This window comes from Chitinophaga sp. RAB17 (assembly GCF_052114225.1).
Lineage (GTDB): Bacteria > Bacteroidota > Bacteroidia > Chitinophagales > Chitinophagaceae > Chitinophaga.
The window spans coordinates 1-115,343 of the sequence record NZ_JBFREI010000006.1; the positions used below are offsets into that span (position 1 = coordinate 1).

The following is a 115,343-nucleotide window of genomic DNA, read 5'->3' on the forward strand; positions in this document are numbered from 1 at the left end:
GTTTGCTGCACGCTTTCAGGCATGGAGCGCAGGAAGTAGTTGCCATTGCGCTTATACCCAATGAGAGGGCCGAGTTTTCCCGTAAAGGGAATGACAGACATTTGTTTTGCCATGGGAGATTATTTTGATTACTATAAATATAACATAATCCGGGGAACCTGTTTTCGGGGCAGATGGAAGATTATCTAAAGCCAGTGTATGGCGTATTGTATAATATTCAAAGCTAGTGTAGTAGGGATTTGACAATGGCTAACGCGAGTGTATGGGCATTTAGAGGATATTGAAAAAAGATATTTCCCGGTTGAAAACCTGATCCGCCGTAAGTTATAAAAAAAGAAAGCCGGTTCTCCTGGAAGTACCGGCCTCTTATCATCACACTTATCTATCAAACTACACAGGAATTGGTTTTAAGCATGGTTCCGTTTTCCTTAAAGCGGGCATGCCAGCTAAGGGCCTCCTGTAAAAGAGGAGGTGTTTGACCACCCATTTTACAGGCGTTGGAAAAGTAATCGTTCAGTTCATCACGATAGCTGGCGTGTGCGCTATTATTTGTCATTACCTGGGCGCATTCCCGTGGCATAAAATCACGTAAGTTGGCTAACCCATTTTCCGTTATAAGAATATCCATATCATTTCGTTGTCCTGGTGCGTTGAAATCGCAGTTGTGACTTGCAGGCACAAAAATACGCCGCCGTTTAGCGGCCGATATGTGTGTTTGGGTCAATTCTTTGTTAGATCCGGCCAATGGACTTCTGGCAGTAATTTGTTATATTTAGAAGAGCGTCAATAATCCATTAACCATAATTAAATTCCCCTCTATTATGAAGCGAATCGTTCTTGCCATTTCATGTGTTTGTTTTTTGGGTGTAGCCACCACACAGGCGCAGAGCATACTTGACCAGGCTAAAAAGACAGCGGGTAGTGTACAGGGTTCTTCCTTTGATGTTGGCGGTATAGCCAGCAGTATTTTAGGCAAGCTTACTCCTGCATTGGCACTGACCAGTGTGCAGCAGCCTAAGGTACAGAATCTGCTGACGGGTTTTCTGAAAAAGAAAGCAGCTATTCTGCCGTTACAGCAATCTAACCCCAGTGCCTATACGTCAAAATTCGGCGGGTTGCAAAAGGGCATATTTTCAAAGTTGAAGACCTTATTGACGCTGAGTCAGTATACCAAGTTTTTGGGTCTGAAACCTAAGACGAATGATGCTGCTAACGTATTGTCGCAGTTGTTTTACTAGCGGGCGGTTATTGTAACGAATCATCCTGGCGGATTTTTTCTTAGTCACTATCACCTGGTGTAAGAAAAAATCCGCTTTCTTCTTTTTCCATTATCTTCGCGGCCGTTCGTTACATTCTATGCCAAAGAAGAAAAAGAAGAATCAAGGATTCAATAGTTTAGCCGTTATCGTTACACTGCTCATTGCAGCATTTGCAGTGACAACCTGTTCCCGGAAAATAGCCGGTGATAAGGCTGATAAAGGGAAGCATGTTACCCGGAAAACATCTCACAAAAAAAATAATAAACTGCGTGCTGCCACTCCGTTGCTGGCGGAAGATTTCGAATCCGGTTCCAAAACAAATTATAATAATAGTGACGTGGATCTATCCAGTGGTACCTGGAAATTTAAGGATGCCGTAACAGGTACTTTGGAAGAAGATCATAAAGCGGGTGCACAGGCGTTGCGTATCCGGAATAGGGGTATGGCTGGTATGAATTTCGATATTGAAACAAAAGGTACAGTAACGGTTACCCTGAAATATGCATTGTATGGAGCAGATGAAAAAGGGGAATGGGAGTTATGGGCATCGGTAAACCGTGGCCAAAGTTATTTTCGTGTAGGGGACGGGGTTAGTGTCAGCACTACCACGTTGCGCACGGCTACTTTTACAACATCGGCAACAGGAACTATCCGTTTCGATATCCGTAAAACGGATAAAGGCAATAGCAGGATCAATTTTGATGTATTCCGGGTGATCGCTGGTGGCAAGCTGGAACCGGGCACGCCAACGGAGAAGCCTTCGGATGGAGAAGATGATAATATGTTGTTGGGCAACCCCAGTGCTGCGGCTACCTCATTGGTGATGGCGAATAATTATCTCATGGACAAGGGATATTATAAATTATCCTACAACCGCGATAAGGGAACGCCTAACTGGGTATGCTGGCATGTTTCGCGTCGGGATCTTGGGAAAATGTCCCGGGCCAATGATTTCAGGCCGGATGCGGACCTGCCGGGTGATTGGTACCAGGTGTCACAAACCAGTTATATCGGAAGCGGTTTTGACAGGGGGCATAATTGTCCTTCCGGGGATCGCACTGCCAGCAGGGCTGCTAATGAGGCCACTTTTCTGATGACCAATATGATTCCGCAGGCGCCTAATCATAACCAGCATTTGTGGAAAAACCTCGAAGATTATACCCGGGAGCTGGTGATGGATGGTAATGAAGTGTATGTGATCATGGGAAGTTATGGCTGTGGAGGTGTAGGCAGCAAAGGGCTGGCAAAAAACATAGACCGCAGCAATGTAAACGTGCCGGATCATATCTGGAAAATTCTGGTGGTTTTGCCAGAGGGAAACAATGACCTGAAGCGTATTAATAAAAATACGCGCATCATTGCAGTGAACACACCGAACAAAAATGATGTTAATACAAAGTGGTCGGCCTATCTTACCTCCATAGAAGAAATAGAAAAGGTTACCCGTTATAAATTATTAGACAAAGTACCGGCAGCAGTAAGGCAGGAGCTAATGAAGAAGGTAGATACAGGTGAATAGGTGATTGTATCGTCAAAAAAAATATTATGTGGTTATCGTAATTATATTATAAATTGCATAAAATTATTATGTTTTTGTTGATTAAATGTTTTTAACCATAAAAAGTCATGATAAGTTTCAGAAAGCCCAATTTGGCACAATTTTATAGAAAGTACGGTAGCAACGTGTAACTTATTATATCCTAGAAACGTTTTTATTATCATAGAGCTAACTTAAAGTATAACTAACCAATTTATAGCAAGATGGAACCTACACTTTCTTGATTATATAAAGATATAACGGAATACAACCGTGCACACGATAGAAAGGCAAGCTGCGTAATAAATTGCTATAAGAGAGCGTTATACAATGGAAGGATAGCAACATGAGCTTTTTAAACATTAATTTTATATATAATTAATATGGGGGAAAGAGTGTCGGTAGCCTTACTTGTTACAACGTACAACTGGCCTGAAGCGTTAAAGCTGGTACTGGAAAGTGTGCTGGTTCAGACCGTGCTCCCTGATGAGGTTATCATCGCAGATGATGGCTCCGGAGAGAGTACCAGGGCTGTGGTGGATGCTTTCAGACAAAAAACGTCTATCCCGGTCAAGCATTTCTGGCATCCGGATGAGGGGTTTCGCAAAACAATTATCATCAATCAAGCCATTACGGGAACTTCTTCAGACTATATCATCCAGATTGACGGAGATATTGTGATGCATGAGCTTTTTATCAAAGACCACATCAGCGAAGCTGAAAGAGGTTATTATATTCGTGGCAGCCGGGTATTGCTGCCAGAGGAGATCACTAAAAAATGCCTTCTTACCGGCAATTTCGGACCGGTTTCTACATTTGGTAAAGGGGTAAGAAACAGGATTAATTCACTTCGTATTCCATTTTTAGCACCTTTAGTCATTAAAAAGACGAAGCGTTCAAGGAATTGGATAGGCTGTAATTGTGCTTTCTGGAGAGAAGATTTTCTGAAGGTGAATGGATACAATAACGAGCTGAAGGGTTGGGGACATGAAGATATTGAGCTGGCGGCACGTTTTATCAATTCCGGGCTTTACCAGAAAAAGGTGAAGCTGAAAGCAGTATGTTACCACCTGCATCACCCATTTAATTCCCGTGTACACGAGAATATTAATTACCGGGTATACCTGGACACCCTGAATCAGGGAATAGCTTATTGCTCCAATGGCTATCGTCACCAACTTACAACAGACTGATTATTTCAAAACTTATTATACATAAAAAAGGCCACCCTGAGGTGGCCTTTTTTATTAGTTAGTACTAAACGTCTGCATTTCTATCAGGCGTTTATAAATACCATTATTATTGAGTAGTTCCTGGTGGGTGCCCTGTTCGGCAATTTGCCCGTTATCCAGTACTATAATAAGATCTGCATTTTGAATGGTACTGAGGCGATGGGCAATGACCAGCGAGGTACGGTTCTTCATCAGGTTGTTGAGGGCATCCTGCACCATTTTTTCGGATTCCGTATCCAGGGCAGATGTAGCTTCATCCAGCAACATCAGTGGCGGATTAGAGAGTACTGCGCGGGCAATACAGATACGTTGCCTTTGTCCACCGGAAAGTTTGGAGCCCTTATCACCTATATTTGTTTCGTATCCGTTTTCCGTATTGGTAATAAATTCGTGTGCATTGGCTATTCTGGCTGCCGCTTCTACTTCAGCAGCAGTTGCAGATGGCTTGGCGAAGGCGATATTATTGAAGATAGTATCATTAAAGAGGATGGATTCCTGGTTCACCACCCCCATCAGGGCGCGGAGAGATTCCATGGTAACCGTCTTCAGGTTTTTGCCATCTATCAGCACGCCACCTCCCTGTGGATCCATAAAGCGGGGGATTAAGTCCATTAATGTGGACTTACCGCCACCGGAAGGGCCTACTAAAGCCACTGACGAACCTTTAGGGATAGTGAGGTTAATATTTTTCAGAATGGTTTTATCGCCATAAGCAAATGATACATTGTCAAACCGGATGTTTTCTTCAAAACCGGTAAGGGTAGTCGCATTCGGGGCATTGAATACAATTGGTTTTTCATCTATCAGGCTCAGCACCCTTTCTCCTGCAGCAATGCCGGAGTGAATATTGCCGAAAGCACCTGAAATAGCTTTGGCCGGACGCATGATCTGGGAAAAGAGCGCGATATATACCACAAAGGTAGATCCGTCCATCTCTCCCTGATTATTAATGATAAGAGAGCCCCCATAAAACACAATACATGCTACCATGAGTACCCCTAATGTTTCAGAAACAGGAGAAGCCAGCTGTTGTCTTTTAGCCATGGAACGGGCAATCTTTGAATAGCGGCGGTTTTGTTTGTCGAAGCGGTTAGTGATAAAATTTACCGCGTTAAAGGCTTTCACGATACGGATACCATTCAGTGCCTCATCGAGGTAACTGATCATCACGCCATAGGTTTCATGGGAGGCGGTAGCCTGTGATTTCAGTCTTCTTACAATTCTACCTATTATAAGACCAGCCACCGGGATGACCAGCATAGAAATCAGTGTTAGCTTATAGGAAATGAGAAACAGCATGACCAGGAAAGAGATCAGGGTGGCTGGTTCTTTAAATAATACCTGTAGCGTGCCGGTAACAGTATATTGTACTACCTGTACATCTGAGGCGATTTTGGAGATGATATCTCCCTTTCTTTCATTGCTGAAGTAACCCAGATGCAGGTCCATGACATTATTAAATACACTTTTGCGTAGGTTCAGCAATGTCTGGATCCGCAAACTTTCCATGGTGCGGTCTGCGAAATAGCGGAACAGGTTGCCGATTAATACAGAAGAAGCAATGCCTATACATATAAACTTCAGGCTCTCTAACTGACCATATTGATAAGAGATGCTGGTGGTGTAATGTTTGAATACATCGAAAATTTTGAAGTAATTATCCGGCATGGGACTAATTGTTTTGGCCGGGTTTTTAGTAAATAAAGTATCCAGCAAAGGGGCCAGCAGTGCAAGGTTCAGCGTGCTGAATACCACAGACAATAACGTGCAGATAATATAGGGGATCGCAAATCTGTTAATAGGTTTAGCAAATGATAAAAGTCGGAAGTATGTCTTCATGTTTAAATAATAATCGTATAATGATTAATGACGGTGCATAAAAAAAACCGCACCGTTGCTGATGCGGTTCCTTAAGTTTTAATTTCCTATTTATCAATAACTTAAAGAAATATTTTCAGTCGCACTTTCAAGCCAGCAGATCACCAGTAAATACTGCAATCAGGAGTCAAAAATAGCCCTTTTGGCTTAATTGTCAAAAGTTTTGGCTTTGTACGTCATATATTCTGTTGCAGGAGGCGGTTATTTTGTCTCCAGTATTTTCAGTGCATCGGTGTCTTTATACTGTATCATCAGTTTTTTCAGTTTGTCTTTAAGGGTCGCTGTGAGCTTTTCGTAGCTTTTTTGCCCATAGAGATTGTTTACCTCATGCGGATCTTTTTGCAGGTCGTACAGTTCCCAGCTATTTGACTCACCATAGAAGCGCACCAGGGTATATTGTTCCGTGCGGATGCCGAAATGAGGGTATACGTGATGTGGTTGTGGGAACTCGTAATAGTGATAATAGGCTTCTTTTCTCCAGGACACCTTTTTAGGATCTTCTTTCAGCAGGGGGAGAAAGGAAGTACCTTGTATATCGGCAGGTACTTTTACACCGGCCATGTTAAGGAAGGTAGGGGCCCAGTCGATATTCAGCATCAGCTGATTGATGGTGGTACCTGGTTTTATAACACCGGGATATTTTATGATAAAAGGAGTACGCAATGACTCTTCGTAAATAAAGCGTTTGTCAAACCAGCCGTGTTCGCCCATATAAAATCCCTGATCCGAAGCATATACCACTACCGTATTCTTTGACAGGCCGGATTTATCGAGATAGTCCAGCAGTTGTCCGATGTTGCGGTCGAGTGATTTTGCGGTTGCCAGGTAGTCTTTCAGGTAGCGCTGGTATTTCCATTCCACGAGGGCATCGCCGGAAAGGTGTTTTGCATCAAATTCTTTGCTGATTTTGTTTTCGTAGTAATCTATGTACGCTTTCTTTTGCTCTGGTGTAAAGCGTCCATAGATGCCTTTTTCGTAATCGGTATGTACTTTCAGGTCTTCTTTCAGGCGCATGGTTTTATCGATGGTCATGTCCTGGTTTTGAGCGGCCAGCCGGTTTTTGTAATTATCTCTGAAAGTCGGCGGAAGTGGAAATGTTTTATCATCATATATGCCCAGGTCCCGGATATCCGGCTGCCATTCACGGTGTGTAGCTTTTTCGCCCACCACCAGGAAGAATGGTTTAGTGGTATCCCGGTTGTTTAGCCAGTTGAGCGACAAGTTGGTAATAATATTGGTCACATATCCTTCTATGCGGGTGGTATCCCGGGGGCCAATAATATCCGGGTTGTAATATTGCCCCTGACTGTTGAGGATGCGCCAGTAATCGAATCCCTTAGGCAGGCTGCCCAGGTGCCATTTACCTATCCAGGCGGTCTGATAACCATTTTGCTGCAGCAGGGCGGGGAACAGTTGCTGTTCCACATCAAATTTCTTTTCATTCAGCGTATAGCCATTGATGTGACTATACTTGCCGGTAAGCAGCGTGGCCCTGCTGGGTCCACAGATAGAGTTGGTAACAAGCGCGTTTTTAAAAACAGCGCCTTGCCTGGCGATACGGTCAATATTGGGTGTCTGGACCAATTTGCTGCCGTAGGCACTGATAGCCTGGTAGGCGTGGTCGTCAGAGAATATGAAAATAATGTTGGGACGTTGTTGGCCGTAACTGTTGACAGCGAACAGCAGTAATAGCGCCCAGGTTTTTTTAAGATAGTTTGTGGCGAAATTTTTCATGTTCATGTTTTTATCTTCCAGGTAAACAAGATATAATAATCTAGTATCATTTTATTGTTTTTGGATTTAAAGTATGCAGTATCTTAGCGGGCAATTGAATTATCAGATTAGCATAAAACTTTGCCCTGCGGGAGGTTTGTTGATGAGTCGTGTATGCCATTTTATATTTAGTATCCTATTCCTATGAAGTGTTTTTTCTCCGTATTGATGCTGATTTTTTCTGTCAGTTATAGTTTTGCCCAGAATATTTACCAGATCAAAGCAGATAGTGTCAGGATCTATAATACCTGTGATACTGCAGAATTGATTCTCGAAAATCGAACACAAAAGATTCCGGGATTTCTCTTTAATAAAGGGAGGGGCCGTACAGAATTCCAAAAATTGCGACTTAAACAAGTAAATGGAAATGCGTTAGCAATAGATGGACAGGATACACTTTCCTTATCTCCGTTGATCAAAACGGCAGCTGATCCTTTGTACATCTGGCAACAGGCAACAGTATCACAGCCACTGGCCAGTTTTTGGATAGCAGGTACCGGAAGAGCAGGCGCCTTCATGACAAATAATGCTATTAACTCACCACATACTGTCATGCTGAAACCGGGCGGAAGTACTTCCCGTTGGGCTACTTTCCTTTATAATACGGAGTCGGGCACTGGTAATCAGGGATCAGATTTTCGGTTGGCGCGGTATAGTGATTCCGGAACGTTTGTGAGTAATGTGATGACTGTGGAGCGGACTAATGGTATCGTGACATTTAACGAAGGGATCAGGACAAATGGATATATGGGAGTGAATACACCGCAGCCGGGATTCAGACTCAGTGTTTCGGATTCCATTACGGCAATATATGACACCAGGTCTATCGCATATAGCTATCCGTTAGGTACAATGCTGGGATTGTATAATATGGGTAAAGCAGATAGTATTTACTCTGGGATCAGTTTTCAGGCAATTAATAAAGAAGGTCTTTATCAGTCTGCATATATGGGCATTGTGGGGATGGGAGGTAACAGTTATCAATCGAATATTGTCATTGGGCAAAGAAATGGACCTCAGACTTATGTGGAGCGAATACGTATATCCAGTAATGGTAGCGTAGGGATTGGCACTATTACGCCTGTTGCACTATTGGATGTTAATGGCGGAGTGAGGATCGGCAACGCCAGAAATAATGCTGCCGGAGATAGTATACTTACTACTGATGCCAATGGGGTTGTAAGATTAAAATCTCCAGGAACAGGTATTATGCCGATTAGCGTGATACAAGGAAACATTAGCCTTGGCCCGAATGACTTTACAACGATCATTAATAACAGCGCTGCAGTAGTTGTGACGTTACCAGTTGCTGCGAGTAATAAAGGGAGAGTATATAATGTCAAGAAGATTTCCAACAATGCGGTGAATATTACTATTCAACCRCAGAGTGGTGATCTGATTGAGAATGGTCCCAATTTTATTTTTAATACTTATAACAAGAGCGTACAGCTACAAAGCAGTGGAGCGGCGTGGTATATCATTAATTAATATCTTATTTATATATTCATAAGCGTTTAGAAAAACGACCGGCTGAATGCCAATGAAAGGAATACAACTATGAAATACATTTTTACTTTGCTGGCACTTTTTTTATTGCAGCATCTATCGGCCCAAAACGCTCTTGTTACTCATCAATTCATTCAACAAAAAGTAGCTGCTGGTTATTTTCGTCAACGCCCTGCCACTACTATCCCTATAGATAACAAGTGCATCACTGTCGCCGAAGCCAAGGCCTGGCTGTTTTTAGATGAAACGAAATTACCAACAAACGGAAGAATGCCGTGGTGGAGTGAACTTGTGCCGGCGAGTGTGGCGTTCTTCAATGTGAAGAGGCTTCATAATAAAGCAGTAAAGGCATATGCTGTTATTTAAACTTTAACGGTGTAGGGCACATCAATGAACGAATATAACTTAGCTATTACCTTGTATTCGGACGGGGCAAACTGGAGCCATGATACCAAATGTAGGTTTGGTTCTCCATGCAGCCTCCGTAATCGGAGTTACAAAACATTTGCCGTAAAACGCACCTTGTGAGACATACATAAACTCAGCGTCTTCCTTGCTCAGATCATCACAGAAACCAGCATGATACTTTGCCTTATCATAATAAACAATTCCTTTGTCGGCAAATGGGGGTCTATGGATTTGATGATATCAGGTCCTGGCACTTAAACTTTGGCCTTCCGTTCTTCTTTCGTATTTTGGGTAATGATCAAACGGTATCTGTTTACCGTGCGGCATTCAATCATCATTCATTAAATCAATAATGAAGCTTAAAATAAGGGAAGAGAATACAGGAGGGGAATTGCTGCTTTTTAAGGAAGAAGCAGGTTTTGACCGGTTGTTTTTCTCCAAAGACAGGTTCAACAAATATTTTACGATTGCCTGGAATCCGGGAGAAAGCCAGACGGTTACCATCGATGGGATTGAGCATGAATTTCCTGGCAATACCTTGCTGACGCTCTTGTTTAGCCAGTCTTTCAGCTTTGAAAACTCTGAAAGTATCATTGCCTGGCAATTTAACCGGGAATTCTATTGTATTATCGACCACGATAGTGAAGTGAGTTGTGTGGGATTCTTGTTTAGCAGTACAGATCATATGTTCGTTAAGCTGAATGATCATGCCCAGCAAAAGTTGCAACTGCTATCTGATGTTTTTATTGAAGAATTGAATACCTCGGATCATATCCAGAATGAAATGCTGCTGGTGCTGTTAAAGCGTTTGATCATTTACGTAACCCGGTTAGCGAAATCAGGATATGTGCCTGTTAAGAAACTTCCCGACGAAAGGTTTCATATTATTCGAAAGTTCAACCTGCTGGTAGAAGCACATTTCAAGTCGGAGCATTCCGTAAGCTTTTACGCGCAACAGCTTTGTAAGTCGCCCAAAACCTTATCTAATCTTTTTGCGATTTTTAATCAGAAAACGCCTTCGCAGATTATCCAGGAAAGAATCACTGTGGAAGCAAGACGGCTATTGAGTTATACCGACAAATCAATTAAGCACATCACTTTTGAACTCGGATTTGAAGATGTAGCCTACTTCTCCAACTTCTTCAAAAAAAATATAGGGGTATCACCTTCGGATTTCAGAAATTCTTCAGGAATAGCGAAAGAAGGGAAATAATCACAACTAATCGGGAAATGCGCTCATCGCCGCCACCTGCTTTTCATCGCATCTTTGTATCGTTGATTCAAACAAAAAACTTCAACAACAAAAAAGATGACAAAGTCAATATTTAAAAGCGCTATCCTGGCCGTAACAGTGGCCCTTTCCACCTTATTTGGTGCAGTAACTGAAGCAAATGCACAAGTAGTAAAAAATATAGTATTGGTACACGGCGCCTTCGCAGACGGCTCCGGTTACAAAGGCGTTTATGAAGCCCTGACCAAACAGGGATACCATGTTACTATCGTACAAAATCCTTTGACGTCTCTTGAAGATGATGTGGCAGCAACAAAGCTTGTGCTGGATGCGCAGGATGGTCCTACGATTCTTGCCGGTCACTCGTGGGGTGGTGTGGTTATCACACAGGCAGGAAATCATCCGAAAGTTGCCGGACTGGTGTATATCGCCGCTTTCCAGCCAGATAATAATGAAACAGCTTTACAATGGTTCCAGACCGCCCAGCCTGCACCAGAAAATGGCGTATTGCCTCCCAATGAAAATGGTATCGTTTATTATGATAAAGCAAAATTCCATGCGGGTTTCTGCGGTGATCTGAGCAAAGAAGATGCGGAATTTATGTATGCCTCACAGGGCGCTTTTTACGGCAAATGTTTTGTAACCCCGATTACGGAGGCTGCATGGAGAACCAAACCTACATTCGGTATTGTAGCTACGGAAGATAAAAGTATCAATCCCGATATCCAGCGTAATATGTATAAACGTTCCAATACCAAAGTGACAGAGATCAAAGGTAGTCATGCGGTGTATGTATCACAGCCACAGAAAGTAGCTGCTGTGATCATGCAGGCGGCCAAAGAAGTATCCTATAAATAATTCCTGCAACAGGGCATAACAAAATTAATAAGCGCGGCTGGTAGCCGCGCTTATTTGATTATTTCAAAGGCACTACCTTAAAATCTTCAAACACTACATTAAATGGTAATTTCCCGGGAGCCGCTGCCACAGGACCTATCTGCACTTTTCCACCCGGAGGAAAATACGCCAGACGAAGCATATCAAATTTCTTATTATCAAAAGAATATTCAATCTGTACATAATCTCCTTTACGCAACATTTTCAGCCACATACTTTTAGGACTGTCATGACGTGGCACAACTGACCAGTCGGATACTTCACGGGTCACTACAGCGCTTACATTCTGTACGCCATCTACATATTCGATACCTGTTTTAATCCAGTTTTTGTCGTTGGTGCGGATCATCAGGCCAGCCTGATGAAACAGCTCCTTATATTGACCGGTAATTTTTACGGTGGCCGTAAAATCACCTTCCTGTTCCTGGTAGTAAAACGGGCCGTTGTCGCGGATAAATCCGTAGTGGGTTACCTGCCAGTAATCGGTGCCGGGATCAACGGTGACGTTGATTTTATTATCGGCGGCAGACCATTTTTTCGGTGTGTTATACCATTGCATTGTTTGTGCTTTGAGTCCCATGTTGAGTGCTATGAAAGCGGAGATAGCTACAAGTCTTTTCATGATGTTTCCGTAAAATTTCATGTAAGATCATAAATAAATGCTGGAAGTAATAACTAATGAGGAAAACGAAGTAAAATATGCTTTGTTACCCTCCCTGAGTTTCAGTAACTTTAAGAACCATGCAATAACCCTCCCATCAAATTAAAATAGCCATCATGAGTATAGAGAACCCTGTAATAAAGAGCCAGAAAGCCGCGGCAATAATAGTAGCACATCCTGACGATGAAACTTTGTGGGCAGGAGGCACTATCCTGTATCATGAGCATTGGGACTGGACGGTGGTGAGTCTTTGCAGAGCCAGTGATACAGACCGGGCGCCTAAATTTTTTAAAGCTTTACAGGTATTCGGTGCGCAGGGGATTATGGGAGATATGAATGACGGCCCGGAACAAACGCCGCTGCCGCTGACAGCCGTAGAGAAACAGGTCCTGGCGCTGCTGCCAGTGCAGCATTATGACCTTATTATTACGCATCATCCACAGGGAGAATATACACGACACCTGCGTCATGAAGAAGTAAGCCGGGCAGTGATCCGGTTGTGGCAGCAGGGTAAAATTATAGCAGATGAACTGTGGGTATTTGCTTATGAAGACGGGCTGAAGGCCTATTATCCGGAAGCAGTACCCGAAGCAACTATTTATCATGTGCTGGAGAAAGACATCTGGCAACGCAAATATGAGGTAGTCACCAATACTTATGGTTTTAAGAGCGATAGCTGGGAAGCGGCCACCACACCATTGGCAGAGGCATTCTGGTGTTTTAGTAACCCGGAAGAAGCGCTGCAATGGCTGAACAGTTTACCACCTGAATTATGAAAGTGCTATTGTTGTATGACTATCCGCCCGCACCAGGTGGACTCGCAACGCAAGGTGATTTATTATACCGCGGTTTGCTGGAGATAGGAGTGGAGGCTTTTTCAGTCCACTACGATTCTCCACTGGAAAAAGAATGGTATTACCGTTGGTTTAAGCCCGATGTGGTACTCGGAGTAGGCTACTGGGGGCATACGCCCCAGTTGATCCTGCATCCGCAGAAATTCGGGCTGCGGGCTGTTCCCTGGCTGGTGGCAGACGGATACATTGCCAACTACCAGGATGTGCTCAATAAACTGCCGTTGATACTGGTAACTTCTCAATGGGTGAAAGAAATGTATATCCGCGATGGCATCAGCGGTGAGAAGATAATGGTATTACCAGTGGGATGTAATACAGACAAGTTTACTCCCATGGACAAGGATCAGCCGGAGGTAAGTGCGGTGCGGGAATCGTTGGGAATAGCGCCGGATGAGCTGATGTTGCTGACAGTAGGAGGAGATGCCTGTTCCAAGGGCGCCAGAGAGGTGATGCAGGCATTGGCAGCATTAGAAGATAAAGTACCATCCAACTGGAAGTATATCTGCAAAGTATGGCCGCAACCCCGTACCCGGCTGCAGAATGAATCGGACCTGGAGCTGGCGGCGCAACTGGGACTCACAAACAAAGTGCAGTATGTAACCAGTATCGTATCCAGGAATTATATGCCTTACCTCCTCAATGCCTGCGATATCTATGTGGCACCGTCCCGGCTGGAAGGTTTCGGTATGCCGCAGATAGAAGCGGGCGCCTGTGAAAAACCGGTGATCGGCATTCATGCCATGGGCATGCTGGATACCCTGGTGCATGAAGAAACAGCGCTGATGGCAGGTGTGGCAGAGCGGATTGTGGTGAATGAAGTCATTTTAGGATTGGAGTCTGGTTTTACGGCTAATCATAAAGTAGTATTTGGTACCCCCCGTACGGTAGACTATAGGGCAGATGTGAATGATATCGGCCGGTATTTACAACGATTAATGAACGATCCCTCGTACAGGGATCAGTTGGGAAAGGCAGCACGGCAAAGGGTCGTAGATAGATTTGATTATCGTACGGTAGCCCGGCAATTTGTGCGGGTGTTGAATGAAAAACTTAATATTCATTGAACATGGAAGCATCTACCTGGTTAACAATAACCGCGGCAAGAGACGCTGCTTTGCAGGTATTACTGCATAATGTGAATGGGCCCTTTCATGGTTTACCGCGCACGGCCGGATGGGGATATCCTGAACCTTATACGAGAGATTTACTGCTGTCTTTTTTTGGTATAGCCGTTACCGGTAATGAAGTGCTGATAAAAAGTATCAGGAAAGTGCTGGAAACACTGGCGAAAAATCAAACCCCACATGGACATATTGCTTCGCTGGTACATGATAAAGAAGATCTGGGATCGAGTGACAGCACGCCTTTGTTTCTCCTGATCACTGGTATGTACCGCAAACTCACCAATGATCCCACGTTCCTGGAAGAGGCGGTGAACAGGTCGTTGACCTGGATGGAATATCAGAGTCCTTCTGATCGTTTCCTGGTAGCGCAGCAGCCTACCAGCGACTGGCGCGATGAGCAATGGGTGCTTGGCTATGGCTTATTTGTAAATACGCTGGTGTACAGCTACCTGCGCATACTGGGGCAACATGCGCGGGCAGATCGTGTAAAGCAGGATATGGGCCGTTTTACGATCACCGCGGGTGTGCAGCATCGCCATGTACATGAGGGATTGATGGTAAAACATAAACCTTATTATGCGATGTGGTCCTATAAAGTGTTGAGTAGTGAACGGTTTGACTTGCTGGGCAATAGTCTGGCTATTCTCTCCGGCATTGCGGCGCCTACCAGGGCGGCGGAAATGGTGTCGTGGATTGAAGAAGAATGCGGGGAGCTGATGAAGAACGGGCAACTGTCGGTAAAACTGCCCCCTAACTTCTTCCCCTATACGAAACCGGGTGATTACGACTGGCATGAACGATATGCGATTTATAACCTGCCGGGCGAGTACCATAACGGTGGGATCTGGCCCTTTATCTGTGGCTTTTATGTGGCGGCACTGGTGGCAGCAAAAAAGTATAAGCTCGCAGAAGAAAAGCTCATTGAGTTAACCCGCATTATTACTATTTCCAATAGTGGCACCCTGGAATATGGATTCAATGAGTGGCTGAAAGCACAGGATGGTATTGCAAAAGGGCAGGAGTGGCAAACCTGGAGCGCTGCACTGTATCTATATGCGGTGCAATGTGTGGAAGAAAGACGTACACCATTTTTTGAAGAGATCAGAGCCGGCGAAGCTGCTGTTAGCTAGATAAGTATCCTGTACATTCCCTTTTACAGTACAATGAATGGTAGTATCTTCGCTGCCATAATCCCGTTGTAATACCAAATTTATGAAGATGAGCGCCTTTAGATCCCTGCTCCTGTTAGCTACTTTTAGTTTATCATTTGCTGCCTGTAACCTTGAAATGGCCGGACCGGATGTGAATCCTGTTTACCCGCCTGGTACACCTCCTCCTGTTACGCCACCTGCGGGCAGTGCTAAAATAGAAGGTACCTGGAATTTTGTGGGTGTAACGGTAAAGAGCAGTACCTCCCAGAGAGAGAGCGGTGTCACCGTGAAATCTTATAGTGAATATACAACAACGGCTAATGCGGGTGTTTTTGTTTTTGATGGTAAAAATATTACCGTCACCGGGCTGGCCTATTCTATCAATGGCACCATGAAAATGACGGTGAGTGCTCCTGGCGTACCTTCTCAGGACGTGACCCAGCCAATCGTTGCGACTGTACCGCCTTATGATGTAGTTTCTCCCTATAAGGAAATAAGCGCGAATAAGATTCACATGGATGAAGGATTTGTGGGAGATCCGACCGGAATGGGAGGAGCTCCTACGCAAGGTGCCGATGCTACAGTAGTGGTGGAAGGCGATAATATGACCATGACGATTGACCTCAGCCAGGTGGTAGTACCGGGTACAGAGGTGTCCGGATCACAGGTAGCTAAATTTGTAAGGAAAAAATAAACAGTTGACGATAATAAAAAGTAAAGGGTGACCATCACGGTCACCCTTTACTTTTTCCCCTATTTCTTTGCATCTGCTGCCCGCCAGATCTCTTTAATCGTTTCTTCTGTATTCATCCCATCCGGACAATTTGCAGAACGGGTATTCGCCCGGAATTTCAATCTGGGTTTCTTATATCCCAGCGTAACGATGCGTGTTACCGGCATCTGTAAGTGACCATTTGTATCATGGGAGGCCACCCATGCATGGGCATACCGCAGCCATTCGTTGCGGTATTGCTCCGGTTGCTGATAAAACCAGCTGATCTCATCATAGCCCCAGGGGTAGATGGTGGTGGTATCTGGTACGCCAGGATGATTACTAACGCCAAAATTATCCAACTCTACAAGATAAGGCATGGACGTGGCTTTCCAGCCACTGGGGGAAATACCGCCTTTGCTTCTCCCAAAAAGGGCATCGGTAAAACCCATCTGCAGGATACCTTGTTGCGGATGTTCGGGAACGGATTTGATGCGCAGTGGAAAGGAGTTGAAATCAAGTAAACTTTTCCCATTTACCACCATGCCGCCGGATGGGGTATGGGCATCGAGCAATACCCAGTGATGGCGGGTATGATCTTTGGCGTAGGCGCGCAATTTTTCCAGGAAGGCCGCCCAGGTGGTCAATGCAGGATCTTCCATGCCGATAAGCGCGATCTGCCCCAGGTGAAGGGCTTCACAGCCAACTTCCATGTAGGTGCCGGCGAGGAACATAAACCACAGCTGTGTTTCTTTGCGGGTAATATCGGGTACACTATTGCCTTTACTCCAGTGGTTCACGAGTTTCCCATTGAGATTGAGCATGTCGTCATAACGGAAATGCCGTTCTTCCACGGGGTATCCAAGCGCCTTAAAAGCCCAGTCGGGTATGGGAATAGTGTTGACCTGTGCGGTGATCTGTTCAAATAATGCCGCCTGAAAAACTATTTCCGGATCGCTTTTGTGTACTTCCTGTACCAGGCGTTTGGCATTGGCCAGATAGTCTTTGTTGGCGAGTACTGCTTCGCTTCCCCATCGATAAATTGCTCTGCCGATAAACTTTGCGCCCAGGTTGTGAATCAGGCGGATATCATCTTCTTTATTGGGATAGGGAGCATCTAATGCGTAAGGATCTACGGCGAGGAATTCGGTCATGGTAACGGCATGATCCAGGTAATGTTCCAATAGAGGCCGGGAAATGCCCTTTTCATTAAAGGAGGTTTGCTGCGCGTGGATGGCAGTTGTACCCATAATAAATACTGCCAGCAGTGTTGCTGCCGGACGCTGAGTGATTAATCGCATGTCGTGGAATAAATTTGAAAACAAGATACTTTTTTTTACCAAAGCAATACTACATTTTGGATGTGTGGTACAACCGTTTTTATGCTATATTTAGTTTCTAAAAACGACCCAAGTAAATCATGAAAGCATTGTCGGATCAATTCCCCGTACTGCAAACCCCACGCCTGCACCTCATTGAAATACAACATGCGCATCAACCGGATCTGTTTTATCTTTTAACAGATAAGCGGGTAAYGGAATACTATCATGTAGTGCCGTTAACGGAGGTAGGAGATGTAAGGAGGGTAGTGGATTTTTTAAAGCAACGTTTTTTAGATAAGCAGGGCATCCGCTGGGGGATTGCTTTAGCAGGCCGGGAGGACCTGATTGGCATGATTGGTTTCAACAGTTTTGTTCCGCGGCATAAAGGGGTGCTGGTGTTTGCACTGGTGCAGGAGTATTGGGGCAAAGGGTACATGACCGAAGCAATAGCAGCGGTACTGGAATACGGTTTTACTACTTTGGAGCTGAAGAGGATTGAAGCGGAGGTGTTGCCGGGAAATAAGGCTTCCGAGAAGGTATTGACAAAGTCCGGCTTCCGTCATGAAGGATTATTGCAACAATGGATGCTTTGGGACGACAAAGCCTATGATATCAATATGTATGCGCAGCTGCCGCCGCACCAGTAAAGTATCTTTATTGAACCACTTGCTTAGGGGCACGACAATCACCTGCCCTGGCAGGACGGTACAATAAAGACACTACAGGTAAGATTATCCGGCTGTTGCTGGCTTAGGCTTTTTTAGCGGCTGCTTTTTTGGGAGCAGATTTTTTAGCGGCAGTTTTAGGCGTATCAGCCTTGGGAGTATCGGCTTTCGGAGCAGTTGCTTTTTTGGCTACTGCTTTTTTTGCAGCAGCTTTCTTTTTAGGCTTGGCAGGTGCTTTTTCTTTTTTCTCTGACAATCCTGCTATCATGGCCTTTGTAGCCTTCTTAATGTTGCGGAGAAACTTCTTTTCCCCTAAAGTCTCTTTTAAGTCACCCAAAGCGGCAGTTAATACTTCGGCTACTTTTAAACCAGCATCCTTTTTCAGATGCTTGCCGGTCGGTTTCCTGGAATCGGTCATGGATAAATAATTTATTTACAAAAACAATTAGGTTCAAAATTAACAATTATATAATATTGGCAATGTTAAGTTTTATACTGGCATGGTAAACAGACGTATGTGCTTTTTGTAAATTATATATTTATTGAATATTAAAGATGTGAAACGTATATATCCAAAAACCATTTTTCGTATAGCCGGTGCAGGTAGTAAGTGCTATAAATCCTTTTTTTCGCTGTCTTTATCAGCTATAATTTCATTATATTGAGAACAGCTACCGGTGTTGTGTCGGAGCTTGTTATTGTTTTAACCATAGGGGTATGGGTTCCAGAGATGTCATTATTATAGGAGGCGGCCTTTCCGGCCTGACCAGCGCTATTCATTTATCAAAAGCTGGTTTACAGGTAACCGTTATTGAAAAGAATACATACCCTTCGCATAAAGTCTGCGGAGAGTATGTTTCCAATGAAGTGTTACCTTATCTGCAATCGCTCGGGGCTGATCCCGCAGTATTGAATCCTTCCCGGATCGACCGGCTGATTATTTCAGATCATTACGGTAAAACACTGGAAACGCAGCTCCCCCTGGGAGGCTTTGGCGTGAGTCGCTATGCTTTTGATCAGTTCCTGATGCAACAAATGCTAAAGAACGGCGTGGCGTTGATCGGGGATACTGTTACCAATGTGGTATTTGAAAACGACCGCTTTTTCATAGACACTCATGAAAACGGGGTGTTTTCTGCGCCTGTAGTATTGGGAGCCTATGGTAAAAGAGCTGCCCTGGATGGTAAACTGTCCCGTAGCTTTATGAATGAGAAATCACCCTGGCTGGCTGTGAAAGCACATTACAGGGGAGATTTTCCGGCAGATACGGTAGGGCTTCATAATTTCGATGGCGGTTACTGCGGGGTGTCCAAAGTAGAAGACGATATACTGAATATCTGTTATCTCGTTAGTTATGAAAGCTTCAAGAATTATAAAAATATAGCGGCGCACCAGGAGCAGGTATTACATCGGAATCAACACCTGAAAGATATTTTTGAAAGCAGCACCCTGCTGTTTGATAAGCCACTTACTATTAGCCAGGTTTCTTTTTCAGAAAAAGAAAAAGTAGTCCATCATATTTTAATGACAGGAGATACTGCCGGTCTGATTCACCCGCTCTGCGGCAATGGCATGGCGATGGCGATACAAAGTGCGCAGATCGCCTCAGAAAAGGTGTTACAGTATTTTGCAGCACCTGTAAAAAACAGGTTGGCATTGGAACAGGACTATACAAAAGCCTGGAATAAAATGTTCAGCAGCCGTATGCGCACCGGCCGTGTTTTATCACGGCTGTTCCGGAATGAGAAATTATCTGCTACCATGATGAAAGGACTTATTTTATTCCCCGGCCTGTTGCCAGGGATTATCAGACGTACGCATGGCAAACCGCTAAAAGCAGCATTGGAATGCGTATAAACACCCGGCAAAGAAGTCAGGCGCCTGAAATTATGGATGATTTTAACATGGATGGGGAATTGTTAAAAGAAACATTGCGTAAAATAGCTCAAATCAACCGGCTGCTGGGTGGCAACCGGATAACACTGAAAGGAGTGGCAGCCCTGATAAAAGATATTCCTGCCCATCAAACAATTACCATCCTCGATGTGGGGTGTGGTAACGGTGATATGCTGAGACAATTATCTGTGTTCGGCAAAAAATTACACCGGCGTTTTCAACTTACCGGTGTAGATGCAAATCTTACTACGGTCACGCATGCACGGGAATTATCAGCAGCATATCCGGATATTCAGTATTATTGCCAGGACATTATGGCGCCGGCATTCCGGGAGCAACAATATGATATTATTTTATGTACGCTTACCTTACACCATTTTAAAGAAGAAGAAATTCGCCTCCTGATGACGGCTTTCCGACAACAGGCGAGGATAGGCATTGTTATCAATGATCTTCACCGGAGCGCCCTGGCGTATCGCTTGTTTCAGCTGATCTGTTTCGTGTTTAATTTAAACAGCATGGTAAGAGCAGATGGTCAGGTATCTATCCTTCGGGGATTTAAGAAAAAAGAATTACATCATTTATCAGCAGAACTTAATATCGGTGCATATTCCCTGCAATGGAAATGGGCTTTCCGCTATCAATGGATAATTAATAATTTATGAGCGTTAAAATTCAGACTGTCACTAAAGCCATTCCTCCCTATACAAGATCTACTCCGGAAATATTACCTTTTTTAGATGCCTGGTTATACGGACAGGAAGACCGCTTCATCAGAAAAGTAAAGAAGATTTTTGAAAATGCGGGTGTAGATAAACGCTATTCCATTATGGGACCGGAAGACGTGTTTAACAAAACCAGTTTTGAAGAGAAGAACAATATTTATATGCGCGAAGCCATTAAGCTGGGGCGCACATGTCTGGAAAGTGCGTTGCATAAAGCCGGATTGAAAGGTACCGATATCGATTATATTATTACCGTGAGTTGTACCGGTATCATGATTCCCTCACTGGATGCTTATCTCATTAATGAATTGCAGCTCCGGCAGGATATCATCCGGTTGCCGGTAACAGAAATGGGGTGCGCAGCAGGCGTGTCCGGAATCATTTATGCGAAAAAAATGCTGGAGGCGAATCCTGGTAAACGTGCCGCTGTTATTGCGGTAGAGTCGCCCACCGCCACTTTCCAGCTGGATGATTATTCCATGGCGAATATTGTGAGCGCTGCCATTTTTGGCGATGGCGCTGCCTGCGTTATTTTATCTTCACATGAACAGGATCGCGGACCTGAAATCATAGCGGAAGAAATGTATCATTTTTATGATGCAGATTACCTGATGGGTTTTCATCTTTCCAATACCGGTCTGAAAATGGTGTTGGACATAGAAGTACCGGAAAAAATTGAAGCACACTTCGGGGATATTGTTCATCCCTTTCTCGCTAAAAACAATATGACCATAGCGGAAGTCGATCATCTCATCTTTCATCCGGGCGGTAAAAAAATTATCAACCTGGTGGAAGAACTTTTCCGGAACATGGGTAAGAAACTGGACGACACCAAAGAAATTTTACGTTTATACGGCAACATGTCCAGCGCTACGGTGTTATATGTACTGGAAAGATTTATGGAAAAGCAGCTTCCCAAAGGTGATAAAGGACTGATGTTGAGTTTTGGCCCGGGGTTTTCTGCACAGCGAATTTTATTACAATGGTAAAAGAGTTTGATACTTACTGGGCGTTGATATTAGGAGGTAGCACGGGTTTGGGGCTGGCATCGGCTCGTAAGCTGGCAGCACATGGTATGAATGTTTGCATTGTGCATCGTAATACCCGCGTGGAGTTACCTGCTATAGAGCAGGCTTTGGGAGATATCAAAGCCCTTGGTGTTGAGGTGCTTTCCTTTAATATTGATGTGTTGAATCCCGAAAAGCGCGCGGAGGTATTATCACAACTAAAGGCGGCGATGGGAGAGCAGGGGCGTATCCGCTGTTTGCTGCACAGTATTGCACGTGGCAACCTCAAAGCATTGCCGGCGTTGCAGGCAGATGACATTAACATTACCCTCCAGCATATGGCGGTGAGTTTATATGAATGGGCCGTGGATACCTTGCACAGGCAACTATTTGCTGCAGATGCACGTATCCTTTCCTTTACCAGTGATGGTAGTTATAAGGCGCTGCAGCACTATGCAGCAGTGTCTGCGGCCAAGGCTGCACTGGAAGCCATCACCCGGAGTATGGCGCTGGAATTTGCGCCACAGGGCATCCGGGCTAACTGCATCCGGGCGGGCATCACAGATACGGCCTCGCTGCAAAGAATTCCCGGTAGCAAGGAGTTACTGGCCTATGGAAAAGACAGGAACCCTTTTCAGCGGTTGACAACACCGGAAGATGTGGCCAATGTGGTATATCTTTTATGTAAAGACGAAGCCGCCTGGATTAATGGCGCCATCATACCAGTGGACGGAGGAACGCATATTCAATAGGCTATGACGAAAGAAGAAATCTTACTGCATTTACCTTATGCGACTCCCTTTTTGTTTGTGGATGCGCTGGAATATATTGATGAAGAAAAGGTAACGGGTACATATACATTTAACGCAGATCTGCCCTGCTACCAGGGCCATTTTAAAGGTTATCCCGTTACCCCCGGTGTATTGCTGACAGAAGTGATGGCACAGATTGGCCTGGCTTGTCTGGGTATTTATTTATTGAGAGAAGAAATCAGTAAACAAGCACCCACTGTAGCCATGACTTCCACACAGGTAGATTTTTACCTGCCCGTTTCCCCCGGGGAAACCGTGAAAGCAACAGCGGAGAAAATATATTTCCGGTTCAATAAATTGAAATGCCGCGTGGCATTACACAATGCTGCCGGTGAGTTAGTCTGCGATGGTATCATAGCAGGCATGATCATTAATAAAAGCAATGAGTAACAGGGTTGTTATAACAGGACTAGGTGTAGTATCGCCTAATGGCGTTGGGGTAGCGGCTTTCCGGGATGCTATTAAAAACGGTGTATCCGGTATCCGTTATGAAGAGCAAATGGCTGCGCTGCAATTTTCCTGCTGGATTGCAGGCAGACCGGAAGTCTCCGAAGCCTTGCAGCGGCAATATTTTGATGAGCTGGAACTGAAACAGCTCAACAGCTCGGGCATCATCTATGGTGTTATAGCCGGTATGCAGGCCTGGGCAGATGCACAATTACCATTCCCTGCAGACGTGCCCGACTGGGATAGCGGTACTGTATTTGGGGCCGGCACTTCGGGCGTAGATAAATTCCGCGAATCCATTTATAAGGTAGATGAATTACAGGTACGTCGTTTAGGCAGCACCGCCGTTACGCAAACTATGGCAAGCGGTATCAGTGCTTTCCTGGGAGGCAAGCTGGGACTGGGTAACCAGGTAACCACTAATTCTTCCGCCTGTACTACCGGAGCGGAAAGTGTATTGATGGCATATGAACGTATCAGGTATGGCCACGCCAAACGTATGCTGGCAGGCAGTACCAGCGATAGCGGGCCTTATATATGGGGCGGCTTCGATGCCATGAAAGTATGCACCTTTAAGCATAACGAGCATCCTGCTGCCGGATCCAGGCCCATGAGCGCTTCTGCCAGCGGGATTGTGCCGGGTAGCGGCGCAGGCGCACTTTTATTGGAATCGCTGGAAAGTGCACTGGAACGCAATGCTACTATTTATGCGGAAGTATTAGGTGGCCATATTAACTCCGGCGGTCAGCGTAACGGAGGTACGATGACAGCGCCCAATCCGATGGCAGTACAGCGTTGTATTAAAGCCGCGCTGGAACAGGCGGGTGTGTCGGGCGCCGACATTGATCTGATCAATGGTCACCTTACAGCTACCGGAAAAGATGCAGAAGAAGTGAGGAATTGGAGTGTTGCCCTGGAACGTGGAGGCAAAGACTTTCCTTATCTCAATGCATTAAAGTCGATGGTAGGTCATTGTCTTAGTGCCTCCGGCAGTATTGAGCTGGTGGCTGCCGCACTGCAATTACAAGAAGGATTTGTATTTCCTAATATTAACTGTGAAGACCTTCATCCGGAAATAGCGGCACTGGTGGATCCGGAAAGAATTCCGCAGCAACTATTATATAAAGACATAAATTTAGTGGCGAAAGCAAGCTTTGGTTTTGGAGATGTAAACGCCTGTATTATATTGAAAAAATACCTGCAACCATAAACGATTAAACATGGATCAAGAAATATTCATTGCACAATTAAGAGAAATAGTAAGGCCTTATGCCAGGAACCAGGAAGCCCTGGCGGAAATCAATGCTTCCACTGATTTTATCACCGACCTGAAAATTAATTCCGCTAACCTGGTAGATGTAGTACTGGATGTGGAAGAAAAATATGACATCGTTATTCAAAACGAAGAAATGGAGCGTATGCTGAATGTGCAGGCTGCTATGGATATTGTAGAAGCTAAGCTGAAAGAAAAGTGATTGGCAACGACATCGTAGACCTTCACCTGGCGGAACGCGAAAGCAATATTTACCGCAAAGGATTCCTGGATAAATTATTTTTGTCCCATGAAAAAGATATAATTGAAAAGGCGGTCCATCCCGCTACCATGCTCTGGTTGCTATGGAGTTGCAAGGAGGCCGTTTATAAAATCATTCACCGCAGTACCCGTGAAAGAAAGTTTGCTCCACAGCAATTTGCCTGTTATCTTTCTCCATATTCCCCTGCCACCGCTGCCGGTAGTGTTATTTACCAGCAACAGGCTTATTATTTCCAGAGTAGCCGGATCGGCTCCTGTATTCACACCCATGCGGCAGAAAGCCCGCAATTGCTGCATGACAGCGCTGTTTTTACCCGTTATTATTCCCATCCGGATTATCTGCAACACCTACTGCCTGCTTCGCAGGTATTTTACAAAGATGAATACGGCATACCGTTTATTCATGACCGTTATACCGGCAAAAGCTGGCCGGTTTCTGTGAGCCATCATGGAAAGTATATAGGGGTGGTGAAAATGCCGGAATCCCATAGGTAGCTTTTAGCTTTTGGCTTTCTTGTAGGTATGTATGTACATATTGGTAAAATAGTGTTACATTGAGGCAAGATAGTGCCAGAAACCTATGCGTTAATGGCCGATATTTACCGAAAGAACAAGAAAAACAACCAACAGCTATAGTGATTGATCATTGGCAGGTATCTCTGCTATGTTTTGTAATTACCGCGATTATCAAAAATAAGTGTGCAATGAGCATTTAACTAAGAAAGATATGTTCCAACGTTATGTAAGACTGACCGTCGGCTTCCTGATTGTATTATATGCGTGTAATAGTGGAGGGACAGCCGATAAACAGGAAGAAAAACTACCTGAAATTGTAGATTACAATTTTAATATCCGTCCTATTTTATCAGACAAGTGTTATGCCTGTCATGGTCCTGATGCCAATAAGCGGGAAGCCGGATTGAGGCTGGATATTGCAGACAGTGCCTATAAAGCATTAAGAGAAGCGCCCGGAGCGCATGCCCTGGTGCCCGGAAATCCGATGGCATCGGTATTATACCAGCGTATCAGCACGAAGGATACGTCTATGCGCATGCCGCCACCTTCCTCCAATATGTCGCTCACCGGTTATGAAGTCAAACTGATCGAGAAATGGATTAAACAGGGGGCACAATACAAGCCTCACTGGGCGTTTGTAGCACCGGTTGCACCTGCACTGCCGGCTGTTAACAATGCACAGTGGCCGCGCAATGAAATAGACCGGTTTGTATTGGCGCACATGGAAACCAAAGGGCTGGAACCTAACCCGGTAGCGGATCATGAAAGACTCCTGAAACGTGTTTGCCTGGATCTGACGGGGTTGCCGCCTTCTCCTGAACGGATGGCGCGCTTTGCAAAAGATACCAGTGCACAAGGTTATGAGCGCATGGTAGATGAATTGCTGCAGGATACCGCCTACGGCGAAAAAATGGCCATTCACTGGATGGACGTAGCCCGCTATGCAGATTCACACGGCTACCAGGACGATAACTACCGCACTATGTGGCCCTGGCGTGATTGGGTGATTCATGCATTCAATGAAAACCTGTCTTACAAAGAATTTATTACCTGGCAACTGGCCGGCGATATCATGCCCAACGCTACCCGCGAACAATTGCTGGCATCCGGCTATAACCGTAATCATAAAATCACGGAAGAAGGTGGTGTGATAGATGAAGAATATCGCATAGAGTATGTGACTGACCGGACCAACGCCTTTGGTAAAAGTATGCTGGGCATCACTATCGAGTGCGCCCACTGTCATGATCACAAGTACGATCCTTTTTCACAAAAAGAATATTATGAACTCTTCGCCTTCTTTAATAATGTAAAAGAAGTAGGATTGCAGTCTACAGTAGGAGGCCCTGAAACCTACGCCAAGACGCCGTATATGGAGATCACTAAAGAAGATCTGCAGGGTGTATTACATTTCATCAATAAACAGGATACCAATAAACTGATTGTATCTGTGATGGGCGAAAGAGATACCACCCGAAAAACGTATATCCTTGGCCGTGGTAACTATGACAACCCTACGCTGGAAGTTACTCCGGAAACACCGCATTCGGTACTGCCTTTCGATATAAAGCAGTATCCTGCTAACCGTTTGGGACTCGCGGAGTGGTTGTTTGATAAGCGCAACCCACTCACTGCAAGGGTTTTCGTGAACCAGCAATGGCAGGAAATCTTTGGCAGAGGCATCGTCAAAAGTACGGGCGACTTTGGTATGCAGGGAGATTTGCCTACTAATCCGCAGTTGCTCGACTGGCTGGCCACCGATTTCATGCAGCATGGCTGGGATATAAAACGACTCATGAAACAAATGGTGATGTCGGCTACTTATCGTCAGTCGGCGGTGGCATCCAAAGAAAAACAAAAAATTGATCCGGAGAATATTTACCTCTCCCGTGGTCCACGCTTCCGCCTGCCGGCAGAACTGGTGCGCGACCTGGTACTGCAAAGCAGTGGTTTGCTGGTACACACCATTGGTGGCCCCAGTGTAAAACCATACCAGCCGAAAGGATTATGGGAAATGGCTACTTCAGGCAGAGGCATCCTCGCCAGGTATAAACAGGATCATGGTGAAAGTCTTTACCGCAGAGGATTATATACCTTTATTAAACGTACCGTTCCACCGCCTTCGATGATGATCTTTGATGCCAGCAACCGTGATCAGTGTGAAGTGAAACGTAGCAGTACCAATACACCGTTGCAGGCGCTGATTATGCTGAATGATCCCACCGTGCTGGAAGCCTCCAGGGTATTGGCTTCACGGCTATTGGAGAAAGATAATAATGCTGCCAGGAATATTGAACAGGCCTTTCGTTTAATTGTTTGCCGCACACCGCAGCAGCAGGAACTGGCACTGTTACAAAAGTATTATGAGCAACAGCAGCAACTGTATAAACAACAACCCGCAAACGCGATGAAGCTGTTGCACCAGGGTGAGTATCCTATGGCTACCAACCTGGATAATGCATCATGGGCAGCCATGATGCAGGTGATCACCACTATTTATAATCTGGAAGAAACATTGTCAAAAACATAATCGGGCAGTCACCCTTTCAAATACAGGAAGATGAAAAACGAATTTATAGAGCGCCACCTGAATATGAACCGCCGGAAATTCTTGTCACGACTAAGTTTGGGCGTGGGGAGTCTGGCACTGGGGTCTTTGCTGATACCAGACATCTTTAGTAAATCCGGTGCCGAGGAAGCCCCGTTTATTCCGGGTATGCCGCATTTTGCACCTAAAGCCAAAAGAATTATTTACCTGTTTCAGAACGGTGCACCGTCTCAGCTGGAGAGCTTCGACTATAAACCTAAGCTGCGGGAAATGATGGGGCAGGAGTTACCGCCATCTATCCGCATGGGGCAACGTTTAACCGGGATGACTTCCGGTCAGACATCGTTTCCGCTGGTGGGGTCTCACTACGACTTCAAACAATACGGTGAGTCCAGAGCCTGGATCAGTGACCTGTTTCCGCATACAGCCAAAGTGGTGGATGATATCTGTATCGTTAAATCAATGTTTACAGAAGCCATTAATCACGATCCGGCGCTGACATTTTTTCAAACAGGCGCACAACAGGGAAACCGTGCCAGCTTTGGATCCTGGATGAGTTATGGTTTGGGAAGTGAAAACAAAAACCTGCCTGCTTTTTGTGTGTTGCTTTCCAGGGGTAAAGGAAATGGGCAGGGCGTATATTCCAAGCTATGGTCCAATGGATTTTTAGATAGCATTCATCAGGGTGTACAGTTCAGCAGTGGTGAAAACCCTGTGTTGTACCTGAATAACCCGGATGGTATTGATATGGCTAATCGCCGGCAGATGCTGGATCAGTTATCAGCATTGAATGATCAGTCGTTTAAGGAATTTGGTGATCCGGAAATCGCTACCAAGATACAGCAGTATGAAATGGCGTATCGTATGCAGACGGCGGTGCCGGAGCTGACAGATCTCTCTAAAGAATCAGATGATATTATTAAGCTTTATGGACCAGACTGCCTGGTACCAGGCACTTTCGCGGCCAACTGTTTGTTGTCGAGGAAGCTCTCTGAAAGTGGGGTTCGCTTTATCCAGTTGTATCACCAGGGTTGGGATCAGCATGGTAATCTGCCGAATGAAATGGCCGGTCAGGCGAAAGATGTAGACCGTGCATCCGCGGCGCTGATTACTGACCTGAAACAACGTGGTTTGCTGGATGAAACACTGGTGATCTGGGGCGGTGAATTTGGCCGTACTAATTTTTGTCAGGGTAAAATGACGGCAGACAACTACGGCCGCGATCATCATCCCCGCTGCTTTTCCATCTGGATGGCCGGTGGTGGCGTAAAGCCGGGTGTGTACGGAGAAACAGATGAATTTGGTTACAACATCATTAAGGATCCTGTACATGTGCATGATTTCCATGCTACTGTTTTACACCTCATGGGACTGGATCATGAAAAATTAACTTTTAAACACCAGGGTCGCCGTTACCGGCTTACAGATGTTGCCGGTAAAGTAATACCGGGATTGATGGCCTGATAAAATAAACGTATTATGGAAAGAAGAAAATTCCTACAGACATCGGCGTTAGTAACCGCCTCCTTTTACATTTCCCGAGATCTTTTTGCGAAGCCCAAAGGGCCGGTATATGGCCACAATAATATGCGCTATTCGCTGGATACCAAGTGGGGAACCCTGGATAGCAGCAGGTATCCGGTGAAGGATTGCCATGAAATGGTGCAGGACAAAAAAGGACGTATCCTGTTGCTGACCAATGAAACGAAAAATAATATTCTCGTCTACAATAAATCCGGCAAATTACTGGAAAACTGGGGCCATGAATTTCCTGGTGCGCACGGTCTTACCCTCAGTAATGAGAACGGCACCGAATTCCTGTTTATTACGGATACGGAAAAGCATCAGGTGTATAAAACTACTATGGATGGTAAAATACTGCTGACCATTGATTATCCTGCGGAAACAGGTATGTATAAGAAGAAAGAAGAGTTTGTACCTACTGAAACCACGGTAGCTGCCAATGGCGATTTCTATATTGCTGACGGTTATGGTGCACAGTATGTGATGCGCTACGACCGCAATGGAAAGCTGTTGGGTTATTGGGGCGGAAAAGGTACGGGAGATGAACACCTGGACAATGCACACGGCATTTGCGTGGATCATCGTCAGGGTACGCCTACGCTGATTGTTACTGATAGAACGCGTAACTGTTTCAAACGCTTCAGCATGGACGGGAAATTGCTGGAAGTGATTGCACTGCCAGGGGCCTGTGTTTGCCGTGCGGTCATCAAAGGAGATCATTTGTATGCAGCCGTATTGCGCTCACCCAATATGGATTTGAATGGCAGCGGTTTTGTTACGGTGCTGGACAAGGATAATAAGGTAGTTTCCAATATTGGCGGTACTGCACCGGTATATACCAATGGTCAGCTGCAGCCGATGCAGCAGGCGGAAAAAATATTTGTACATCCGCATGATGTATGTGTGGACAATGACGAAAATTTATACGTGGCGCAGTGGAATGCGGGGAAAGTATATCCCTATAAACTCAGGAGGGTGTAATGATATTGAAACAGCGCTTTCGGTGGGAGTCTGCAGGTAGTAGTATACTGTTTGCAGCAAATATTTTCATTCTCTTTTTACTGATCTTCAATAACCAGGTGGTATTGCCGCCCTGGTTGCAGGTATTGGGGCGCATGCATCCTTTGCTGTTGCATTTCCCTATCGTGCTGATTATGATTGCCGGTGTGTTAACGTTTATTCGTTTACGTGAGCCTGCTGCAGCATCCTGGAAGCAGCAACTGACCGCAGTTTTATTATTAGCCGGTGCACTCAGTGCAGCCGTTACTGTTATCATGGGCTTGTTTTTGTCCAAAGAGGAAGGATATAACGGCAGTGGTATATTGCAATGGCATAAATGGAGTGGGGTGAGTATGTTTTGGCTGGCTTCCGCTTTATACTGGCTGGGGCAGTCAGCGATACCCCGTCCGTTGCTGCAGAAAGGGGGCGTGGCCATCACGATGCTGCTATTGGTCATTACAGGCCATTTTGGTGCAGATATTACACATGGTGAGAACTTTGTACTGGCGCCTGTGACACCGGCCGGAAAGGGCCCGCAGGTGCCATTTGATCAGGCGCTGGTGTACGAGCACCTGGTGAAGCCGGTGCTGGAAGAAAAATGTATGAATTGCCACAACGCGGGTAAAGCAAAAGGAGAACTGGCTATGGACTTACCTCAACAGCTGCTGAAAGGGGGGAAGAGCGGGAAGCTGTTCGTAGCTGGTAAGCCGGAAGTGAGCCTGTTGCTGGAAAGACTGCATATGCCATTGGATGCTAAAAAGCATATGCCTCCCGCAGGTAAACCTCAGCTGACGCCGGAAGAAATCGCATTATTGTATTACTGGATAAAAGCAGGTGCCGACTTCAAAACAAAAGTGGCGGCATTGCCTGTGCACGACAGTCTCCGCCTGTTAGCAGCTACTATGCTGCAACCTGCAGCGAAGGTAGAGCCGGTATATGATTTTGCTGAGGCAGATGAAAAGCTGGTACAGAAGCTGAATAACAACTACCGCGTTATTTACCCGATAGCGTTGCATGCTGCACCACTGATTGTGAACTGCTATAACAAAGATCAGTTCAGCAGTAAGTCTATTGAAGAGCTGTTGCCCTTGAAAAAGCAGATCATTGAAATGCACCTGCAGAAGATGCCGGTACAGGATGCAGATCTGAAAACGATCTCTCAGTTTGATCAGCTGCGGGTGCTCAATCTAAGCTTTACTAACCTGAAAGGACAAACGCTGGCAGCGCTGGCTGAGCTGCCGCACCTGGAAAGTCTTTCCCTGTCGGGTACCACCGTTACGCTGGCACAGCTACAGGCGTTGAAAAAAGCGCCTGCCTTAAAAGAGTTGTACCTGTGGAACACCGCGCTATCGGCTGCGGATCTCCAACAGGCGCAGACAGCCTTCAAACAGGTAGCCGTGATCAAAGGATTTATGGATGATGGTAAGCAGCCATTGAAGCTGAATCAGCCTCAGTTGTTGAATACGGCCATGATTTTTACCAATAGCATGCACTTGTTGCTGAAGCATCCTATTAAGGGTGTGGAAATACGTTATACAACTGATGACTCGATGCCGGATAGTATGAACTCTCCTGTATTTAAAGATAGCCTGTTATTGGAAGGCAATACCACCATTCGTGCCATCGCCTGCAAGCAGGGTTGGTATGCGAGTGATCCGGTACAATACAGTTTCTACAAATCTTCGTATACTCCTGACAGTGTGGTACTGCTTACGCAACCCAATGGCACGTACGCCGGTAGTGGCGCCAAAACATTGACAGACGGACAGAAAGGCGGTATGGACCAGGGCAACGGGAAGTGGCTGGGATATAATGGGACATCCATGGAGGCGGTGTTGTTGTTTAAAAAGGCGGTCCCGCTGCAAACAATTTCGGTAGGTATCTTACGAAATATTAACGGGTATATTTTCCCACCTGCCAAAGTAGAAATATGGGGAGGTGCAGATGCACAACATCTGAAATTGCTGAAACGTATTTTACCTGCTGCCGGGAAAAAAGATGATCCTGCCACGGCTATGGATATTGAATGCAGTTTTCCGCTTACCACACTGGCTTGTGTAAAGGTGGTGCTGGCACCGGTGGCAAAGCTGCCCGAATGGCATCCAGGCAAAGGATCCCCCGGATGGGTATTTGCAGATGAGGTACTGTTTAATTAGCTGTTATAATTCGCCTACCTTTATCAGGTAACCGTAGCGGATAAACAGATGAAACTATATAAATACGAAGAAATAGCAGCGGACATTGAAGGTAAGATTAGTGGCGGGCAGTATCTGCCCGGCCACAAATTACCTTCTGTAAGAGCATTGAAGGAACGTTACCATACCAGCTTAAGTACAATACAAAGCGCTTATGATGATTAGCTGTTTACAAGGGTAGAGATGCCATGTGGACAAGGAGACCTCCGCTCAGGAAGAAATATCCTTCCTCGAAACCTATGGCTTTGAGCAATTAAACGGATCGTTGCATGGGTAAAAGAACAACTGTAAGGGATATACGTGGAATAATTTATTATCTTAACACTGCATTATTCCACGTATAACTTATGCATATGATATCCCGGTATTTTATTTTGTTACTAGCCGTGCTTTATAGCATGCCCCTTTTTGCAGGTCCGGCAAAGCCCATTAAAGTTGCTTGTCTGGGTGCAAGTATCTGCGCCGGCGCCAGGCTCGCCCACCCGGAAACGCAATCTTATCCTGCGCAGCTGGGACGATTGCTGGGAGCGGGTTACCAGGTGACCAACTATGGCGTGAGCAGCACTACTTTATTGAAAAAAGGAGATCATCCTTACTGGAATACCCAACAATACAAAGATGCATTGGCCAGTGAGCCCGACATCGTGCTGATTGACCTCGGTGGTAACGATAGTAAGCTGGTGAACCGGGTATACCTGGATGAATATGAAAAGGATTATCATGACATGATCCGTGCATTCCAATCGTTGCCTACCCATCCCCGCATCCTGCTATTATTACCGATTGTGTCTTTTGTAACCGATACTACCCAGATCTGGGACCCGGTGATTACAAATAAAATTTTGCCCAAAGTAAGACAGGTAGCTTTTGAAACCTCTCTGGAGGTAGTAAATGTGAACGCCCTGTTCATTGGTAAACCGGCATTGTTGCCTGATGGCATTCATCCGGAACTGGAAGGTACTACCATGATGGCGAAGACGCTGTATGAAGTTGTACATTTTAAACAGGCGCCTTCTTTGAAACTGATCAACAACCTGCCTGGTCAGGTATCTATCAGTTCCTTTTGGGGCTATCGTTGTGCTGATTTTGAGTTCAAAGGACATGCCTGTAAAGTGGTAGCACCTACGCGGGAAGCGGCAGGTCATCCCTGGATCTGGCGGGCCCGTTTCTGGGGACATGAACCACAGACCGATATTGCCTTACTGGAAAGGGGGTTCCACCTGGTGTATTGTGATGTAGCCGAATTATTTGGTAACAGGGAAGCGATTCAGCAATGGAATGATTTTTATACACTGCTGCATCAAAAAGGGCTGGCTCCTAAAGCAGTGATGGAAGGGATGAGCAGGGGTGCAGTATATGTATACAACTGGGCAGCCGTGAATCCGGATAAGGTAGCTGCCGTGTATGTAGACAATCCCGTAATGGACCTGGTGAGCTGGCCCGGCATTCAGTTTAAAAAGCAAATGCCTAACCGCAAGGAATGGGAGACTTTCAAAAAGGATTATCACCTGACCACAGATGAAGCAGCATTGGCATTTAAAGGCAGTCCGCTATATAAAGTGAACGAGATCGTAAAAGGGAAGTATCCCATGCTGCATGTATTGGCCGATGCGGATACAGATGTGCCTCCGGCAGAAAATACTTTACCTTTTGAAGAAAAAATTCGTGCAGCCGGCGGCGATATAACGGTAATGCATAAACCGGGTTTTGCGCATCATCCGCATAGTTTTCCGAATCCCACACCGATAGTAGATTTTATTTTGAAAGCAGCTGTTGGCCATTAGCTTATAGCTGTTAGCATTTCAGATCAGCAGTGCCAACGGAAACACTAACAGCTATAAGCTAATGGCTAACAGCTATTTCAGCAACCATTCGAGTTTATACATCTTATGAAAACTATCATAAGTCAATAGTTCCGCATCTCTTTTAAATAGCGCATCTATCTGATCCGGTAAGGTGGCGTGGTCGGCAAAGGCCTGTTTTACGTTCCAGGCGGTCAGTGATTGCAGGCTACCACTGGCGGCGGAGAAATAATATTTGAACTGATCTTCCGGTCCTTCTTTGGGGGAAGCAGGTATTTTTCTTTTATATAATAATAACCGCGGATTATTATTAAGCAGTTGGTAACTGTGATTCCCTATTATTCTATACACTTCACCGTTGCTAAGCTGATAGGCAAATATTTCATTTTTGTTCAGGTGTATGTGGTTACCCTTGTATTGTATGGTAACGTAGCTTTTGGGTGCAAGTGTGTAAAGCTTAATTACGGGTGTACTGCTGCTATCCCGGACATAGGTAAGCTGGTTGCACAGGTAATCATTCATGTTACGATAGATTCCTGTTATCTTTTTTTGTGCGCTTACGTTCATGCTGATGCTCATCAATAATAGGATCAATCCTGTGATACTTTTCAACCTTTTCATGATTTTGTTGTTTTATGCCATAACAAATGCAAGAGAAATGCCCGAACGTAATAATGCGGTAAAAGGAATGTTAAACCTGCTACAGTATTGGATTTACCGTTTATTTGTTTCGGTGTAAGGTGATTTTACCACCATGTCATAATGAGAATATTAGTCAAATTAATAACATGCCGGGTTTATCCTGCAATTTTACTAAAAGAGTTGTTCATTTTGACATACTTTTTCATTTTGAAATCATTTTTGCATTTCTTTTTTTTGTGAGTTAATATTGGCTGGATATCTGTGATCGGCTGTGGTATTGAGTTGTGTGGACCTGGCATTGCATGGTTGCCATCAGGGCATGTGATTGGATATACTATCGGAAGATTAAGTATAAACTTTAACCAAGCATGAAAAAAGGATTATTAATGTCGCTTATCCTGACAATGTCCCTGTCTTATGGATATGCACAGCAAGACACAGCAGTCACCAAAACAAACACTGTAGCAGTAGATGGTTCCAATGGGAGGAGTCTCCCTTCTCCACTTTCTTCACCGCCTTTCCCCAGCGGGGAATGGGTAGGCACACCAGTTATTGGTGCTCCATGGGATGCACCTGATTATCCCTTAACAAAATTATTGGGTCTGGCTAAAAGTAAAAGCCGGATTAAAATTTATGGTTGGATAGATGTGGGCGTAAACGGAAGTACTTCTAAAAACTCCAATGCGCCTACTTCCTATAACCTGGTACCTAACCGCGTGGTGTTGGATCAGGCGATACTTCGGGTAGAGAGACAGCCTAACACAGTGCAGAAAGAGCACGCAGACTGGGGTTTCGTGATAGATAATATTTATGGTACTGATTATCGTTATACGCTGGCCAAAGGTATTTTCAGTGATCAGCTGTTAAAGAAGAATAACCTGTATGGTTATGATCCTACACAGGTATACGGTATGCTGTATTTACCAAAAGTAGCGCAGGGATTACTGATAAAAGTGGGCCGGTTTATTTCTCCTGCGGATATTGAAGCGCAGTGGGCGCCGGATAATTACCTGTATTCTCACTCTCTCATGTTTACAGTAGATCCATATACGTTTACAGGGGTGCATGCTATTTTAAAATTGAATGATCACTGGCAGCTGTCTGGTGGTATACATGCGGGTAATGATATGGCGCCCTGGAGTAAATCTGCCAGCGTGAATGGTTTGGCGATGGTACGCTGGGTATCTTCCAATAACAATAACTCCCTGTATGGTGGTATCAACTCTTTAGGTCGCGGATATTATAAAGAAGCGCATGACAACCTGCAAATGGTGGTAGGTACCTGGGGACACCGTTTCAGTAACAAAGTGCATATGAATACAGAAGCTTACTATATCTGGCAGCATGATGCGGCAGTAGGTGGAACGGCTATTGAAGGTCCGGGTAAAGAATGGTATATGGGAACTGGCCTCGGTGCTACGATTCCTGGAATTGCCAATGCAGTGGGGCTGGTGAACTATTTCCAGATACAGCTGTCGGCGGAGAAGGATTATCTGTCTATCCGAAATGATTTCCTGAATGATCCGCAGGGTAACCGTACCGGCTATACGACTGCTTACAGCAGTCATACGATTGGGTGGGTACATCACTTTAATAAGTTGATCCGGATTCGTCCGGAAGTGAGGTATGAGCGTGCTTACGGTGATGACATTACACCTTACGACAATGGTACCCGTAAGGATCAGTTTACCGCTGCGATGGACCTGATCGTAAGATTCTAAGAAAGAAAGTTTGATTTTTAATATAGGCTTAACGATAACTGCCGGTAATTTTTTACCTGGCAGTTTTTTTATGCCTACAGTTGAAGGCTGTATTCTTCCATTTTACGGTAAAGCGTAGAGAGCCCTATATTCAGGAGTCTTGCAGCTTTGGATTTATTCCCGCTGGCATATTTAATCACCCATTGTATATGTAATTTCTCCATGGCAGCCAGGTCGAAAGTACCTGTTTTTTGACGTAACGGACTCTTTTGCAGCTTCATTTCAAAGGGCAGTGCTTCCAGGGTCAGGATGGGTTGTGCGGAGACGATGACGGCACGTTCTATCACATTTTTCAGTTCACGGATATTGCCTCTCCATTCATGGAGTTTCAGGTATTCCATAAATTCCCGGTTCATACCATTGATCTGCCGGTTGGTTTTGGCGGCGAAGAGTTCCAGGAAATGGCGGGCAAATACAGGGATGTCTTCCGGTCTTTCCCGCAGTGCCGGCAGTTGTATGGTAAATACATTGAGGCGGTAATAGAGATCTTCCCGAAAGCGGCCCTGTTCTATTTCCTGTGCGAGGTTTCTGTTGGTAGCGGCTATAATTCGTATATCCACTTTCGTTACTTTGGTATCGCCTACCTTAATGAATTCACTGGTTTCCAGTACACGTAGTAATTTCGCCTGCAGGTCCAGTGGCATTTCGCCTATTTCATCCAGGAAAAGGGTGCCCTGGTGGGCTTCTTCTATCAGTCCTTTTTTATTTTTGACGGCTCCGGTAAAAGCGCCGGCCTTATAACCGAAGATTTCACTTTCCAGTATATCCTTACCGATGGCGCTGCAGTTGATCGCGAGAAAATCCCTGGCTGCGCGGCTGCTGGCGCTGTGGATGGCCTGTGCAAACATTTCCTTGCCGGAGCCGGTTTCTCCCAGGAGGAGTACGGCGGCTTCGCTGGGGGCTGCTTTCATGGCCAGCTCTTTGGCTGCTGTAATATTGGCGGAGGTTCCCAGTAAATCATCGAAACTGGCGTATTGTTTACCAATGCGTGTTTCCAGGTGTTGAATACGTTTTTGCAATTGTACTTTTTCCAGCGCACGATACAGCAGGGGAATGATTTTGGCGTTGTCGTTACCTTTGGTGATGTAATCAAAAGCCCCTTCTTTAATGGCACGTACACTGTCGGGTATATTGCCATAGGCGGTGAGTAATACAATTTCGGCAGATAAATTTTTTTCACGGAGATAAGTAACCAGGTCTATACCATTGCCATCGGGCAGCATGATATCGCTTAGCACTACATCGATGGGTTCTGTGTCCAGTATGCGCCGGGCAGCTTTCATACTGGCGCATTCATAGATCTGAAAGCCTTCCAGTGCAATGATCCGTTTTAGTAAGTGGCGAAGTTTTTCTTCATCTTCTACCAATAAAATAATTCCCGTAGTCATGTCATGAATAATTAAGAATGAATAATATGGATATCTCCGGTTGGTGTTGCCGGATATGTTTCAATGGCCAGTACTTCTTCCCCGGCGATATCCAGCAGGGTAGTACTGATTTGCAGGATGCGTTCCACATCCTCGCTGATGCTGTTCAGCAGCTGTTGTTGTTCAGTGTGTAGTGTGCCTATTCTTTCATCGCTTAACAGGCTAAGACTCATCTTCATGGAAGAGATGGGCGTTTTTAACTCATGTGATACCGTAGCAATGAATTTTGTTTTGGCGGCGGATAATTCCTGGAAGGCCGTAATATTACGCAGCACCATCACTTCTCCGATGGCATCACCATTATTGCTGACGGTGATGACTTCTTTGGTGAAAAAGTGCTGATGACCACTGCTGATTATTTTCAGTTGTTTATTAGCCGGATGTTTTATGAGAGCCGTTAATAAAGGATGTTTGGCAGGGGTAGTTTTGTTTAATAGGGATAAATCGGTATTCTCAAACAAGCGGGTGGCGGTGGCGTTCATAAACAATACCTGGTGATGTTCATCAAAACCAATGATGCCATCATTCATCTGGTTGATAATGGCTTCTATCCTGGTTTTTTCGAACCTTATCTGTGCCAGGTTGCCATGTTCATATTCATGTAGTTTTCCTGCCATCATATTGAATACCGTAGCGAGTTCGCCAAATTCATCTCCCTGGGAAAGATGGATACGGGTATTATAATTTTTATTGGAAATTTCGCGGATACCGGCATGCAGCAGGCGGATAGGATAGGTGACAATGCGTGGAAAGCTGATGATGAATATGATGGATACGCCAATCAGTAGTATAATAATAAGGGCGAGTGACAGAATCGCTGTAGATGCGGTGTCGGCTGATACCTGGTTTTTACGCAGAATGGCTTGTTGATTAATTGCAGCCACCTGTAAGATGGCAGCGCGTAAAGCCGCTTTCATGGTATCATTGTCTGGCTGTAGTACCAGACTGCCGGCCAGGTTGACCGCTTTACGGGTAGCGATATCTTCGCCGGGCTCTGTTACATTGTGCTGCTGCCGGAAGAGATTTTCGTTAAATGTAGTCCATGCTACCGGATGTTGCTCCAGCGCCAGCAGCATGTTGTTGGAGAAGATGAGGGAGTTATGATTTTGCTTTAGCATCAGTCGTGCATTGCGGCTCAACTGGTAAATACGGAAGATACCGAGCATACCAATCGCTAGTGTTACGGCAAATAGAAAAACCAGTCCAAGTGTGAATTTTGTTTTTAAGCGGAGCATCATGGCTTGTCTGAATTGAATGGATTAGATACCAGGCATCACCAAACAAGTGCCAGTAAGGGGGTGGGGTTATAAGTAGTTGTTTTATAATTAATTATGTGGGGTGTGGCCTGGGTTTTGATTTTCCAACCCTATCAAAATGGGGTACTTTTTTTCAAAATAACAGGGTATACTTTGATAGTGAATGAAAAGTAGTATTTTGAAAAGAGACGGTGCCGCATTGAAAAAATGCAGAGAGGATAATTATACCTATAATACCGAATAAACTTATTTTAGATTGATGACCATATTCCAGGTCTTATCTACTTCATAAGGTCTTGGCCCGGAGCCAGTGGCTGCAAACAGATGCGTAGGTTTACCGTTTTCGAATAAGAGGAACGGTCTTTCAAAGTTAGCCTGGTGAGTGGTGGTGCCGTCATTCCATTTCACGGTCCGCGAATAGGCTTTTACGGGACTCGATAATTTCCAGTCGATACCATTTTTTGAGGTGGCATGAATACCGCCGCCTTCTTCTCCGCAGATATGTCCGAAGCGGTCTTTCATAATCAGTTCATACTGCCGGCCTGACCACCATACAAACGGATCTTCCACATCGTTGTCCATGTTTTCTTTGCTATGAAAGGAGAAGACAGGTTTATCTGAAAGCCGTTCATATACAGCATCATATTGTTTGGCTCCGGCAGCACCCAGCAGGAGAGGAGGCGTATGATCTCTGGAAGATGATTTATACATGAGGTATACGCTGCCATCAGGCTTTACTACTGGTGACGGATTGGAGGTAATGGAAGCATCCCATTTTCCGGGGCGTGGCGATATAACCGGTGTGTCCATTCTTTTCCAGGGGCCAAAAACGGAATCGGCTACGGCCAGGCCTACACGCTTATGCATCCAGGCGCGTTGTGCGCGTCCATCTGCCCAAACATCATCGCGGTTATCGGGTACCTTGAAGTCGTAGGAGGTACCCATATAGTACAGCAGGTATTTGTTTTTATATTTTACAATTCTGGGATTGTGTGTTACGAGGCCGTCAAAGTAGTCTTTGCCGCGGGGTGACAGTACTACTTCTGCAAAGGTATAAGGGCCCTCCGGCGTGGGAGATACCGCTCTTACGATCTGTGAATTAGTAACCCAGTTGCCAAAGCCCAGCTCTTTTGACCAGCGGGAGGCAAACATGTGATATTGTCCGTCTTCACCTTTTACTACAGAAGGATCCCATACCCAGTAGTCATCCATTTTGAAACCGCCACCTACCGGCGCGGTGAGGAGTTTATCTGCGAAGGCCGTTTCGCCGACAGCTGCGAGTAGCTTATTGGTACCCAGTAAGGATGGGAGAATAATGCCCGCGGTGACCTGTTGTATAAAAGTGCTTCTTTTCATGTGTCCAACGTGTTACAATCGACTATAGGTTAGTTCCGTTACTGCAACATACAAAAAAAAGCGAGGTATTGAAAATGCAGCTGTTTTTTTATAATCTCTTATAAACAAATGGGTACTAAAAAAGCATTGTTGTCCTATTCCCGCTATGCCTGTTGCGGCAGTCTGCTGCTAGTCAGGCATCTTTTTATCATCCGTGGCACTGATTTCAAATACCCCTCCCTGCATCAGATCTTTATGAGCGAGGGTGACCGGACTATATGGTTTTCCATCCTTTTTAACGTTATCAATAATCAGTGCTTTTTTCCCTTTCAGCGCACGAACAATAAAGGTGGTAGTAGTAGCGGGTCCGGTTTGAATAGTGACCTGGTCAAACAGTGGTCTTATAAGCGTATACTCCGGTGCTACCGGATTTACCGGATAAAATCCCATGGCGGCAAATACATACCAGGCGCTGATTTGCCCGGCATCGTCATTGCCACATAATCCGCCGGGACCATCATCATATTCTTCCGCCAGGATTTCATGCACACGCTGTTGCAGCAGGTTGGGTTTACTGATGTAACTATAGAGGAATGGAATTTGCTGGCCGGGTTCATTACCATGCCAATATTCTTTCTTTTCAAAAATACTATTCAGTGCCTGTTCAAATTTTTGTTTGCCGCCCATGATATTGATCAGGCCGGGGATGTCGTGAGGTACATAAAACCCGTATTGCCGCGGTGTGCCTTCTGTAATGAAAAAAGCTTTTTTATCCGGATCAGGGTGTTCATACCATTTGCCGGAAGCATAACGTCCATTTACATAGCCTGCCTGCGGATCAAATACATGCATATAATTTTTAGCTCTCTGGCGGAGTAGCTGAGCATCTGTTTTTTTATGTAATGCAGTGGCGATGGTAGAGAGGGCGTAGTCATCAAATGCATATTCCAATGTACGGGATACCTGTTCTTTGGTGTGGAAGGCAAAAGGTACATTGTCTTCCAGTGGCACGTAGCCATATTGGAGATAGGAGGTTAGTGCCCTGCGGCCTTTGCCTTGTCTGTAGTCTGCGGCATCTGCTGTATCAAAGGCATTCTGCCGCATCAGCCGGTAGGCTTCTTCTGCATCGTAATCACGTATGCCTTTGTTGTAGGCCGAAGCAATGAATGGAATGGCATGATCTCCGATCATGGCGGCGGTATAATTATTCCAGCAAGGGAAGATCGGGAGCCAGCCTCCTTGTTGACCTTTTAATAGGAGCGAACGTACAAAGTCGTTGATCAGCGCAGGGTCCAGTATTTCGTATAGTGGTAACTGTGCCCGGTAAATATCCCACATAGAAAAGTCATCGTAGTAGTTACCGGTTGTCAGCTGTTTTACCTGGTAGGATTGTGAAAATGCAGGGTAGGTACCTTTTACATCATTGAAAAGCCTGGGATGCTGCATGGTATGATACAGCGCCGTGTAAAAGATGCGTTTGTTTTTTTCCTGCGACCCTTCTACCAGTATTTTATTTAATGCTTTGTTCCATACTTCATTGCCTGCTTTTACCTGTGCATCGAAGTTCCAGTGATTAATTTCTGCGGCGAGATTTTCCCGGGCGGCAGCGATGCTGGTAAAAGAAGTGCCTATGCGCATTTTAAGGATGCTGCCCTTGTGTACTTTGAATTTTACCGCGCTGCCTATGTTGGGTTGCTGGCTGATACTGTCTGCCGCCAACAGGGATGATTCACTGAATACGGTTGGGGCCTGAAAGCTTTCTTCAAAGCGGACTACAAAATAGCCGTTGAATCCTGCGGGTTGCCCCTGTCCCTGGTAAATGCGGTAGGCAGGATTGTAGCCGGAGATTTCGTTGTTGGCGCGGTTTATATAGATGGCGCCTTTGCCGCGGTCGCTGTTGGGGCGTATAATGATATAGCAATCATCATCGCGGTCAAAGCTGAATTGTATCATGCTGCAACGGGCGGTAGCAGTAACTTCCGCCTTTACCTGGTATTTATCCAGTGTAACCCCATAATAAGCTGGAGTTGCTATTTCTGACTGATGGGAATACGTACTGGCGTAGTCGTTAGGAGATGTTTTCAGTGTGCCACATACCGGCATAATGGTAAAGCTGCCATAGTCCTGTGTACAGGAACCGCTGAGCCAGTGGCTGCTGCGGAAGCCGCTGAAAAGATTGTCTTTGTAATAATAGGGGGCTACACATTTCTGTTCGGTGAGCCTGGTTTGAGGAGTCCACTGCGTCATGCCGAAAGGCATACCTACAGCGGGAATGGTGTTAGCCAGTTGCTCGGTGCCTGCGCCGTGTTTTTGTGCGGTCAAAGTGGTGCTGTTAGCAGTGCCGGTGAGGGTATTTACGTAGCTAAGGAGATTTTTTGTTTGGGCGGTGGCAGTAAGGTGACAAACCAATAATAGTATCAGTGATTTCAGTACCGTCATTTCTTTCATGTGGATTGATTTATCTTTGGACCCCGATTCACCGGAGCAGCACCAATAAAAATAATAAACTATTATGAGTAACAAAATAAATGTATTGGCGATTTGTGGCAGTACACGACAATCTTCTTCCAATCACCATCTCATTAAGGCGATCACAGACCTGAGTGCTGATATATTCCAGGTGCGGATATTAGAGGGATTAACAGCTATTCCGCATTTCAATCCTGATCTGGATATGGAACCTGATAGTGCACCTGCGCCGGTACAGGCATTCCGGCAGCAGTTGGTACAGGCGGATGCGGTGTTGATCTGCACGCCTGAATATGCGATTGGGGTACCGGGAACATTAAAGAATGCGATAGACTGGACGGTGTCTTCCATGCACTTTTCTAAAAAGCCGGTGGCGTTAATTACGGCGGGTACTTCAGGCCATAAGGCACATCAGTCTTTGCTGGGAACCTTGTTGATTATTGAGTCAAAAATAAGTGAGGAGGCACAATTGGTGGTGTCCGGTGTAAAAACAAAAGTAAACGATCAGGGTGTGATTACAGATGAAGGAACGTTGACGCAGGTACGAAAACTGATACAATCGCTGGCTGCAGTGGTGGCAGGAGAAGAAGTTGTTTTATTGCCCGCGCCATTGTTGTTTTAAAACGATCTTAAACAAGGAGGGGCTTTACAGCATTAACTGCAAAGCCCCTCCTTGTTTTTTATATTATAAAGAAGTGTTCCTGAAACACTTCCCATGATCTGTATATACTTATCGCACGCTGTATTTCTTATCTTCCGTAACACTCTTCCAGTTATCAGTGCGGAAGGGGGCTGCCGGAAAGCCTTCTTTATTAAAGAGGTTATCTTCCAGGTTATCATCTGCCCAACCATAACGTACGGCTACCGGGCTGCTTACTTCATCTGTGTATACCACTACTTTATCTCCATCGATGTATGCTTTGGCATAATGAAATTGCTGATCAGTGCCGGCTATTTCAAATCCTCTGATGTAACCATATTTATCTTTAACCGTTAAACCGCCGCCGGTGCTGGTAAAGCTGAGTGTGATTTTGTTACCGTTTGTTTGCATAGACTGATATACAGGGCCGCTGAATATATTATTTTGTCCATAGGTGTTATGCAGCGCTACCGCGGCCAATCTTTTGCCCACATCCTGTTTGTTTCTTGGGTGAATATCTTTAGGCTCACCTATATCCGTGATAACGGCCATGCCTGTATTAGGGACGTTGAGAGAGAGGGTTTGTGCTTCTCTCAGCTCTGCCCATTTGCTACCGTTTTGACTGTTACCGTTGGCGGAGTTGAAGCTGGCCAGTTGTACAAAGTAAAACGGAAATTCGCCCTGGTTCCATAACCTGCGCCAGTCGTTGATCAGCAGCGGAAAGGCTTTTCTGTATTGGTAGGCACGGTCAGCATTACTTTCGCCCTGGTACCAGATGGCGCCTTTAATAGCAAAAGGTATTATCGGATGGATCATGGCATTATACAGCAGGGAAGGGTAGCTGTTTGGACCAACGTTATTGTCTGCAGTGATCACGGAAGCGATGCGGAACGCCCAGTTGCCTGCCAGTGATTGTTTGTGGCCGGCTATGTTTACAAACAGATCGGACGATTCCCCTGTAAAGCCGCCACCGCCGCCGGTGTCCTGTATTTTTACGGCAATCACATTATTGCCTGCTTTTAATACACCTGCCGGTATCTGATACACGCGGCTGGCACTGTACAGATTAGTGCTGCCTACACGCGTGCCATTGATATAGGTAACATCGTTATCGTCTATTGGGCCCAGACTCAGTTCTGCCGGTTTGCCGGCGTCTGCGGGCGCTATATTAAAGTTGTTGCGGAACCATACTTCTCCATCAAAATCAGGAAGCTGTTGTGTTTCCCATGCACCGGGAACTTTCATTTTCAGCCACGACTGGTCGGCGATATTTTCTGACGACCAGGAGGTGGCAGTAGCAGCATCTGGCAAACCGCCCTGTAATGTTTGAATGGTTTTTGCTACCCTGTTTTTGTTGACGAGAGCGAAAGAATCCAGGTTCAATACCGGTGTGTTTTTCATCAGGTCACTGAAGGCTTCGTTGTCAGTCAGGCCTTCGCGGCTGATCCATGTTTCCACGATGGTGCCACCCCAGGAAGTATGTATTAAGCCAATGGGTACATGTAGTTGTTCATTGAGTGTACGGGCAAAGAAGTAGCCTACGGCTGTGAAATCACCGGTATTTTCAGGACTGGCAGGTAACCAGGCGCTTTGCTTGATATCGGCTTTGGGCGTGGCGGAAATATCTTTCGGTAAATAAAAGTGCCGGATATCAGGGTTGGCGGAAGCCGCCTTTTCTCTGTCGGCATTCAACACATCTTTGACATGAAACTCCATGTTCGACTGCCCGCTGCAGATCCATACATCCCCCATGAGGACATCATGTACCGTAATGTCGTTTTGACCTTTTACCGACAGGTTATAGGGGCCGCCGGCTTTTTCGGGATTCAGCAATACTTTCCACTGCCCGTTTTTATCTGCTTTGACGGTCTTTGTTTGCTGATTAAACCGGATGGTAATCTTTTCATTCTTATCTGCCCAGCCCCATACAGGAATTGGCTTATCACGCTGCAGGATCATATTATCCCCGAAAATGTTGGGCAAACGAACGGTAGCGAAGGCCATGGAACTTATCATGGTAGCCGCCAATAATAAAACTCTTTTTTTCATAATTGTGGTATTGTCTGAATAAAGTTGTCAGGGAAACCCCGTGGAATCGCTATGCGAGTATAAATGTAAGAAAGACATTTTTTATTTTATAACTTTTATATGGGAATGGTTTGTTAAGCGGCATTCTGCTCCCTGGAAATGAGCGATAGATAATAACATAACGGCCTGCTTGCCCGTTAAACGTTGTCCGGTATAGCCGTTAACGTAGGAAATGGTGGTTTTGAAGTAGATATGACACCGGGATCTGTTCCGGTAATACTTAAAATTATATACAACTAATACTAAATAGTGTAACAATTCCCCTTCCTGCGGGGAGTAGCTTTGCATAATAAAATTAGTCAATTATGTCAATCGCTATATCCGCGCAGCCTGTTGCTGCACGTACAAAGAATCAGATTAAAGAATCATTCCCGGTGCTGGAAATGACCTGTGCCGCCTGTGCTGTCAGCGTAGAATCTATGCTGAAATCAGTAACTGGTGTGGAAGATGCAGGGGTGAACTTCGCCAACCAGCGTGCCTGGGTAGTGTATGACCCCGGCGTGGTTACGCCGGAAGGGCTGCAAAGCAGCGTCCGCAGTGTGGGCTACGACTTGCTGATCAACAAGGAAAACCAGGAGGAAGAACAGGCTGCTGCACAGCAAAAGCATTACCAACAGGTAAAACAAAGAACCATCTGGTCGGCTGCCCTGTCGTTGCCGGTAGTGATTATAGGTATGTTTTTCATGGATATGCCCTATGGCAACTATATCATGATGGCGTTTGCCACACCTGTGGTATTTTTTCTGGGCCGTCACTTTTTTGTGAACGCGTGGAAACAAGCCCGACACGGTAAAGCCAATATGGACACCCTGGTAGCATTGAGCACCGGTATTGCCTGGCTATTCAGTGCCTTTAATACTTTTTACCCTGAATTCTGGCACCAACGTGGCTTGCATGCACATGTTTACTTTGAAGCAGCAGCGGTAGTCATCGCCTTTATCTCTCTCGGAAAATTACTGGAAGAAAAAGCAAAATCAAATACTTCTTCTGCCATCAAAAAACTGATCGGCTTACAGCCTAAAACCGTGTTGCTGGTAGGCAGTGATGGCAGTACCACCGAAATTCCCATTGCACAGGTACAGGTAAACGATCTGCTGGTGGTAAAGCCAGGTGAGAAGATCCCGGTGGATGGTAAAGTAGACAACGGTACTTCGTATGTAGATGAAAGTATGATTACCGGTGAACCCGTACCGGTGGCTAAGAAGGCAGGCGACTCCGTGTTTGCCGGTACTATCAATCAGAAAGGGAGCTTTCAGTTCCGGGCTGAAAAAGTAGGGGCAGACACGCTGCTGGCTCAGATCATTAAAATGGTGCAGGAAGCCCAGGGGAGTAAAGCGCCGGTGCAGAAACTGGTCGATAAAATTGCCGGCATCTTCGTACCGGTGGTGATAGGTATTGCTATCTTAACTTTCATCACATGGATGGTATTGGGCACAGACAATGCTTTTAGTCATGCTTTGCTCACCGCTGTTACCGTACTGGTGATTGCCTGCCCCTGTGCGCTGGGACTGGCCACACCTACCGCTATCATGGTAGGTGTAGGTAAGGGCGCCGAAAATAATATCCTCATCAGGGATGCAGAAAGCCTGGAGCTGGCGCATAAAGTAAATGCCCTGATACTGGACAAAACAGGTACCATTACAGAAGGCAAGCCGGTGGTGACAGATATTATCTGGAACATTACAGATACTAATGCCGCAGCAGTTTTATACGCGCTGGAACGTCAATCGGAGCATCCGCTGGCAGAAGCCGTGGTAGCTCACCTGGAAGGGGATCATACCAAACCTGTCACCCTGCAACACTTTGAAAGTATTACCGGACAAGGGGTGGAAGGAAATTATGATGGCCGCACCTGGTATGCAGGTAATCTGAAGCTGATGCAGGCACATGGCGTGATCATGGATGGAGCGATTACCGCCAAGGCAGGCGCTTTACAGGCGGCCGCCAACACTGTGATCTATTTTGCTACCGGCACGACCTTGCTGGCCGTGGTCGCGATTGCAGACAAAATTAAAGCCACTTCCAAAGCAGCGATTGAAACATTGCAGCGCAGTGGAATAGAAGTATATATGCTGACAGGTGACAATGCCCACACCGCGGCGGCAGTGGCGCAACAGGTAGGCATTAAGCATTACCGGGCAGAAGTGCTGCCAGCCTTTAAAGCAGCTTTTGTAAAAGAATTACAACAGTCCGGTAAAGTGGTGGCCATGGCCGGTGATGGTATCAACGATTCGCAGGCACTGGCGCAGGCAGATGTGAGCATCGCCATGGGGAAGGGATCCGATATTGCCATGGATGTGGCAAAGATGACTCTGATCACCTCTGACCTGAACAGTATTCCCCGGGCATTCAAATTATCCGGAAAAACTGTCCGCACCATTAAACAAAATCTCTTCTGGGCGTTTATATATAATATCATCGGTATTCCCATTGCGGCGGGTATTTTATTCCCGGTCAATGGTTTCTTACTGGATCCCATGATTGCAGGGGCTGCGATGGCATTAAGCTCAGTGAGTGTAGTCAGCAACAGCTTACGCCTCAAAATGGCAAAACTATAATTATGTAAAAGGAATCATGAATTGTATAACAACACACGCTTCCTTCGTACGTAATTTTACAACATCAAATAAATATTCATCTCACGAAAAAAAAGAATCATACAATGGAAACAGTACAGTTTAAAACAAACATTAAATGTTCAGGATGTATAGCAACGGTAACGCCTGTATTAAATAACCTCGCCGGCGCTGATAACTGGAGCGTAGACCTGGCCAGCCCGGATAAAGTATTGACCGTGTCAAAAGAAAATTTGGATAAAAGCGAAGTCAGGGTAGCAATAGAAAAAGCAGGTTATAAAGCGGAAGCATTGTCTTAATACAGCCGCCTCCGGGCATGGATGAATTTCTTAAAAAAATAAAACAATTTAACATGAAAAAGATATTACTGGCAGGAATAGTATTGGTGGCCGCATTTTTTCAGCAAAGCATGGCACAGGATAAAACAGTATCTGCGCAACTGTCTCCTTTACTTTCTCACTATTATCAGATTAAAGATGCACTGATCAGCAGCAATGCAACGGCAGTAGCCGCTCAGGCCGATGAATTCGCAAAAGCCGCTGCCAGTGTAGATATGACATCCATGCCCGCTGCTACACATACCGCTTATATGCCATTGTCGGAGAAACTGTTGGCCGATGCCAAAGCAATGTCTGGCACAAAAGATATCAGCAAACAGCGGGAATATTTCAAAACCTTCTCCGATAACTTTTATTTACTGGCCAAAGCGGTACCACTGTCCGCACAACCAGTATACCAGGAATACTGCCCCATGAAAAAAGCGTACTGGTTAAGCAGCAGCAACGCTATTAAAAATCCTTACTATGGTAATCAGATGCTGACCTGTGGTAAAGTAAGTGATACCATTAAGTAGTACTTTAATTTGAATTATGAAAGCAGTATTTCTGTATATAACATTGATGAGCCTGTGTAGTGTAGTTGCTGCACAGGCTTCTTTAAATCAGGCTCCCAGGGTGATCCGATACGATCTGTATGTAGGTGATACCATGGTGAATTACTCCGGTAAAACAAAGCATGCCCTGTCTATTAACGGTACCATTCCAGGACCCACCCTCCATTTGACGGAAGGAGATACCGCTGAAATATACGTACACAACACCCTGAAAGAGGAGACGTCTATTCACTGGCATGGGCTTATTTTACCCAACCAGTATGATGGTGTTTCCTACCTCACTACCAGTCCTGTAAAAGCAGGAGAAACACATCTGTACAGATTCCCCATTGTACAACATGGTACTTACTGGTACCACAGTCATACCATGTTCCAGGAACAGAGCGGGATGTATGGCGCGATTGTTATCCATAAAAGAAATGAAACTAACGCAAAGGAATATACGATGTTGCTGAGCGACTGGACAGATATGCATCCGCATACCGTGAACCGCTATCTGCACAATGCCAACGACTGGTTTGCGATTAAGAAAGGATCTGTACAGAGTTATTCCGAAGCCATTCAGCATAAACATTTTTCTACCAAGGTGACCAATGAATGGAAACGTATGAATGCCATGGATGTGAGTGACGTGTATTATGAACGTTTTCTCACAAATGGTAAAGCAGTGGCGGAACAACCCCAGTTCAAGGCCGGCGATAAAGTAAGATTGCGCATTATAAATGGTAGCTCTTCCACTTATTTCTGGCTGCATTATGCCGGCGGTAAAATCGCGGTGGTAGCCAATGATGGAGCAGATGTGGAACCGGTAGAAGTGGATCGTCTGCTGGTAGGCGTATCAGAAACCTATGATGTGATAGTGACCATACCGGATAATATGCAGTATGAATTTATGGCCACTGCCGAAGATCGTACTGGTAGTACTTCCCTGTGGCTGGGACAGGGCATGAAAATGCCGGCTAAACCATTGCCCCGGTTGAAATATTTTGAAGGGATGAAGATGATGAATGACATGATGAAGATGAACGGGGACCTGGATACCAGTGATGGCATGCAGATGACGAATCAGCAAATGGACATGAACACTGTGATGTATCCCGAAATCACCGGCGATGATAAGTCTGCTCCTATGGCCCATGATATGCATGGTATGCAGATGGACAGCACCGCCGGAGATATTGTAACACTGAACTATGGCATGTTAAAAGCTCCGGAGAAAACCACTTTACCTGCAGGGCCGGTGAAGCTGTTGAATTTTGAACTAACGGGTAATATGAATCGTTATGTATGGAGTATCAATAACAAAACAGTTTCCGAAACAGATAAGATCTTAATTAAGAAAGGAGAGATTGTAAGAATCGTGTTGTATAACAATACGATGATGCGGCATCCGATGCATTTGCATGGACATTTTTTCAGGGTATTGAATGGACAGGGAGAATATTCTCCGCTGAAAACCGTGCTGGACATCATGCCTATGGAAACGGATACGATTGAATTTGCCGCCACAGAAAGCGGGGACTGGTTCTTTCACTGTCATATTCTCTATCACATGATGAGTGGGATGGGACGTGTGTTCAGCTATGAAAATTCACCACCCAATCCGGAGGTGCCGGATCCGGCGATGGCTTACCGTATGCTGAAGAAAGATGATCGCATGTTGCATACCATGGCCAGAGTTGGACTTGAAAGTACCGGCAGTGACGGCGAAATCATGGTGGCGAATACACGTTACCGTTTGTCTACCGAATGGCGCCTGGGATTAAATGACCGGCATGGTTACGAGAGCGAGAGTCATTTTGGACGATACTTTGGTAAAATGCAATGGTTATTTCCCTACGTGGGATGGGATGTGCGTTACCGTAAGATGGACGAACCGGAGAAAAATTTATTCGGACAAAAGAATACCAAAGATTTCAGACAGGTGTTTCACGTAGGGTTGGAGTATACTTTGCCGATGCTGATTGTGGCAGATGCCTCTGTGGATACAGATGGGCGGCTGCGGTTTCAGCTGATGCGGGATGACGTACCGGTAACAAAGCGGCTGCGCTTCAGTTTTATGGTGAACACCGATAAAGAGTACATGGCAGGGTTCCGGTATATTGTGACCAAGAACTTTGCGTTTTCAACGCATTACGACAGTGACATGGGATTAGGCGCGGGGATTACATTAAGCTACTAAACTAACAGCAATGGAACATCAACATCAGCATACGGAAATGAAAATGGAACATGATATGTCGGCACATGATCATGCCGCCAAAGGACACAGCGGGCATCACGATCATCATGCCATGATGATCGCCGATTTCCGGAAACGTTTTTATATCGTGTTGGTACTCACCATCCCGGTGATGTTATTATCAAAAATGATCCAGCACTGGCTGGGCATTACGATTAGTTTTCCGGGAGATGCATACGTATTGATGCTACTGTCGTCTGTAGTCTTTGTATACGGTGGCTGGCCATTTCTGAAAGGCTGGTATGAAGAGATGAAGGCCTGGGAGCCGGGTATGATGACATTGATAGGATTTGCTATTACTGTGGCATATATCTACAGCGTGGCCACTGTATTAGGTTTGTCAGGAATGGATTTTTTCTGGGAGTTGACTACGTTGATCCTCATCATGTTGCTGGGGCATTGGATTGAAATGAAATCGGTAGCCGGTGCATCCAGGGAGTTGGAGTTGCTGGTACAGCTGATGCCGGATGAGGCACACCTGGTGCATGGGGAGCATGTCATGGAAGTAAAAACAGCTACACTCAAAGCCGGAGATATCATTTTAATTAAGCCGGGAGAAAAAGTAGCTGCGGATGGCAGCATTACAGAAGGGGAAACCTATTTGAATGAGAGTATGCTGACGGGCGAATCGAAACCGGTGCAGAAGCAGAAAAATGATAAAGTCATTGCGGGATCTATCAATGGCAATGGCGCTATTAAAGTGCTGGTGACACATGGGGCGGAAGACTCTTATTTATCGCAGGTAGTGAAGCTGGTGCAGGATGCGCAGCAATCCAAATCAAAAACGCAGTTGCTGGCAGATAAGGCGGCACGTTGGCTGACGCTGATCGCTATTCTTGCCGGGGTAGCTACTTTCTTATACTGGTGGTTAAGTGGCAGGGATTTATCTTTCGCCATAGAGCGGATGGTAACGGTGATCGTTATTTGTTGTCCGCATGCGTTAGGGCTGGCAGTGCCGCTGGTGATAGCAAAATCCACGGCGCTTTCTGCAAGGCATGGACTGTTGATTAAAAACCGCACGGACTTTGAGAATTCACGTAAAATCACCACCATCGTATTTGATAAAACGGGTACCCTTACGGTGGGACGTTTTGAAGTGGTACGTTTTGAAGCAATACAACAGGGGGGATCGAAAGAAATGATCCTGCAAATGGCGGCGGCGCTGGAGGGTAGCTCTGAGCATCCTATTGCTACGGGGATTATCAGTAAGGTCAAAGCATTGCAGTTATCGGTGCCGGCGGCAGAAAATGTGACAGCGATTACGGGCAAAGGAATCACAGGCCGGGTAGATGGCAAAGATGTGAAAGTGGTGAGTCCGGGTTTTATAACAGAGCAGTTTAAGGACCGTAATGTGAGCGCAGACATACAATCCGGGGAGACGGTTGTTTATGTAATGATGAATGAGGTGATTGCAGGTTTTATTGCGCTGGCAGATCAGATCAGACCGGAATCTGCAGGGGCTATTGCTACATTAAAAGCAAATAATATTAAAACGGTGTTGCTCACAGGGGATAATAAAGTGGTGGCGGAAAGCGTGAGTAAAACGTTGGGTATGGATAGTTTCATCGCGGAAGTATTGCCGCATCAGAAGCTGGACAAAATCAAGGAATTACAGCAGCATGGCGAGTTTGTGGCCATGACGGGCGATGGAATAAATGATGCGCCGGCATTGGCACAGGCCAATGTGGGCATTGCGATTGGCAGTGGAAGTGATGTGGCAGCAGAAACGGCGGGTATTGTGCTGGTGAACAGTAATCCTCAGGATGTGGTGAACCTGATTTTATTTGGGAAAGCCACCTGGCGTAAAATGATTCAAAACCTGGCCTGGGCAACGGGCTATAATATAGTGGCGTTACCGTTAGCGGCCGGGGTATTGTATAAAGAAGGTATTTTGCTGAGTCCCGCTGCCGGAGCGGTTTTGATGACTGTCAGCACTGTAATGGTAGCCATTAATGCCAGTATGTTAAAAGTGAAAGGGTCAGGGAAATAAGTATTGTGTATTTTGCGGAGGATGTATGCATGTGATAGTATTTGTTTTCGATTTCCCGGTTTACGAATTTATTAATGCAGCCTAAGACGCGCAAAAAAAGAATGAACTGGGAGAAATGAAGAAGGGGATCATTGCTAACGGCAGCGATCCCCTTCTTGAATATAGGATTAAATGGTAAGTCTACTCGGATTTCAGACTTTTCACCGGGTTCATGAGGGCGGTCTTTATAGCCGTGTAACCCACGGTGAGCATTACGACTACAATAGAGATAACGATGGCGAGCGCAAAAACGCTGATGCCCAGGTTAATGCGATAAGCAAAAGTATCCAGCCAGCGGCTCATGGCGAGCCAGGCCAGCGGTGCTGCCACCATAAAAGCCATCAGCAACATATAGATAAATTCTTTGCTGAACAGCCATACAATACTTTCTACACTGGCGCCCAGTGTTTTCCGGATCCCTACCTCTTTGGTTCTTTGGGCAGCCATAAAAGATACAAGGCCATACAATCCAATACAGCCAATGATAATAGAGATGCCGGTGAACATTTTGATCAGCCGGAAGATCATCATGTCCAGTTTATAGAATTCGGCGAGTTGTTCGTCGAGGAAAGCGTATTTATAAAAGTATTGCGGATAAACATCTTTCCAGGCTTTTGCCATCACAGGTTCCATTTTCTGGAATTGATCCATATTCATCTTTATGGCGCAATTGGAATAGTTATCACTGATGGTAGAGATAAATATAGGGTCTATGGCTTCATGGAACGAGCGTGTGTGAAAATCTTTTACCACACCTACTACGCTGCCCTTACCTCCATTAATATTGACTTGTTTGCCTAACACGGCTTCATTGGATGCCAGTTGGAGACTTTTTACGGTAGTTTCATTCACGAGGAACTCCCGTGCGGTATCTGAAGGCAGCAGGTTGCGACCAGCCAGGAGCTGTAAACCAAACGTGCCTACATAATTGGCATCGCCGGCCCTGTTGTAAATAGTAAACTTTTCTGCTTCTGTCCGGGTATCAAACAGGATGCTGGTAGAAGGAGATTTGGCGGTGGCAGGGGCATTGCCGCAAAAAGTAACCTGCTCCACTCCCGGAATCTGGGATAATAATGATCGCAGGGTACTTAACTTTGAAGCACTGTTATCGGGAACCGGCAACATCACGATGGCATCTTTCCGGAACCCGGGGTTTGCTTCTTTGGAATAGCGCATCTGGTTGGCAATCACGATGGTACCGATAATCAGTAACTGAGAAATCGCAAACTGCGTAATGACGAGCCCTTTTCTGAGTGACAGGCCACCTGCATTTTTTTGCGACAGTTTATTTTTAAGGGCCAGTATTGGTTGAAAGCCGGCGATGATCATTCCGGGATATGCACCGGAGAGTAGCACCACCGACAGGAATAGCAAAGGTAAAAACAACAGGAGGTAGGTATCTCCCAAAATATTGATCCGCAGCTGTACATCGAAAAGGTGGTTGAGATAGGGTAACGCCAGTTGAGCCAGCAAATAGGCCAGGAGCATGGCAATAAAAACAACTACTGCTGTTTCAATGATAAACTGTAGAAAAATTTGTCCGCGGTAACTACCCAATACTTTGCGCAGGCCAATTTCTTTTGAGCGTCCCAGCGCCTGGGCAATGGTAAGATTTACGAAATTGATGCAGGTAGTAATGATCAGCAGCAGGCCAATGAATACCATGACCCACAGGTTTTTCTTTTCGATGTAACCATTTAACGCCGGATTGAAATGGATGTCGGCAATAGGCTGCAGCTGGAATTGGAATAATTTTGCCGCCTCTTTATCGTAATATTTTGTGGAGACAACAGGTAGTAATTTACTATTTACATCTGTTGCAGCCACACCTGGTTTCAGTAACACAAAACATTGCATGCCTCTGTTCACGTTCAGCCACCAGTCTTTTTCCACTAACCAGGGCGAATGATTTTTCAGGTTATCAAACGGGAAATAAATTTCAGCACGGAAGTCGGTGTTGGCCGGAATATTTTGCAGGATGCCTGTTATGGTAAAATGCAGGGTGTCATCGAGCTGAATGGTTTTGCCGATAGCATCTGTAGTCCCGAAATATTTTTTAGCGATTCTTTCTGTGATAACAGTGGTATAAGGTTCCTTTAGCATGCTGGCAGAGGCGCCGGTTAATAAAGGAAAGCGGAGCATGTCGAAGTAGGAGGGATCAGCAAAAGCAACATCTTCTTCAAACTTTTTATCATGAGAAGTGGAGATCACTTTTTTACCCAGTGAGGCTATCCTTGCCAGTTTTTCGGATACGGCAAAATCATTGCGGAAGGCATCTCCTAAAGGAAAAGGGACGCCGGCATTGTAACGTATTTTATCTTCATGAAAGGCGGTGACAATCCTGTAAATTCTGTCTTTATTGGGGTGGAAGGTATCAAAGCTCAGGTGATATTTTACCATGGTAAAAATCAGTATGATACAGGCGATTCCCAGGGCAAGTCCGGATATATTGATGACAGCATGTGTTTTGAAGCGTTTTAAGCTCCGCCAGGCAGCCTTGAAATAGTTTGTTATCATAGTAACAGGTTGACGCCGGATAGTGTTAAAAAAGATGCCAGTAGTTAAGGCTTAGGAGTATCAATCTTTTTGATAATTTTATTTTTTAAATATGTCCGGATCTGTACACCTGTTTGTGCGGTTTTGTTGAGTGAGCTGGCTTTCTGCATAAGTCTGTATCCGCAGGCTATGACCTGCGGACACAGACTGTTTTATGGCGTAAAAATTAAATCACTTTTATTACCTGTCCGGTACCTGCACCGAGTATACTTTTGAGATAGCCGTATACCACCTGTTTCATGGTAACGGGAATATGTCCCGGGAAATAGGGGAAGTAGGCCGGGGACTCTTCCACCACGGTAGGACTTACCGCATTGATACGTACACCGTTCTCCAGTTCAATAGCAGCAGCACGTGCAAATGCTTCTACTGCTCCATTGACGGCAGAAGGGTTAGCGCCACTTACCACCGGATCATTCGTCAGTACGCCGGCGGTTAAAGTAAAGGAACCTTTGGGGTTGATATGGTGTTGCCCAATGAGTACCAGGTTGATTTGTCCCATTAATTTGCTCTCAACGCCTATTCTGAATTCCTTATCTGTCATGTTTTTCAGAGGACCGAAATAGGCATCTCCTGCGGTGCATACCAGTGCATCGAATGCACCTGCCTGTTTGAATAAATTTTCTATAGATGCAGGGGAGGTAATATCGGTTTGAATATCGCCACTTTTAGAACCTACTCTTATAATCTCGTGATCTTTTTCCAGGGAACTTGCCACGTGCTTTCCGATGGTACCACTTGCGCCTACGATGATAATTTTCATTGATGTAAATTTTTATTTTTTATAAAGAAATAACCGGGTATAAGGGAAGTTACGAAGAACGCTTTCGTCCTACAAATCTAACTACAGCACCTTTCCCGATATGATACTCACCCTCATTTAACAGGATGTCTTCTTCGATCAGCATGATCGGGTCATAGTTTTCAAAGTCAGCACGGATCTCTGCTTCAGAGAATAACATATCCAGATCATCGGGACCGCCTACTTTAGGATCCAGGATTTTCAGTTCCAGGTGCCTTTTGCTGAAAGCTTCCAGGATAATGATACCACCTGGTTTGAGATAGTCATTTAATTTTTTGTGAAGGATAGATTTTCTTTCGGCATCAAAATGAGCATAAATTAATCCCATGGCATCAAAGGAAGCGTTTTCAAAGGGTAGCTGCTCCAGGTCTCCCACCATATACTCCATGGTAACATGCTGCTCCCCGGCGAGTTGTAATGCTTTAGCCTTTCCTTCAGCACTCAGATCAAATGAAGTTACTTTCCATCCTGACATAGCCGCAAACACCCCATTCCGTCCTTCGCCATCTGCCGGCATCAATATAGATCCGGGTTCAAATTTCTGAAGCCATTCTTTGAAAAAGAGATTGGGTTCTTTTCCATAGGCGTAGGTTGCTTCTTTATATCGGTCATCCCATTTGTTTTTGTACATCTCATTCCAGGTTTGTGTCATGTTGCTGGGTTTTAATTTTTAAAGAATAATCATTTTTTGTTACCGTGCCGGGAGGAGATCCGGCGGATGATCATATCCACCAGTGGCAGTCCAAGAAATATGATGCAGGGAACTAAAGTGATCGTTAACAAAAGTGTTCTCTGATATAATGGAAATGCAGATAATGGCTTGCCAAACAAATAAAGAAACAGGGTGATAGATGGATAGATGATGATCCAGATTTTCAGGGAAGCAATTAACTTATTCTTTGTTTTCATATTAAGAGATTACTTTTTGACAACATTGTTTTATCTGTTGCAAAAGTAAGATCAGCCGCATTAGCCATGATAGGACAAAGATGTAGTTGTGTGGTACTTATTTGAAGTGATGCCTGAATGTTTCCGGTGAGTGACCGGTATGCTTTTTAAAGAACCTGATGAAATAGGAAACGTCTTCGTATCCCAGGAGATCCGCGATCTGGTTTATTTGATTAGATGTTACCAGCAGGTATCTTTTGGCTTCCAGTATAATATATTCATTCATCACTTCAGAACAGGTTTTGCCTAACGTTGTTTTTGTGACAGCATTGAGCTGATAGGTAGAAAGATTCAGCATTTCAGCATATTGCGCCACCTGTTTATGGTCAGCAACATGTGTTTCCAAAAGCGCCAGGAAAGCTTCCAGTTGTTCTTGTACATAGAGGTTCGCTTTATCGGCCGGGGTATTGTTATTTTTTCGTGTTAATTCGATAAAGAAGATCCGCATATTTGCTTTGATCACTTCCTGGTACTGTTCCTGTTTGTCGGTATGTTCCTGGAAGATATTGGCGAGGATCGTCAGCAACTTTTGAAATCTGCCGGTGTCAAGCGTATACTGATTGTTACTACTGGCTTTGCGTAATAGTTGACTAGCTGCATTGTCAGCAGAAGAATAGAACTCGTTTCTAAAATGCATCATATATCCCGTGCCTCCTGCTTTTAGGGTGAGTTGGTGCACCTGACCGGGGCGCATAAAGAAAATGGTATGATTACCAATTGGGTAAGGGGTAAAGTCTATTTCATGCTGACCAGCTCCTTTTTTCAGCGCAAGTACATAAAAGAAGTCATGTCTGTGAAGTTCCTGTACCATATCTGCTCCGGCAAGAACATCCTGGAGATCCCGGATGTTGAAGCTTTCAGCGGCATTCAGTTCTTTTTGTGCAGCATGGATATGTCTTATTGGTATTTTTATCATTAACGGGTATTCTTGCCGTGAAGGTGCGAAAAATATTTATGGCAACAATGGACCTTTACTTACTTCAATACCTGCTTTATACACTGCTGATATTTTGCGGGTGTTTTTTATATCCTGTGCAGGGTTGCCATCGAGTATTATAAAGTCTGCGGTTTTTCCGACGGAGATAGTACCGTATTGATCATTTATTTTCAATGCTTTCGCCGCATTGCTGGTGGCGATGGTAATCGCCTGTAAAGGTGTGAGCCCTGCCTGCACCAGCAGTTCCATTTCCAGGTGTTCAGAAAACCCCTGCGTGCGTACCGGCTGCGCGCCGGAATCGGTGCCAAGCGCCACCAGTATGCCTGCATCTGCTATGATCTTTACATTTTTCAGGGCTGTTTCAAAGGCATGTATATTCCGTTGGTAGGAAGGGCTGTTTTTCAGGTTGTCCTGATATGTCTGGGAGGTAATCGTTTCATATGTGCCGGGTTCCAGCGAAGCTTTGAAGAAAGGATCATCGATCCATTCCGGCTTACGGGCATAGATATACGCATATTCATCAAGAGAAAGGGTAGGAATGTAGATGGTCCCTTTGGTTTTCATTTGTTGCAGCAATGTGGCATCAATTTCCTGATCACGGATACTGTGTGCAATGATGTCGAGGCCATTGCTGACAAGGCGGTGGGCATCTGCGAGGTAATACAGATGGGCTGCCACCCGTATATGATGCTGGTGTGCGCGCGTGATGATGGCTTTATATATTGCGCTGTCCATTTTAGGGGAGGAGCCGCCAAAGTCATCTACCCACATTTTTATAACGGTGGGTTTGAGCGCTGCTACACTGTCCATTTCGCGGATAGCCTGTGCCACGGTGGCGGGGTGATAGATCTTCTTCATAGCAGGTGCGCCTTTGAACGCTGCAAAGCCGTAGCCGGCAGAGAACAGTCTTGCACCAGGTAATAGTCCATTAACAGCCGAATCCCGCAGCCCCGTTTCAAAGAGCATGGGCTCATCAGAACCCATGACCAGGATATTGGTCACGCCATAGTCGGTGTATTTTTTCAACTGTGATAATATATTTTTCCGGGTATAAGGATCTGTTTTATTATCATTGCCCTGTATCATTCCAATATGTACATGACTGCTGATGATTGCCGGCATCACTGTTTTACCTTGCCCGTTGATGACGGTGGCGCCATTAGCGGTTTGGTTTGGACCAACTTTAACAATAATGCCTCCTTTAATGAGGATATCGGTATGTTCCACAGGAGCGCCGCCATTGCCGTCTATGAGGGTGATGTTTTTCAGCAGGATGGTTTTTACCGGAGGTGCCGGCTGAAAGGCAAGCAGGCAGGTTAGTGTGAGGAGTAGTAACAGATAGTTTTTCATAACAAAGATATTCTGAACAGGAATTTAAGCATTTAGTGGAAGAGGAGCAAATAGGAATGGTTGAATGGAGAATCTTTATAGTCTTGAAATTAATGTATAGATAATTTCAATGGCATTATACAAAAACAAATAATAGCATTTAAAATGAGTGTTGACGTAAACGATGTCTACTGGCATGATTCGGAAGTTAAGAACATTATTATTAACCGGGAAGATCCTGGAAATATAGATACTATTAAGTTTGAAGTTGACTGGTGGGAGAGTGGAAACAAAGGGGCGCTTATCTTTGAAAAGGTTTATTTTATAAAGATGGAATTAAATATGGGTATGCATGTAAATGAAATGCTGGATACGGTTACCATTGATAATAATGACGCCGATTTCATTAAACATGAAAAAATCAATGGCGGCTATGAGCCCAACACAAATTGCTATGTGATAAAGATGCTGACAACAGGGAGCGATATAAAAGTGATTGCGGCTAAAATAGTGGTGATTGATTGATATTGCCCGGCATCAAAATATATACATGATTATAGAAAGCTGCCCATTAAGTATAAAGGACTTTAAGGGCAGCTTTAAATTTCCTGGTGTTATCTCCTCTATTGTTTAATCTCTCCCGGAATCACTTCTACCACTACCTTTCTTCCTCCCCGCAGCACATCTACAGTGATCCTTTTCCCGATCTGTTTTTCTGAGAGCAGAAGGTGAAGGGCATCTACAGAAGCCACTGGTTTGTCGTCGAAGGCGATGATAATATCACCGATATGTAGTTCGGTATTGTAGAAATTTCCGTCCGGTACTGTTTCGTACACATATACCCCGGTTTGGACGGATAGTTTGTTGGCGGCAATCATGCGGCTGCTGAGATTCACCGGATGTGCGGCGATGCCCAGTTGTGCCCGTCTGATTTTGCCGTGCAGGATTAGTTGTCCTGCTATCTGAGCGGCCAGATTAGAGGAGATGGCGAAGCAGAGCCCCTGTGCGGAGGCGATGACCGCAGTGTTTACACCAATGACCTGTCCCCTGGAGTTGACCAGCGGTCCGCCGCTGTTGCCCGGATTGAGGGCCGCATCGGTTTGTATCACATCGTCTATCAGCCGGCCGTTGCTGGCACGGAGGGTACGTCCCAATGCGCTCACCACACCGGCGGTGACAGTATATTGCAGCCCCATAGGGTTGCCGATAGCGATGGCGATCTGGCCTACCTGTAAAGTGGATGAATCGGCGAGTGGCATTGCTTTAAGCCCCGTTTCATCAATTTTCAGTACGGCAATATCTGTGGAGGGGTCGGCGCCTTTAATTTCGGCGCTGACTCTTCTGCCATCAACAAAAGATACTTTAATGCTTTCAGCATTTTCTACCACGTGGTTGTTGGTAATGATGAAGCCATCAGAAGAAATAATGAAGCCGGAGCCGGTACCCACCTGCGTGCGCCTTTCCCGCGTACGCCGGTCGCTTACCTTTTTCTGTACTTCTATATGTACCACCGATTCAGCAACAGTACCCACTACACCGGTAACGGTCTGGGAATAGGCATCTAATAAACTCCAATCGTTCGACGCCTGGTGCGTAAGAAATGAAATTGAGTTATCCATAATGATAAATGCGCTCAAATTTATTTCCAGAATGGCGCAGGTGCCGTTTTGGCATTCATTACAACAATTTTATGTCATCTTTGCCATGAATGCCCTGCTAAAAATCATAATTATTTAGCTATTTTGACGGTCAATGTTTTTCGTCTAATAAGGGTCTATGCCAGGAACTGATTTACAGGCAATGTGGGATGCTGTTTACATAGCGGACGATCAACAGTCGTTCCGGAAGTTGTTTAACCATTTTTACGGCGGATTAGTGCGTTTTGCAACAGATCTGTCTATCAGCAGGGAGGCCGCAGAAGAAATCGTGTCCGATGTTTTTATTCAGCTCTGGAAAAACCGGAAGAACAGTGAACCCATCCTGCATGTGAAAACCTATTTATTTACAGCTGTACGTAATCGCTGTTATAATCACCACCGTGACCACTACAAGCATCAGTGGCTGGAACTGGAAGCCGACAACGCCCCGCTGACCGGCGATGTGCACCCACAGCTGGAATGGAAGGAAATGCAGGGCTGGCTCGACAAAGCCATCGCCACACTATCTCCGCAGGGACGTACCATTTTTCGCCTGGTCCGCGAAGAAGGATTTAAATACAAAGAAGTAGCCGCCCTCCTGGAAATTTCCCCACGCACCGTAGAAACCCAACTGGTAAGAGCTACCAGCCGCCTACGCCAGGCATTACAACACTATGGCAGCGGTTTCGACCAGAAAATTCCTGTCCGCTAAAAAATATTTTCTCTTCCTGTAGGTAATCGGTTTCATTTTCGTGTCTCTCCCTGTAGGGAACATTTGTTCGTTTAAACAAATTATACATGGACAGTCACCGGCTGGATGAATTAATGACCGCAAAACTGAGTGGCACGCTGGACGATGCCGGTCAGCGGGAATTGACGCAATTACTGGAACAGCACCCGGAATGGGCGCAGGAGCTTACCTTGCTGGAACAATACTGGCAGGCCGTTCCCATAGAGGAGGCACCTGCCGATACTGTTTTTAGTGAGATGATGGCAAAAGCGGAACCTCCGGAAGCTACGAAAGTTGTCCCGTTCCGGCACGACTGGTGGAAATGGGCGGCTGCTGCGGTAGTCATAGGATTCTTACTCAGTGCTGCTCTCTGGTTATTGCCGGGTGACCGGGCGAAACCGCCTGATCTGGAATTGGTGCAAACCCGTAATGGTGAGCGGCGGCAATTCCGGCTCAGCGATGGTAGCATCGTACACCTGAATGCATCCAGCCGCGTTACGTTTGATCTTAATAATTCCAGTCGCGAAATATGGCTGGAAGGGGAGGCTTACTTTGAAGTAGCTAAAGATCCGAAACGCCCTTTTATTGTTCACGCCGCCGCGATGAATATTCATGCACTCGGTACCTCCTTTAACGTGAAAGCTTATCCCGGCGATCCCCGTTATGAAACCACTTTGCTGGAAGGTGCAGTAGAAGTATATCTCAATAAAACACCTGCGCATAAAATACGCTTACGTCCCTACGAAAAAGTAGCGTACGATAACAACAATGCGATCTCATCTTCGGAAAAAAAACTGGAACTAAAGCAGGTGATATCAAAAGTAGTGCAGGCAAAAGCGAATGCACTGCCGGCGATAGACAGTACGATATCAGAAACAGYCTGGGTGAGCAACCGGCTGCAGTTTGAATCGCTCGACTTTGCACAACTGGCTACCCTGCTGGAACGTTGGTATGGGGTGAAAATTATATTCCGCAATGATCAGGTAAAAAGATATGTATTCAGTGGCTCCTTCGCGTCAGAAACTGTTAGCCAGGCCCTGCAGGCATTGCAGCTGACAGAGGATTTTCACTTCGATAACAATGGCACGCAAATCATCATTTATTAAGCACACGTTCAATTAAAAACCGTTTATGAAAAGCTAACAACCATCTAACAGTTCAATGAAAAAAACACAGGAAATGCTACTAACATTCCCTGTGCGAAGGTTAATCAGCAACGCGCCAGCTCCTTTGGACGGGATGGCAGGGCATTGCTATTGTATCACCTATTATCACAAATTTATGGAAAAAGTCAACCAATCGGATGCATGCCGGCGAAGAACGGCTATGCTCAAGCATTTGATCATTATGAAGCTATCATTCTTTATTGTCCTGCTTTCCTGTATGCAGGTGGCTGCCACGGGATATTCCCAGAAGCACATCAACCTGAACATGAAAGATACAGAGATCAAAAAGGTATTGGACCGCATCGCGGGGCAGTCCGATGTGCGCTTTCTGTACAGCAACCGCAAAGTAAATCTGCAACAACGGGTGAGCATCATCGCCTGGGAAGAATCCCTGCAAAGCGTACTGGATAAAGTCCTCACCGGTACCGGCTTTACCTACAAAGAGCTGGAAGGCCACCTGGTGGTGATCATTCCTGAACATACCGAATGGGAAAACATAAAAGTAAAAGGCCACATCACCGGCGCTGATGATCATGTTCCTTTACCCGGTGTAACGGTGCAGGTAAAAGGCACCACTATCGGTACCCTCACCGATGAAAACGGCAACTTCTCCCTGGATGCTCCCTCCGGTGGAACACTGTTATTCCGCTACGTAGGCTACGAACCACTTGAATTACCGGTAAAACCGGCCATGGATGTGCAGCTGAAAAAATCTTCCAGCGCCTTAACGGAAGTCGTGGTGATCGGTTATGGTGTTACCCAGAAAAAAGACCTCACGGGTTCTATCGTCAGCATCACCCCCAAGGAATTTAATAAAGGTATTATCAGCAACCCTGTGCAGGTATTGCAGGGTAAAGTAGCCGGCCTGGTGATCAGCAAGCCAGGTGGTAACCCCAACGGTACGGTAAGTATCCGCCTGAGAGGAGCGTCTTCGTTATCTGCCAGTAGTCAGCCGCTCTTTGTAGTAGATGGTATTCCCGGTATCGATATCAATGCAGTACCACCGGATGATATCGTATCGATTGATGTATTGAAAGATGCTTCCGCAGCGGCTATCTATGGTTCCCGCGGCGCCAACGGCGTTATCATTGTTACTACCCGCCGAGGTAAAGAAGGTGCTCCGCAGGTATCCTACAGCGGTTATATAGGTATGGAGAAGATGTCTAACACCTACAATGTGCTGAACGCATCAGACTACCGCAAATACCTGAAAGATAATAATATTGATGCTTCGGCATTTGACCTGGGCGCTTCTACCAATTGGCAGAAAGCCATTACCCGCACCGGTATCAGTCATAGTCACAATATTTCCATGAGCGGAGGAAGAGATAATACCCGCTACAGCGCCTCCGTCAATTATCTCAACAACGAGGGCGTAGTACTGAACTCCGGCCTGGAACGTACTATCGGACGTATTACCCTGGATCAGGGCGTTTTCGATAACCGCCTCCGGCTGGGACTGTCCATGAACTACGTAGGAGAGAAGAACAAATATGTAGGCGCAGATCCCGATGGGAACGGCGACAACCGCATATGGGAACAGGCCATCGCCTATAATCCTACCGCCCCCATCTATAATGCAGATGGCAGCTACTTTGAAAAGCTCGATATCAACGATAACTATAATCCCGTAGCACTGGCCAACCAGATCAAACATCAGCGGGCATTGAACCGGTTTATTGGTTCTGCGAAAGCTACGTACGATATTACCAGTCACCTCACGTACGATCTGTTACTCGGCCTGGAACGTGCTTCCAGCGACCGTGGCCTGTATTATTCCAAAAAATCACCGGTAACAGAAGGCGCCGGCAGCAATGGTACCGCTACCCGCGCTTCTAAAACATGGGATAACAAAACACTGGAAACTTATTTCACCTATAGTCAGCAATGGCAGAAGCATGTGTTGAAGGTAACTGCTGGTTACTCTTATCAGAATTTCTTCCAGAACAGCATGTCTGCCGGCAATACACAGTTTGTATCTGATATTTTCAGCTATAACAACCTGGGTGCTGGTCAGGGCGATCAGCCTGCGGTAGCTTCCGGCGCCGAGGAAAACTCGCTGGTATCTTTCATAGGCCGTGTGTTCTATAGTTACAATGATAAGTACCTGTTGACCGGTACGGTCCGCAGAGATGGCTCTACCCGTTTTGGTAAAGATAAAAAATGGGGAACGTTCCCCTCTGCCTCGCTGGCATGGCGTATTACACAGGAGCCTTTTATGCAAAACAGCAGCTGGCTGCAGGACCTGAAATTTCGTGTAGGCTATGGCGTTACCGGTAACCAGGAAATCCAGAATTATAAATCCCCACTCACTTACAGTCCCGGTGGCAAAGTGCTGGACAATGGCCGCTGGGTGACTTCTTACCAGATCGGTCAAAATGAAAATCCCAATCTGCGCTGGGAGTCTGCCGCACAGTTTAATGCCGGCTTTGACTTTACTATGTTTAAAGGAAGACTCAGCGGAACGCTGGAGTACTATGATAAGCGCACTAAAGACCTGCTCTTTAATTACAACGTGCCTTCCCCGCCTTACCTGTTTCCCACCATGCTGGCGAATGTAGGTAAGATCAGCAATAAAGGGGTGGAGCTGTCGCTGACTGGTGCTATTATTGAGCATAAAGATTTCAGCTGGAATGCTTCCTTCAATATCTCCCGCAACTATAACGAAATCCTTTCTATCGCCAACGATCAGTACAAGAGTGATGCGATATATGATGGTACCGTAGGTGCCCGTGGCTTAACGGCCGTGCAGATCGTAAAAGTAGTACCTGGTTATTCCATCGGTACATTTTATATTCCGCATTATACCGGTGTAGATGCCAATGGGAATCAGCAATTCGAAGACCTGGATGGCAGTGGTACTTTTGACTTCCGCAGCGACAGCCGCGTAGCAGGTAATGGGTTGCCTAAATACCAGGCAGGACTGGCGAATACCTTCCGATACAAAAACTTTGACCTCAACTTTTTATTACGCAGCCTGTTTGGCTACCAGATCTTCAATGCCACCGACCTGGTGTTGAGTGATCGTTTCAGCCGTTTACCCGGCCGTAATGCCATGGCGAAGTATGCAGACAGCAATGTCAAGGGTACTTATGTATCCGACCGGTTTATTGAAAACGGTGCTTTCCTGCGCCTGGACAACTTCTCCCTGGGATATAGCCTACCTGCTGCGAGGAGTAAGCTGTTCGCCAATCCACGGGTATATATCTCCGGACAAAACCTGTTTGTGATCACGAAATATTCCGGGCTTGATCCGGAATTGCCGATAGACGGACTGGCACCGGGTATTGATAACCGTAACGTATATCCGAAAACACGCTCTTTCGCATTGGGCTTTACGGTCAACTTTAAATAAAAACGATTCACATGAAAGCAACATTTCTGAAATATACATTGCTGGCCGGTATGGCAATCTCCGTGTTCAGCTGCACCAAACTCGATGAAACATTTTATGATCGTGGCACAGACGAGAACTTCCTCAAAACCGAAGATGAGTTGAATGCCTTTGCCAACGGGGCATATGCCAAACTGCGCAGTTATCGCGACAGCTACTGGAAAATGAATGAAGTGACCACGGACGAAACAACTGTGCCCTCCCGTGGCGCCGACTGGAACGAAGGTGGCTTATGGCGGGTGCTCATCAGCCATGAGTTTCCTATCACACATCAGTATATCAATGATATGTGGAACTTCATTTACCGCGATGGTGTGAATCCGGTGAATGCTATCCTGCAGAAGCTGCAAAGTTCTGATGTGGTGCTGCCTACCAAAGACCAGATCATTGCGCAGATGAAAGTGCTGCGTGCGTTTCACTACTACCTGGCGATGGATGCCTTTGGTAATATTCCCATTGTAACGTCTTTCGAACAAACCGAGCCGCCAAAGAATACGCCCCGTGCGGAAGCTTTTGCTTTTATAGAAAAGGAAATCAAAGATAATATCAACGGACTGCCTGCCGCGCTGAACACTAAAAACTATGGTAAAGTAACCAAGGGCATGGCTTTTATGTTGCTGGCTAAGTTGTATGTGAATGCAGAAGTATATACCGGCACCCCACGCTGGGCTGATTGTATTCGTATGTGCGACTCCGTTACCAGCATGGGGTATCAGCTGGAGCCCAATTATTTTACGAATTTTTCTACCAAAAATGAAAATTCAAAAGAAAATATTTTTGTGGTGCCTTACGATGCTGTTAATGCAAAAGGTATGATGCTGCACTATCTGACACTGCACTATAACAACCGTTATACCTATGGTTTGCCCAGCTCGCCCTGGAATGGCTGGTGTACTTTGAAGGACTTTTATGAAGCCTATGAGGATACCGACAAACGTAAAACCATGTTCCTGGAAGGACAACAATATTCCCAGGATGGTACGCCGCTGAAAACTGAGCAGGGGGCGCCATTGATTTTTTCCCGTACCATCGGGGATCTAGCTAATGCTACACAAACAGAAGGCGTACGAATAGTAAAGTATGAGATCGAGAAAAATACGCCTTATTCCGATCAGGATAATGACCTTGTGATTTTCCGGTATGCGGATGCATTGATGCTGAAAGCAGAGTGCCTGTTACGTTTAGGGCAGGGCGGAACGGCACTACCACTGGTAAACCAGGTGCGTGGCCGCAATTTTGAAACGGGTAATCCTATCACTATGCTTACGCTGGACAATCTCCTTGCTGAGCGTGGTCGCGAATTTATCTGGGAGGGATGCCGCCGTCAGGATCTGATCCGCTTTGGTAAATGGAACAGCACCTGGCAATTCCATCCGGCAGATCAGCCGTTCCGGAAGTTGTTCCCGATCCCGCAAGCTCAGCTGGATGCGAATCCCAACCTGGTACAGAATGCAGGATATAAATAATGGAGAAGTATTAAACAGGAGCCGCAAAAGGCTGCTCCTGTTTATTTAGATAATTGTATTCAGCACACCGCCATCTGCACGTAACGCTGCTCCATTGGTAGCAATAGACAGCGGACTGGATAGATAAACTGCCAGATGTGCAATTTCATCCGGGTCAATAAATCGTTGCAGTAAGGAAGTTGGATTTAAGGTCTTAGACAACCCACTTTTTACCTGCTCCACTGGTTGATTTTGTGCGGCAGCAATTTGTTCTACTGCGGCAGCTACTCCTTCAGAATAGGTGGGGCCTCCGAGAATCGTGTTTACCGTGACTGCTGTATTTTTAGTCAGGGTGGCCAATCCGCGGCTTACCGATAACATGGCTGTTTTGGTCATGCCGTAATGAATCATGTTTTCCGGAATATTTACTCCCGATTCACTGCTGATAAAAATAACTCGCCCCCAGTTCTTCTTAATCATTTCAGGTAATAAAGCCCGCGATAGGCGAACGCCACTCATTACATTCACCTCAAAGAATTTTGTCCAGTCTTCATCTGCAATATCAGCAAACGGCTTGAGTTCAAAGATGCCTACGTTGTTGACCAGGATATCGATATCGGGCAGGGAAGCCAGTAATTCATTCACTGCTGCTGCATGGGCAAAGTTGGCTGCAATGCCTGACACTTCAGCGCCGGGAATGTCGGCTTTTAACTGCGCCACTGCATTGGCCACTCTTTCGGATGTTCTGCCATTGATAATCACCCTGGCGCCTTCCTGTAATAATTGCCTGGCAATGGCAAAGCCAATGCCCTGTGTTGATCCACTCACAAAGGCGGTCTTTGATGTTAATTGTAAATCCATGTTTTTATTTTTGTGTTGATTACTACAGAAATAGGCAAAAAAAATCAGCTGATGATTTCCAGCTGCATTTCAATCTGCCTGAGGAGTAGTTTGTTATCCGGATACATGCGTCTGGTAACGTTCATACCATTCCATAGCGTAATCAGGTAACGGCCCAGCATTTCGGGGTCGGTCTGATTTTTCAGCGTACCATTTTTCTGGGCCTGCCGGATGGTGTTGGTATACAGTTGTTCTACTTCTTTTAAAATAGTAACCGCTTCCTTTTCCAGTTCTTTATCCAGAGCAGCCATTTCCACTACGGTATTCACGATGAGGCAACCCTGCAAATGTGTTTGCTTGTCGGTCTTGGCGATGCTGCGGAAAAAATCCTTGATGAGATCAATGGGAGCGGAGCTGTGTAGCAGTGCCTCTTTAAACTCGTTGAACGCTTCTCTGCGCTGCTGAATCGCTTTGCTGAACAATTCTTTTTTTCCACCTTTAAAGGCGTTGTAAAAACTACCGCTGCCGATGCCCATAGCAGTCAGCACTTCTTCTAAAGAAGTGGCCGTATAGCCTTTTGTCCAAAAGACCCGTTGCGCCTTTGCCACTACATCCTTGTTGTCATAAATGCTGGGTCTGCCTTTCATGTTTAGTTTTGTGTTGTTTGACACAAAAGTAGCAATTTTTTCCATACTGAGGGTAAATGGCCGGAAATATTTATAGGGAATCGCTGAAGTACATCAGCATACTTAGCATCAATATGCTATAGGAAGTCCGTGGCATGACTTTGGTTTTCATGTATTACGATGGCGTCATATCGCAATGGCACAGGTCAACGGGTATACACGGCAGGAGTGCGTGGCAGTACCCGAATATGCTCCTGGCACGTATCCAGGCAAGGGACCAGCTGCCGAAGTCCTGTGGAGATAATGACCACCATTGTGCAATTAATTCTATAGTAATACCTGATCTATTATGAACGAACCATTCAGCAGCTACAGTCACCTGATTTTTGATAAACTGCATAACTGGCTCATCGCCGCCGTGAAGATGACGCCCAATTTAGTATTGGCCGTTATCATGTTTTTTCTTTTCCTTTTACTGGCGCGGTTTGCCCGTAAAATTAGTCTCCGGTTTTCTCAAAGGTTCTCTGAAACGCCTGCTATCGCCAACCTGATATCCAGTGTGCTCTTTATTATTTTTATATTACTCGGCCTGTTTATTTCGCTGAATATTTTAAGTCTGGATAAAGCCGTTACCTCCCTGTTGGCTGGTGCGGGTATCATAGGTCTGGCATTAGGTTTCGCGTTCCAGGATCTGACGGCGAATTTTATCTCCGGTATATTTATCACCTTCAGAAAGCCTTTTGAAGTAGGGCACATTATTGAAACGAATGGGTTTACCGGTACGGTGAATGCTATTCAACTAAGGTCTACCACGATGATCACAGCAGATGGCCTGCATGTGATCATTCCCAATAAGGAAATTTTTCAGAAGCCGATCATCAATCATTCGCTTACACCATTGCGGCGAATTACACTTACTTTTTCCATTCCCATGTCTGATAAGCTGAAAGAAGCGGAGCAAATCATGACAGATATTGTAACAGGGATGAAAGATGTGGTGTCTGACAAACCCCAAGCCGTATGGTTTACCGGTATCGACGGCGGTGCGGTGAAAGTCATCCTGAGTTGCTGGGTGAGTAATGAGTCGGATGATGCTTATGAGCGCACTACGCATGAACTGATTTCAAAAGTAACTACTTCATTAAAAGCTGCTGCCCTGATATGATACCAGGGCAGTCAACTTTATCTAAGGCCGGGGCGCCTCTACTTTTACTTCTCCCCGGTCATGACACCAGTGGCCGTTACCACGAACGAAAGCCATCCGCATGAAAAATGCATTGGTAACCAAAAATAGCACGATTGCCAGTATAGTCGCCACCCTGGTGATAGTGCGCAGGGCCGGTTTTTTCGAAAAACCGCCAAAAACATACCCGATAATAAACACCATACATGCCACAAAAAGAATGCGCAGTAAGATGATAAACACGAATCCCATGATCTCTGATTTAAAGGTTACTTAAATTTACTCAGCAACTGCTGGTCTTCTGATCTGCCCCAGTGAGGAAATACATCTGTACCAGGGTTGAGCAATAACTGCAGACTTTGTGAAGCCAGTTGTTTGGCCAGTTCTTTATCTCCTCCCCACATTTTAGGCGTATAATATTTTACCCACGCCGTCACAAATAATGCCCGGGGATTTTGTGCGTCCAGTGCCTTCGCCTGTTTCAATGCCTGTTCTGATAATGTACCGTACTTACGGCCGTAAGTCATTGGGTTAATGAACACTTTGGTACGATATACCATACTCAACACCGTATATACTTCTGCCGCTTCTTTTTTCTGTTTGGAACTATCTAATAATGCCAGTGCTTTTTTTGCCTGTTCTTCTCCGCGGATGCTGTAGGGCTCTATTTTTTCGCCATCCTCCTGTAAGAGAAAACCAATCTTAGCGTTGCAGAAGGCTGCGTAATAAGATGGCAGCCAGGCTGCTTCTGCTTTGATACCTGAAAAGGTTTGTTCCAGTTGTTCATAATCCTTTACAGTTTGTGCCTGATCCAGTTTGTTAACCGCCTGCTGCAGTGCATCGGATTGTGCAAATCCACTATAGCTAATAAATACTGCAGACAAACAAATGAGTAGTTTTTTCATTTTTCTTTTTTTGAGAGATTTATAAATTATTATTAAGAAAGTCATCGGTACGGTCTATACCAAAACTCATGAAGATGCCTATAAAGAAATTTCGTGTAGCCGGCATAGTGACTGGCTGTTTAATTAAACCGTTGTAACTGTAATTGTATCCGAACACCTGCCGGGTTCCGGCGATGTTATTGATGCCCATAGCCACACCGGAGAAGTCTTTCCACTTCTTGTTTTTTAAGAAGGAGCAGAGATAGGCCACGTGCAGGTTTACCGCGTTGTAGCCTTTGGTATTGCCCTGATCCGATATGCCGTTTGGACCAATATTGTAATAAGGTCTGCCGGCAGCCAGGGCCCAGGATATGTTCACGCTGGTGTTAATATCCTGGAAAAATTTTTTAACAGCCACCGTGGTGGTATGTGGTGCTGCAAAGGATGGACGCAGCTCATAAGGATAATTCAGGAAGTTACGTTTGGTATCGAGATACGTGTAAGTAATCCAGTAGTCCAGATTTTTAACACTTTTTTTATCCCGCCAGAAAAGCTCAATTCCCTGTGCATAGCCTTTACCGTTATTGCTGAGCACTGGCATTGTTTTTACCAGATCCTTGTATTGCTTGTAATATACTTCTGCCCTGAAAAAACGATTGTTGGCTTTCCTGGTATAGTTCAGTACATAATGGGTGGCACTGGAAAATGTTAGCTGATCTGATTGATATAGAAAGTCGTTGGCTGGCTCCTGGTAAAAGATGCCATAGGCCAGGTTGAACTGGCTGCCGTCCTGTAAACGGTAGGCAACGCTGATACGCGGAGCCCATACCATTTTACGCAGCATGGAAGCATATTCCATACGCATTCCTGCTTTGGCAGCGAGGTTATCGGCCAGGTAAATATCACTTTCCGCAAAAACAGCCGTAAGATGATCTGTTAGTCCGATTGTACTGTCGTTGGTCCTGCCATGGTCGTGAGTATAAAATTGCTCTGCACCAAAGCGTAGTGCCTGTCCCTGTGAAAGGAAATGTGTTAATACGATACGCGCCTGTGCAAAATCAGTGGTAATATTCCGGTAACCGGTTTTATAACTGTAAGGGATATACGGAATAATCACCTTGTTGCCTTTCTCATTGGTGAGCTGCTGTATGGTTTCCTGTCGGTTATAGCTGTAAACGGTGCCCACTTCTATTTTCCAGTTATTATTCAGGTAGCTGCGGAAGCTGAGGTTGTTGTAGCTGTTCCATCCTTTTACCTGGTAGCCGGCTTTTAATATCCCACTGTCGATATCCGGATTGTTCATACCTACATCACTGAGTCCCCAGCTGGTATAGAATTTCAGCATGCCCGTTTTGCCAGTTTTGATTCTGAAATTAGCATTGCCATCCAGGTAGAGTGGACCACTGAAGTAGTCGGGTTTCTGTGGGACAATGTTATTGTACAGCGACTGGTTGCTATAACCTACACTCACCCCATAGCTGCTGCGATTGTTCTTTGCCAGGTGTTGCATGCCGGCCCCCAGGTTAGCAGGGAAAACGAAGAAACTGGCGGATGTTTTTTCAGGCAGGTCTACACTTTCCAATATCAGTGCACTGCTCATGGCTTCTCCATATAATGCAGAGTAACCACCGGAACTGAACAGGATGCCTTTAAACAGAAAGGGATTAATGCGGGCTGCCTGTGGTACGCCTGGTACCGAAGGGTAGTTAGGGGTACGGAGCAGGGTGCCGTCAATGAATTGTTTGGTTTCATCGCCTGTACCTCCGCGTACGAATAATCCTTCCTGTTCACCGATTTGTTGTGCACCTGGAAGGGAACGTAACGCCTGGCTGATATCTCCACCGCTGCCCGCTACGGTAACAGCATCAATGGGTGTGAGAGAAGCTCCTTTGGCCTTGTCGCTGGCCTCAAAGGCACCGGCACTTACTACTACCTCATGCAGGGAGCGTTTGCTTTTGATGGCGGTATCAGCAGCGTGTGCGGCCCTGATAGTTGTATCTGCTGTACGTTTTAATGTCGTATCCGTTGCTGAGGGCATGGGACTGCCAGTCGTATCTGTTGCAGGTGTTCTGTTTTGCGCACCGGCTGTATAACTGAATAGCAGCAATAAAATAGCACTTGTTTTCATTACCTGTAGGATGATGTACAAGCAAAATTATGCGGAAGAACAGGTACTTATCCGGAGAGTAGACAGGATAGGAAAGTGTCGCGACAAAACGGGAAAGACTTACTGATTCAGTAGCTTGTTGACATTTTCCTTGAAGAATTCACTTACGGGAATTTCTATATCACCAATGCAAACCAGGTCACGTTTAATGGTCGTGATCTTTTGCACGGCCACCAGGTAGGATTTATGTGTACGTATAAAAGCAGCAGCAGGCAGTTTCTCCTCCATGGCCTTCATGGTCATGCGGGTGAGTACAGGTTTGGTGGAATTGGAGAGATGTATTTTGATATAATCTTTCAGTGCTTCTATATAGGTGATATTAGCCGTTACAATTTTTACCTGCGTATATTCCACGTGTACAAAAAAAGAATGTGTATCATCTGTAGCAGCAGGGGGGCCTTGTTTCAGGCGGAACAGATCGTTGGCACGGTTACAGGCTTTCAGGAAGCGCTCGAAGCTAAAGGGTTTCAACAGGTAATCGACTACCTGCAGGTTAAAGCCTTCCAGTGCATATTGTTCATAAGCGGTTACCAGTATCACCATAGGTGGCTGCTGCAATGATTGCAGCAATTGTAGTCCGTTGAGCCTGGGCATTTGTATGTCGAGGAAGATGAGGTCTATTTGTTCCTGCTGCAGTACTTCCAGTGCTTCCATGGCGTTCCGGCAGGTTTTTACCAGCTGTAGGAAAGGCACCTGTTGAATATTGTCTTCCAACAGTTCACGTACCAGTTGTTCATCGTCTATGGCTATACAACGTATCATGTGAGTTTCAAAATTAAGGTGATATGAAACACGTGCTGCTGACTCCTGATAGTAAGCTGGTGACTGCCGGGATACAGCAATTGCAGCCTGGATTTCACATTGGCCAGTCCTATGCCGGAGTTTTCATCTTTGCTGGCGGCAGGATCATTATCGAACCGGTTTTGTACTTCAAAGGTAAGCAGGTCGTTGGTAACGAGTAGCTGTATATTAATTTCCGGTTGCTGCGTATAACCGGTACCGTGTTTAAAGGCGTTTTCTACAAAAGGAATCAGCAGCATTGGCTCTATCGTATAATGTCCTGCGTTGTTAGCGGTATCAATATGGCTGTTGATATTTACGTCATTGCCGAAGCGAAGTTTTTGCAGGGCGATATAGCTATTGAGGTAAACTATCTCTTTCGTGAGCAGTACTTTTTTCCCGGTAGTATCATATAACATATAGCGCATCAGGTCGGAGAGCATGATGAGTGCAGGTTCCAGCTGATCTGATTTTTTCCGGGCCAGCGATACCAGGTTGGTCAATACGTTGAACAGGAAATGCGGACTTACCTGTGAGCGCAGAAATTTGAGTTCTGAGCTGAGTTGTTCTGCCTGTTTATCTTTTTGAATTCTTTCTGCACGGATTCTGTCTGTTACCTTGCAATATACCAGGCTGACGATATAGGCACCTACCGATGGGGCAAACACATATCTATAGGATGCCATATCACCGAGTACCGTAGGGAACCAGTGCGCCATGATGCTGTACTTCAGCGGAAAGGAGGCGCCAATCAACAGGAGTACAGCCGGGAAATAAAGCCACCAGTAATGTTTATTCCATAACCGGGGATACAGGAATAATGCATGGGTGTAAAAGATGGCCATATGGATAAATCCACAGATCGTAAAGAAAAGGCCGGGAAAGGTACCGATGCGATAATCGTTGGCAGCACTGGAAACGATATAGGGCAACAATAGTAGTGCGCTCCATATGAGTACATGGAGTGCGATAATCACTTTCTTGAATGGAATATTGATATTCATTTGATGTATGCATTAAAGCTACTGATTTTTCAGGGTATCCCCTGCGACACGATAAAATTACCGCTATTGGCGGCGCCGGCAGAAAGGGTATAGACAGGACCCGCAAATGTGCAGATAACCCGGTAATATGTGCAGACAGGGAAGTAATTATTATCATCAGAGAAAATAGCATTAACATAGGAGAAGGAAGTTGTTAATTTTGAGCACTCTAAGCATTTAAAGACCTGTTATGAAAAAACGTTGTGTTGGAATATTCTTTTTTCTCCTGTGTAGCTCCCTTGCTTTTGCACAGAAATATGAGGCTAACTGGGCCTCGCTAAACAAGCGTGGGATTCCTGCCTGGTTTAATGATGCCAAATTCGGCATCTTCATTCACTGGGGGGTATATGCCGTGCCCTCTTATGCCGTGGTAGGACCAGGTGGTTATTCTGAATGGTATTGGTATAACCTGAGAGGAACCAAAGAAGGCTCACATGATAAAGTACAGGCTTTCCATGATAAGAATTTTGGGGTAGGTGTACCCTATGAAAAGCTGGAGAGCCAGTTTACAGCTTCCCTGTTTGATCCGCAGCAGTGGGCCAATGTATTCCGCCGTTCCGGCGCCAAATATGTAGTGCTGACTTCCAAACACCATGAAGGCTATTGTTTATGGGACAATAAACAGGCGAATGAATCCTGGGGGCATTCCTGGAATGCCGTTACGGGTACGCCTAAACGCGATCTGCTGGGAGACCTGACAACAGCAGTGCGTAAAGAAGGTTTGCGCATGGGGTTTTATTATTCGCTGTATGAATGGTTTAATCCTTTGTGGCTGAAAGACAAACCCCGTTATGTAAAAGAAGTCATGACTCCTCAGTTTAAGGACCTGGTGACCCGCTATAAGCCTTCCGTTATTTTTTCTGATGGAGAATGGGAAATGTCGGATACAGCCTGGAATAGTCCTTCGCTGCTGGCCTGGTTGTATAACGAATCGCCTGTGAAAGATGAAGTAGCTGTAGACGACCGCTGGGGTAGCAATACCCGTGGTAAAAATAACGGGGCTACCTATCTGACTTCTGAATACGGCAGCGGCATGCAGCCTGGTGTTATCTGGGAAGAAAGTCAGGGTATCGGACAGTCATATGGATATAACCGTATGGAAACTGCTGATGACTATAAGAAAAGCAGTGACCTGATTTTAATGCTGGTAGATATCGTGTCAAGAGGTGGTAACCTTCTGCTGGATATAGGCCCCACCGCAGATGGCCGTATTCCGGTGATCATGCAGCAAAAGTTGCTGGATATCGGCAAATGGCTGGAGCTGAACGGAGAGGGCGTGTATGATACCAAACCATGGAAGGAAAGCCGGCAGTGGAGTGCGGGCAAACGCCCTGAAGTGAAAGACGAAGCTTTCATGTCGGGCTATAGCATTTCCAACCTGGTAAAAAAATCAAAGGATCATGCTAATGTTGAATTGTTCTTTACCGCCAAACCAGGTGCCTTATATTGCTTTTTACCTGCTTATCAGCCACTGCTGACTATCCGCAATTATACACCTGCTAAAGGCGCAGTGGTAAGTATACTGGGTAGTAGCAAGGCGATTAAGTGGCAGCAGAAAGGGAAAGATTGTGTGGTAGACTTGTCCATGCTGCATCCGGGAGACGTACCGGATGGCATGCTGGTAGTTAAAGTGAAAGGTTAAACAATAGTAATATCTTAAAAGCTGGCAAGCAATATATAGAGGGGAAGGCGTTAGCCTTCCCTTTTTTAATGCCAAAAAAGTAGCGGGCGGATTAGGAAAATGCATTCTATATTTGCAGACTACATAAAACAGCATCGGCTATGCCCTATCAGAAAATCACGCGGCTCATTGCTGACCTGGTCCGCATAGATAAATTTGATCAGCACCTGATCCGGGAAGTCTTTGAACCGGTAAATTTCAGAAAATCACATGTTCTTGTGAGCAGCGGTGACATTGCCCGCTATATGTATTTCATTAATAGCGGCTATTTAAGGCTTTATCATATTGATGGCGAAGGCAGGGAGGTGACCAATCATATTAACTGCCCTATGGGCTTTATGACGGCCTTTAATAGCTATATCAGCCAAACCCGTTCACATGAGGTGTTTGAATGTATTACGGATTGCGAATTACTACGGGTACCCCGTACAGACCTGGAAGAGCTGCTGAAGCACAACCAGCGCTGGGCGGAGTTCGGGAAAATTATCTATGAAGAAGTGATTAAGTATAATGAGCAGAAAGTGAAAGATCTGGTCAGTCTCACCGCCAGGGAACGTTATTTCAACCTGATAGATAAGTTCCCGGATATCGTCCAGCATGTACCACTGCAATACATTGCTTCTTTCATTGGTATCAAACCGGAATCTCTGAGCCGTATCCGCCGCGAAATAATTTCCTAACATAGGTCAAGTGGATTGTTCTGTGGTTGGTCCACCTTTGTGGGATCACAAACAGATCAATATGAAAGACAATTCACTGAACAACGTAAAAGGAAAGACCGCATTTATAACCGGCGCATCCTCCGGCATCGGAGAAGCATTTGCATGGAAACTGGCAGCCGCCGGCTGCCACCTGGTACTCACTGCCCGCTCCGGTGATAAGCTAAAACAAACAGCAACAGCCATCCGGGAGCAACATAAAGTGCGGGTGCATTATTATACTGCCGACCTCACCCAACGCGATGCTCCAAAGTATTTGTATGAACAGGTGCAGCAGGATAAACTTCGTGTAGACCTGCTCGTTAACAATGCCGGCTTTGGCAAATGGGCGCATTTCCTGGATGAAACAGCCCCCGTATATACCGATATGATACAGGTCAATATTGATGCAGTCGTACAGCTTACTCATTTGTTTTTGCCTGCCATGCTGGAACGCGGTACCGGCGGCATTATTAATGTGGCTTCAACCGGGGCATTTCAACCCTGTCCTTACATTGCGGTATACTGTGCTACCAAGGCATTTGTGCTGAGCTTTTCAGAAGCATTGTATGGTGAGTACAAAGACAGGGGGATCACGGTAACTGCCGTATGCCCGGGCAATACACAAACGGAGTTTTTTGCAGTAGCCAATGCCAACACACAGGGCATGCCTTTTGACACCCCGGCGCGCGTAGCAGAAGATGGGCTGAAGGCGTTGTTGAAAGGGAAAACGTATAATGTAGTAGGCATCTCCAATTATCTGCAGTCTTTATCCGCCCGGTTCTTTCCCCGCAGGATGGTGATAGGTATTGTAAAAGGGATGTTTGCAAAGCGGGTGCCTGCCCTGGCGAAGTAGTTGGCAGCCTTTGGTGTAGTTTTCTGAAAAAATCATTTTTAAAATGATATTTTTAAAGGAACTGACAACCAATATTGCTTTTCTAATGCGTTCCACTATAACCCGGCTGCTGATTATTCCCACATTATTGATGGCCTGCAACTCCCGCAATAATGCACACCGTACCTGGCAGGTATATGGTGGCAGTAAGGAGAATATCCACTACAGCGCCTTAACCGCACTTGATACCAGTAATGTATCGCAGCTGAAAGTAGCCTGGGCCTATCATACCGGCGATGCCGAAGAAATGTCGCAGATACAGGTAAATCCGGTAGTAGTGGGAGATATGCTTTATGGGGTTTCTCCCCAACTCAAATTATTTGCCGTTAATGCCGCTACCGGCAAAGCAGCCTGGGTATTTGATCCGGTGGACTTTTCGGGAGAAGTAAAAGGCAAAGGTTATTTCCAGTTCAACGCCTGCCGTGGCGTTACTTATTATGAAAGTGGCGCTGACCGGCGCATATTTTATACTGCCGGCGCAAAGCTATATTGTATCCATGCGGGCAACGGCCAGCCCATTACTTCTTTTGGTGACAGCGGGCATGTAGACCTTCATCATGATATGGGGCGTAACATGGACCAGCTGTATATTACTTCTACTACACCCGGAATTATTTATCAGGACCTGATTATAGTAGGCACGCGTGTAGCTGAAGAGGCTGGCGGTGCGCCTGGTTATATCAGGGCCTATGATGTCCGTACCGGCAAACTTAAATGGATCTTTCATACCATTCCGCAACCTGGTGAAGCCGGTTACGATTCCTGGGAGGACAAAGAGGCATGGCAGCATACCGGCGGCGCCAATGCCTGGGCAGGGTTTAGTTTGGATGAAGAGAAAGGGATTGTCTTTGCCCCGATAGGATCTGCCTCCTACGATTTTTATGGCGGCCGGCGTAAAGGCAATGACCTTTTTGCCAATTGTGTGCTGGCACTGGATGCGGCAACCGGTAAGCGGATCTGGCATTTTCAAACGGTGCATCACGACGTATGGGACCGGGATTTACCTACTGCTCCCATGTTGGTAACCATAAAGAAAGACGGCCGGAAAATAGACGCCGTAGTGCAGGTGACTAAAACAGGTTTCATTTTTTTATTGGATAAGAACACCGGGCAACCACTGTATCCTGTAGTGGAAACCCCGGTGCCGGCAGATACTGCATTGCCCGGAGAACAGCTATCCGCTACGCAACCCATTCCTTCTTTTTTTAAACCTTTCGTAAGACAGGCATTGCAGGAGCAGGACCTGAACAAAATAGTGCCGGATAGTTCCTTCCAGGATATCAGGACAAGATTGGCTACTTATAAAACCGGTCATCTTTTCAATCCGCCTTCCAGGCAAGGCACCGTAATTTTTCCGGGCTTTGACGGCGGCGCAGAATGGGGTGGGCCCGCGATAGACCCCGAAACGGGTATCCTTTACGTAAATGCCAGCGAAATGCCCTGGATACTCACCATGGTGGATGCAAAAGAACAGCATACGGCAACCAAAGAAACACAGCTGCAGGCAGGGCAACGATTGTATAGCACCTATTGCATGGCCTGTCATGGACCGGAGCGCAAAGGCAGCAGCACTTTTCCTTCTCTCGTAAATATCCGGCAAAAGTATAATGAACCGGCCTTTACCCAACTGGTAGATGCCGGCAGAAGAATGATGCCCGCTTTCAAACAGCTGGACAGCACTGAAAAAAAGGCACTGGCAGCCTTTATCCTGGATATAAAAGACACACAACAATCACCGTTTGTCGCCCTGCGGAAAAACGTAGATGCCTATACGAACTTACCTTACCGGGCTACTGGGTATAATAAATTTTTAACGAGAGAAGGCTATCCTGCTGTAGCGCCGCCATGGGGTACACTAAGCGCCATTGACCTGAACACCGGACAGCTGCTATGGAAAGATACCCTGGGTGATTACCCGGAACTCAAGGCCAGGGGCATTCACAGCGGCACCGAAAATTATGGAGGCCCGGTTGTCACTGCCGGCGGTTTACTCTTTATTGCCGCTACGGCAGACAGTAAGTTCAGGGCCTTTAATAAAAGAACCGGACAACTGCTATGGGAAACGACCCTGCCCGCCTGTGGTTTTGCCACCCCGGCCGTTTATGAAGTAGCCGGGAAACAATATGTGGTAATTTCCTGCGGTGGTGGTAAGCTAGGAAAAAAGTCAGGGGACACCTATCTTGCCTTTTCTTTGTAACATACGTATCCGTCAACATTTAAAATATCTTTTACTATGAGTATTTCAAGAAGAAATTTTCTGATGAAAGGAACCCTGGCACTGGCCGGCACCGCACTGATGCCAAAAGGATTGTTGGCAGCAAGTGGGGCTAAACCGGTATTAGGGATCCAGTTATATTCTATTCGTGATGATATGAAAAAAGACCCGGCCGGCACATTGAAACAGTTGTCTGCCATGGGATATAAGTATGTAGAGCATGCAGGATATAGTAAACGGAAGTTTTATGGTTACAATGCCACCGATTTCAGGAAAATGCTGGGCGACCTGGGCCTGTTAATGCCCAGTGGACATACCGTGATGGGAAAACAACATTGGGATGCTGCAAAAAATGATTTTACAGATGAATGGAAATATACGGTGGAAGATGCCGCCATCCTTGGACAGCAATTTGTGATCAGCCCATGGCTGGACGAAAGCCTGCGTAAAAACTATGATGACTTTAAAGCCTATATGGACGTATTCAATAAAAGCGGGGAGCTGTGTAAAAAGTCAGGTATGAAATTCGGCTATCACAACCACGATTTTGAATTCAGTCAGCAGCTGAACGGACAGAAAATTTTCGACCTGATCCTGCAAAATACGGATCCTTCCCTGGTGGCCCAGCAGCTGGATATCGGTAATATGTATCATGCAGGTGGTGTGGCGTTGGATATCATTAAGCAATACCCTGGCCGTTTTGAGCTGATGCATGTAAAAGATGAAATCAAAACCACGAAAGGGGAAATGGGTAGCAATTATGAAAGCACTGTGCTGGGCAAAGGAATTATACCAGTGAAAGAAGTGATTGACCTGGGTAAGAAGTCCGGAGGCACCCGCTATTTTATTATTGAACAGGAATCTTACCAGGGGCAGACTCCACTGAATGCTGTACGTGATGATCTGCAGGTGATGAAGAAATGGGGATATTAATTTAATCGTTCCGGCCAAACAAATTTTGCCGCAGCATGATAGGTTTGCCGGTGTATGGCAGATTATTGAAAACTGATTCGCAAAAATGATGTCAGCAAGGCGTGGCACCTTGTAACGGGAAAACCAGGTTATCATGTTTCCCATGATAATGTATTATGTCCGCTCAATTTGAGCGAACTTGCGAAACGATTGCTACTATTTTAACTACAGTGAAAAAAGTATCCTACTTATGAAGAGGAAAATAATCTGGGGAATGGCTTTACTCTCCTTACTGGTAAGCGTATGTGCAGCACAGGCGCAGCGTGCTTTTAAAACCTGGATACCGGCTGCGGATAGCAGTGTTTATGCCTTGGAGGGACAGGGCTGGAAGGACGGGCTGTATCATTATTACGACCGGTTACCGCGGCGGGCGGAAGATAAGGTGCGGAAGTCTGTCTGGAATTTATCACTTAATAGTGCCGGGCTTAGTCTGCGGTTCAGAACAGATGCAGATGAGATTGTCATTAAATATACCGTCACCAGTGTGTTGAACATGCCGCATATGCCATCTACCGGTGTAAGTGGCGTGGATATGTATGCAAAAAGTATTGATGGACAATGGATGTTTTGTGCCGGAAACTATAATTTCAATGATACCATTGTTTATCGGTTTACCAATCTGAAAAAGCAGGATCATCATGTGAAGAATGTAGACTATACGCTGTACCTGCCTCTCTATAATTCTGTAAAATGGCTGTCCGTAGCAGTACCGGAGGAAAGTGTATTTACACCTATACCGGTGCGTAAGGAAGCACCTATTGTAGTGTATGGTACCTCCATTGCCCAGGGAGGCTGCGCTTCCCGCCCGGGAATGGCATGGACCAATATCCTGGAGCGAAAACTGGACAGGCCGGTGATCAATCTTGGGTTTTCCGGTAATGGGCGTTTGGAAAAAGAAGTGGTACAGTTCCTGACAGAAATCGATGCGGGCATGTATGTATTGGATTGTTTGCCTAATCTGACAACAGCAGATATTACCGAAGCGGAACTGAAAAAACGTATTACCGAAACCGTTAGAGAGCTGCAACGCAGGCGGCCGGGCGTTCCCATCTTATTGACAGCTCATGATGGATATAGTAATGATTCCACCAATACGCAAAGCAGGGAAGAATATACGCATGTGAACGGAATCCTGCAGGCAGTGGTGGATTCGATGTTAAAAGCCGGTGTTAAAAATATCAGCCTGCTGACAAAAGAAGAAATAGGGCAGGACCTGGAAAGTATGGTGGATGGGGTACATCCCAGCGATCTGGGAATGATGAATTACGCCAATGCCTATACGAAAAAGATCAAGAGCATTTTAAAGGAGCAACCGGGCAGCAGCGTCACTACTACACCTGTTACACAACGCCGTGATGCCGGTACCTACGACTGGGAAACCAGGCATAATGAAGTACTGACGTATAATAAAACACACCGGCCCGGGGTGGTATTTATGGGTAATTCCATTACACATTTCTGGGGAGGAAAACCAGTGGGCTCCGTGATCAGGGGCAGTCGTTCCTGGGATAAATACTTTGAACCAAAACGTGCGGTGAACATGGGTTTTGGTTGGGACCGGGTAGAAAATGTTTTATGGAGGGTACAGCATGGAGAACTGGATGGTATTTCTCCTGCATATCTGGTGTTAATGATAGGCACCAATAACCTGCAATTGAATACAGATGAGGAGATTGTGAGTGGGTTAAAGAACCTGTTGCAGGTGATACAGGCGAAGCAGCCGGCTACGCAGATTATATTGATGGGTATTTTACCACGAAGGAATATGGAAAGCAGGGTAGCGGGGATTAACCGGTTAATAGCCCGTATTCCGGATAATAGGAAAATACAATTTCTCGATGCCGGTGAATTATTGCTGCAGGCAGATGGAAAAATTCAGGAAGGGCTTTTTTCGGATGGCCTGCATCCGAATGAGGAGGGGTATGAAAAACTGGGAGCATTAATTAATAAGTACCTGAAAATGTAGCAGGAGTTGTATGATATTCGAAGAAGGGCAACGCATTGGCGTTGCCCTTCTCTTTATAGCTTCCTGTTTATAGCCTGTAACAGCGATCTTTTATCTGTCACCGGAACATCCTGCTGCAGGTGCCAGATCATGGTCCCCGCCGCCCCATTGGCTTTTGCAAAAGCTGTTTTCTTTTCTATTGCAGGTATGCCATTGTAATAAATTGTCCCTTTATTTTTCACTACTACCGAATCACTTTTTTCAGCGCCGGCATATTGCTGAACGATGTCACTATAAGTGAAGGTGCTGCCTGCCTCCGTAGCCGGAAAGCCGGGACCAAACGCATATCCGTAAAATGGAACCCCGATGTATAATTTGCTGGCAGGAATACCCCTGGAGCGGTAAAAGGCAAAGTCGCCGGTTGCTTTTTCGTAGCTGGCATGTGGCCCGGGGGCATTGGGGTTCCACCAGCCGGTGTCGTCGTACGACATGATGTTGATATAATCAAATTGCTGAAGGGTGGCGGCAGACATAAAATCCGCGGTGCTGCTCCAACGTACCTGTGCAGACGTGATGCGTTTATTTTTCTGATGCAGGGCTATCTGCAGTTCTTTTACAAAGGCAGCATAACGGGCGGTATCATGTGTAATCAAGCCATTTTCCAGGTCTACGTCTACACTATCAAAATCCGCCGTGACAGCCAGCTGCACGACGGCTGCAATGAATGTGGCCGTTATCTTACCGCCGCTAACCGGGTTGGTGAGCGGAATGCTTATTCATCCGGGCTGAGATAGTCTTTTCCTTCGAGCCAGTTTTTGAATTCAGTAACCCTTTCACGGCTAATAATAACATCAGTATCAACATCGGGAGCTAATTGAAGAATTAATCTGCTATTATAGTAGGTGGTTATTTTTTTGATAGCATCTATATGAATAATAAACTGCCGGTTAATGCGGAAGAACTGATTTCTGTCCAGCAGTTTCTCTATCTGATCCAGCGAATAATCCAGTGGTACCCGCTGATTGGTGGATGTAGTGGCCCAGGTAGTTCCCTTCGCAAATTGCAGCCAGGCAATATCTCTGGCCTTTACATAGATCAGTTGATTGTTGATCCGGCCAATAAAGCGGGTACTGTCGCGCCGCAGGAACTCTTCTGCAATCCGGCTGATATCTATCGTATAATTGTTGGCAGGCCTGAACTGTTCATACTTTTTCAGGGCATTGCGTAATTCTTCCAGGTCAATCGGCTTCATTAAGTAATCGATGCTGTTTACCTTGAAAGCCTGCAGTGCAAAGCCATCGTAGGCAGTGGTGAAAATAATCGGTGTCCGGACTTTTGTTTTGTTGAACAGTTCAAAACAGTTGCCGTCAGATAACTGTATATCCATCAGCATCAGGTCTACCGGCTGTTTTTGCTCCAGCCATTTAAGCCCTTCGGCTACGGATTCAATAACAGCGGCTATTTCAATGTCTGCATTACATTTATGCAATAACTGGGTAAGCCGTTCTGCATTATGCATTTCATCTTCAAAAATTACTATTCTCATGAGGAAGTGATAATGGGTAGTTTTACAATAAACATATCTTCCGTCTGGCAAATTTCGATGTTACTGTTGCTGATCAGCGCATATCGTTTCTGTATGTTTTCCAGGCCAATGCCGGAGGATATTTCAGGATTGGCTTTTAATCTTACATGATTGGAAACAGTCAGGAAATTACCCTCACTTTTAATGGTGATCACTAACGGATCCTGTGCAGAAAACCGGTTATGTTTGATCGCATTTTCTATCAGCATCTGTAAAGTTACCGGCGGTATCATGCCTTTTGTTTTGACTTTTTCAGATATGTCGGTGATGAATTGAATACTTTGCTGGTGGCGGATACGGATCAGGAAAAGATATGCATCCAGGAAGTCCAGTTCTGTTTGTACCGGCACCAGGTTTTCAAATTTCTTATCAAGGATATACCGGTAGGTCTTTGCCAGCTGCGTAATATAATCGGCGGAGAGATCCGGGCTTTTATACACCAGGTTCGTCAGCACACTTAAAGAATTAAAAAAGAAATGCGGATCTATCTGGTTCCTCAGCGCATCATAGCGGGCCTGAATATTTTCACGCATCAGTCTTTCTGTTTGCAACTGGTATTCTTTCCATTCAGAATAATAAAAGATGATCCCGTTAAACGCCAGTATCAGCAGGTAAAACATGAAGATACCGAAGTTGAGGTCATAACTGAATCCGAGGAAACTTTCCCAGGCTTCATAGCGATGAAACAACAGTACATCGGCTGCACCATAGCAGAAACTAAACAGGAAGGCCATCAACAGGCCATATATTACCAGGCTGCTGCACAGGATGACCAGCCGGCTGGAAGTGTTTTTGTGAATCGTTTTTTTCTCTATGGTCCGGGCCAGCCAGGAAGCACCTTCCCAGGTGAGCAGGCCAAATACCACATAGATCACACTGAACATCTGTCCACGGAAATCCAGCATCCGCAACCGGGTGGTGAAAGTATGGTCAAAGGATTTGAAAATGGTGCTGAACGTATACAGGATTAGTATCCTGGACAGGTACAGAAATACTTTGCTCGAAAACAATTTTTCATTCTCTTGAAAATTCATCTGGCGTTTGTATGTTACTAAATGTAGTTATTTTCCTTAAACCAGGTGAATGCCCCGGAAACGGCGGCTTCTACCGGGGTATAATGCAGCTGTAATTCCCGTTCTGATTTTTTGCCGGTATAGTAATTATCCAGGCATAGCATATAGGCAGTACTGTAGTTTAGCTTTCCGGAGATACCCGGCAATGAGCCGATCATACCGCCAATTTTCAACACGAACCTGGGGATAGGGATCAGGAGTTGCCGTTTCCCGGAAATCTTTTTCAATAGCCGGAAAAATTCGCCGTAGCTGAGGTTTTGACCGGCCAGCAGGTAACAGTCGCCCATTTTCCCTTTTTCGATGGCGTTGATAATGCCCCGGCACACATCCTTGATATGTACGAAATTTTTCCCTCCGGGCGGATAAAACAGGAGCCGGTGTTTGAGTCCGTACAGGATCAGTTTACCGGAGCTGGGTTTCACATCATTGGGACCAATCATGAAAGTGGGATTCACCACAATGCCAGGTAGTTGCCTGGCAGCTACCTGTTCCAGCACGTATTGCTGGGCGAGGTATTTACTGTTGATATAGCCGGAATTGGCGTTGAACAGGGTAAACCCATTCAGCTCATTGCCGGGATGGTGTTTATCGCCGGGGCCAATAGTGTTGGCGGTGCTTACATAAATGAACTTTTCTACTTTATGCGCCAGGCAGGCGGCTGTAATATGCTGGGTGGCGGTGAAGTTGGCCTTTTCGTATTCGGCAAAGGAAACGCCCCACTGTTCCGTAATACAGGCGGCATGGATCACAATGTCGCAGCCTTTCATCGCCTCCAGTATATGCTCACTATTGTCGATATTACCAAAGAACACATCACAGGGGATGTCTGCAATGCCTTTCAGGTTAGCGGAGGGTCTTACAATGATCCTGATATCATATCCCATCCTGTACAGCTCCCTGGTAAGATTGGAGCCGAGGAAGCCACTGGCGCCTGTGATCAGTACTTTTTTCATTTATATTTTTTAGACAGATAATGCAAATGGTATTTCTTTCTTTACCTCCCGCGACACGATTTTCATTTTCAGTGACAGGGGAAGCAGCTGGATGAGCACATGATTTATTTTGTTCATCAGCCCGGGGATAATCACCGGAAATCCGGCCAGGGTGCCTTTCATGGCAATCCTGGCAATTTCCGGGGTCGGCAGTAATCCCATTTTCCCTTTCCGTCCCTGGCTGATGATCCGGCGGGACGTATGGGAGTTGGTCATAATAGGCCCGGGATATACCACACTTACCGACAGGCCGGTGGTGGCCAGTTCTTCTTTCAGTCCGAGGAAGAAAGAAGAGATAAATGCTTTGGAGGCAGGATATACCGTTTTATAGGCGATGGGCGTAAAAGCCGCCATACTGGCAATGTTCATAATATAGCTTTGCCGATGCCTTAACAGGTGAGGGATCAGCAAATGAGTCAGCAGTACGGTGCTCCTCACATTAAGCATAATGATATCGTCTATCCGTTCCAGGGAGGTATGGGTAATGGCAGAAGTGCCCCCTACACCGGCGTTGTTAATGAGAAAATTAATAGCATATTTTTCCATGATAACTTGTAGTTGCTGTTTCAGTATGTCGCTGTCGGACAGATCGAATTCGAATACTTTAACGCTCACGGAATATTCAAGTTCCAGGTTGTCGGCGATAGACCGGAGGTTGCTACCGGGCAAGGCAATGAGGATAATATTCATTCCCTTTCTGGCGCAGTGGATGGCGAATTCTTTTCCAAGACCGGAACTGGCACCGGTAATCAGTGTGTAGGTGATAGCTGACATAAACTTTTATTTTTCCAGCAGGCCTTTGAACTTGGTCATTGTCCTGAACAGGTTATCGTGAATAATCGGATCTGATACCCAGCGGGGGATTTTCCTGCTACGGTCGGTGGTCACCATATAGGTGATCTTCATTTGCCCACCTGCTGCTGGTTCCATGATCCATTTGCCCCTGGTGCCGGTGATCCGTGTGGTTTTATTATACAACGGAAACCGGCTGTCTGATGTACTCTCGAAAATTACTTCTGCCGCCTTGCCGGCATCTGCCGGTTCATGGTACTGGTATAAGAGGCAGGCGTCCTGGTCGTCCATAGGCCAGGGAATATCGTATTTTATATAGGTGATCCAGTGTTGGAGATCGCCGGTGGCGGCCACTTTATAATCGCTGGCGTTGGTGTTCCATTCCATGCCACGGGCCTGGTTTTTGAAGAGCCCAATTACAGCAGGCACCCCGGTTTTTACGAGGAAGACGGCTTTGATTTCCCTTACATTTTCACCACCAGCTCCCGGGATCCACCTTTCATACAGTGCTATGGCATTGTCCTGCTTTACCAGTTTGAACTCACTGGTATCGCTGAATAAGGAGCAGATACACATCACGCTGCTGATCAATAAAACAGGTAAGCTTTGCATACATAATGATTTATAGCAAAAGTGCGGCTTGATACGTTGGTGGCAAACGATTTTCCGCTGAGTTGTAGGATAAGGCCATTGACCTGTAGAAATGCCGGTTTTATCGTAAAAGGGGATGCTGCCTTTTTTGAAGACCCCAGCTTTTTTATATATCATTATGGAATACTGCGATCATCTGAATCATTGCTAAAAGCCTATATATATGAAAATGCGTATCCCCTTACTGCTGCTCTGCGGTATCCTTGGCGTTATGAGTACCACGGCGCAAACCAATGTCGAAAAGGCGCGTGAAAAAATGAACGAAGCCATAAAATTAATGGATGGTGGGAAACCGGCCGAATCCCTTCCTCTGCTGGAAGAAGCTATGGAACTGGATGAAGATAACCTGGATATCCGCTATGAAAAGAGCTATGCCCTGTACCTGATGGAAGACTATAAAGGCGCCCGTGATATCCTGAAGAAATTGACCAGGAAGAAGAACATTGGGCCCAATGTATACCAGATGCTGGGCAACACCTACGACAACCTGGGAGAGCCGAAGAAGGCCATTGATGCTTATGAAGATGGGATCAAACTTTTTCCGGCAGCTGGTAATCTATACCTGGAAAGAGGCATTATGGAAATGAAAGTGAAGGAGTATAATAAAGCATTGGGTTTTTTTGAGAAAGGCATTGAAATGGCGCCTGCATTTCCATCTAATTATTACAGGGCGGCCAAAATATTCTGTACATCTACGCAGGAAGAAGTATGGGGCATGATATACGGAGAGATATTTATGAACCTGGAGCCTAATACTGCGCGTACAGCGGAAATCAGCAAGTTGTTGTTTGATACCTATAAATCAGAGATCACCTTTCCAACAGATACCAGTGCGGGAGTGAGTTTTAGTAAAAATGCCGTTATTAATATCCAGTTTAATCCAAAGTCCGGACCAGAAGGCCTGGCAGAGGCCTTAAAACACATGAAGGTGCCTTTTGGTAATATGGTGTACGAAACCACACTTTCCGTGGCGCTGGCGGGTGAGCGTAGTATTGACCTGGCTTCCCTCCATCGTATCCGTACCAATTTCCTGGAGGTCTATGAACAATTGGGGCATCAGAAAAAAACGCCGGTAGTACTCTTCGATTTTCAGCGGGAAGTGAAAGCTGCCGGCCACCTGGAAGCCTATAATTACTGGCTGCTGAGCGGAGGAGATAAAGTCGCTTTTAATCACTGGGAACTGGCTAATAATGAGAAATGGGAAAGCTTTGTGGAGTGGTTTGGAGAGCATCCTATCCACATTACCGAAGAGAATAAATTTAATATGGCAAAGTACTGAGCATATTTTATTATTTTGTCCGCCGGCCGCTTCAACGGCCGGCGGACTTGTTTATAAGCAGGTCTGTTTAAAAACAGTGCAACATATGAAGCATCCCGCATTAATAATCGTCCTCTTTTTTATAGCATCTTCGCTTGCTGCCCAAAACGTTTGCCCGATAATACCACTGCCGGTGAAGGCAACGCAGGGGACCGGCACATTTACCATTGGCAGCAAAACAACTATCCGGCTGGGAGATACTTCCCTGCGTTCGCTGGCAGGGTATCTGCAGGAGGAATTATTACGCAGGTATCAACTTAAAGTACCTGTGAGTAATAGCAAAGGAACCAGTTCCATTGTGTTGAAGAAAGAAAAGGGAGATAGTAACGAAGATGCCTATACGCTTATGATGAACCCGGCATCAACGGTAATAACGGCCACCAATCGTGAAGGTATATTTAATGGTATCATCTCCCTGTTACAACTCACTACTACAGCTACCGCACCGGGAAAGACACTGGCAGTTCCCTGCTGGAATATTTCCGATGCCCCGCAATATGGCTGGCGTGGTGTGATGCTGGATGAATCCAGGTTTTTCTTTGGTAAGACGAAGGTAAAGTCGCTGCTCAACTGGATGGCATTTTATAAATTAAATCGTTTTCACTGGCACCTGACCGATATGCCGGGCTGGAGACTGGAAATTAAAAAGTACCCATTGCTGACAACAGTAGGAGGTATAGGCAATATTGTTGACCCTAAAGCCGCCGCTGCTTATTATACCCAGGATGATATCCGGGAAATAGTGGCCTATGCGCAGGCACGTTGTATTGTCATCATCCCGGAAATAGATATGCCAGGACATGCAGGTGCCGCCAACAGGGCCTATCCTGCTTTTGATGGTGGAGGTACGGCTAAGTATCCACAGTTTACATTTAATCCGGGGAAAGAAAGCACTTATCAGTATTTATCAGACATACTAACGGAAACGGATCAACTTTTCCCTTCGCAGATGATACACCTGGGAGGTGACGAAGTGACTTTCGGCAATGCTGGCTGGGATAAAGACAGTGGCGTGCTGCGTTTAAAGGAGGCGCATGGTTTGCAGAGCCGCAAGGAGGTGGAAGATTACTTCATTCAACGTATGGCCGACACCGTATTAAAGCTGCATAACAGGGTGCTTGCCTGGGATGAAATAGCCACCACCACCTTAAGGGCTGACAGTACTATCGTATGTTGGTGGAGGCATGATAAACCGGAGAGCCTGGCATTGGCTTTACGAAAGGGATATTCAGTGGTGGTATGTCCGCGTTTACCTTTTTATTTTGATTTTGTACAGGATAGCAGCCATAAAATTGGCCGGAGATGGAAGGATGGTGAGCTCAACAATCTGCAATCTGTATATGATTTCTCCATGAGGCAAATCCCGGCTGCTGTTGGCCATGAATCGCTGATACTGGGAGTACAGGCCTGTCTGTGGACGGAGACCGTTCACAGCAATAATCGGCTGGATTTCCTGTTATTCCCCCGTATTGCGGCACTGGCAGAAACCGCATGGACTACTTCCGGTCAAAAGGATTTTAATGGCTTTAAAGCCCGGTTAAAGGCGCAGCAATTGCTATATGCAAAGGATAGTCTGTATTATTTTGATATCTTCTCCCCGGGCAGGCATTTAGAGTCCGGACAGGGGAGAACAGATTATATTGATTAATGCCCAAGGCAGTCCGTTAAAAAGAGCAACATTCTTTGTAAATTTAGGTATGCGCTACGAAACTATTCCACCCCCACCTCATCTGGCACACGTCATCCGCTTTTTCTGGATGATGGAAGGAGAGGCGGGGTATACCCATCATAACATGGCAGATGCCTGCGTGGAGATGTTGTTTCACTATCGTGGGCGTTTTGATGAAATAGAGAATAACGGGGAACGCAGTAGTTCTTACACCGCCGGTTTACATGGAGCCACCCATGTTTTGCGCCGGTACACCATTGACGCCGGCTTCAGTATATTCGGTGTGTATTTTTATCCGCAGGCTATTCCATTGTTGTTTTCGCTACCTGCTTCTGAACTCACCAATGTTGCTGTAGAACTGAGTTATCTGCTAAAGAGCGCAGGTATACAGCTGGAAGAAGAAATTATGGCCGCCAGCAATAACCGGGAACGTTGCAGTATCATCTGTCGCTTTACGGAAGAGCGGCTGGCTGCCCGACATACGGTAGAACTACCCGTGTTTTCTGCGATCCGGCATATCATCCATAACAAGCCTGACACCAGCATTGCTGATCTCGCCCGGCAATATTATTTGTCGGAGCGGCAATTTGAGCGGCAGTTTAAACAATATGCAGGGTTATCTCCCAAGCTGTTTTCGCGGATCATTCGTTTTCAGGCGGCGGCTTCTTTCTATAAACGCGATGTGATGAGTTTAGGTAGTATTGCGCTGGAGTGCGGATATTATGATCAATCGCATTTTATCAGTGACTTCAAAACTTTTTCCGGCCTGCATCCAAAGCAATTTTTCTCCGGTCACTCCGGTGCTACCGACTGGCGGGAATAATGTCGGGTTTTTCCAATTTTATGATGAACACCTTTCGCACCTTTGTGTAGAAATATCACCTTAAAATTTTGTTATTATGAAATTACCTGAAGGACACCATCAAGTAATACCTTATCTGATCCTGAAAAATGCAGAAGGATTTTTCGACTTTACAAAACAGGTATTTGGCGCAAAGGAACGTCATCGCAGCTACCAGGATGATAAAAAATCATTAAGGCACGGAGAGATCAGTATTGGTGACAGCGTTATTATGTTTGGACAGACCAGCGACAACTGGGGAACAGACAATGCCGGATTATTTATTTATGTGGAAGATGCCGATGCTACTTTCAAGAAGGCGCTGGATGCCGGTGCGACAGAAGTGATGCCGGTAACGGATCAGTCGTACGGCCGTTCGGGAGGTGTTAAAGATCCGTTTGGTAATACCTGGTGGATTACAGCAGCATAACGTATATACATTAGCGTTACTTTCATAAAGTGCTTAAAAGATAAGCCGGCCTTACCCGCCGGCTTTTTTATTTGGGAATTGTTCTAATGTTAAGTTTTTATTATCGCCATATAGCTGCAGTAGCGGCTAGTAATTTGCTATGATGCGCTACTGTTCAGCAGCGTATTTTGACCAGGCACGCGAACCTGTGCCAACCGGTGTGCTGTTTGTCTCACCCATTAAATTTAGTTTAAAAATGATTATTGATGACTATCCTGCGACAATAAGATTTTTGCTATCAACCAAATCTAAAGAAACAACTGAATCATCACCCTTGTTGCCCCTACATTACCAGCACAATGCTTTAAAAGGCACGTTTGTAACGTACACAGAGGGGGGATTCGGTTGTTTTGCTACCCAGGAAATACGCAGTGAACAGTGGGTGATGGGCTGGTTGAATTTTTCTATCCGGCATCCGGTACCGCTCAGTTTCGTTGCCAGCAAACCCATGGTAGCCCTGGTATGTACCTTAAAGGGAAAGGTAACCTATGAACTTCCTGGTTACGGTAATTTCACCTTACAAAAGGGGAAGTATGGTTTTTATTACGTTCCTCCTCACACCACCAACCATGTTTTTTTAACAGAAGAGGAACACCATGCCGTCTATTTCTCTTTCTCTGCTCCATTTCTGGAATCGTTTGCAACACAGCATGCCAACTTCCAGGAACTCTATGCGGCGCAGCAGAACGAGGCGAAAAGCGGGAATGTATTTCCTGTCTTTAAAATTGGGATAGAAGAGCGTAAAATTCTGGATGCCATCAGGCACAACAATTTAACAGGCCCCGCGAAACAGATATTCTTACAGGCGAGAATTAACGATTTGCTGGTCAGCTATTTTTCATCGCTGGAAACCATTGACAAAGGACAGTTGCGTGTAGAAGACCAGCAGGAACGATTTAAAGAAATAGAGAAGTTTATACAGGAGAATTATCATATACCGCTTAAAATTCAGTACTTAAGCCGTAAAGCAGGCATGAACCTACGTAGTTTTGAAAAGGGATTCAAGGCCTACTTTGGCGTAAAGGCAAAGGAATATATTGAGCAGCTGCGAGTGAAGCTGGCGGCAGACCTGTTAAGGAACAGCGATATGCCTATTACTGCGATAGCTTATCATGTGGGCTTCGCCGGAACGAATTATTTCTCCTTTGTATTCCGTAAAATTCTGCATTGTTCTCCGCGGGAATACCGGCAAAGAGGAGAGGAGAAGAAAGGCGAATTATTGTAGGTTTTTATATTCGCGTTTTTGAACATTATTTTAGAATTAATTTTTGATATTTACATAAGAAGACACAACGTTAGAAGAGTATAATCTGATAGCCCAACTTTATTGATTTACAGCAAGTGAACTATACCTGTTGAATAACCGGGAAACCCCTGGATTGTAATAATTGTACATATATGGACGTGACCTTTCATGTTTCTTTTTATGAGGAACAACGGGAATGGTATGCGCTATTTATTTTACCGGATATTTTATAGGCCCTCAAAATAAAAACAGTTTATGAACCCTGCATCTGAAAAGGATCCCTTAGAACTATCAGAAGAAGAACGACTGCAAAAAATTGATTTTGGTAAGTATTTTCATAAATATGGTATTGACTACAGAATAGAAGCTCCGTGGATGGTGGTAGGGGACTTGAATTTTGATAAGAAGTGGATATTTTTTTTATCCGTGCTTGAACGGGATGTAAAACCACTGTTGGACATTGTTTTGCCAGTATTGTTTCTCCATAAGCTTTCTTTTCGTGTAGTACAGAATTATGACTATGTGCGAAGAATGAATGGCATGTGGATGGGGTTACATGAGGTTGGTAAGGTAGTTACCATATCACTTCCTGATGAGCGAACGGCAGTTATGTTGGCAAGAGAGTTGGTAAGGTTGACAGTGGATTTTAAAGGACCGATAGTACAAGATGCTTTACGCCTTGGCGCCATATTATATACGAATATTTGTGAAGTGGAAGTAAATGAATCTAATGAAGCTACTGGCCTTATAAGTAATTATCTGCCCCCTAAATCGAAGATACCTTTTAAAATTGCAGGTGCCTACAAACGGAAGAAGCGGAAAGGTATAATTGGCCGCTATTACGTGCCTATACGGGTGATACAACCCAATACTAAAGGAGATATAGTATGGGGCGTTAATCTGAGAAAATGGGCATTTACGCAATGTATTATAAAGCAGGCAAGAGGCTTCTCGTTTTATGATAGTCTTGGAAGGGAATCTACGCATAAACTGATTTGGCAAAGAGCAGTCCTGGAAGACATACAGGATAAAATATTGGTACCAAAGCTAATAGATTTCTGTAGGAAGAAGGATGACTATTACCTTATAATGGAGTTTGTTGATGGTAATAATTTGCGTGAGCAGGTAAAGAATATATATAATAACAATAGGTGGTCAGAACTTTCCCCGGACCGTAGGCAAAACTTGTTAATGTTATTTTTCGATGCTGTAATTCTCGTGAAAACGCTTCATGAACTAGGATACGCCCATCGGGATATTACAGATGTTAACTTTATGGTAACCCCTGCAGGAAAAATGTACTTGTTGGATTTCGAGTTAACCTGCTCTATCACAAAAGGATTACCTGATCCTCCTCACGGCCTTGGTACTTTTGGATTTGTTTCACCTGAGCAACTTAAAAGCAGTAAGCCCGATTTTACAGAGGATATCTATTCATTGGGGGCATTACTGCTGACCATTCTCACAGGAAAGCATCCATATGAGGTATTAAGTGCAGGAATAGACAAGGCTATGGAAGAACTGGATGCATTAACAGGTAACGCTAATATGACGGTTTTGATACAACAGTTACTGGAAGATGATCCTTCTAAACGCCCAACAATAGAGAATATCCTCGCATTTATAAGTGGAGAGATTGACCGTTTTGGAAAAGAGGGAGCTGTAAATTCAACTGAAGTGAAATTATCTCAGGAAGCTTTATTAATTAAATAGAAATGAAAAAAATATCGATTATATACGAAGTAGTTGTTCTGTTATTTATCCTGATGTTTTTATATGCTGCGTTTAATAAATTATTCTCTTTTGAGGTCTACAAATTGCAGTTAGATACTCAACCATTCGATGACAGGTACACTCCTCTTTTGGCAGTTGCAATTCCATCTGCTGAAATACTTGTATCATTATTATTAATAATTCCTAAAACGAAAACGCTGGGGCTTTATTTAGCCACTTTCCTCATGGTAATATTTACGGGATACATTGTCCTTATAAAAGTACGCTATTTTGGTATGATTCCTTGTAGCTGTGGAGGTGTCATTACTCACCTTACATGGATCCAGCATTTGTGGTTTAATTTGTTTTTCCTCGTGGGGGGTATTTCGGGCATCATTTCCAAGAGAAAATTGATGGCTGACCAAAGACTAGCTTCGAATTGAATTTCCTTTTAGATAAAGTAATTATGCGGCCACATATAGGATGTCACACCTATCCTGTCAGCAAAAGGTGTGTTGATAATTTATTTTTTAACATTTAAACTCAATTTTATGAAACGCACTCAAATGATTCTCGCTGCGCTTTTTGCAGTTACCGGTATTGGAGCAGCATATGCTTCTCAGCCAAAGGTTTCTGGACCTGCAGCTATTTACAGATGGCATACTGTTGGTGCTAATTTCACAACAGTTCTCACTGCTGCTACTGCTGCTGCAAGCTTAAGGTGTAATCCAGGTTCTGGTAAATGTCTGATTGGTACGTCAGCCGGATTAGCCAACAAAACTCTTCCTGGTATCTTCCATTGATTGAAGCATTCAGCTTAGACTACTAAAGGCTGACGATAACTATTGAGTTATAGGGAATACTATTCCCTATTTTTAGATAGATATTTGTCAGCCTTGTTATTATGTTTCAATTTTCATCAAATTATGGTAGCGAATATGTTTATTGTTCTTTTTCGTTTTAGTAAGTTATGTTTTAAACATTCAAAATCAATTTTATGAGACGATATCAATTATTTTTTGCGCTACTCTGCGGAGTTACTGGTATTGGAGCTGCGTATGCTTCTCAACCATGGAGTTCCCCAACGAGTCTATCTTACAGGTGGTATACCCCAGAGGGTACTTTTGTTTTCCTTGCTCAAACAGTTGTTGCCAAATTAAGATGTAGCCCTGGTAACGTCCTGGTTTGTTTAATTGGCACCGTCATAGGAGCCCAGCCAATTACGATCCTGGGTACGTTTAATTAGTGATGATATTTAGTTAGGTTTGCAGTTGGTCGACGATACTTATTGAAGTATGGTCACATTTAAATTATGCGTTATCTTCAGATAAACAATCGCCGGACTCATTGTGTTTAACTGTTAATGTTTGGTGATATCATTTGAATTTTCATTACCGTAACTAAACACAAGAAAGTCTATTTTCCTTATTTCTCTGGTTATTTTTAAATTATAAACTTCAATTTCTCTATTAACCTTTTCAAGGTTGCTCCAGTCCATCGGAATACTAATGAACCTGAATTTTTTGCTTAAGGTATATCCCGTTTCATCTATAATAGGGTCAGTAATTTCGTTGTTTAAATAGTATTTTATGAACCGCCAGTTAGAGTGACTTAAGACATAATTTCCATCTTTTATATAACTATCGGCGAAGCCACCTGCTATGTCGGTGGTGTCTGTAACTGAAGGCTTATTTACTTTTGACAGTACATAAACCAATGCCGGTTTATTTTTTACGGTAGTTGTTATTTTGAAATACCTGTCAAGGTCTTTTTGCATGTATTCAAAAACGTGGGCTCTTGAAGTATCCTTCAACATCAGGTCATAGCAAAATAGATTTTTTCCTGAATAGTCATAGGATTCGAAAAGTGTCGAATCGATTTTTTCATATATATATTGTGAGTTTTTTATCCCATCAAGGGAATATGCGATCGTGTAAATTCTTTTTAGTGGATAATTGACCACTTTTACACCCCTGAGACCATTTTCCTGAGGCTCAGAATTTTCATAGCCCATTTTTTTTTGGTATCCGCCAATATAGGAGTATTGGAAAGTAGGTGTTGGGTCTACTTCAAGAAATAGTTTTGAAGTATTCATTGATATGTCGTTTGATTCTTGTTTAACGGCCAAATGCAGTGGTTCACCATTTATGAATTTAGTAATGTTCTCCTCCGTAATTTCATCTGCTCCGGTAATTGCCTGTACTATTCCATTCTTATCGATCCAGATTTCATGTGGATAGTAGAGGTGAGGAAATACATTTAATAAAATGGTATCGGAAGTTGTGGTGGGCAAGCTAACATTCCGTAACGTATATTTATTCGTCAGGAATCTGGAGACAGTTTCTTTTTTTTCAAATGTGCTCATCAGTACATTGAATTTTCCTTTGTATTTTTCGTGAAGGGAATCCAATTTTGGCATTGCTGCAATACAAGAGCCACAGTAGGTAAACCAGAAATCGATAATGAGTGGTTTTCCTTTAAACTCTGAGCGTAAATTGATGTTGTTTTTCGCATATCTGAACAGCTCTGTTAATAACACATCCGGTATCCGTTCATTGATCCCAGTTTTCTGAGCTTTTACATAAAGGAATAGCTGTTGACAAATGATTAGTAACGCAATTATTTTTTTGTACTTAGTCATGACAATCTTAGTTTGATTTTTAGTTATAACCTGGATTTTGGGTAAGTGTCGTATTGAGCCGCGTTTCATTAAAAGGAATTGGGTATAGGGCATCGGTTGACTTCCACTGCGGTTTTAATGGTTTTAAGACCCTATCAGCCTCATTGTGCCGGATAAGATCAAACCAGCGGTGTCCCCATTCGCAAAAGAACTCTATTCTGTTTTCATGTTTTACGGCTGCTGTTGTCTGTGTTGGCGTTAGTGTGTAAGGTAATTTAGGCAATGCCTGTAGTACTGACTCATCGCGTGCTCTGTCCCTTAGCATATTGAGATCATCTATAGCACCTTTTATATTGCCCTGTTCAGTTCTTGCCTCTGCCCGGATTAGATATTGTTCAGCTAAACGAAATACTGTAAAATAGTCGATGGCGGGATCAGGTAAAGGATTTGCGTTTTTGTATTTATATGGATAATAAAAGGTATCGCTACCAATGGTCATATAGTTTGTCCAGTTTGAAAGTCTTTTATCCCCTTTTTCAAAATCGTCCATTAGTTGTCTGGAAATGATGCACTTCGGGGGGGCTGTGGATGATGGAGCCGGAATAATATAAGAACCTTCCAAAGATAGATATCCATTTTGTATAGGAATCAGTTGCCAGATGGATTCGGTACTATTCGGAAGAAATACGCCATTTAAGTCAATAGTCAGACTGTATACTTTTGCATCAATGATTTGCGAAGCTATGCTTTCGGCATCTTTCCATTTTTTTTCATATAAATAGTATCTGGCCAATAATGCGAGAGCAGTGAATCGATTAGGTCTAACATGTCCGGTTGTTGGGTAGTTTGGTGTTAGTAGCGAAACAGCATCTGTAAGGTCTGACAATATATTTTTCTTTATGTCCGATACAGGCGTTCTGGGTATTCTTTTGTTTACTTCGTAGTCTGTGCTGGTTTCATAAGGAACATCACCGAATAAGTTAATCATGTAAAAGTAAATGAATGCTCTTGCAAACTTACTTTCACCTAATAGTTGATTTTTCACAGCTGGGCTTAAAGTGGTGCTGAGCGTTAAACCCGATATACAGGTGTTGATCTGATAAAGGCTAACATAGGGTCTTAACCAGAATTTTGTTTGAATGGCGTCATTTCCCACCGAGATGGTATTGTCCGCAAATTCCTGTTCTATTGTTTCTGTTGCGCTGGTAGAGATTAATTCATCTGATGATAACCCCGTGTATATTGTTACCGCACCACTGGTAAGGTTAAGGTAAGGATACATCATTTGTGAATATATTCCCAATACAGCTGTCGTTGCAGCTGCATCGTTCTGAAATAGGGTCGTGGCAGTTACCTTGTCAATTGGAAGTGGTACATCTACCAATTTGTTGCAGGATAATATACCTGACATGGTTACGAAAAGTAGTGTATATAAGGCGGGTAAGTGTGGTGTTTTCTTCATAGTCGTTCTTTATTATCCAGGAGGTAAAGTGAAATAATTAGGCACAATATTACAGGGTAACCTGTAACCCGGCTGTAATTGTTCTTAATGGTGGAAGGGTTTGCAGGTTTTGGGTTTCCGGGTCTGTTACTTTGTATTTTGTTATAGTGAACAGGTTCTGTCCCAATAAGAATACCCTCATTTTTAATTGACTTTTCAGAATAGATGACAGGTTGTATGACAAGGATAGATTTTTCAGACGTATGTAGGAGGCGTTTGAGTAGATCACATCTGAACTGCTCAAATACCCAAGCTGTCTATAGGCTGCGCTTCTGGTGGAGGCCGTGAAATTTTGAATTTCCTTAGAATACAGCATTTCAGCTGGTTGATTATTTATAAAACCAGGTGAACCCCTACGGTTTGCATATATGCTGCCGAAATAGTTTTGACCATCCTGGTTTTTAAATTCAAAGAAGATGTCCAGATCTATTCCTTTATAGGAAAGGTGATTTCCGATACCTCCATAATACTTCGGATCGAGATTGGCAATCGGGAGAAAGTCGTTTCCATCTAGCATATTGTCACCATTCACATCAGTGAACGTATATATGCCTTTGTCATTAATCCCCAAAGAATGGTAGCCATTGATGACATTAATAGATTGACCAGTTTTATAAACAGTTGCATAGGGACTTGTTAGCAAGTCAGGGAATGAAAGTAATTTGTTTTTTGGAATAGTAATATTTGCATTTATATTCCACTTGAAATTTTTAGTAGACAAAATATCTCCGCTCAGGCTAATTTCAAAACCACTGTTTTGAATTAGCGCGGGTAGGTTGGCTGTTACGTTACTAAAACCAGTTTGGGAAGGCAGATTATAAAGAATTAGCTGATTGTCACAACGATTGCGGAAATATGCCAACGTGGTCAGTAGTCTGTTGTTCCAAAGCCCCAGTTCTAAAGCTCCCTCTAACTTTCTATTTCTTTCCCAGTTATAATTTGGATTGAATAGCCCTTCCGGCGTGAGTGTGGTAATACCCTGATATGGTAGTTGATAAATTGAGGACCAGGCATCCAGATATTTGTAGTCTCCAATCTGATCGTTGCCGGAGGTTCCATAGCTACCTCTTATTTTGGCGTAACTGAGAACTGGTATATGATCTTTAACAAAGTTCTCGTTTGAGATGATCCAGCCGACTCCTAAAGCGCCGAAATTTGAGTATCTGTGGCCAGGCCCAAACCTACTGGATCCATCTCTTCGTCCGGAAATATTTATTAAATATTTGTCATTCAGATTATAATTAATACGACCGAACATAGCTGCATATTTGTATTCGCTATATCTATTATCAGTATTAGTTACCGGAGCTGCCGCTATTGATTTAATCAATGCATCGTTCGTATATCCGCTTGCACTTATACTAAATGAACTATTTTGAATTTTTTGCCAGCTGCCCCCCAGCAATGCGTTCAGTTGTCCACCCAGCACCTTTTTGCTATATTCCAATTGTGGTTCAACACTCCAGCTTTTGAAGCTGGTATTGGCAAAGTTTGAAGAACCTGTGATGGTACCCGTGGTATTAGGATTGACTGCTATTTGTGGAAAGGTGCTAATTTCATTTGATGATATGGAGTTGTAACCCACCCGTGTTTTTATTTTTAAGTCAGTTGTGATTCGGTAGGTCAGTTGCAAACTGGAAAGTAGGTTATCTGATTTAATTTCATATTTATTATTAACCAGTGCCATGGGGTTATTAAAAGGGCCCCCCGGAGGTCCCCAGTTAATTTGTCCCGCTTCATTATATAGGGGAGGAGCATTGGGGGGTAACTGGGAAAGAGATTGTGACTGTGGCATATTGATATTATTTGAGCTATAGATTGTTGAAAAATCCAGCCCAAATTTTTGATCAGCAGATTGATGATTTAAGTTGGAATTAAGGGAAACCCTGTTATTGTAGCCATTTCCCAGGAGTACGGTGCCATCGTGATGATATCCGGTGCCAATCAGAAACTGCGTATTTTTATTTCCTCCACTTACTGAAGCATTTGCATTAGTGGTATGGGCAGTATTACCCTGTAACATTTTCTGCCAGTCCGTATTTCGGGTGGTATCCCATACCAACAGGTCGTATGCATTTGTTTTGGTAGGAGTGACGCCATCATTTTGAAACGCTTTTCGTCTTACTTGTAAATACTCTTTTGTATTCAACATCTTGGGGATTTTTGTTGATTGACTTATACCAGAGGATGCGGAGACATTAAATCCGGTTTTACCTGCTTTACCTTTTTTGGTAGTGATTAGTATAACCCCATTTGCGCCGCGGCTCCCGTATATGGAGGTGGCATCTGCATCTTTCAATACGTCAATACTTTCGATGTCGTCTGGATTGATTGTACTAAATGGACTTACTGCATCGACGGCTGCTGATCCATAGCCTGTAAAAGTGGATGCCATACTTCCACTGCTTATGCCGTTATTTCCGGATGCCATCGGTACACCATCTATAATAAACAGCGGGTCTGAACCGCTGAAAATGCTGTTCTTACCACGTAACTGTACTTTCACTGCCGCTCCCGGTAAGCCATTCACCGGTGTAATTGTCAGCCCCGGCACCCTCCCCTGTAGCGCCAGTAAAACATTAGATACGGGCTGCTGTTGAATTTCCTTCGCACTTACCCTACTTACGCTTCCCGTATTATACCGCTGTGTAGTGGTGCCGTAGCCTATCACTACCGTTTCATCCAGCTTGCTCACAGCCGGCCTGAGCACAATGCTGATAGCGGACTTGTTCTTTAATGTAAATCGCTCTGCTACAAACCCTGTAAAACTGACAATCATAACAGCATTAGGCGGAACATCAGAGATATGAAACCGCCCGTTTACATCTGTCACTGCTCCCATTTTAGAATTTGCTACTTTAATAGTAGCGCCAATCAATGGCAATGATTTATCATCCGTTACCTGCCCGGTAATCATCACTCCTGACGTTAATGCGCCACTGTCTTTTAATGGTTTGGGAATAGTCGGATCCATCTCCTTTCTCAAATAAATCCCATTATCAATATACTTCCAGGTAATTCCCTTTGCGGAGAACAATTGACCCAACACGGTATTAAGTGGAGCCTCATTATAACTGACATTAACTTTTTCATTGGTATTTACCTCTGTTTCGCTGTAGTTAAAACGACGGTGTGTTTGCTTCTCTATATTTTTCATAATACTGGCCAGGGAAGCATTTCCAGCCATGAGTGTTACTTTGTCATCACTGTATTCCTGCGCAGACAGCGTTAAGCAGAAACGCAGGAGCATCATGACAAGGAATGACCTGCTTAGCATGGAGCGAATTTTAAAATTTTTGCTCATAAGTACATGTTGAGGATGATGGTGTTAAAACAGCAATTAGTTTTTCGAGGGAAAAGATTCACATGACATGTACTTAGAAGGAACCGATTAATTCAGCAGGTACTATTCCACAGCCCGGATTTTGATGTTAATATAATATGAACAATACCCAAACCTTGTTTTGTTAACTTTCAGTTTACAGTTGTCGGAGAAATATTTATTTGATTGCATATGAATTTAATCATCAGCCGTATGCATGAAATAAGCGACGAAGCATTATTTAATCTGGTACAAACGGGATGCAAGGACGCATTCAATACGCTTGTAATCCGTTACCAGCAGCTGCTGTTCATGGCAGCCAGGCAGCGGTTAGGTTCAGAAGAGGAGGCGCATGACGCTGTACAGGAAGTATTTATCTGGCTTTGGCAGAAAAAAAGCAGTGTACAGCTGCAATCCTCTTTAAGGAACTATCTTTACGGCGCGATCAGGAACTATTGCCTGAATATCATCCGGTCGCAGAAGAGTATAAAAAAACGCCAGCAACAATACGCCTATGTCAGAGAGATTTTCGTTAGTCCGGCAGAGCTGGAGAACAAAGAGCTGGGGCTCCGCCTCCGCCACGCCATCAATAATATTGCTCCCGCCAGCAGAGCAGTTTTTGAAATGCAATACCTGGAAGGTATCAGCCAGAAAGAGATTGCAGCCAGAAGAGGTATTGGGTTACAAACAGTGAAAAATCAGGTGCTCACCGCATTGAAGGAACTTCGGAATAATCTGAAGCAGCTTTAATTAATAATTTTTTAATCCTGATAGTACCTGTTTATGCTTTTTGTTCCTTATACATAGAATTGACTATGAAAACTGATAAAGAATATCTAACCCAACTGGTACTTTTTGAAATTTCAGGTAAAATCCAGGAAGATGAAAAGGCCGAGTTAAGCAGGATGATCCGTGAGGATCAGGAGGCGGCTGATCTGTATGCCCAGCTGCATATCACCCTGCCACAAAATACCACCAGCAGTTGGGGGCCGGATGAAGTTTGGGAAGCTATTCGCCGCAGAAAACAACAAAGGATCATCGGGGGAAGTATCAAAGGCCTGGCTGTCGTATTTGTAGCGGCCCTGCTAGGATTCCTTTTTATGATGCCAAAGCATACGATAGAGCCGCCAACTTTTGCTACCAATAAAGGACATGTTAAATTACAACTCTCAGGAGGACAAATGGTCGATCTGAGTAGCCAGCAGGGACAAGTGCAGGCAGGCAGTGTAGCCCTGAATAACCAGCATAAGCAACTTCATTTTAGCAACGATGCCACACAAGTGCAATATGCTACTATTACTGTTCCGGCAGGCAAGGATTATACTGTACACCTGCCCGATGGATCCGAAGTGCAACTGAATGCCGAAACTCAGTTGCTGTTTCCACTGTCGTTTACAGGACCCTCCAGGGAAATCACTGTCAGAGGAGAAGCATATATAAAGGTAGCTGCTGCGGAAAATCAACCTTTCTTTGTTCATCTTCCGGGTGCTACCGTACAGGTACTGGGCACAGAATTTAATGTGAATACTTATGACAGCAACAAAGTAAAAGTGGCATTAGTAAAAGGTGCCGTGAAAATGAATACCGACAGAGATACTGCGCTATTAAAACCAGGCTATGTCTCCGAGTTAACCACAGGAAAACAGCTAAGTATGTACAGGTATGATGTGGATGATGTACTGGCATGGCGACAAGGACTACATTTGTTCAACAACGCTTCTGTAGAAGAAGTAGCCATGCTGATTCATCGTTTTTACGGCATCCCGGTACAACTGGACATGATGCCGGAACACAGAAAGCCATTTACCGGCTTCATTGACCGCAATAAGCCGGCAGCCAACTTTTTAGAGGGATTGAAATTTGCTCAGTATGCAGATTATTATTTCGATAAGGATAGTGCCCTGCATTTAAGACCCTTGCGGTGAAGGAGCGGAAAATAGATCCAGTCTTCCTGCCATCAGTAAAGAAAAGGAAAAAAAGAGGGTCATAGGAAATACCTGGTATCGGAACACGATAGGAGAAGCCAGGATGCTGAAGCCACAGTTAGCCAACACCAATAAACTGATGATAAGTAATGCATGTTGAAATGATTTGTCTTTCGCCCGGGTATGCCTGCTTTTTATCCATAAGATCAAGGTCCAGATAAAGAGAAGATTAACAACAAGGAAAAGACCAGGAAACAACATCAGGATGGCGCCCTGAATTTCTAACGAGATAGCTTTTACACGCGTGCTGGGATAGTGGAACCATCTGGCTGCCATTGGATATACCTCTTCCTGCCCCAGGTTATATCTTTCCAGTTTTTCTAATGGAGGTGAGCAGTAGTTTAACGCATTGGGCAACAAAAAGTACCTGGCAAAAGCTATCGGGTGACGGAGGATTAGAAACCTGCCATAACTGCCATAAATGGGGGCCACGGCTCCCCAGGCAGCAATGCCGTTGGTGCTGTCTTTATCGATGTCAACATGAGTAGCTAAGTACTGCTTTAAAGGAGCCTTCGGGTATTTGATATAAAATGCCCCGTCTCTTGGTGAAACCGTTTTTGCATTTTCATGGTATTTCCCGAAAAAGCGCTTCACCTCCTGATCAAACTCCCTGCATTCTACCGGAGGTTGCCCGTTTTCTGTAATAAACGGATACATGTACAAAGCGTTGTTGGCCATTTGCCAGCCGCCAAAAATAGAAAATTGCCGGGTGCCGGTTAAGGTATAAGCACTGTTCTTTGTATGATTAATAAATAAGAAGATGAGTCCCAATGGCAGTGCAATCCCAATCAGTTTCCAGACCAGTGCGCGCCTTGATATTAATAGGGCGATAGCACTAATAATCGGATAAAACATCGCATTATACCGCAGCGTAAATAACACAGCTATCAATAAAGCATGTACCAAAATCTGGTACGGGCGCGGCCGGTGAATAATCCAGAGTAACTGTACCACCCACAACAAACTAAGACCTAAAAATAAGGCATCACTGGAAATGTAATTACTTAAATATAAAAGCAATGGATTGAAAAAGAGACATACAAAGATAATGGTACTGATTTGTCTGGCGGGGGTGTAGAAATACAACAATGTAAAGAAGAAGTATAAAGCAATCAGCTGCCCAAACAGGTATTGGAAACCCACCACCGCGGTGTCAGAAGAAGTGATATGACGAAATAGCCAAAGAAATTTTGAATAGCCAATAGGCCATATATTTACGTCATACCTCGCAGCCGCTGCAAAAATATAACTATACGAATCCGAAAAGAAATCCGCATAAGGATAACATAACTTGAAGATGATGAGTTGTATAATAGCGCCGATCACCGCTACCAGTAAATAAACACGATTATCCTTAGATAATACAAACGAGGGAAAAGTAGTTGACATACGTGCAGGGTTGTTAAATAATTTACTTTATCTCCTTAGGAAAAACTTGTCCATTTTAGCAAAACAACAAATGATAATATTAACTTAATATGAAAGCAATCGTTGTACTGTTACTATTCAGCACCACCCTTTACGCGCAGTCTCCATCTACCTGGTCCACCGATAAAGCCAACAACTGGTATGCACAACAACCATGGATGACCGGCGCCAACTTCATCCCCTCCACCGCCGTAAATCAACTGGAAATGTGGCAGGAAGATACCTTCGATCCCACTACGATTAAAACAGAACTGGGATACGCCGCCGCTATTGGCTTTAATACGATGAGGGTATACCTGCATCACGTAGCCTGGCAGGAAGATGCTGCAGGGTTTAAAAACAGGATAAAACAATACCTCCGCATCGCAGCATCATACAACATAAAAACTATCTTCGTTTTTTTCGATGACTGCTGGCGGGATCAATATCATCCCGGCACCCAGCCAGCCCCGATACCAGGAGTGCACAACAGCGGCTGGCTCAAAGACCCCGGCGGCTATATCGATAACAACCCCGCGCTAATGGATACCCTGCAATGGTATGTAAAGGATGTTCTGACCACTTTTGAAAATGATGAACGTATCTCCATGTGGGACCTTTATAATGAGCCCGGTCATTTTGGTCATGGTGATAAAAGCTGGCCCTTGTTGAAGAATGTGGTATCCTGGGCAAGAGCTATTCAACCCAGCCAACCAATTACGATAGGTATTTGGAATAAGGACTTCACCGCTTTCAACCAGTTTCAACTGGAAAATTCGGATGTGATCACCTTTCATAATTACCGGGACACTACCTCGCTGTTAACAGCTATAGATACACTAAAAGGATATAAACGGCCTGTTATCTGTACGGAATATATGAAACGGCCCAATAACAGCACATTTGCTACTCATCTCCCTATTTTTAAAGTAAATAGTGTGGGAGCCATCAACTGGGGGCTGGTAGCAGGTAAAACCCAAACCAACTATCCACAGGGAAATAAAGGGGGAGAAGCCGCGCCGGCATTGTGGTATCATGATATATTTCGCCCGGATGGATCTCCTTTTGATGAACAGGAAATCTCTTTTATTAAGAAAATAAATCAATAGTTTCCCTTGTCCCGAAAATTGAAATTCTATTCACAAATCATCTGAACACTTACACCCGGAATAATTATATTTAGTATGAAATTGTTCCACATATGCTATCATCTGTTATCGCCGCTTTGAAAAAAGTAGAACACGGCTTCAAATATATTACAGAAGCTGGTGATAAAATATTAGAGGATACCAGTCTCGATCATCTGAAAACAGCTACGGGATTGATTGCAGGCGACAGTTACCAGGAGCGGATGTTAGGTGTTCATCTGCTGGGGCTGTTGTCGCCAGAAGAGGAGAAAGCATTACAGTTGCTTAAAACCAAAGTTGTCATTGATGAAAACTGGCGGGTGCAGGAAATGCTGGCCAAAGCGATTGATCATTATTGCAAAATTGTTGGTTATGAAAAAGCGTTGCCGGAAATCAAACGCTGGGGGAGTGATCATAATCCTCTTCTCAACAGAGCGGTAGTGGAAGGTTTACGCATCTGGACCGGCCGGCCTTACTTTAAGGAGCATCCGGAAATGGCGATTGAGCTGATCAGTAAATTGAAATCAAAAGAAAGTGAATATTTGCGTAAGTCGGTGGGGAATGCTTTAAGAGATATCCGTAAAAAGCATGGTGCGCTGGTGGAGCGGGAAGTAAAAACCTGGGATCTGTCTGTTCCCGAAATTGCTTTTACGTATAAATTAGTCATGAAATAGAAACCGGTTCATGAATCGCTGAAAAGCTTTCCATGAACCGGTTCCTTTTGGGAGGCAGCGCTGCTATTCCCAGTATTTTTCACCCTTCTTCATCTTCTCCAGGGTAGTTTCATAATTCTTCTTCTCATCGCCATCCGCTTTGTTCAGGGCTTTTTCTTCCCATGCGATCGCATCGTCTTTCTTGCCGGATTTGTACAGCAGGTTAGCGTAGGTGTCCATGAAAGCAGGGATTTCAGTGTCTTTGAAAGAGCGTTTGCTCCATTCCAGTGCCTGTTCTATGCACTGCATGTCATTACATTTTTCAAAGATGGTCCAGGCATATTCATTCAGTGCCTGTGGATCTGCTTTGTGGCCATATTTTTTCATATAGGCTACAATGTTAGCCACTGCATTGTTGGCATCTTTGATATAGCTGTAATACTGTACCTTGGTTTTCAGGATTACTTCTTCTGCTATGCCTGGGTATTTGGCAGCAAGATTTTTTTCCACTGCGGCCCAGTCAGGAGCGCTCTGGTCTTTCTTCATCAGCTGAGGATATACTTCCTCTTTAGTAGCAATTTCCATCACTTTCTCTTCTGCTTTACCGGCGCCGAGTACTTTATTTACTTTATCGGCGTGGTGGAGGAACATATCAAAACCCACATCCTTGCTGCTTTGGGTGAATTTGCCGATGAACTGCAGGTTTACCGGTGTATAAAGATCTTTCTGTTGGCTCAGGTACAGTTTGGAGATGTCTGTCGCATTTTCCATGTCATATTTGTCCAGTGCGAGGTAGGCCAGTTTGCGTAAGAACGCAGTATCTTTCTGTCCTTTTTTAAATTTGTCCAGCTGAGTGTAATACTGCGTGGCAGGGTTCAGGGATGCGGCACATCTTTCAATAAACTGATCTGCTTCGGCACCACCCACCTGACGATCTACGATATGACCATCGGGCGCAAATACCAGGAAGGTAGGATAGGCGCGGATGCTGTAATTTTTTTCAATTTCTTTGGCAGATGCATACCAGTTTTTTACGTCTTCATTGTCTTTTTCTGTTTGGTCCATCTGCACTTTTACGCTGATATATTTATCATTCATAAAGTTGCCTACTTTTTCCTGCGGAAAAATATTGGCAGACATAAACTTGCAGGGGCCGCACCAGGTGGTGAAACAGTCCATGAAGATGTATTTGTTCTCTGCCTTGGCTTTGGCTTGTACAGCGGCCCAGGTGCTGCCGTGCTCAAAATGGATCCCTTTATCCTGCGCTACCGCCAGTAAGGGTAGCAGAAAGGTAAGGAGGAGTAATTTTTTCATAATGCTTGGTTTGTGGTTTGATTTCTTACACACTAATTTAAGTCAGTTCGGGAAGAAAACCGGACGGCCCCGGAAATTATTTGACAAGATAAGTTGGTTCCAAGTGGCCAGACAAGCCTTTCCTGGCGGACATAGACTGCCTGTATTCTTTGGCGTGCCTGTAACTTTTTTGAAGAAGGTGTCGTTAAACAGATATCTCCCAAAATCTAAATCATCCAATCTATGAAACATTTTTATGTAGCAGCCTCCTTCCTTTTGTTAGCAGTAGTTTTTGTTAGCTGTAAAAAAAAGGATAAAGATACCGACCCTCTTAAGCGGTTCACAGGTACCTGGGAAATAGTAGCAGAGCGCGGAGTAAATGGTTACCGCATTTATGCTCCAGGAGAAGGGGCCCGAACGATCTTTAAATCAGATTATACCTATTTTAGACATGTTGCCGGTATCGCAGATGAAGAGGGAAGCTTTAAATTTACACGCGTCAACGCAAAACCGGAACTTGATGCTCCTGCCTATGACCTGATCATTTTCGGTTCTTCTTATACCAACAGTTATGTTTTTTTTAAAGATACGCTTGTATTAAGCCCTTATTCTTTTAATCCGGGTACTCCGAATTACCAGATATGGGAAACCAAGCTGGTACGGGTTCCCTGAGTGAGAATAATAAGTGCTGCCGTCGGGCAGGAGCCTAAATAAAAGAGGCGGTACTCTATCACGATACCGCCTCCGCTCATTGTAAACAGTTTGATGGATCCAGGTGGATGTTAATACACTATGATGGTTTCCGTCTCCGAAACCTAAATATGCTAAACAATCTGCAAGCGGTTGTTAAATATTGTATTTTTCTATAGCACATTTGTACCTGTTTTTCGGCTATTAGTGAAATTGTGGTAAATTGTTATAGGTTAAAACTTCCGCTATGCCGGTAAAACATTATGTGCAGCAGGTAGACCTTACACATCCCAAATACCTGCAACGTCTGGTAGAGAACCGGCGTGTCTTCAATTCAAACAATTGCGAATTCAACGTCTTTGAGAGTTACCAGCAGGCTTACCGGGTACCACTGACCTTTGGGGATTTGGTAATTACCAGTATGGTGCAGGGCAAAAAGATCATGCATCTGCCCGAACAGCCAGCCTTTGAATACCAACCTGGGGAATCGGTAATTGTGCCTGCCAATGAAACGATGATCATCGATTTTCCGGAAGCAGCAGCAGATAATCCTACCCAATGTATTGCCCTGTCGGTGGACGAAAGCTTTATCCGCAATACGCTGGTGTATCTTAATGAGTATTATAACAGCGAGCCTACAGAAAAAAATGACTGGCGCCTGCAGTTTAATAAATACCATTTCAACAACGATGCAGATCTAACAGACCTGATCAATAAACTGATCCGCATTTGTCAGAGTCCGGATCGTGGCAGGGATATTTATGCCGATCTCAGCATGAAAGAGCTGTTGATCCGAATTCTGCAAAGTCAGCACCTGCAACTGGTAGCGGAGGAAAGGAATACTAACAGTAATAATACCCGCTTCCATTTTGTGCTGCACTATATTCATGAACACTTAACCGAAAACATTCCCATAGATGCCCTTTGCCGAAAGGCTTACCTGAGCCGGAACATTTTTTTTAAATGGTTCAAGGAACAATTTGGCATCACTCCATTGCAATATATTAACAGGGAAAGACTAAAGCTGGCGAAGCAGTTGCTGGCCGATAGGAACAATACGGTGAGCCAGGTAAGCATGCAATGCGGGTTTAACGACACCAATTACTTTATCCGGCTGTTCAGGAGTGCCGAAGGCATTACTCCTGGTACCTACCAGCTGATTTGTTTTAAGTAAGATATACAGGAAATATATTTCTTACCCGGGCGCGGCCCGGGTAAGAAAATAACGGCATTAGTAAAATGCCGGAGGAGGATTCAATGTAAGATTTTGCCGCTGATGCCAATAAGGATAGATAGTAGGCACTTCACTGGCGGCATCCAGTTGCTTTACCTGTTCTGTTGTCAGGTTCCAGCCGGTGGCGCCCAGGTTTTGAATGAGCTGTTCTTCATTGCGCGCTCCAATGATGATACTGGATACTGTAGGGCGTTGCAGCAGCCAGTTGAGTGATATCTGTGCCACTGTTTTACCCGTTTCTGCAGCTATTTCATCCAGTGCATCAATAATATTATAGAACACCTCTTCTTTCACTACCGCTTCAGGTACGGGACTGCCACCCTGGGCTACACGACCCTGCTGAGGAATAGGGCTGTTGCGGCGATATTTGCCACCGAGCCGGCCTGCAGCCAGCGGCGACCAAACAATAGCGCCTACTCCCTGATCAATACCTAAGGGCATCAACTCCCATTCATATTCCCTGTTGACCAGCGAATAGTATACCTGGTGTGCTACATAACGGTTCCAGCCATATTTTTCGGCAATGGCCTGCGATTTCATCAGGTGCCAGCCGGAAAAGTTGGAGGCGGCAATGTAACGTACCTTACCACTTTGTACCAGGTCATCCAGCACCCGCATGGTTTCTTCCACTGGTGTAACACCATCAAAGCCGTGCATATGGTAAATATCGATATAGTCCGTTCCGAGACGTTTCAGACTTCCTTCTATCTGACGTAGTAAATGGAAACGGGAAGATCCCTGGTTGTTGGGTGCTTTTCCGAATGTAAAAGTAGCCTTGGTAGAAATCAGCAACTGATCTCTTTTGCCCGCAATGGCTTTGCCCAGGATCTCTTCTGAAAGACCATCAGAATAAATATCGGCGGTATCGAACAGGTTAACGCCTGCATCCAGGCAAAGATTTACCAGCCGCGTGGCTTCCGCTGCCTGTGTGCTGCCCCAGGCTTTAAAGAAATCATTGCCTCCGCCGAAAGTGGCGGTACCAAAGCTAAGCACCGGTACCTGTAGCCCTGATGCACCTAATTGTCTGTATTCCATTGGATGTAATTTTATCGTTTTTATATTGGCCACCTGTGTGACGGTATACAAAGGTCGGGGAAAGGAGGGAAGGACACTTGTAAATTTATAGTATATAATTGTACTTTTTTGAGATGAAGAAACTGAAGCGGTTCGATACGCTGGTCATTCATTAATTGGAAGAAAAGATACTCCACCTGCCGTTACATAGTCATACTTACTACGAGATCATCTATATTTTTAAAGGGAGTGACATCCATCATGTCAATAGGAACCAGCTTTCTTATAAAGCAGGGATCTGTTTTTGATTGCACTGGAAGATGAATATTATTTTGAGATAAAAAAGTAAGCCGTTCACATTTCACCCGTGACCACATAAAAAAAGTTGCGTTTTAAAATTATTCCTATATTTGCGTAACTGATTACGTAATTAACTACAATATGGAATTCTTTAATAAAACCGGAAAGGCAGCGCTTGGCAGCAGACTGCGTATGTTAACAGAAACCATCACTGAAGATGCCGCACAGATCTTTAAGCTGTACGACACGCCGCTGCAACCAAAATGGTTTCCCGTATTTTATGTATTATCAGAAGGAGGAGAGAAAACGATCACGGCTATCGCCCAGGAAATAGGGCACTCACATCCTTCCGTGAGCAAGATCATCACGGAAATGCGAAAGAAAGGACTGGTAGCAGAGAAAAAGGATAAGACAGATGGCCGGAGAAATATGGTAAGTCTCACAAAAAAAGGAGCCGATATCAATGCAAACCTCAAAGAGCAACTCATTGATGTGGGCAATGCCGTAGAAGCCATTTCAGCGCAGGCCTCCCATGATTTATGGAAGGCAATACAGGAATGGGAATACCTCCTGCAGCAGCAGTCACTGCTGGACAGGGTCAGAGAACAACGAAAGAAGCGGGAGGCGGGTAATGTGCAGATCGTGGATTACACCCCCAAATATAAATCTGCTTTCAAAGCATTAAACGAAGAATGGATTTCTACCTGGTTTAAGATGGAAGAAACGGACTATAAATCGCTCGACAATCCGGAAGGATACATCCTGAAAAAAGGTGGTCATATTTTCGTGGCGCTCTATAATGATGAACCTGTTGGGGTTTGCGCACTCATTAAGATGGATGATCCGGACTACGATTACGAACTGGCTAAGATGGCGGTGTCTCCCAAAGCTCAGGGAAAAAGCATAGGATGGTTACTGGGGCAGGCTATTATAAAGAAAGCAACAGCTCTCGGCGCACGAAATGTTTACCTGGAAAGCAATACCATATTAAAACCAGCTATCAGTCTGTATGAGAAGCTGGGCTTTAAAAAAGTAGCCGGCCGGCCTACACCTTATGAGCGTGCAAATATACAAATGGAACTGCCGCTGAAATAAGTAGCGTTCTCCAGAATACCTGCAAATGGCTTCCGTAACAGGAGGCCATTTTTTTTTATCCGGCAACTGTGGGTGCCGCCAATAAATAAACAAGGATAGTGATTATTAAAATGGAACCGTATATTAGTGCTCTGACGGCCGAACGCTTTTCCTATGAAGCCGGCTATCTGACCACGTTATGCAAAAAAATTAAAAACTCAAGAACATGATATCACCTGACTCTTTGGAACAGGAAGCATTTCAGACAGCTAAAAATTCTGCTAAACTATCCACGTCCTTACCGGCAAAATTTACAGAAAAGAAATACGT

99 protein-coding genes (1 of these 99 running past the window's edge) are annotated in these 115,343 nt (G+C 44.9%); 61 read left to right on the top strand and 38 right to left on the bottom strand.

The window, feature by feature from the left end:
- Positions 1–385: 385 nt before the first annotated feature.
- Entirely contained in the window at positions 386–628 is a 243-nt protein-coding gene (locus tag AB4Z08_RS19650; protein ID WP_441575477.1) for an acetyl-CoA hydrolase/transferase C-terminal domain-containing protein, read from the bottom strand.
- A 193-nt stretch (positions 629–821) separates the two neighbouring features.
- Between AB4Z08_RS19650 and AB4Z08_RS19655 the strand changes: the two genes are divergently transcribed.
- From AB4Z08_RS19655 to AB4Z08_RS19665, 3 genes are all read left to right on the top strand, one after another.
- Complete coding sequence (locus AB4Z08_RS19655) at positions 822–1,238, top strand: hypothetical protein (protein WP_441575478.1); 417 nt, start codon at positions 822–824, stop codon at positions 1,236–1,238.
- 118 nt (positions 1,239–1,356) lie between these two features.
- A complete protein-coding gene (locus tag AB4Z08_RS19660; protein ID WP_441575479.1) occupies positions 1,357–2,778 on the top strand; it encodes a DNA/RNA non-specific endonuclease in 1,422 nt (473 codons plus the stop codon).
- A 401-nt stretch (positions 2,779–3,179) separates the two neighbouring features.
- Positions 3,180–3,989, top strand: a complete 810-nt coding sequence (locus AB4Z08_RS19665; protein WP_441575480.1) for a glycosyltransferase family 2 protein — start codon at positions 3,180–3,182, stop codon at positions 3,987–3,989.
- A gap of 54 nt (positions 3,990–4,043) precedes the next feature.
- Here the strand turns inward: AB4Z08_RS19665 and AB4Z08_RS19670 are convergent, their stop codons facing one another.
- Together AB4Z08_RS19670 and AB4Z08_RS19675 are read right to left on the bottom strand one after the other, a co-directional pair.
- Positions 4,044–5,867 (bottom strand): ABC transporter ATP-binding protein, encoded by a 1,824-nt coding sequence (locus tag AB4Z08_RS19670; RefSeq protein WP_441575481.1) that lies wholly within the window; start codon positions 5,865–5,867, stop codon positions 4,044–4,046.
- Between the two features lie 240 nt (positions 5,868–6,107).
- Positions 6,108–7,640, bottom strand: a complete 1,533-nt coding sequence (locus AB4Z08_RS19675; protein WP_441575482.1) for a sulfatase family protein — start codon at positions 7,638–7,640, stop codon at positions 6,108–6,110.
- 183 nt (positions 7,641–7,823) lie between these two features.
- Here AB4Z08_RS19675 and AB4Z08_RS19680 point away from each other — a divergent pair, with 183 nt between their 5' ends.
- From AB4Z08_RS19680 to AB4Z08_RS19695, 4 genes are all read left to right on the top strand, one after another.
- Positions 7,824–9,167, top strand: coding sequence for a hypothetical protein (locus tag AB4Z08_RS19680; protein ID WP_441575483.1), 1,344 nt, complete (start codon positions 7,824–7,826; stop codon positions 9,165–9,167).
- A 69-nt stretch (positions 9,168–9,236) separates the two neighbouring features.
- On the top strand, positions 9,237–9,551 hold the full coding sequence (locus tag AB4Z08_RS19685; protein ID WP_441575484.1) for a hypothetical protein: 315 nt from the start codon (positions 9,237–9,239) through the stop codon (positions 9,549–9,551).
- 394 nt (positions 9,552–9,945) lie between these two features.
- The gene (locus tag AB4Z08_RS19690) at positions 9,946–10,806 is read left to right on the top strand and encodes a helix-turn-helix domain-containing protein (protein WP_441575485.1); all 861 of its coding nucleotides are present in this window, start codon (positions 9,946–9,948) and stop codon (positions 10,804–10,806) included.
- Positions 10,807–10,902: 96 nt separating this feature from the next.
- Entirely contained in the window at positions 10,903–11,682 is a 780-nt protein-coding gene (locus AB4Z08_RS19695) for an alpha/beta hydrolase (protein ID WP_441575486.1), read from the top strand.
- A 58-nt stretch (positions 11,683–11,740) separates the two neighbouring features.
- Here AB4Z08_RS19695 and AB4Z08_RS19700 read toward each other — a convergent pair whose 3' ends face one another.
- Entirely contained in the window at positions 11,741–12,343 is a 603-nt protein-coding gene (locus AB4Z08_RS19700) for a DUF1349 domain-containing protein (RefSeq protein WP_441575487.1), read from the bottom strand.
- A gap of 155 nt (positions 12,344–12,498) precedes the next feature.
- Between AB4Z08_RS19700 and AB4Z08_RS19705 the strand changes: the two genes are divergently transcribed.
- The 4 genes from AB4Z08_RS19705 (at position 12,499) to AB4Z08_RS19720 (ending at position 16,205) form a co-directional block, all read left to right on the top strand.
- Positions 12,499–13,158, top strand: a complete 660-nt coding sequence (locus tag AB4Z08_RS19705) for a PIG-L deacetylase family protein (RefSeq protein ID WP_441575488.1) — start codon at positions 12,499–12,501, stop codon at positions 13,156–13,158.
- Positions 13,155–14,300 (top strand): glycosyltransferase family 4 protein, encoded by a 1,146-nt coding sequence (locus tag AB4Z08_RS19710; RefSeq protein WP_441575489.1) that lies wholly within the window; start codon positions 13,155–13,157, stop codon positions 14,298–14,300. The genes AB4Z08_RS19705 and AB4Z08_RS19710 overlap by 4 nt, the downstream gene beginning before the upstream one ends.
- Before the next feature lie 2 nt (positions 14,301–14,302).
- Positions 14,303–15,490: a glycoside hydrolase 100 family protein gene (locus tag AB4Z08_RS19715; RefSeq protein ID WP_441575490.1), complete on the top strand. Its 1,188-nt coding sequence runs from the start codon at positions 14,303–14,305 to the stop codon at positions 15,488–15,490.
- An 88-nt stretch (positions 15,491–15,578) separates the two neighbouring features.
- Positions 15,579–16,205 carry a hypothetical protein gene (locus tag AB4Z08_RS19720; protein WP_441575491.1) on the top strand — a complete coding sequence of 209 codons (627 nt, stop codon included), beginning with the start codon at positions 15,579–15,581 and terminating at the stop codon, positions 16,203–16,205.
- Positions 16,206–16,264: 59 nt separating this feature from the next.
- Here the strand turns inward: AB4Z08_RS19720 and AB4Z08_RS19725 are convergent, their stop codons facing one another.
- A complete protein-coding gene (locus tag AB4Z08_RS19725; RefSeq protein ID WP_441575492.1) occupies positions 16,265–17,524 on the bottom strand; it encodes a hypothetical protein in 1,260 nt (419 codons plus the stop codon).
- Between the two features lie 119 nt (positions 17,525–17,643).
- On the opposite strand from AB4Z08_RS19725, the gene AB4Z08_RS19730 reads away from it, so the two are divergent.
- Complete coding sequence (locus AB4Z08_RS19730; RefSeq protein ID WP_441575493.1) at positions 17,644–18,192, top strand: GNAT family N-acetyltransferase; 549 nt, start codon at positions 17,644–17,646, stop codon at positions 18,190–18,192.
- Positions 18,193–18,295: 103 nt separating this feature from the next.
- Here the strand turns inward: AB4Z08_RS19730 and AB4Z08_RS19735 are convergent, their stop codons facing one another.
- On the bottom strand, positions 18,296–18,628 hold the full coding sequence (locus AB4Z08_RS19735; protein WP_441575494.1) for a hypothetical protein: 333 nt from the start codon (positions 18,626–18,628) through the stop codon (positions 18,296–18,298).
- Positions 18,629–18,927: 299 nt separating this feature from the next.
- Here AB4Z08_RS19735 and AB4Z08_RS19740 point away from each other — a divergent pair, with 299 nt between their 5' ends.
- The 14 genes from AB4Z08_RS19740 to AB4Z08_RS19805 all read left to right on the top strand — a co-directional run bounded on the left by AB4Z08_RS19740 (position 18,928) and on the right by AB4Z08_RS19805 (position 34,197).
- A complete protein-coding gene (locus AB4Z08_RS19740) occupies positions 18,928–20,067 on the top strand; it encodes an NAD(P)/FAD-dependent oxidoreductase (RefSeq protein ID WP_441575495.1) in 1,140 nt (379 codons plus the stop codon).
- On the top strand, positions 20,058–20,771 hold the full coding sequence (locus tag AB4Z08_RS19745; protein WP_441575496.1) for a methyltransferase domain-containing protein: 714 nt from the start codon (positions 20,058–20,060) through the stop codon (positions 20,769–20,771). The genes AB4Z08_RS19740 and AB4Z08_RS19745 overlap by 10 nt, the downstream gene beginning before the upstream one ends.
- Complete coding sequence (locus AB4Z08_RS19750) at positions 20,768–21,820, top strand: type III polyketide synthase (RefSeq protein WP_441575497.1); 1,053 nt, start codon at positions 20,768–20,770, stop codon at positions 21,818–21,820. Before AB4Z08_RS19745 ends, AB4Z08_RS19750 begins: the two co-directional genes overlap by 4 nt.
- Complete coding sequence (locus AB4Z08_RS19755) at positions 21,814–22,590, top strand: SDR family oxidoreductase (protein WP_441575498.1); 777 nt, start codon at positions 21,814–21,816, stop codon at positions 22,588–22,590. Before AB4Z08_RS19750 ends, AB4Z08_RS19755 begins: the two co-directional genes overlap by 7 nt.
- 3 nt (positions 22,591–22,593) lie before the next feature.
- Entirely contained in the window at positions 22,594–23,040 is a 447-nt protein-coding gene (locus AB4Z08_RS19760) for a 3-hydroxyacyl-ACP dehydratase FabZ family protein (protein WP_441575499.1), read from the top strand.
- Entirely contained in the window at positions 23,033–24,307 is a 1,275-nt protein-coding gene (locus tag AB4Z08_RS19765; RefSeq protein WP_441575500.1) for a beta-ketoacyl-[acyl-carrier-protein] synthase family protein, read from the top strand. Before AB4Z08_RS19760 ends, AB4Z08_RS19765 begins: the two co-directional genes overlap by 8 nt.
- Positions 24,308–24,317: 10 nt before the next feature.
- Positions 24,318–24,572 carry an acyl carrier protein gene (locus tag AB4Z08_RS19770; RefSeq protein ID WP_441575501.1) on the top strand — a complete coding sequence of 85 codons (255 nt, stop codon included), beginning with the start codon at positions 24,318–24,320 and terminating at the stop codon, positions 24,570–24,572.
- A complete protein-coding gene (locus AB4Z08_RS19775; protein WP_441575502.1) occupies positions 24,569–25,126 on the top strand; it encodes a 4'-phosphopantetheinyl transferase family protein in 558 nt (185 codons plus the stop codon). The genes AB4Z08_RS19770 and AB4Z08_RS19775 overlap by 4 nt, the downstream gene beginning before the upstream one ends.
- 232 nt (positions 25,127–25,358) lie before the next feature.
- A complete protein-coding gene (locus tag AB4Z08_RS19780) occupies positions 25,359–27,677 on the top strand; it encodes a PSD1 and planctomycete cytochrome C domain-containing protein (RefSeq protein WP_441575503.1) in 2,319 nt (772 codons plus the stop codon).
- Between the two features lie 30 nt (positions 27,678–27,707).
- Positions 27,708–29,159: a DUF1501 domain-containing protein gene (locus tag AB4Z08_RS19785; protein WP_441575504.1), complete on the top strand. Its 1,452-nt coding sequence runs from the start codon at positions 27,708–27,710 to the stop codon at positions 29,157–29,159.
- Positions 29,160–29,174: 15 nt separating this feature from the next.
- Positions 29,175–30,200 carry a 6-bladed beta-propeller gene (locus AB4Z08_RS19790; protein ID WP_441575505.1) on the top strand — a complete coding sequence of 342 codons (1,026 nt, stop codon included), beginning with the start codon at positions 29,175–29,177 and terminating at the stop codon, positions 30,198–30,200.
- On the top strand, positions 30,200–32,374 hold the full coding sequence (locus AB4Z08_RS19795; RefSeq protein ID WP_441575506.1) for a c-type cytochrome domain-containing protein: 2,175 nt from the start codon (positions 30,200–30,202) through the stop codon (positions 32,372–32,374). Before AB4Z08_RS19790 ends, AB4Z08_RS19795 begins: the two co-directional genes overlap by 1 nt.
- 48 nt (positions 32,375–32,422) lie before the next feature.
- Complete coding sequence (locus AB4Z08_RS19800; RefSeq protein ID WP_441575507.1) at positions 32,423–32,578, top strand: GntR family transcriptional regulator; 156 nt, start codon at positions 32,423–32,425, stop codon at positions 32,576–32,578.
- A 188-nt stretch (positions 32,579–32,766) separates the two neighbouring features.
- A complete protein-coding gene (locus tag AB4Z08_RS19805) occupies positions 32,767–34,197 on the top strand; it encodes a GDSL-type esterase/lipase family protein (RefSeq protein WP_441575508.1) in 1,431 nt (476 codons plus the stop codon).
- Between the two features lie 72 nt (positions 34,198–34,269).
- Here the strand turns inward: AB4Z08_RS19805 and AB4Z08_RS19810 are convergent, their stop codons facing one another.
- A complete protein-coding gene (locus AB4Z08_RS19810; RefSeq protein WP_441575509.1) occupies positions 34,270–34,836 on the bottom strand; it encodes a hypothetical protein in 567 nt (188 codons plus the stop codon).
- A 389-nt stretch (positions 34,837–35,225) separates the two neighbouring features.
- On the opposite strand from AB4Z08_RS19810, the gene AB4Z08_RS19815 reads away from it, so the two are divergent.
- Positions 35,226–36,578: an outer membrane beta-barrel protein gene (locus tag AB4Z08_RS19815; RefSeq protein WP_441575510.1), complete on the top strand. Its 1,353-nt coding sequence runs from the start codon at positions 35,226–35,228 to the stop codon at positions 36,576–36,578.
- Between the two features lie 74 nt (positions 36,579–36,652).
- Here AB4Z08_RS19815 and AB4Z08_RS19820 read toward each other — a convergent pair whose 3' ends face one another.
- The 4 genes from AB4Z08_RS19820 to AB4Z08_RS19835 form a co-directional block, all read right to left on the bottom strand.
- A complete protein-coding gene (locus AB4Z08_RS19820) occupies positions 36,653–38,005 on the bottom strand; it encodes a sigma-54-dependent transcriptional regulator (RefSeq protein WP_441575511.1) in 1,353 nt (450 codons plus the stop codon).
- An 11-nt stretch (positions 38,006–38,016) separates the two neighbouring features.
- A complete protein-coding gene (locus AB4Z08_RS19825) occupies positions 38,017–39,282 on the bottom strand; it encodes a histidine kinase dimerization/phospho-acceptor domain-containing protein (RefSeq protein ID WP_441575512.1) in 1,266 nt (421 codons plus the stop codon).
- A 264-nt stretch (positions 39,283–39,546) separates the two neighbouring features.
- Positions 39,547–40,656, bottom strand: coding sequence for a glycoside hydrolase family protein (locus tag AB4Z08_RS19830; protein ID WP_441575513.1), 1,110 nt, complete (start codon positions 40,654–40,656; stop codon positions 39,547–39,549).
- A 168-nt stretch (positions 40,657–40,824) separates the two neighbouring features.
- The gene (locus tag AB4Z08_RS19835) at positions 40,825–43,083 is read right to left on the bottom strand and encodes a GH92 family glycosyl hydrolase (protein WP_441575514.1); all 2,259 of its coding nucleotides are present in this window, start codon (positions 43,081–43,083) and stop codon (positions 40,825–40,827) included.
- Between the two features lie 64 nt (positions 43,084–43,147).
- Here AB4Z08_RS19835 and AB4Z08_RS19840 point away from each other — a divergent pair, with 64 nt between their 5' ends.
- Positions 43,148–43,726: an NADPH-dependent FMN reductase gene (locus AB4Z08_RS19840; RefSeq protein ID WP_441575515.1), complete on the top strand. Its 579-nt coding sequence runs from the start codon at positions 43,148–43,150 to the stop codon at positions 43,724–43,726.
- 108 nt (positions 43,727–43,834) lie between these two features.
- On the opposite strand, the gene AB4Z08_RS19845 is transcribed toward AB4Z08_RS19840, so the two are convergent.
- The gene (locus tag AB4Z08_RS19845) at positions 43,835–45,793 is read right to left on the bottom strand and encodes a sialate O-acetylesterase (RefSeq protein ID WP_441575516.1); all 1,959 of its coding nucleotides are present in this window, start codon (positions 45,791–45,793) and stop codon (positions 43,835–43,837) included.
- 344 nt (positions 45,794–46,137) lie between these two features.
- Here AB4Z08_RS19845 and AB4Z08_RS19850 point away from each other — a divergent pair, with 344 nt between their 5' ends.
- The 5 genes from AB4Z08_RS19850 (at position 46,138) to AB4Z08_RS19870 (ending at position 53,532) form a co-directional block, all read left to right on the top strand.
- Positions 46,138–48,390: a heavy metal translocating P-type ATPase gene (locus AB4Z08_RS19850; protein WP_441575517.1), complete on the top strand. Its 2,253-nt coding sequence runs from the start codon at positions 46,138–46,140 to the stop codon at positions 48,388–48,390.
- A 104-nt stretch (positions 48,391–48,494) separates the two neighbouring features.
- Positions 48,495–48,707, top strand: a complete 213-nt coding sequence (locus AB4Z08_RS19855) for a heavy-metal-associated domain-containing protein (protein ID WP_441575518.1) — start codon at positions 48,495–48,497, stop codon at positions 48,705–48,707.
- A 53-nt stretch (positions 48,708–48,760) separates the two neighbouring features.
- Positions 48,761–49,261, top strand: coding sequence for a DUF3347 domain-containing protein (locus AB4Z08_RS19860; protein WP_441575519.1), 501 nt, complete (start codon positions 48,761–48,763; stop codon positions 49,259–49,261).
- A gap of 16 nt (positions 49,262–49,277) precedes the next feature.
- Positions 49,278–51,482: a multicopper oxidase domain-containing protein gene (locus tag AB4Z08_RS19865; protein ID WP_441575520.1), complete on the top strand. Its 2,205-nt coding sequence runs from the start codon at positions 49,278–49,280 to the stop codon at positions 51,480–51,482.
- Between the two features lie 10 nt (positions 51,483–51,492).
- On the top strand, positions 51,493–53,532 hold the full coding sequence (locus AB4Z08_RS19870; protein WP_441575521.1) for a copper-translocating P-type ATPase: 2,040 nt from the start codon (positions 51,493–51,495) through the stop codon (positions 53,530–53,532).
- Between the two features lie 180 nt (positions 53,533–53,712).
- Here AB4Z08_RS19870 and AB4Z08_RS19875 read toward each other — a convergent pair whose 3' ends face one another.
- The 6 genes from AB4Z08_RS19875 to AB4Z08_RS19900 form a co-directional block, all read right to left on the bottom strand.
- Positions 53,713–56,088 (bottom strand): ABC transporter permease, encoded by a 2,376-nt coding sequence (locus tag AB4Z08_RS19875; protein WP_441575522.1) that lies wholly within the window; start codon positions 56,086–56,088, stop codon positions 53,713–53,715.
- Between the two features lie 205 nt (positions 56,089–56,293).
- A complete protein-coding gene (locus AB4Z08_RS19880; RefSeq protein ID WP_441575523.1) occupies positions 56,294–56,890 on the bottom strand; it encodes a short chain dehydrogenase in 597 nt (198 codons plus the stop codon).
- Positions 56,891–56,939: 49 nt separating this feature from the next.
- Positions 56,940–57,581: a class I SAM-dependent methyltransferase gene (locus AB4Z08_RS19885; RefSeq protein ID WP_441575524.1), complete on the bottom strand. Its 642-nt coding sequence runs from the start codon at positions 57,579–57,581 to the stop codon at positions 56,940–56,942.
- Between the two features lie 29 nt (positions 57,582–57,610).
- The gene (locus tag AB4Z08_RS19890) at positions 57,611–57,838 is read right to left on the bottom strand and encodes a hypothetical protein (protein ID WP_441575525.1); all 228 of its coding nucleotides are present in this window, start codon (positions 57,836–57,838) and stop codon (positions 57,611–57,613) included.
- A gap of 97 nt (positions 57,839–57,935) precedes the next feature.
- A complete protein-coding gene (locus tag AB4Z08_RS19895) occupies positions 57,936–58,793 on the bottom strand; it encodes an AraC family transcriptional regulator (protein WP_441575526.1) in 858 nt (285 codons plus the stop codon).
- Positions 58,794–58,829: 36 nt separating this feature from the next.
- On the bottom strand, positions 58,830–60,164 hold the full coding sequence (locus AB4Z08_RS19900; RefSeq protein WP_441575527.1) for an amidohydrolase family protein: 1,335 nt from the start codon (positions 60,162–60,164) through the stop codon (positions 58,830–58,832).
- Positions 60,165–60,308: 144 nt separating this feature from the next.
- On the opposite strand from AB4Z08_RS19900, the gene AB4Z08_RS19905 reads away from it, so the two are divergent.
- Positions 60,309–60,668 (top strand): hypothetical protein, encoded by a 360-nt coding sequence (locus AB4Z08_RS19905; protein ID WP_441575528.1) that lies wholly within the window; start codon positions 60,309–60,311, stop codon positions 60,666–60,668.
- 98 nt (positions 60,669–60,766) lie between these two features.
- On the opposite strand, the gene AB4Z08_RS19910 is transcribed toward AB4Z08_RS19905, so the two are convergent.
- The gene (locus AB4Z08_RS19910) at positions 60,767–61,762 is read right to left on the bottom strand and encodes a S1C family serine protease (protein ID WP_441575529.1); all 996 of its coding nucleotides are present in this window, start codon (positions 61,760–61,762) and stop codon (positions 60,767–60,769) included.
- 157 nt (positions 61,763–61,919) lie between these two features.
- On the opposite strand from AB4Z08_RS19910, the gene AB4Z08_RS19915 reads away from it, so the two are divergent.
- The 4 genes from AB4Z08_RS19915 (at position 61,920) to AB4Z08_RS19930 (ending at position 68,536) form a co-directional block, all read left to right on the top strand.
- The gene (locus AB4Z08_RS19915) at positions 61,920–62,492 is read left to right on the top strand and encodes an RNA polymerase sigma-70 factor (protein WP_441575530.1); all 573 of its coding nucleotides are present in this window, start codon (positions 61,920–61,922) and stop codon (positions 62,490–62,492) included.
- Between the two features lie 86 nt (positions 62,493–62,578).
- Complete coding sequence (locus AB4Z08_RS19920) at positions 62,579–63,616, top strand: FecR domain-containing protein (RefSeq protein ID WP_441575531.1); 1,038 nt, start codon at positions 62,579–62,581, stop codon at positions 63,614–63,616.
- Between the two features lie 241 nt (positions 63,617–63,857).
- Positions 63,858–67,031, top strand: a complete 3,174-nt coding sequence (locus tag AB4Z08_RS19925) for a TonB-dependent receptor (RefSeq protein WP_441575532.1) — start codon at positions 63,858–63,860, stop codon at positions 67,029–67,031.
- Positions 67,032–67,042: 11 nt separating this feature from the next.
- Complete coding sequence (locus AB4Z08_RS19930; RefSeq protein ID WP_441575533.1) at positions 67,043–68,536, top strand: RagB/SusD family nutrient uptake outer membrane protein; 1,494 nt, start codon at positions 67,043–67,045, stop codon at positions 68,534–68,536.
- A 45-nt stretch (positions 68,537–68,581) separates the two neighbouring features.
- Here the strand turns inward: AB4Z08_RS19930 and AB4Z08_RS19935 are convergent, their stop codons facing one another.
- On the bottom strand, positions 68,582–69,376 hold the full coding sequence (locus tag AB4Z08_RS19935) for an SDR family NAD(P)-dependent oxidoreductase (protein WP_441575534.1): 795 nt from the start codon (positions 69,374–69,376) through the stop codon (positions 68,582–68,584).
- Positions 69,377–69,420: 44 nt separating this feature from the next.
- Entirely contained in the window at positions 69,421–70,026 is a 606-nt protein-coding gene (locus AB4Z08_RS19940; protein WP_441575535.1) for a TetR/AcrR family transcriptional regulator, read from the bottom strand.
- 304 nt (positions 70,027–70,330) lie between these two features.
- Between AB4Z08_RS19940 and AB4Z08_RS19945 the strand changes: the two genes are divergently transcribed.
- Positions 70,331–71,146, top strand: a complete 816-nt coding sequence (locus tag AB4Z08_RS19945; RefSeq protein WP_441575536.1) for a mechanosensitive ion channel family protein — start codon at positions 70,331–70,333, stop codon at positions 71,144–71,146.
- Between the two features lie 21 nt (positions 71,147–71,167).
- On the opposite strand, the gene AB4Z08_RS19950 is transcribed toward AB4Z08_RS19945, so the two are convergent.
- From AB4Z08_RS19950 to AB4Z08_RS19970, 5 genes are all read right to left on the bottom strand, one after another.
- Positions 71,168–71,416, bottom strand: a complete 249-nt coding sequence (locus AB4Z08_RS19950; RefSeq protein ID WP_441575537.1) for a hypothetical protein — start codon at positions 71,414–71,416, stop codon at positions 71,168–71,170.
- A gap of 17 nt (positions 71,417–71,433) precedes the next feature.
- Positions 71,434–72,069 carry a hypothetical protein gene (locus AB4Z08_RS19955; RefSeq protein WP_441575538.1) on the bottom strand — a complete coding sequence of 212 codons (636 nt, stop codon included), beginning with the start codon at positions 72,067–72,069 and terminating at the stop codon, positions 71,434–71,436.
- Between the two features lie 19 nt (positions 72,070–72,088).
- Complete coding sequence (locus tag AB4Z08_RS19960) at positions 72,089–74,176, bottom strand: TonB-dependent receptor plug domain-containing protein (RefSeq protein WP_441575539.1); 2,088 nt, start codon at positions 74,174–74,176, stop codon at positions 72,089–72,091.
- Between the two features lie 99 nt (positions 74,177–74,275).
- Positions 74,276–74,977: a LytR/AlgR family response regulator transcription factor gene (locus AB4Z08_RS19965; protein ID WP_441575540.1), complete on the bottom strand. Its 702-nt coding sequence runs from the start codon at positions 74,975–74,977 to the stop codon at positions 74,276–74,278.
- On the bottom strand, positions 74,974–75,999 hold the full coding sequence (locus AB4Z08_RS19970) for a sensor histidine kinase (protein ID WP_441575541.1): 1,026 nt from the start codon (positions 75,997–75,999) through the stop codon (positions 74,974–74,976). Before AB4Z08_RS19970 ends, AB4Z08_RS19965 begins: the two co-directional genes overlap by 4 nt.
- A gap of 229 nt (positions 76,000–76,228) precedes the next feature.
- Here AB4Z08_RS19970 and AB4Z08_RS19975 point away from each other — a divergent pair, with 229 nt between their 5' ends.
- The 6 genes from AB4Z08_RS19975 (at position 76,229) to AB4Z08_RS20000 (ending at position 84,465) form a co-directional block, all read left to right on the top strand.
- The gene (locus AB4Z08_RS19975; protein WP_441575542.1) at positions 76,229–77,680 is read left to right on the top strand and encodes an alpha-L-fucosidase; all 1,452 of its coding nucleotides are present in this window, start codon (positions 76,229–76,231) and stop codon (positions 77,678–77,680) included.
- Positions 77,681–77,820: 140 nt separating this feature from the next.
- Positions 77,821–78,399, top strand: a complete 579-nt coding sequence (locus tag AB4Z08_RS19980; protein ID WP_441575543.1) for a Crp/Fnr family transcriptional regulator — start codon at positions 77,821–77,823, stop codon at positions 78,397–78,399.
- A 61-nt stretch (positions 78,400–78,460) separates the two neighbouring features.
- On the top strand, positions 78,461–79,273 hold the full coding sequence (locus tag AB4Z08_RS19985; RefSeq protein ID WP_441575544.1) for an SDR family NAD(P)-dependent oxidoreductase: 813 nt from the start codon (positions 78,461–78,463) through the stop codon (positions 79,271–79,273).
- Between the two features lie 85 nt (positions 79,274–79,358).
- Positions 79,359–81,509, top strand: a complete 2,151-nt coding sequence (locus AB4Z08_RS19990) for an outer membrane protein assembly factor BamB family protein (RefSeq protein ID WP_441575545.1) — start codon at positions 79,359–79,361, stop codon at positions 81,507–81,509.
- A gap of 36 nt (positions 81,510–81,545) precedes the next feature.
- Positions 81,546–82,460 (top strand): sugar phosphate isomerase/epimerase family protein, encoded by a 915-nt coding sequence (locus tag AB4Z08_RS19995; protein ID WP_441575546.1) that lies wholly within the window; start codon positions 81,546–81,548, stop codon positions 82,458–82,460.
- 229 nt (positions 82,461–82,689) lie between these two features.
- Positions 82,690–84,465 carry an SGNH/GDSL hydrolase family protein gene (locus AB4Z08_RS20000; RefSeq protein WP_441575547.1) on the top strand — a complete coding sequence of 592 codons (1,776 nt, stop codon included), beginning with the start codon at positions 82,690–82,692 and terminating at the stop codon, positions 84,463–84,465.
- A gap of 53 nt (positions 84,466–84,518) precedes the next feature.
- Here the strand turns inward: AB4Z08_RS20000 and AB4Z08_RS20005 are convergent, their stop codons facing one another.
- Genes AB4Z08_RS20005 through AB4Z08_RS20030 form a run of 6 tightly spaced genes read right to left on the bottom strand, consistent with a single transcriptional unit; the run spans position 84,519 to position 89,498 of the window.
- Positions 84,519–85,220: a glycosyl hydrolase family 18 protein gene (locus AB4Z08_RS20005; protein ID WP_441575986.1), complete on the bottom strand. Its 702-nt coding sequence runs from the start codon at positions 85,218–85,220 to the stop codon at positions 84,519–84,521.
- Complete coding sequence (locus AB4Z08_RS20010; RefSeq protein ID WP_441575548.1) at positions 85,217–85,990, bottom strand: LytR/AlgR family response regulator transcription factor; 774 nt, start codon at positions 85,988–85,990, stop codon at positions 85,217–85,219. The genes AB4Z08_RS20005 and AB4Z08_RS20010 overlap by 4 nt, the downstream gene beginning before the upstream one ends.
- Positions 85,987–87,063, bottom strand: coding sequence for a sensor histidine kinase (locus AB4Z08_RS20015; RefSeq protein ID WP_441575549.1), 1,077 nt, complete (start codon positions 87,061–87,063; stop codon positions 85,987–85,989). Before AB4Z08_RS20015 ends, AB4Z08_RS20010 begins: the two co-directional genes overlap by 4 nt.
- Positions 87,064–87,080: 17 nt before the next feature.
- Positions 87,081–88,055 (bottom strand): NAD-dependent epimerase/dehydratase family protein, encoded by a 975-nt coding sequence (locus AB4Z08_RS20020; protein WP_441575550.1) that lies wholly within the window; start codon positions 88,053–88,055, stop codon positions 87,081–87,083.
- A 9-nt stretch (positions 88,056–88,064) separates the two neighbouring features.
- On the bottom strand, positions 88,065–88,868 hold the full coding sequence (locus tag AB4Z08_RS20025) for an SDR family NAD(P)-dependent oxidoreductase (protein WP_441575551.1): 804 nt from the start codon (positions 88,866–88,868) through the stop codon (positions 88,065–88,067).
- Positions 88,869–88,874: 6 nt separating this feature from the next.
- Positions 88,875–89,498, bottom strand: coding sequence for an START domain-containing protein (locus AB4Z08_RS20030; RefSeq protein WP_441575552.1), 624 nt, complete (start codon positions 89,496–89,498; stop codon positions 88,875–88,877).
- 202 nt (positions 89,499–89,700) lie between these two features.
- On the opposite strand from AB4Z08_RS20030, the gene AB4Z08_RS20035 reads away from it, so the two are divergent.
- From AB4Z08_RS20035 to AB4Z08_RS20070, 8 genes are all read left to right on the top strand, one after another.
- A complete protein-coding gene (locus AB4Z08_RS20035; RefSeq protein ID WP_441575553.1) occupies positions 89,701–90,816 on the top strand; it encodes a tetratricopeptide repeat protein in 1,116 nt (371 codons plus the stop codon).
- Positions 90,817–90,901: 85 nt separating this feature from the next.
- Positions 90,902–92,503 carry a beta-N-acetylhexosaminidase gene (locus tag AB4Z08_RS20040; protein ID WP_441575554.1) on the top strand — a complete coding sequence of 534 codons (1,602 nt, stop codon included), beginning with the start codon at positions 90,902–90,904 and terminating at the stop codon, positions 92,501–92,503.
- Between the two features lie 49 nt (positions 92,504–92,552).
- Positions 92,553–93,347: a DUF6597 domain-containing transcriptional factor gene (locus AB4Z08_RS20045; protein WP_441575555.1), complete on the top strand. Its 795-nt coding sequence runs from the start codon at positions 92,553–92,555 to the stop codon at positions 93,345–93,347.
- Positions 93,348–93,423: 76 nt separating this feature from the next.
- On the top strand, positions 93,424–93,795 hold the full coding sequence (locus AB4Z08_RS20050; RefSeq protein ID WP_441575556.1) for a VOC family protein: 372 nt from the start codon (positions 93,424–93,426) through the stop codon (positions 93,793–93,795).
- A 142-nt stretch (positions 93,796–93,937) separates the two neighbouring features.
- Entirely contained in the window at positions 93,938–95,059 is a 1,122-nt protein-coding gene (locus AB4Z08_RS20055; RefSeq protein ID WP_441575557.1) for a helix-turn-helix domain-containing protein, read from the top strand.
- Between the two features lie 276 nt (positions 95,060–95,335).
- Positions 95,336–96,793, top strand: a complete 1,458-nt coding sequence (locus AB4Z08_RS20060; RefSeq protein WP_441575558.1) for a serine/threonine protein kinase — start codon at positions 95,336–95,338, stop codon at positions 96,791–96,793.
- Between the two features lie 2 nt (positions 96,794–96,795).
- The gene (locus tag AB4Z08_RS20065) at positions 96,796–97,236 is read left to right on the top strand and encodes a MauE/DoxX family redox-associated membrane protein (protein ID WP_441575559.1); all 441 of its coding nucleotides are present in this window, start codon (positions 96,796–96,798) and stop codon (positions 97,234–97,236) included.
- Positions 97,237–97,344: 108 nt separating this feature from the next.
- The gene (locus AB4Z08_RS20070) at positions 97,345–97,596 is read left to right on the top strand and encodes a hypothetical protein (RefSeq protein ID WP_441575560.1); all 252 of its coding nucleotides are present in this window, start codon (positions 97,345–97,347) and stop codon (positions 97,594–97,596) included.
- A 557-nt stretch (positions 97,597–98,153) separates the two neighbouring features.
- Here the strand turns inward: AB4Z08_RS20070 and AB4Z08_RS20075 are convergent.
- The 3 genes from AB4Z08_RS20075 to AB4Z08_RS20085 are packed head-to-tail and all read right to left on the bottom strand — an operon-like array spanning position 98,154 to position 104,191.
- Complete coding sequence (locus tag AB4Z08_RS20075) at positions 98,154–99,434, bottom strand: TlpA family protein disulfide reductase (protein WP_441575561.1); 1,281 nt, start codon at positions 99,432–99,434, stop codon at positions 98,154–98,156.
- Between the two features lie 19 nt (positions 99,435–99,453).
- Complete coding sequence (locus AB4Z08_RS20080; protein ID WP_441575562.1) at positions 99,454–100,875, bottom strand: RagB/SusD family nutrient uptake outer membrane protein; 1,422 nt, start codon at positions 100,873–100,875, stop codon at positions 99,454–99,456.
- Between the two features lie 49 nt (positions 100,876–100,924).
- On the bottom strand, positions 100,925–104,191 hold the full coding sequence (locus AB4Z08_RS20085; RefSeq protein ID WP_441575563.1) for a SusC/RagA family TonB-linked outer membrane protein: 3,267 nt from the start codon (positions 104,189–104,191) through the stop codon (positions 100,925–100,927).
- Between the two features lie 258 nt (positions 104,192–104,449).
- Here AB4Z08_RS20085 and AB4Z08_RS20090 point away from each other — a divergent pair, with 258 nt between their 5' ends.
- The gene (locus AB4Z08_RS20090) at positions 104,450–104,986 is read left to right on the top strand and encodes an RNA polymerase sigma factor (RefSeq protein ID WP_441575564.1); all 537 of its coding nucleotides are present in this window, start codon (positions 104,450–104,452) and stop codon (positions 104,984–104,986) included.
- A gap of 65 nt (positions 104,987–105,051) precedes the next feature.
- A complete protein-coding gene (locus tag AB4Z08_RS20095; protein WP_441575565.1) occupies positions 105,052–106,161 on the top strand; it encodes a FecR family protein in 1,110 nt (369 codons plus the stop codon).
- Here AB4Z08_RS20095 and AB4Z08_RS20100 read toward each other — a convergent pair.
- Positions 106,144–107,610 (bottom strand): hypothetical protein, encoded by a 1,467-nt coding sequence (locus AB4Z08_RS20100; protein ID WP_441575566.1) that lies wholly within the window; start codon positions 107,608–107,610, stop codon positions 106,144–106,146. The two genes, AB4Z08_RS20095 and AB4Z08_RS20100, sit on opposite strands and share 18 nt — an antisense overlap.
- 89 nt (positions 107,611–107,699) lie before the next feature.
- Between AB4Z08_RS20100 and AB4Z08_RS20105 the strand changes: the two genes are divergently transcribed.
- Positions 107,700–108,737, top strand: a complete 1,038-nt coding sequence (locus tag AB4Z08_RS20105) for a 1,4-beta-xylanase (protein ID WP_441575567.1) — start codon at positions 107,700–107,702, stop codon at positions 108,735–108,737.
- A 92-nt stretch (positions 108,738–108,829) separates the two neighbouring features.
- On the top strand, positions 108,830–109,429 hold the full coding sequence (locus tag AB4Z08_RS20110) for a DNA alkylation repair protein (protein ID WP_441575568.1): 600 nt from the start codon (positions 108,830–108,832) through the stop codon (positions 109,427–109,429).
- A 63-nt stretch (positions 109,430–109,492) separates the two neighbouring features.
- On the opposite strand, the gene AB4Z08_RS20115 is transcribed toward AB4Z08_RS20110, so the two are convergent.
- The gene (locus AB4Z08_RS20115; protein ID WP_441575569.1) at positions 109,493–110,722 is read right to left on the bottom strand and encodes a DUF255 domain-containing protein; all 1,230 of its coding nucleotides are present in this window, start codon (positions 110,720–110,722) and stop codon (positions 109,493–109,495) included.
- A gap of 222 nt (positions 110,723–110,944) precedes the next feature.
- Between AB4Z08_RS20115 and AB4Z08_RS20120 the strand changes: the two genes are divergently transcribed.
- Positions 110,945–111,373 (top strand): hypothetical protein, encoded by a 429-nt coding sequence (locus AB4Z08_RS20120; protein WP_441575570.1) that lies wholly within the window; start codon positions 110,945–110,947, stop codon positions 111,371–111,373.
- 265 nt (positions 111,374–111,638) lie between these two features.
- Entirely contained in the window at positions 111,639–112,565 is a 927-nt protein-coding gene (locus tag AB4Z08_RS20125) for an AraC family transcriptional regulator (RefSeq protein WP_441575571.1), read from the top strand.
- A 57-nt stretch (positions 112,566–112,622) separates the two neighbouring features.
- Here the strand turns inward: AB4Z08_RS20125 and AB4Z08_RS20130 are convergent, their stop codons facing one another.
- Positions 112,623–113,660: an aldo/keto reductase gene (locus AB4Z08_RS20130; RefSeq protein ID WP_441575572.1), complete on the bottom strand. Its 1,038-nt coding sequence runs from the start codon at positions 113,658–113,660 to the stop codon at positions 112,623–112,625.
- 420 nt (positions 113,661–114,080) lie between these two features.
- Between AB4Z08_RS20130 and AB4Z08_RS20135 the strand changes: the two genes are divergently transcribed.
- On the top strand, positions 114,081–115,034 hold the full coding sequence (locus AB4Z08_RS20135) for a bifunctional helix-turn-helix transcriptional regulator/GNAT family N-acetyltransferase (protein WP_441575573.1): 954 nt from the start codon (positions 114,081–114,083) through the stop codon (positions 115,032–115,034).
- A 205-nt stretch (positions 115,035–115,239) separates the two neighbouring features.
- A protein-coding gene (gene fucP / locus AB4Z08_RS20140; protein WP_441575574.1) for an L-fucose:H+ symporter permease crosses the window boundary here: on the top strand, positions 115,240–115,343 show its start. The gene runs 1,183 nt beyond the window's last position; 104 of the gene's 1,287 nt are visible here — the first part of the coding sequence; its start codon is at positions 115,240–115,242; its stop codon lies beyond the right edge, outside the window.

Excerpts from the sequence above, each read along its gene's own strand:
- AB4Z08_RS19835 (WP_441575514.1), bottom strand. The coding sequence starts at position 43,083 with ATGAAAGAAATGACGGTACTGAAATCACTGATACTATTATTGGTTTGT.
- AB4Z08_RS20050 (WP_441575556.1), top strand. The coding sequence starts at position 93,424 with ATGAAATTACCTGAAGGACACCATCAAGTAATACCTTATCTGATCCTG.
- AB4Z08_RS19830 (WP_441575513.1), bottom strand. The coding sequence starts at position 40,656 with ATGAAAAGAAGCACTTTTATACAACAGGTCACCGCGGGCATTATTCTC.
- AB4Z08_RS20035 (WP_441575553.1), top strand. The coding sequence starts at position 89,701 with ATGAAAATGCGTATCCCCTTACTGCTGCTCTGCGGTATCCTTGGCGTT.
- AB4Z08_RS19715 (WP_441575490.1), top strand. The coding sequence starts at position 14,303 with ATGGAAGCATCTACCTGGTTAACAATAACCGCGGCAAGAGACGCTGCT.
- AB4Z08_RS19720 (WP_441575491.1), top strand. The coding sequence starts at position 15,579 with ATGAGCGCCTTTAGATCCCTGCTCCTGTTAGCTACTTTTAGTTTATCA.
- AB4Z08_RS19890 (WP_441575525.1), bottom strand. The coding sequence starts at position 57,838 with ATGAAAACAAAGAATAAGTTAATTGCTTCCCTGAAAATCTGGATCATC.
- AB4Z08_RS19800 (WP_441575507.1), top strand. The coding sequence starts at position 32,423 with ATGAAACTATATAAATACGAAGAAATAGCAGCGGACATTGAAGGTAAG.
- AB4Z08_RS19860 (WP_441575519.1), top strand. The coding sequence starts at position 48,761 with ATGAAAAAGATATTACTGGCAGGAATAGTATTGGTGGCCGCATTTTTT.
- AB4Z08_RS20015 (WP_441575549.1), bottom strand. The coding sequence starts at position 87,063 with ATGAATTTTCAAGAGAATGAAAAATTGTTTTCGAGCAAAGTATTTCTG.
- AB4Z08_RS19655 (WP_441575478.1), top strand. The coding sequence starts at position 822 with ATGAAGCGAATCGTTCTTGCCATTTCATGTGTTTGTTTTTTGGGTGTA.
- AB4Z08_RS19870 (WP_441575521.1), top strand. The coding sequence starts at position 51,493 with ATGGAACATCAACATCAGCATACGGAAATGAAAATGGAACATGATATG.
- AB4Z08_RS20080 (WP_441575562.1), bottom strand. The coding sequence starts at position 100,875 with ATGAAGAAAACACCACACTTACCCGCCTTATATACACTACTTTTCGTA.
- AB4Z08_RS19950 (WP_441575537.1), bottom strand. The coding sequence starts at position 71,416 with ATGGGATTCGTGTTTATCATCTTACTGCGCATTCTTTTTGTGGCATGT.
- AB4Z08_RS19930 (WP_441575533.1), top strand. The coding sequence starts at position 67,043 with ATGAAAGCAACATTTCTGAAATATACATTGCTGGCCGGTATGGCAATC.
- AB4Z08_RS19955 (WP_441575538.1), bottom strand. The coding sequence starts at position 72,069 with ATGAAAAAACTACTCATTTGTTTGTCTGCAGTATTTATTAGCTATAGT.
- AB4Z08_RS19960 (WP_441575539.1), bottom strand. The coding sequence starts at position 74,176 with ATGAAAACAAGTGCTATTTTATTGCTGCTATTCAGTTATACAGCCGGT.
- AB4Z08_RS19695 (WP_441575486.1), top strand. The coding sequence starts at position 10,903 with ATGACAAAGTCAATATTTAAAAGCGCTATCCTGGCCGTAACAGTGGCC.
- AB4Z08_RS20090 (WP_441575564.1), top strand. The coding sequence starts at position 104,450 with ATGCATGAAATAAGCGACGAAGCATTATTTAATCTGGTACAAACGGGA.
- AB4Z08_RS19795 (WP_441575506.1), top strand. The coding sequence starts at position 30,200 with ATGATATTGAAACAGCGCTTTCGGTGGGAGTCTGCAGGTAGTAGTATA.
- AB4Z08_RS20120 (WP_441575570.1), top strand. The coding sequence starts at position 110,945 with ATGAAACATTTTTATGTAGCAGCCTCCTTCCTTTTGTTAGCAGTAGTT.
- AB4Z08_RS20020 (WP_441575550.1), bottom strand. The coding sequence starts at position 88,055 with ATGAAAAAAGTACTGATCACAGGCGCCAGTGGCTTCCTCGGCTCCAAT.
- AB4Z08_RS19690 (WP_441575485.1), top strand. The coding sequence starts at position 9,946 with ATGAAGCTTAAAATAAGGGAAGAGAATACAGGAGGGGAATTGCTGCTT.
- AB4Z08_RS20070 (WP_441575560.1), top strand. The coding sequence starts at position 97,345 with ATGAAACGCACTCAAATGATTCTCGCTGCGCTTTTTGCAGTTACCGGT.
- AB4Z08_RS19880 (WP_441575523.1), bottom strand. The coding sequence starts at position 56,890 with ATGAAAATTATCATCGTAGGCGCAAGTGGTACCATCGGAAAGCACGTG.
- AB4Z08_RS19785 (WP_441575504.1), top strand. The coding sequence starts at position 27,708 with ATGAAAAACGAATTTATAGAGCGCCACCTGAATATGAACCGCCGGAAA.
- AB4Z08_RS19975 (WP_441575542.1), top strand. The coding sequence starts at position 76,229 with ATGAAAAAACGTTGTGTTGGAATATTCTTTTTTCTCCTGTGTAGCTCC.
- AB4Z08_RS19670 (WP_441575481.1), bottom strand. The coding sequence starts at position 5,867 with ATGAAGACATACTTCCGACTTTTATCATTTGCTAAACCTATTAACAGA.
- AB4Z08_RS20010 (WP_441575548.1), bottom strand. The coding sequence starts at position 85,990 with ATGAGAATAGTAATTTTTGAAGATGAAATGCATAATGCAGAACGGCTT.
- AB4Z08_RS19725 (WP_441575492.1), bottom strand. The coding sequence starts at position 17,524 with ATGCGATTAATCACTCAGCGTCCGGCAGCAACACTGCTGGCAGTATTT.
- AB4Z08_RS19895 (WP_441575526.1), bottom strand. The coding sequence starts at position 58,793 with ATGATAAAAATACCAATAAGACATATCCATGCTGCACAAAAAGAACTG.
- AB4Z08_RS19760 (WP_441575499.1), top strand. The coding sequence starts at position 22,594 with ATGACGAAAGAAGAAATCTTACTGCATTTACCTTATGCGACTCCCTTT.
- AB4Z08_RS19865 (WP_441575520.1), top strand. The coding sequence starts at position 49,278 with ATGAAAGCAGTATTTCTGTATATAACATTGATGAGCCTGTGTAGTGTA.
- AB4Z08_RS19710 (WP_441575489.1), top strand. The coding sequence starts at position 13,155 with ATGAAAGTGCTATTGTTGTATGACTATCCGCCCGCACCAGGTGGACTC.
- AB4Z08_RS19855 (WP_441575518.1), top strand. The coding sequence starts at position 48,495 with ATGGAAACAGTACAGTTTAAAACAAACATTAAATGTTCAGGATGTATA.
- AB4Z08_RS19910 (WP_441575529.1), bottom strand. The coding sequence starts at position 61,762 with ATGGATAACTCAATTTCATTTCTTACGCACCAGGCGTCGAACGATTGG.
- AB4Z08_RS19945 (WP_441575536.1), top strand. The coding sequence starts at position 70,331 with ATGAACGAACCATTCAGCAGCTACAGTCACCTGATTTTTGATAAACTG.
- AB4Z08_RS19745 (WP_441575496.1), top strand. The coding sequence starts at position 20,058 with ATGCGTATAAACACCCGGCAAAGAAGTCAGGCGCCTGAAATTATGGAT.
- AB4Z08_RS19825 (WP_441575512.1), bottom strand. The coding sequence starts at position 39,282 with ATGATGCTCCGCTTAAAAACAAAATTCACACTTGGACTGGTTTTTCTA.
- AB4Z08_RS20115 (WP_441575569.1), bottom strand. The coding sequence starts at position 110,722 with ATGAAAAAATTACTCCTCCTTACCTTTCTGCTACCCTTACTGGCGGTA.
- AB4Z08_RS20055 (WP_441575557.1), top strand. The coding sequence starts at position 93,938 with ATGCGCTACTGTTCAGCAGCGTATTTTGACCAGGCACGCGAACCTGTG.
- AB4Z08_RS20130 (WP_441575572.1), bottom strand. The coding sequence starts at position 113,660 with ATGGAATACAGACAATTAGGTGCATCAGGGCTACAGGTACCGGTGCTT.
- AB4Z08_RS19850 (WP_441575517.1), top strand. The coding sequence starts at position 46,138 with ATGTCAATCGCTATATCCGCGCAGCCTGTTGCTGCACGTACAAAGAAT.
- AB4Z08_RS19660 (WP_441575479.1), top strand. The coding sequence starts at position 1,357 with ATGCCAAAGAAGAAAAAGAAGAATCAAGGATTCAATAGTTTAGCCGTT.
- AB4Z08_RS20060 (WP_441575558.1), top strand. The coding sequence starts at position 95,336 with ATGAACCCTGCATCTGAAAAGGATCCCTTAGAACTATCAGAAGAAGAA.
- AB4Z08_RS19685 (WP_441575484.1), top strand. The coding sequence starts at position 9,237 with ATGAAATACATTTTTACTTTGCTGGCACTTTTTTTATTGCAGCATCTA.
- AB4Z08_RS20030 (WP_441575552.1), bottom strand. The coding sequence starts at position 89,498 with ATGCAAAGCTTACCTGTTTTATTGATCAGCAGCGTGATGTGTATCTGC.
- AB4Z08_RS20095 (WP_441575565.1), top strand. The coding sequence starts at position 105,052 with ATGAAAACTGATAAAGAATATCTAACCCAACTGGTACTTTTTGAAATT.
- AB4Z08_RS19885 (WP_441575524.1), bottom strand. The coding sequence starts at position 57,581 with ATGACACAAACCTGGAATGAGATGTACAAAAACAAATGGGATGACCGA.
- AB4Z08_RS19900 (WP_441575527.1), bottom strand. The coding sequence starts at position 60,164 with ATGAAAAACTATCTGTTACTACTCCTCACACTAACCTGCCTGCTTGCC.
- AB4Z08_RS20075 (WP_441575561.1), bottom strand. The coding sequence starts at position 99,434 with ATGACTAAGTACAAAAAAATAATTGCGTTACTAATCATTTGTCAACAG.
- AB4Z08_RS19985 (WP_441575544.1), top strand. The coding sequence starts at position 78,461 with ATGAAAGACAATTCACTGAACAACGTAAAAGGAAAGACCGCATTTATA.
- AB4Z08_RS19915 (WP_441575530.1), top strand. The coding sequence starts at position 61,920 with ATGCCAGGAACTGATTTACAGGCAATGTGGGATGCTGTTTACATAGCG.
- AB4Z08_RS19970 (WP_441575541.1), bottom strand. The coding sequence starts at position 75,999 with ATGAATATCAATATTCCATTCAAGAAAGTGATTATCGCACTCCATGTA.
- AB4Z08_RS19995 (WP_441575546.1), top strand. The coding sequence starts at position 81,546 with ATGAGTATTTCAAGAAGAAATTTTCTGATGAAAGGAACCCTGGCACTG.
- AB4Z08_RS19705 (WP_441575488.1), top strand. The coding sequence starts at position 12,499 with ATGAGTATAGAGAACCCTGTAATAAAGAGCCAGAAAGCCGCGGCAATA.
- AB4Z08_RS19965 (WP_441575540.1), bottom strand. The coding sequence starts at position 74,977 with ATGATACGTTGTATAGCCATAGACGATGAACAACTGGTACGTGAACTG.
- AB4Z08_RS19905 (WP_441575528.1), top strand. The coding sequence starts at position 60,309 with ATGAGTGTTGACGTAAACGATGTCTACTGGCATGATTCGGAAGTTAAG.
- AB4Z08_RS19735 (WP_441575494.1), bottom strand. The coding sequence starts at position 18,628 with ATGACCGATTCCAGGAAACCGACCGGCAAGCATCTGAAAAAGGATGCT.
- AB4Z08_RS19845 (WP_441575516.1), bottom strand. The coding sequence starts at position 45,793 with ATGAAAAAAAGAGTTTTATTATTGGCGGCTACCATGATAAGTTCCATG.
- AB4Z08_RS19820 (WP_441575511.1), bottom strand. The coding sequence starts at position 38,005 with ATGACTACGGGAATTATTTTATTGGTAGAAGATGAAGAAAAACTTCGC.
- AB4Z08_RS19840 (WP_441575515.1), top strand. The coding sequence starts at position 43,148 with ATGAGTAACAAAATAAATGTATTGGCGATTTGTGGCAGTACACGACAA.
- AB4Z08_RS19700 (WP_441575487.1), bottom strand. The coding sequence starts at position 12,343 with ATGAAAAGACTTGTAGCTATCTCCGCTTTCATAGCACTCAACATGGGA.
- AB4Z08_RS20125 (WP_441575571.1), top strand. The coding sequence starts at position 111,639 with ATGCCGGTAAAACATTATGTGCAGCAGGTAGACCTTACACATCCCAAA.
- AB4Z08_RS19990 (WP_441575545.1), top strand. The coding sequence starts at position 79,359 with ATGCGTTCCACTATAACCCGGCTGCTGATTATTCCCACATTATTGATG.
- AB4Z08_RS20085 (WP_441575563.1), bottom strand. The coding sequence starts at position 104,191 with ATGCTAAGCAGGTCATTCCTTGTCATGATGCTCCTGCGTTTCTGCTTA.
- AB4Z08_RS19935 (WP_441575534.1), bottom strand. The coding sequence starts at position 69,376 with ATGGATTTACAATTAACATCAAAGACCGCCTTTGTGAGTGGATCAACA.
- AB4Z08_RS19780 (WP_441575503.1), top strand. The coding sequence starts at position 25,359 with ATGTTCCAACGTTATGTAAGACTGACCGTCGGCTTCCTGATTGTATTA.
- AB4Z08_RS19675 (WP_441575482.1), bottom strand. The coding sequence starts at position 7,640 with ATGAAAAATTTCGCCACAAACTATCTTAAAAAAACCTGGGCGCTATTA.
- AB4Z08_RS19815 (WP_441575510.1), top strand. The coding sequence starts at position 35,226 with ATGAAAAAAGGATTATTAATGTCGCTTATCCTGACAATGTCCCTGTCT.
- AB4Z08_RS19650 (WP_441575477.1), bottom strand. The coding sequence starts at position 628 with ATGGATATTCTTATAACGGAAAATGGGTTAGCCAACTTACGTGATTTT.
- AB4Z08_RS19925 (WP_441575532.1), top strand. The coding sequence starts at position 63,858 with ATGAAGCTATCATTCTTTATTGTCCTGCTTTCCTGTATGCAGGTGGCT.
- AB4Z08_RS20025 (WP_441575551.1), bottom strand. The coding sequence starts at position 88,868 with ATGTCAGCTATCACCTACACACTGATTACCGGTGCCAGTTCCGGTCTT.
- AB4Z08_RS19980 (WP_441575543.1), top strand. The coding sequence starts at position 77,821 with ATGCCCTATCAGAAAATCACGCGGCTCATTGCTGACCTGGTCCGCATA.
- AB4Z08_RS20065 (WP_441575559.1), top strand. The coding sequence starts at position 96,796 with ATGAAAAAAATATCGATTATATACGAAGTAGTTGTTCTGTTATTTATC.
- AB4Z08_RS19665 (WP_441575480.1), top strand. The coding sequence starts at position 3,180 with ATGGGGGAAAGAGTGTCGGTAGCCTTACTTGTTACAACGTACAACTGG.
- AB4Z08_RS19740 (WP_441575495.1), top strand. The coding sequence starts at position 18,928 with ATGGGTTCCAGAGATGTCATTATTATAGGAGGCGGCCTTTCCGGCCTG.
- AB4Z08_RS19805 (WP_441575508.1), top strand. The coding sequence starts at position 32,767 with ATGATATCCCGGTATTTTATTTTGTTACTAGCCGTGCTTTATAGCATG.
- AB4Z08_RS20040 (WP_441575554.1), top strand. The coding sequence starts at position 90,902 with ATGAAGCATCCCGCATTAATAATCGTCCTCTTTTTTATAGCATCTTCG.
- AB4Z08_RS19750 (WP_441575497.1), top strand. The coding sequence starts at position 20,768 with ATGAGCGTTAAAATTCAGACTGTCACTAAAGCCATTCCTCCCTATACA.
- AB4Z08_RS20000 (WP_441575547.1), top strand. The coding sequence starts at position 82,690 with ATGAAGAGGAAAATAATCTGGGGAATGGCTTTACTCTCCTTACTGGTA.
- AB4Z08_RS20045 (WP_441575555.1), top strand. The coding sequence starts at position 92,553 with ATGCGCTACGAAACTATTCCACCCCCACCTCATCTGGCACACGTCATC.
- AB4Z08_RS20105 (WP_441575567.1), top strand. The coding sequence starts at position 107,700 with ATGAAAGCAATCGTTGTACTGTTACTATTCAGCACCACCCTTTACGCG.
- AB4Z08_RS19875 (WP_441575522.1), bottom strand. The coding sequence starts at position 56,088 with ATGATAACAAACTATTTCAAGGCTGCCTGGCGGAGCTTAAAACGCTTC.
- AB4Z08_RS19765 (WP_441575500.1), top strand. The coding sequence starts at position 23,033 with ATGAGTAACAGGGTTGTTATAACAGGACTAGGTGTAGTATCGCCTAAT.
- AB4Z08_RS19810 (WP_441575509.1), bottom strand. The coding sequence starts at position 34,836 with ATGAAAAGGTTGAAAAGTATCACAGGATTGATCCTATTATTGATGAGC.
- AB4Z08_RS19790 (WP_441575505.1), top strand. The coding sequence starts at position 29,175 with ATGGAAAGAAGAAAATTCCTACAGACATCGGCGTTAGTAACCGCCTCC.
- AB4Z08_RS20100 (WP_441575566.1), bottom strand. The coding sequence starts at position 107,610 with ATGTCAACTACTTTTCCCTCGTTTGTATTATCTAAGGATAATCGTGTT.
- AB4Z08_RS19770 (WP_441575501.1), top strand. The coding sequence starts at position 24,318 with ATGGATCAAGAAATATTCATTGCACAATTAAGAGAAATAGTAAGGCCT.
- AB4Z08_RS19755 (WP_441575498.1), top strand. The coding sequence starts at position 21,814 with ATGGTAAAAGAGTTTGATACTTACTGGGCGTTGATATTAGGAGGTAGC.
- AB4Z08_RS20135 (WP_441575573.1), top strand. The coding sequence starts at position 114,081 with ATGGAATTCTTTAATAAAACCGGAAAGGCAGCGCTTGGCAGCAGACTG.
- AB4Z08_RS20110 (WP_441575568.1), top strand. The coding sequence starts at position 108,830 with ATGCTATCATCTGTTATCGCCGCTTTGAAAAAAGTAGAACACGGCTTC.